Source organism: Tritonibacter scottomollicae (genome assembly GCF_003003215.1).
GTDB lineage: Bacteria > Pseudomonadota > Alphaproteobacteria > Rhodobacterales > Rhodobacteraceae > Epibacterium > Epibacterium scottomollicae.
Genome location: NZ_PVUF01000002.1, coordinates 284,231 through 399,573, shown reverse-complemented (window position 1 = coordinate 399,573; position 115,343 = coordinate 284,231). Strand labels below are relative to the sequence as shown.

Below are 115,343 nucleotides of genomic sequence, written 5' to 3'. Positions count from 1 at the left end.
GGCCCAGACTTGGGACCGCGCCGTTTTCATTTTGCGTTGCTCGGGTGTTGATCTGCACGCAACCTCACTGCCGAGTGCCGCAGATCAGTCCGTCGTCTTCAGCCCAACGGGCTCACCGACGACCACAAAACGCAGGCCATCCGGGTCCAGCAGCTCCCGTGCCACCCGGTTCACATCCTCCAGCGTCACCGCGTCGATCTTCTCATTGCGAGTCAGCACATAATCAGTCGGAAGATCGTCCATCTGCATCGCCACAAGGATTGATGCGATCTGACCATTGCCGTTGAACCGCAGCGGGTAGGCGCCGGTCAAATAGGTCTTGGCATCCTGCAATTCGGCCTCGGTCACGCCGTCCGCCACCAAAGAGGCCCATTGATCACGTACTACTCCGACGGCCTCTGCCATCTTCTCATTCGCCGAGGCGAGCGACCCCATATAGGTCGCGGCCAGATCGCGCGGCACCAGATAGCTGTAGACGCCATAGGTCAGCCCACGCTTGGTGCGCACTTCCTGCATCAACCGGGTCTCGAACGAGCCCCCACCCAGGATCTGGTTCAACACATAGGCGGCAAAGAAATCCGAATCCGTCCGGTCAATGCCCTTCTGGCCAAACAACGCGACCGATTGCGGCGTGGCAAAGGGCACCACCGTGACGCCACCTTCGATCATCACCTCAGCCGGACCAGGCATAGGGCTGCCCTCAGCGGGCAGATCGCCCAGCAACTCGTCCAGCATCATGCCCAGCTCCTCGGGCGTGATGTCGCCAACAGCACTGACATAGAGCCTGTCGCGAGCAAAAACCGCCTCATGTGCCGCAAACATGTCCTGACGTGTCAGCGTTGAAACGCTCTCCACGGTGCCGATGCCGTTTGTCCCATAGGGATGGTCCCCAAAGGCAAGTTCGGCAAATTTGCGCCCGGCGATCGCATTGGGATCGCTCTCATCCGAACGTAGTCCCACCAGAACCTGCGCCCGGACGCGATCCAACGCATCCTGATCGAATCTCGGTTCCTGAATCGTCTGACGCAGCAGCTCCACCACCTCTTCGCTGTTCTCACTCAGAAAGCGAGCAGAAATGGAGACCGTGTCCTTATCTGCATCATAGGAGAAATTCGCAGCCAGCGCTTCGAGCGCGCGTGCGTAATCCTGCGCGCGCAGCTCGCCCGAGCCCTCCTCAAGCAATCCGCCCATCAGATGTACCGCGCCCCGCTTTCCGGGCGCATCCAGTGATGTCCCGCCGCGAAAGCGCATCTCCAGTGCGGAGAAGGGGATCGTGTGATCCTCCACCAGCCATGCCTTGATACCGCCCGGCGAGGTGACCTCCTGGATGTCGATCTCCGCCCGCGCCATCTGGGCCGCCATCAGCAGGGCAAACCCGGCCACGAGCGCCAGCACCGCACGCTTCAGCGGGCGCAGATCCACAGTTTTTGCGCGCAGGGTTGTCATGTTCCGGCTCATTGGTCAGCCTCCTGCTGGCTCTGGGTCAGATATCCGGTGACAGAGGTCTCGGGGCGCATCACCTCGCGCGCGACGGCGATGATCTCATCCTCGGTGATTGACTGCAGCACACGCGGCCAATCCTGCACATCCTCCACCGTTAGCCCCGAGGTCAGCGCGCGGCCGTAACGGTTGGCGATCCGGTCCACGTCATCACGGGCATAGATTTCGGAGGCGCGCAGCTGCAACTTGATCCGCTCCAACTGCTGACTGTCGACGCCTTCGGCCAAAAACTGTGTCACGGTCCGGTCCAGCGCAGCCTCTGCTTCCTCAAGCGTCACACCGTCGGCAGGCACGACAACAAAATCAAACGTCGTGTCATCCAGTGATACCCCGGAATAGAAAGCAGCCGTATAGACCGCGACCTGCTGCTCGAATTGCAGTGCGTTGGCGAGATAGGAAGTCGTGCCCCCGCCCAGCAATTCCGACAACAAATAGAGCGCCGCAGCTTTCTCTTGGCTGGCGTGATCCCTTTCCGGTGCCAAATAAGAGCGCTGCACATAAGGCTGCGCCACCCGCGCGTCGGCAAAGGCTAGACGCCGCGCCGCGCTCTGCGGCGGTTCCTGACTGCGCAGGCGTTCGGGCAAATCGGGATTGGCGGGAATGACACCGTAGTATGTCTCGGCCAAGGCCCGCACCTCGTCTGGCCTCACATCCCCGGAGACCACCAGAATCGCGTTATTGGGCGCATAGTAGGTGCCGTAGTAGGACAGCGCGTCCTCCATCGACAGCGTTTCCATCTCGTGACGCCAGCCAATGACTGGCTGGCCGTAGCGATGATTGAGATACTGAACCGCCCGCATCTGCTCCCGGAACAGCGCCGAAGGATCATTGTCGGTGCGCTGATTGCGCTCCTCAAGGATCACTTCGCGTTCTGTCACGATGTCAGTCTCGGTCAGGCGCAGGTTCCGCATCCGATCCGATTCCATCTGCATCATCAACTCAAGGCGATCCGCCGCAACCCGCTGAAAATAGGCGGTGTAATCATAGCTGGTGAAGGCATTGTCGCGGCCACCATTGCGCGCCACGGTGGCCGACAGCTCACCCGCCTCCAGCGTATCGGTGCCTTTGAACAGCAGGTGTTCGAGAAAATGCGCAACACCGCTCTGCCCTACGGGTTCATCCGCCGATCCGGCGCGATACCAGACCATATGCTGAACAACCGGGGCCCGATGATCCTCGACAACCACAACCATCATGCCGTTTTCCAGCGTGAAGGTTGTCACCATTTCGGCCCCTGACTGTGCCTCTGCGGGCGCGGCCTCAGCAGCGGGTGCGGTCTCCTGGGCGGACAGCATGGGCGCACCAAGACCCGCCGTCATCGCCAGGGCACAAAGCGCAACCCGCCAGCTGGCCCGAAGCCCGGACGGAAACGCTGCCACAGATGTCATATGTTCTATCCTCCAGATCGATCATTCCGGCACATGCCATGGCATGCCCCGGCGCAGAGTCGGTTTCGTCTGCTGAAGATCAAGTTACGGTGCAAAACGCCCGCCACAAGCCGGTTTGCCGAAATTGTGAAGGATTATTCGCCTTCTGGCGGCGAAGAGGGGGTCGGCACACCGGCCCGACGGTACGCCGTACTCACATCCTGAGGGTCCAGCGCCTGACGCTCGTAGGTCTCGGCGTAGCGGTCGACCGGGAACAGCTTGATGTTGGCAAGAATACCGGCCCGTTTGCGATACTTCGCATCCTCTGTTGCCAGCGACTCGCGAATATCACCCTGCACGCCATATCGGCTGGCGGCCGTCACAAGCGCGCCATCGCCGGCAGGAATATCCGTGCCGCTCGGGCGTCCGCCCAGGGCCACCACGGCTTCTGCCTTAGGGTCTCGATCCGTGCGGTTGCGTCCGCCGGGGGTCGGCTCCGGCAGAGCCGCATAGCTTGCCGGTTCTTCCAGCGGCTTGCTGGGCAGCACAAGAAACTCATCAGGACTGTTGCGGCGCGCATCAAGATCATGCAGCGGTTTGTTGCCACAGGCCGACAACAGCAAAACGGAACCCAGAATGATCGGTGCAGTCGCAAAGCGCATGGGGCGCGGTCCTCTTAGACGTTTCAGTCACCTCTAGCGCATATCGCGCAGGAGGTCACGCGGGCTTTTTCGCGCGGCCTTCGAACAGGATCAACCCCGCCGCGCCCGCAAAGATAAAGATATCCGCGACGTTGAAAACAAAGGGATTGTTCACGCCGCAGCAGGACATGTTGAGAAAGTCGAGCACATAACCATAAAGCACCCGATCCACCACATTGCCCAGCGCACCGCCGATCACAAGACCGGCACAGAGCTGCATCATCCGGCTCTGGCCATGGCTGCGGCGCACCCAGAGGAACACCGCAACGCAGATCACCAGTGAGATCACCACCAGCGCCCAGCGACTTGCATCGCTGCCGCCGTCGAACAGGCCGAAGTTGATACCGCGGTTTTCGCCATACCGAAAGGTCAGGAGCGGCGGAGCCACGTCGAGTCGCAGCCGATTGACCAGATCCAGGCCGAACACGACCCCGATCTTGGTTGCCTGATCAATGATCAACGCAACAAAGGCGGCAAGGTAAAGCACGTAGCTCCGCATATCAGTTACTGCTCCGGACTCAGTGACGGAAGTGACGCATGCCGGTGAAGACCATCGCCAGACCCGCCTCATTGGCGGCCTTGATGACCTCATCATCGCGCATCGAGCCACCGGGCTGGATGACGCAGGTGGCGCCATTGGCCGCCGCTTCCATCAGACCGTCGGCAAAGGGGAAGAACGCATCGGACGCCACAGCAGACCCTTTCGCGAGGCTTGCGGGCAGCTCCATCGCATCCGCCATCCGCTGCGCCTTGACGCCGGCGATGGTGGCAGAGTCGACACGGCTCATCTGGCCTGCACCAACGCCCACGGTCTGACCGTCCTTCACGTAGACGATCGCATTGGATTTCACGTGTTTGGCAACTTTCCAGGCAAACAGCAGATCCGCCATCTGTGCCTCGGTGGGGGCTTTTTCGGTCACCACCTTGAGGTCATCCATAGCGCGGTGGCCAATGTCCTTGTCCTGCACCAGCATGCCGCCCGAGACCTGACGGGTGGTCAGGCCTGCGTCCTGCGGGTTGGGCAGACCATCGGTGATCAGCAGGCGCAGGTTCTTTTTGGCGGCAAAGATCGCCTTGGCCTCGTCGGATGCGCCCGGCGCGATAACCACCTCGGTAAAGATCTGGGCGATCGCCTCAGCGGTTTCGCCATCCAGCGGTTGGTTCAGCGCCACGATGCCGCCAAAGGCCGAGGTGCGGTCGCAGTCGAAGGCCTTTGTGTAGGCCTCAATCAAGGTCGCGCCCCGGGCCACACCGCAAGGGTTGGCGTGTTTGATGATCGCCACCGCAGGGCCGTCCTCGGGGGCGAATTCACTCACCAGCTCAAAGGCCGCGTCGGTGTCGTTGATGTTATTGTAGGACAGCTCCTTGCCCTGCAGCTGCTGTGCGGTGGCAACGCCCACGCGGTCGCTGCCATCGGTGTAGAAAGCTGCGTCCTGATGCGGGTTCTCGCCATAGCGCAGCGTCTGCGCGATCTGTCCAGCAAAGGCGCGGCGACGCGGCGCTTCCAGGCCGATGGCACCGGCCATCCAGTTCGACACCGCCGCATCATAGGCCGCTGTGCGAGCATAGGCGTTCTGCGCCAGCCACTGACGGAACACGAAAGAGGTCTGACCGTCGTTCTGGTCCAGTTCCTCCAAGAGTACGCCGTAGTCTTCGACATCCACCACGGTGTTGACGAACGCGTGGTTCTTCGCCGCCGCACGGATCATCGCCGGGCCGCCAATGTCGATGTTCTCGATCATTTCGTCATAGGCCGCGCCCCGCTTCAGCGCCGCCTCGAACGGGTAAAGGTTCACCACCAACAGGTCGATCTCGCCGATGCCATGCTCGGTCATCGCCGCCACATGGGCGTCATTGTCGCGCAGCGCCAGCAGACCGCCATGCACCATCGGGTGCAGGGTTTTCACACGACCGTCCATCATTTCCGGGAAGCCGGTCACATCAGACACGTCCCGAACGGCGAGACCCGCATCACGCAGCGCTTTTGCAGTGCCACCGGTCGAGAGCAGTTCAACCCCGCGCTCAGCGAGGGATTTGCCCAGCTCGATCAGCCCGGTTTTTTCAGAGACGGACAGAAGGGCGCGGCGGACGGGGTGGAGGTCGGTCATAGGTGTCAGAATCCTTGTTCAGGTTCACTCTTCGTAGGCCATGGGTTCGTCGCGGGCCAGATCGCGCACGGCCACGGCCGTTTCCTGCGCCTTGCTGAGGGTCCAGCGGATCTGGGTCGCGTATTGAATGGCCCGGCCCGACAGGACAATTTGCAGCGATTGACGCGGCTTCAAGCGGGTCTTTTCCAGGTAAACGCTGGTTTCCAGCTTCAGGTCGCATTGACCATCGTGACGGAATACCCAGATTTCCCCACTCTTGAGCGCCATGGATACTGCCGCGCCCCCCAAGTCAAGGGCCGCGTCCACATCCGGGTGCAGATGGAACCGCAAATCATAACCGATTCCCTGCAGCCCGCCGGAATCCAGCGCCTTGTCGAAGCGTTTCTTGGCTGCCCCATCCAGCGCGAGCAACATATCCTCGCCCGAAACCATCCGCCCATCCACGGACAGCTCCAATGCGCGGGCGACAGTTACCCCGAAGTGGCGGGCATAACCATCATGAGCGCCCTGAAACCGGTAGCCATCATCAAGGTCGTCGCGCTCGATCGGCACCTTAGTGGGCGGCTCGATCAGGAATTCATGGCCGGTGCCCTTCTGCGGTTGCGCCAGCCGGGCGCTGGAATGCCCTTCGACACAGAGGGCAGAATGCGATGGTGTCGCCCGCCCGGCGCGACGCCACTCGAGACCAAAGTTCTCACCCGCGCCGCAGTTCACGATCAACGGACGCCGACCAGAAGTCAGCTCGAACGCCAAGGTTGAGGCATGTCCGTTATAGGACGCTTTGCTCACCGGCGGTACGGTGGCATCAACAATCACCGAAGTCCGCCTTGCGGACAGCCGGGCAAACCCCATCGCCAATCCATCAAAGGCACGCGCTGGCACATGTGAGGCCGCCAAGGCATGATCGAGCCAGCCTTCCTGCCCACGCCCACCGCCGTGAAACCGCGCAAGCCCCCCATCGCTATGGCGCAACGCGCGCAGGGTGGGCGCGATCCTGTCCAGAGCGGCGTGATGTTCGCGGGGCACCGAGCGCCCGGCCTCGTGCAGGGCCGCCGCCGCCCAGGTCAGCAGGGTGAAGACATCGAGCAATTCTTCCGGGTTGCGAGTGGGCAGACCTCCGTCGGCATTGATCTGCGTTTCGCAATCCTGTGCCAATGCCCGCACCGCCGGGTCCGCCAGCTCCTCGCAGCCTTTGAGCGCCAGCCCGGCATAGATCAGCCCGGTGAGTGCCTCGAACCTTGGCAGCCCCGGCGAAGCCCCTTTCCAGCGCTGCGACAGGAACCAGGTTTGCTGCGACAGTGACCGGTAAAAGGCGTCCGAGGCTGGCTTGTCCTGGCCACTAAGCAGGAACAGCGCGTGGTTGATCCATCGAATCACCCGTCGTCCGGTCAGATCCGGTGACCAGCCCGGGCCGGTGCCATTGCCAAACTCGTCGATCCAGCCCCAGACCCAATGCTGCGCCTTGCGACGTGCCTTGATGTCGCCGACGGCTGCCAGATCATCGAGCCAGGTGCAGCCTTGCCGCTCCGCCTCGAAGGCAAAATCCGGCGCGTCGACATCCCACAGCCCCGTGGTACTGCTCTCGACCAGGTAGCCCGCAAGCAGCAGGTTGCCGGCCACTAGCTGGCGCCCGCGCGCAAAGCTGCCGATGGTGCGCGGCTCCGGCTGCGACACGAATCCCGTGGCCGCAGGCTGCTTGCGCGCCTTCCAGGCGGTATAGCGGTTCAGCAGACGCGTTCCGCGACTGGCCATTCGATCGTATCTGGACATGCTCTCTTGCCTCACACGCCTTTGGCGTTTTGGCCAGAGGATAACGCGCGGTGGCGCAGGTGTCATGCGCTCTGTGTCACAGCTGCGTCGGAGAACCATGAAACCAGAGCTGGCACACCGTCGGGGATGCTCCCGCCCGTCGCCGGATCATGCGGAGATGATCCGCTCCCGTTGGGCCTGGCGCCTTGCAGGCCGGATGGCCCGCAAGGCGGGTCCCTTGACCCTCCATGGGAGGGTCAAGGGCCGGGCCCAAGACCGCCAAGGGGGCTTGCCGCCGGGAAGGCACCTGCGGGCGCGGGAGCCCTCCCCCGGTAACTGATGTTGCCGAAAAAAGTCAGTCGCTAGACGTCCGCTTTCACAAGCTCCGCCATGTAGAACCCGTCCATGCCGCCGACCTCCGGCCAGTAGTCCGGACGCAGACGCAGACCGCCTTCCTCAGTGATCCAGCTTGCATCGATTCCCTCCAACGTCCTGACGCCATCGCCAACCCGCGCCTCCGGGAACATCTCCAACGCATCCTCGATCTGACACTCGCCTTCATCCGGCAACAGCGAACAGGTGCAATAGACCAAGCGGCCACCGGGTTTCACCAGCGTCCAGGCATGCGCCAGCATCTGCGCTTGCAGCTCGATCAGCGCACCAAACCCGGCACCGTCCTTGGCATGGGGCAGATCCGGGTGGCGACGGATGGTGCCCGTGGCGGAGCAGGGCGCATCCAGCAGTACCGCATCGTATTGCCCGCTCTGCGCCATGACATCACCGGCGATCACATTCGCCGACAATCCGGTGCGCGCCAGGTTCTCTTGCAAACGTGCCAGACGGCCTTCCGAGATATCCACCGCCGTGACATCCGCCCCCGAAGCCGCCATCTGCAAGGTCTTGCCGCCAGGTGCTGCACACAGATCAAGTACCCGCTCGCCGGGCTGCGCATTGAGGATCCGCGCGGGGAGTGCTGCCGCAGCATCCTGCACCCACCAATCGCCCCGCTCGAACCCCGGCAAGGCTGAGACCTGGCCGGCCTCTTCCAGCCGCAAGCTGCCGGTTAGCGTCAGCCCGCCGCCCAATGCCGACAGATCCGCGCCGGGCTTGGCGCTCAGGTCCAGCGGCGCCCCCCGCAGATGAGCCGCCTCGATCCCCAGCATGGCCTCGCTGCCCCAGGCCTGCGCCAGCGGGCTGCGCAGCCATTTCGGCAGGCGTGGCACCCGCAGCTTGGCCCATTCCGCCGGACCCTCCTCGGCGACCTTGCGCAGGACCGCATTGACCAGCCCCTTGAGCTGACCGTGGCGGCGATGGCGCGCCACCAGATTGACGATGTCATTCACAACCCCATGCGCCGCACCGCCCGAGCACAGCTCCACCGTGCCCAGACGCAAGGCATTGCGCACAAACAGCGCCGGTGGTTTGCGTAAGTGTTTCTGCAACACCCGGTCCGCTCGCTCCAAGGACCGGAGCACCTCCAGCGTCAACCGCTGCGCCCGGGCGCGGTCCGCCGGTTCCAGCTTATCCAGAACCTGCGCCTGACACTCGGACAGCAACAGCCCCTCACCCAGAACCTTGTCGAGAAGCGCTACCGCCGCGCGGCGGGCATCGGTTGCGGATGTTGGGCGGTCACTCATGCAATTGCTCTCCTGATGGGGCATCGGCTTGTCCACAGCGGACGCGGGCGTATATCATGGCGCAAGCATAATGAAACCCACCCTGCGGAGAAGACCCCATGAGCGACGCCCCTGAAGCCCCCCGCGCAGAGGATCTGCCCCCCGCCGCCCAGCGCGCGCTCGACGAAGCCGAGGCGCGCCGCAAAGCCCGCGCAGCAGAATCAGCGCAGCCAATCGAACTGGGCGGTCGCGACGGCCCCGACCCGGCCCGCTATGGTGATTGGGAGAAAAAGGGCATCGCTATCGACTTCTGAGCCGTCGCGCAGAGGGGCGCTGCCCCTCGCGCCCGGCTCGGGCGCTCACCCCGAGATATTTTCAAAAAGATGAAACAGGGCGCCGCTACATTTCATCTTTTGCCAAATACCTCCGCCGGAGGCAGCCGCCCGCAAGGGCGGCCCAGAAACCTCAGAGGCCGAGCACGTCGATCATGTCATACTCACCAGGCGCCTTGTCCTGCCCCCAGAGCGCCGCTTTCAGCGCACCGCGGGCAAAGATCGCGCGGTCAGTGGCCATGTGGCGCAGCACGATACGCTCGCCGGCGGCGGCAAACAGCACGTCATGCTCGCCCACGATGTCGCCGCCCCGAATGGCAGTAAAGCCGATATCGCCTGACTTGCGCGCGCCGGTAATGCCATCGCGGCCCCGGTCCGCAACATCCGCAAGCGTGACACCCCGGCCCTCGGCCGCGGCCTCGCCCAGCATCAACGCAGTGCCGGAAGGCGCGTCGACCTTGTGGTGGTGATGGGCCTCGATCACTTCGATGTCGAAATCCTCATCCAGCGCGGCAGCGACCTTTTTTGTCAGCTGCACCAGCAGGTTCACCCCCAGAGACATATTGCCCGCCCGCACCAGCACTGTCTGACGACCAGCTGGCTGCAACCGCGCGATCTGTTCTTCCGTCATGCCGGTTGTGCCAATCACATGCACGCAGCGCGCCTGTGCCGCGAGTTGCGAAAAGGCGATCGTTGCTTCAGGCGCGGTAAAATCGATCACCGCTTGCGCCCCGGAAAAAGCCTCCAGCGCGTCATCAGTGACAATCACGCCTCGCGCGGCGCCGCCCATGGCGATGCCGATGTCCTGCCCGATCCAGTCGTGGCCATTGCGCTCCACCACGCCCGCCAGCTCGGCCTTGTCGCTCTCCAGCACCGTCTTGATCAACATTTGCCCCATGCGCCCCGAAGCGCCGGTGATCACGATCCCTGGTTTATCCGTCATGGCCTCACTCTCTGATTGGACTATCCGCTTGAATCCTCCTACCCTGACGGGGACCGCTTGGCAAAGGGCGGGTTTCGGCATAGATCGAGTTTCATGGCTAAGAACAAATTTCACGACGGTCCCGGTCCCTCTCAACGTCAGCTTCGCGTCGGCGAAGTGATCCGCCGCACCTTGTCCGAGGTGCTGGCGCGCGGTGATATCCACGACCCGGAGCTAAACCGTCTTTCGATCACCGTCGGCGAGGTCCGCACCTCCCCCGATCTGAAAATCGCCACCGCCTATGTGCTGCCGCTTGGCGGCAAGGGGCAAGAGGACGTGCTGCAGCTGCTGGCCCGCAACAAGGGAGAGCTGCGCCGCGCCATCGGCAAGAAGACCGGGCTGAAATTCACACCGGATCTGCGCTTTCAGATTGACGAGACCTTCGACCGGATGGACGACACCCGCCGGATCTTCGAGCAGGACGCGGTGCGCCGCGACATCGAGGACTGAAGCGATGTGGGCCCGTGCCTCCCTGCTCGGTCTGTCGCTGAGTCTGTCCATGTCTCTGTGGGCACATGCGGCCCGCGCCGTGGAGTGTCGCGATGAGAGCTACGCTGGCAATCGCTATAGCCTGTGTGAAGTCGATGCCGCGAGTGAAGACCTGCGCCTGTTCTTGCGCGATGACGATGGCGTGGTTATGGGGCATTTCTCCACCATCGAGGCGCATCTCGCGACCTCCGGCAAACGCCTCGTCTTTGGCACAAATGCGGGCATGTATCACACGGATCGCTCACCGGTCGGGCTCTATGTCGAAGACGGCGTAGAAGAGATGCGGCTGGTCACCAACCCCGGCCCCGGCAACTTCGGCCTGGTGCCCAACGGGGTGTTCTGTCTGCGCCCGAACCGCGCCGACGTGATCGAGACCTTGACCTATGAGGCCAGCGACACCACCTGCACCAGCGCCACCCAATCCGGGCCGATGCTGGTGATCGACGGCGATCTGCACCCGCGGTTCCTGGAGGACAGCGATTCTCGCTACATTCGCAACGGTGTCGGCACCAGTGCGGACGGCAGCCGCGTGGTTTTTGCGATCTCGCGCAACGCGGTGAACTTCCACGATTTCGGTAGCCTGTTTCGCGATCATCTCGGCCTGCCGCAAGCGCTCTATTTCGATGGCAATATCTCTCGCCTGCACGCGCCGGAACTGGGGCGTTCGGATGTGGGGTTCATGATGGGGCCTGTGGTGGGTGTGGTCGAAGATATCCCGGATACGGAATCGGACACGCTGCAGAATTGACAGCCCTCGTGTCCTGCGTTACCCCGCCCGCCTTATCCGACATTTTAGGGGACTCTGATGGGACGCAAACGCAAGGGACGCGATATTTCCGGCTGGCTGGTGGTGGACAAACCCGCAGGCCTGACCTCGACCGCCGTCGTGAACAAGGTCCGCTGGGCGTTTGATGCAAAAAAGGCCGGTCACGCCGGCACCCTCGATCCCGAAGCCACCGGCGTGCTTGCCGTGGCCCTGGGCGAGGCCACCAAGACGGTTCCCTATATCACCGACGCGATGAAGGCCTATACCTTTACCGTGACCCTCGGCGCGGCCACCAACACCGATGATGCTGAAGGCGAGGTGCTGGCCACCTCGGAAACCCGCCCCACCGATGCAGACATCAAGAATGCGTTGCAGGGCTTCATCGGCGAGATCCAGCAGGTACCGCCGAAGTTCTCCGCGGTGAAGATCGACGGGCAACGCGCCTACAAGCTGGCCCGTGATGGCGAAGAGGTGGAGCTGTCCGCCCGCGCCCTCTGGGTCGAGGAGCTGGTGATGCTGGACCGTCCCGACGCCGATCACGTGGTGCTGGAGATGACCTGTGGCAAGGGCGGCTACGTGCGCTCCATCGCACGCGACCTCGGCGAGAAACTCGGTTGCCTCGGCCATGTGAAGCAGCTGCGGCGGGTCTGGTCTGGCCCGTTTGATGCCGAGGATGGCGTCACGCTGGAGCAGATCGACGCGCTGGCCAAATCCCCTGAAATCGACCAGTTCCTGCGCCCGCTCGAAGAGGGCCTGATCGACCTGCCGGAACTGAAATGCACCGCGCAGGGCGCAGTACGTCTGCGCAACGGCAACCCCGGCATGGTGATTGCCTCCGACGTGGAGTACGGCGAAGAGGCCTGGGCCTCTCTGGAAGGTAAGGCCGTTGCCGTGGGCAACTACAAGGCGGGTGAATTGCATCCCTCCCGGGTGTTCAATCAGGACTGACACCCGGGGATCGAAGGCCACTCACACCCGCGACAGATCAGTTAAGATGTTGTAAATTATAGGGAAAACTCCCTGACCCATTGTTTCGCGCGCGAAACATAACGTCAACTGTGCTGACCTATACCTGCAGACCTCCGGTGAAAACGCCGGGGGAATTGCGCATTCCGCCGGGATGCGGCAAAACCGCTGGCATGATCACCCGCCATCACGTCAAGGGCGATGCGCCCTCCACCGCCGTCTATTCCGATTGCGAGACCTATCGCTACAGCCTGAGCCGGATCTGGGATCCGGCTGGGCAGAAGGTGATGTTCGTGATGCTGAACCCCTCGAAAGCCACCGAGGTACAGAACGACCCCACCATCGAGCGGTGCGAACGTCGGGCCAGGGCGCTGGGATTCGGCGGATTTCAGGCCACCAATATCTTTGCCTATCGGGCCACGGATCCGCGCGACATGCGCGCCGCGGCGGACCCCGAAGGGCCGGATAATATGGAGGTGCTGCTGCAGGGCGTGGACTGGGCCGACATGGTGATCTGCGCCTGGGGCACGCATGGCGCGCACCGCAATCAAGGTCCGCAGGTGGCCGCCACTCTGCGCCAAAGCGGTCGCTCCCTGCATCACCTCGGTCTCAGCAAGGCCGGACATCCCAAACACCCGCTTTATATCGCGTATGCCGAAGCGCCCCGGATCTGGCTTCAGGAGGTCGATCCATAGGGTTCATTAACCGATGTTCCTGTTTTGTATTCTGCTTTAAGCTATCCTGTGCCATCCTTCATACTGGTTGAGTGTATCTAGTACGAAGTGGACCAGTACCGTGTTGTGGTTGGCCAGTATTCTTGGAATCGCTGCTGTTGGCAGCGCGATCATGATCGATTTTGACTCCGACGAGGACGATGAGGAGACCTCTGACGAGGGTGTGACACGCACCGGAAACAACGTTGTGTCACCTGACGTATTTCTCTCTGGCTCCGATCCCGACGGCGACACAGAAGATGTGAGCGCGGCAAACGACGAGGACGGGACCGAGGGAAGCGCAACCAATCTCGGCACGACTCACATTGGCACCGACACGCTCGATCACCTGTCAGGCAGCACCACGAATGATACGCTCCTTGGCCTCGGCGGGGATGATCAGATTAATGGCTACGCCGGAGATGATTCACTCGATGGCGGCAGCGGCAATGACGACCTCTATGGCGATGAGGGAGACGACACTCTGACCGGGGGGACCGGCGCCGACACACTTCATGGCGAAGAAGGTTCCGACACGCTGGCAGGCGAGGATGGCGATGATGCCCTCTATGGCGGCTTTGGCAGCGATCAGCTTCAGGGTGGCAGCGGCGACGACACGCTTCATGGCGGTCAGGGCGATGACACACTGACCGGTGGCGAAGGGTCTGATGCGGTGCATGGCAACGATGGCAATGACATCCTGTCCGGCCGCGAAGGCGAAGATGCGCTGTTTGGTGGCGCCGGAGATGATCTGGTCAATGGCGCCGATGATGGCGACACGCGTGACTTCGTAAACGGCGGAGACGGAGATGATACCCTGATCGCGGGCGCCTCTGACGTGCTGACCGGCGGCGACGGAGCAGATCAACTTCTGCTGGGCGATTGGATTGCGCAGGGCACTGTCGACCTCATAGACTTCGACCGCGAAGAGGATCAGCTCCTGCTCGTTTACGACGGCACGGAGGACCAACCGTCGCTCGAAGTCGAGGCAGACCCGGATGTGCCCGAACAAACCATCGTCAGGCTTGATGGTGAAGAAGCGATGCGCCTTACGGGCGCCGAAGGGTTGACCGCTGACGACATCATCCTGGTCGAAGCAAACGACGAAGACGTCGCCTATCTGCCGATCCCGACCTGACAGTCGCCCGCGTGCCCTGCCGATCCTTACGCCCCCACCGCTATTGGCAGACTGCGCTCACGTCCTTGTCACGCTTTTCCTTTGCAATACTGCCCCCGATCCCGTAGTGACCCGCATCCGCGCGTGGAATCAAACCTCGTGAGCTTCGTGCGTGGATTTCTCCATGGGCCTGTGCTGGACGACATCCCGGCCTGCGCCATCAACTCTAACCTTATGAAGGAGACCCCGATGTCGATTACAGCTGAAGAAAAAACACGCTTGATGAAAGAATTCGCGACCAAAGAGGGCGACACCGGTTCTCCGGAAGTCCAGGTTGCAATCCTGACCTCGCGTATCACCACGCTGACAGAGCACTTCAAAACCCACAAGAAAGATAACCACGGTCGCCGTGGCCTTCTGAAAATGGTTGCTCAGCGCCGTAAGCTGCTGGACTACCTGAAGGGCAAAGAAGAAGCGCGCTATCAGGACATTATCAAGAAGCTGGGCATCCGTCGCTAAGACATCCGCCCGGACTTCGGTTCAAAGAGCGCCCGTTCCTGCACAGGAGCGGGCGTTTCTTTTTGCCCCAACCGCATTGGCAGATCGAAACGCGTGACGCGCTGTCTGTGTCTCCCGATTGTGAGTCTGGCGTGAATTGCGTTCCGGATCGGCGCGCGGCTTTTTTGATTTCGGGGACTTGTCATTGCAATCGCTTCGTGATTGTTACGTTATAACACATCACACAGGAGTCGCAGATGTCCGATCCCCGCCTTCCCGTCACCGTGCTCTCCGGCTTTCTCGGCGCTGGCAAGACCACGCTGCTGAACCGCATCCTCAACAATCGCGAGGGCCGTCGCGTCGCGGTCATCGTCAACGACATGTCCGAGGTCAACATCGACGCCGATCTGGTGCGCGAGGGCGGCGCGGATCTGAGCCAGACTGAGGAAACCTTGGTGGAGATGTCCAACGGCTGCATCTGCTGCACCCTGCGCGATGACCTGCTGGCGGAGGTGCGTCGCCTGGCGCAGGAGGGGCGCTTTGACTACCTACTGATCGAATCCACCGGCATTTCGGAACCGCTGCCCGTCGCGGCGACCTTTGATTTCCGCGACGCCGAGGGCGAGAGCCTGTCGGATGTGGCCCGACTCGATACCATGGTGACCGTGGTCGATGCGGTAAACCTGCTGCGCGACTTTGCCAGCCACGACCTGCTGGCGGACCGGGGCGAAACGATGGGCGAGGAAGACGAACGCACATTGGTACATCTGCTGACCGATCAGATCGAATTTGCCGATGTGGTGGTGCTGAACAAGGTGAGCCTGGCCACGCCGGAGCAGGTCGATGCGGCGCGCAAGATCATCCGCAGCCTCAACGCGGATACTGACATCATCGAAGCGGATTTCAGCGCCGTGCCCGCAGACAGGATCCTCGACACAGGGTTGTTTGATTTCGAGAAGGCGCATGAGCACCCGATGTGGGCCAAGGAGCTCTATGGCTTTGCCGATCACGTGCCGGAGACCGAGGAATACGGCATTGCCTCTTTTGTCTACCGCGCCCGGGCGCCCTTCGACCCGCAGAAGATCCACGATGTGCTGAACGGCAGCCTGCCCGGGGTGATCCGGGCCAAGGGGCATTTCTGGATCGCCACCCGCCCCGACTGGGTCGCGGAGTTCTCGCTCGCCGGTGCCTTGTCGAGCGTGGCACCGCTGGGCACCTGGTGGGCCTCGGTGCCGCAGGACCGCTGGCCTACGCATCAACAGGCGCGGGACTACATGCGCGCCCATTGGCAGGAGCCCTTTGGCGACCGGCGGCAGGAACTGGTCTTTATCGGCGCCGGCATCGACTGGCCGGCGCTGACGGCCAAGCTGGACGCCTGCCTGATGCCGGAGATCACCGCCGAGACCCTGCCAGACTGCGAAACCCTGGCAGATCCCTTTCCGCTGTGGCGGCGCGCCGAACAGGCGGCCTGACCATGGCCAGGCGGGACCGGGATGGCAACCGGGGGGCAGTGTCCCTGCCCACCCGGCGCAGGCACGAAGATCCGATGGCGGCCTATGACCGGCTGCCGCCGCCCCTGCGGGCCTGGGTGCGCGAGGCCTCTCTTCCGTGGTCGGCGCAGTCCTGCCGCCGCATCTGGCAGGCGGCACGCCGGGCCGGTCTGGGCGAGGAGGACGCTCTGGCCCACCTCGATGCGGTCGAACAGAAGACGCTGGCACAGCCCCGCAACCGCTGAGCGCGCAATGCGACACCACAGCGAACGCTTTCTTTTTGCGCCGAACTCCTGTAAGGGCGGATCTATCTGAGACGATGTGCCCAGACCCCGGCACGCGAAAGCAAGATAGCATAGGGGGTCGGCGGCAATGGGGCCGCTACGCAATATGGAGACCCAGGATACGCCTGGGAGTGCTCCGACTTAGGATACGATAGATGTTCAATGTGACGACGAAAACAATGCAGTGGGGCGAAGAAACGCTGACACTGGAAACGGGTAAGGTTGCGCGCCAGGCAGATGGCACCGTGATCGCGACCCTTGGCGAAACCTCGGTCATGGCCAACGTGACCTACGCCCGCGCACAAAAGCCCGGTCAGGATTTCTTTCCGCTGACCGTGCACTACCAGGAAAAATACTACGCCGCCGGCAAAATCCCGGGCGGCTTCTTCAAACGCGAAGCGCGTCCGACTGAAAAAGAGACGCTGACGGCCCGTTTGATCGACCGCCCGATCCGCCCGCTGTTTGTTCCCGGCTTCAAAAACGAAGTTCTGGTGATGTGCACCGTGCTGTCCCACGATCTGGTCAACGACCCGGATATCGTCGCGATGATCGCGGCCTCTGCCGCGCTGACCATCTCCGGCGTGCCCTTCATGGGTCCGATCGCCGGTTGCCGCGTTGGCTATGAGGGTGGCGACTACGTTCTCAACCCGACCGTGGACGACATGCAGGACCTGCGCCTGAACCCGGAGCAGCGTCTGGACCTGATCGTCGCCGGCACCAAAGACGCCGTGATGATGGTGGAATCCGAGGCTTACGAGCTGACAGAAGAAGAAATGCTCGGCGCGGTGACCTTTGCCCACGAGCAACTCCAGCCGGTCGTCGACCTGATCGTCTCGCTGGCGGAAGAGACCGCGAAAGAGCCGTTCGACTTCACCCCGCCGGATTACTCCGACCTCTATGCTGCGGTCAAAGCAGCTGGTGAAGAGAAGATGCGCGCCGCCTATGCGATCTCCGACAAGCAGGAACGCGTGACCGCCGTTGGCACCGCCAAAGACGAGATCATCGCCGCTCTGAGCGAAGAACAGCAGGAAGACGGCAACCTCGGCTCCGCGCTGAAGAAGCTGGAATCCGTTGTTCTGCGTGGTGACGTGGTCAAGAACGGCCGCCGCATCGACGGTCGTGCGCTGGATCAGGTTCGCGGCATCGAATGCGAAACCGGCCTCCTGCCGCGCACCCATGGCTCCGCCCTGTTCACCCGTGGTGAAACACAGGGTCTGGTCGTGACCACGCTGGGCACCGGCGATGACGAACAGTTCATCGACGCGCTGCACGGCAACTTCAAATCCAACTTCCTGCTGCACTACAACTTCCCGCCCTACTCGGTTGGTGAAGTGGGTCGTGTTGGTGGCCCCGGTCGTCGTGAAATCGGCCACGGTAAACTGGCATGGCGCGCGCTGCAGGCGGTTCTGCCTGCGCCGACCGACTTCCCCTACACCATCCGTGTGGTTTCCGAGATCACCGAATCCAACGGCTCCTCCTCCATGGCGTCCGTTTGCGGTGGCTCCCTGTCCATGATGGACGCGGGCGTTCCGCTGAAAGCACCGGTTGCCGGTGTTGCGATGGGTCTGGTTCTGGAAGAAGACGGTTCCTACGGCATCCTGACCGACATCCTCGGCGACGAGGATCACCTCGGCGACATGGACTTCAAGGTTGCGGGCACCGAAGCGGGCATCACCTCCCTGCAGATGGACATCAAGGTTGCGGGCATCACGCCTGAAATCATGAAATCCGCGCTGGCTCAGGCCAAAGCGGGCCGTCTGCATATCCTTGAGGAAATGTCCAAGGCGCTGACCGAAGCTTCCGAGTTCTCCGAGCACGCGCCGCGCATCGAGACCATGCAGGTCCCGACCGACAAAATCCGCGAAGTCATCGGCTCCGGCGGCAAGGTCATCCGCGAGATCGTCGAAGTCTCCGGTGCCAAGGTCGACATCAACGACGATGGCATCATCAAGATCGCATCCGCCAACGGCGAGGCCATCAAGAAGGCCTATGAAATGATCTATTCGATCGTTGCAGAGCCGGAAGAAGGCGCGATCTACACCGGTAAGGTCGTGAAGATCGTCGATTTCGGCGCCTTCGTGAACTTCTTCGGCAAGCGCGACGGCCTTGTGCACGTCAGCCAGATCGAAAACCGCCGCCTGAACCACCCTTCGGATGTTCTGAAGGAAGGTCAGGAAGTGAAAGTCAAGCTTCTGGGCTTTGATGATCGCGGCAAGGTGCGCCTGTCGATGAAAATGATCGATCAGCAAACCGGCGAAGAGATCGTCGAAAAGAAAGAAGACGCTGAATAAGTCTTTCCCCGCATTATGCGGATCTGACATAAGATGCCCGGGGCCGGTGGTCCCGGGCATTTTTTATGGCGCGCCCGCCGCGCCGACCGAGGATCTCATGAGCCGCGTCACCGTCATTACCGTTGCCTATAATTCGTCCAAGATCCTGCCGGGGTTGTTGGCCTCCCTGCCTGAGGACGTGCGCTGCATCGTGGTGGACAACGGATCGGCAGATACCGATGCGACCCGCTGGCTTGCAGAAACCCATGGCGCGGAATTGGTGGTCTCTGAGACGAATATCGGCTTCGGGCGAGGGTGCAATCTGGGCGCTGCACACTCCAACAGTGAGTTCCTGTTTTTCGTGAACCCTGATGCCAGTCTAGCCCCCGGCGCCATTCGGGTGCTATTGGCGGCGGCAGAGGCCCATCCTGAGGCCAGCGCCTTCAACCCACGCCTGCGCGAGGGGGATGGCAGGCTCGCGTTCAAGCGTCGCAGCAAGCTGCTCCCGAAATCCCACTGGTTGCCACGCGCCGCCGCGGAGGCAGATTGCGAACTTCCAGTTCTGTCAGGTGCCGCCATATTTGTGCGCCGCGCGGCATTTGAAACCATCGGCGGGTTCGACCCGAAGATCTTTCTGTTTCACGAAGATGATGACCTCAGCCTGAGATTGGCGCGGGACTGTGGCCCCTTGCGCTTGGTCACCGGCGCTGAGGTGACACATCTCTTTGGAGAGTCCACCGTGCGCTCTCCCCGTACCGCTGCGCTCAAGGCCTGGTACATGGGACAGTCGCGGGTCTATGCGGCCCGCAAACACGCCCTGCCAGGGGCATATGCCCGCGCGCTTTCAGATGCGCTGTTGCAGCTTGCGTCACCGTTGACGCTCCTGTCGAAGCGCAAACGCGCGAAACATTGGGCCTATCTTCGCGGCGTGCTCGCGGCTTACCAGCAAAACACCGCCAACCTGCCCCTGCCCTGGGGCTGACCACGCAGTTGTCGCCTCCTCGGCAACACGCTATGAATTGCGCCTCTCTTCTGGCCGCCCGTTATCCTACTTTGTCTCTGGTGAACTGATGTCGCTGTCCCTGTGGAAAATCCAACGTGAACTGATACGGCCTTTCAAACAATTGAGCCGTTTGCCACCACGTCTCGGCAGTCTGTTCTTCGCGCAACCGTACTATGATCACATTTTGGCGCGTAAAAAGCGGACCCACATCGGCGCTGCTCCACAAACCAACAAGGTCGCAATCTACCTTATTTTCCCGCAAACTGGCGTTCTGGCCTCGCACAAAGTGGCACTGCGCTATCTGATCGACAATGGCTATAGCCCGGTGGTTGTGTCGAACCTACCGCTATCTGACACCGATAGGGACGAGTTGACTGCACTGTCATCGCGCATCATCGAGCGTCCGAACTTCGGCTATGATTTTGGCGGGTATCGTGATGGGGTGCTCGAGGTCATCAACGAGTTCAAATCTGTTGAACGGCTTGTCTTGTTGAACGACTCCGCCTGGTTCCCGCTCCCGAACTCTGGTGATTGGTTGCATGAGGCCGAAGCGTTGAATTTGGATTTTGTCGGTGCGGCCAGCAACTATGGCCATGAGCGCGTCGATCTCGAAGACTACAGGCAGATCCGCTGGAGCTATAGTTGCGATCACCGCAACTTTCACTATTGCTCATTTGCGCTGATGATCTCTGAAAACGTTCTGAAGTCACCGGCCTTCCGACGCTTCTGGCGCAAATTCCCGCTGACGAACAACAAGACGGTGACCGTTCGTCGGGGCGAGATCGGGTTGAGCAGCTGGATTATCTCACATGGGTTCAGTCATGGTAGCACGCTGGATATTTCGGACCTCGATACTGAGCTGGCCCGCCTCTCGGACACGGAATTGAAGGCCGTCGCTCGGGACACCATCATTCCCGAAATGCCGCGCGCTAAGGCGTTGAGAGAGGATTTCATGTCCCGTACGGCCACACGGGAAGAATTGATCGGCTTCATCCTGACGGCAGTCGCCCGTCAAGGGATCAGCTACACCCAGCCGCGCCTGATGCATCAAAGCCGTGGTTTCGCGTTTCTGAAGAAATCGCCGATCTGGCTGGACGAAGACGCCTCCGATCTGACGCTGCGCTTTGTTCGCGATCTGGACGGCCCGTTTGGTGACACGATCCGAGACGAAGCCCTGAACCTGAGACGGACCCGCGGCAAAGCTTTTGCTGCCTCAGCCGACGCGGCATAACGCGGCAAGAGCGGTCACCGCATGCAGCACACGGTGACCGATTGAGATTTCACTCCGGCGCCTTTGTCTTGCGCAGGTAGGGGAAGATCGTCTCGAACTCGCCGAATTTCGCTTTTGCATCCTCATTGGACACCGACGGTGGGATGATGACATCTTCGCCCGGCACCCAGTTAGCCGGGGTGGCAACACCCTTGGCGGAGATCTGCAAACCGTCCAACGCCCGCAAAATTTCCGCGAAGTTGCGGCCCACAGTCATCGGATAGGTCATGGACAGCTTCAGCTGCTTGTCCGGACCGATGATGAAGACGGACCGCACGGTTGCGCTGTCGGCGGGGGTACGGCCATCAGGCAGATAGGCCTCGGCGGGCAGCATGTCGAAGGCCTTGGACACCGCAAGACCCTCATCCGCAATTATCGGGAAACCAGCTTCGGACTTGCCGTAGCTCTCGATGTCGCTCTTCCACTTGCGGTGGTCCTCGGCGCTATCGACAGATACACCGATGACCTTGGTGTTGCGCTCCGCCCACTCTGTGCTCAGTTGCGCCACTGCAGAAAACTCTGTGGTGCAAACCGGAGTAAAGTCCTTGGGGTGAGAGAACAGAATGGCCCAGCTGTCGCCGATCCAATCATGAAAAGTAATGGTGCCCTGATCGGTTTCTGCCGTGAAGTTCGGCACTACGTCATTAATACGCAAACCCATTTGAGTGCTCCTCCTGTATCAAGTCGCGTGAATCGCTGCGCCAAACCTACTCCGTTTCTGTCCGGGTGAAAGCATATTGCCCATTCACGTCCATTTTTGTCGCAGGTCACCAAATCTCCCACAGAAATTACAAGTTCAATACGCTGACAAAACACGGTTTCATGAGGCGCGAGATCTGACGCCGGAATTTGATCAAAAATCCGACTTGTAGAGAGCTGCGGTCACTGACACACTGCCCGCAACGCGCCGAAGACCGGCCAGATTCCATACCTGATAGGGGAGCTGAAACATGCTTGAGAAACGTGATTTTTACATCAATGGTCAGTGGGTTGCGCCCTCTGCAGCCAACGACTGTGCCGTCATAGACCCATCCACAGAAGAAGCCTGCACGGTGATCTCTCTGGGCGCACAGGCCGACACGGATGCTGCCGTTGCTGCTGCGAAGGCAGCATTGCCCGGCTGGATGGCGACCCCTCCTGCTGAACGTATCGCGCTCGTTGAGAAACTGATCGAGGTCTATAACACCCGTACCGAAGAGCTTGCGCAATCCATGTCCACGGAGATGGGCGCGCCGATCGATCTGTCCCGCAGCAGCCAGGTCGGCGCGGGCAGCTGGCACCTCGATGGGTTTGTGAAAGCAGCGAAAAACTTCGAGTTCGAACGCCCCCTTGGCGATCATGCCCCCAACGACCGGATCATTTACGAAGCGGTCGGCGTGACGGCCCTGATCACGCCGTGGAACTGGCCGATGAACCAGATCACGCTGAAGTTTGGCGCCGCGGCAATTGCGGGCTGCACCATGGTACTGAAGCCGTCCGAACAAAGCCCGCTGAACGCGATGATCTTTGCCGAGATGGTCCATGAGGCGGGCTTCCCTGCAGGTGTGTTCAACCTTGTGAACGGCGATGGTGCGGGCGTTGGCACGCAGCTGTCGTCGCACCCGGATGTGGATATGGTGTCCTTCACCGGCTCCACCCGCGCGGGTACGGCGATCTCCAAGGCGGCCGCTGACACGCTGAAGAAGGTGCATCTGGAGCTTGGTGGCAAAGGCGCAAACCTCGTCTTTGAGGATGCGGATGAGAAGGCGGTGAAACGTGGTGTGCTGCATATGATGCAGAACACCGGCCAGAGCTGTAACGCACCCTCGCGGATGCTGGTCCAGAAGAGCATCTATGACCGTGTGGTCGAAGAAGCCGCCACAGTCGCCAACAAGGTCGAGGTCGGCCCCGCCTCTCAGGAAGGCCGCCATATTGGTCCCGTCGTCAATGAACTGCAGTGGACCAAGATCCAGGACCTGATCCAACAGGGCATCGATGAGGGCGCACGTCTGGTGGCAGGCGGCACCGGTCGCCCGGATGGGCTGAACAAAGGGTACTACGTGAAGCCCACGGTCTTTGCTGATGTGAACAACCAGATGACCATCGCGCGCGAAGAGATTTTTGGCCCGGTGATGGCGATCATCCCGTTCGAGACCGAGGAAGAGGCGGTCGAGATCGCCAATGATACGCCTTATGGACTGACCAACTACGTCCAGACGCAGGACGGCGCACGCGCCAACCGTCTGGCGCGGGCTCTGCGCTCCGGCATGGTGGAAATGAACGGCAAATCCCGCAGCGCCGGTGCGCCCTTTGGCGGCATGAAGCAATCCGGCAATGGTCGCGAAGGCGGCGTTTGGGGGCTTGAGGACTTCCTCGAGGTGAAGGCCGTTGGCGGCTGGACGCCAGAAGCCTGATCCCGCACGAAGATTGACATCAGGAACCGCCCTTCGGGGCGGTTCTTTTTTGCCGTGGTGCAGTCATCAGCACGGCGTCTTTAAACGTTCATCAAAACTTGCAAGACTTTGAGCACCGGTACAGCGTTTTAGCACCGTGGATTGAGCCCAGCCCTGCGCCAGGCTTGCCTCAGTGAGGAGGTGCGCAATGGATTTTAGCGACGCTCTGGGCGTGGATCTGTCCGCCGACCAGAGGGCGGAGACAATTATCCGATCAGTGGCCAGTGCCGAGGCACCCGTGGTCACCGCACTGGTTGCAGTCCCCGACCCCGCGCTGATCTGCGAAAAACTGCTGCGGTTGCAACGGTACTGCAGCATCGTTCCTCGCCTTGAGATCGCCGAGGTGACCGCGCAGGGCATCACCCTGGCAGCCGAGCCACACGACGAACCACCGGACCTGAAATGCGCCGCAATTCTGCAGGGGGTTCTGGAACGGGCGGGGTTCAAATTTGTTTCGGCCCAAGGGCGGAAAATCCGGTGGAAGAATGCCCCGGGCATTCCCACGCCGCCTCCCTGCGAATCTGCGCAACTGACGGATCATCTGGTTCAATTGATCGCCTCGGACCTTTCACGCGCCTGGCGCATCGAGGACGCAGCCCTGCATCTTGGCCTCTCCACTCGCAGCCTGCAGCGCTATTTGCACGCCGAAGGGGGAACATTTTCGATCACCTTGCGACAGGCGCGAACGGACCGGGCAGCCGCACTTTTGCGGACCAGCAGCCTGAGCCTCGCGGAAGTTGGATTTTACTGTGGCTATGCAGATCAGGCGCATTTTCAGCGCGAGTTTCACAGACAGATCGGCACGACGCCGCGCAAGTACCGGATCAAACAGCACGCCCAAAGGCGTGTCGATTAGAATGGGGCTTTGCTACGGAACTTGTGAGAGGCGCCACCTTCGGGATGTTTGAGCCGCAGCTCCTCCGAGTGCAGCATCATACGTGAATGCTCTCTCGCCGCACCGCTGGCATAGAGCGGATCCCCGAGGATTGGATGACCAAGTGACAGCGTATGAACCCGCAACTGATGCGACCGGCCGGTTTTGGGAGACAAGCGCACACGGGTTTCGTTTTCGCCGTAGCTGACGACCTTCCACTCCGTCTCCGCCGGTTTGCCGGTTTCAGTGCAGACTTTTTGCAGCGGACGGTTAGGCCAATCCACGATCAGCGGCAGATCGACCGTCCCGCTGCGCGGTTCAAGATGTCCAACCAGACGCGCGACGTAGGTTTTCTTCGTCATGCGCTTTTCAAACTGCAGGCCAAGATGCCGTTGCGCATGTGGTGTCATCGCAAAAACCATCACCCCCGAGGTATCACGATCCAAACGATGTACCAAAAGCGCCTCCGGAAAGGCGGCCTGAATGCGGGAGATCAGGCAATCGGCCAGATGCTCTCCCTTGCCGGGCACGGAAAGCAGGCCCGCAGGTTTGTTCACCACAAGCAACTGCGAGTCGTGATGCAGAACATCAAGCGGGTCGCTCGGCGGGCAATATTCGCTGGATACGGTCATGAGCCGCTGCCTAGCTGTGATCGGCGTGCCAAGCAAGCATCAGTCTGCGCGCGGGCCTCAGGCCTCACGCGCGGGCGCCGCCTCGGTCAGGGCCGCGCGTCCCTTGCGCCGCATCTCCCGCAGCAGAGAGACCGAATAGATCACCAGCGCCACCCAGATCAGCGGGAAGGCCACCATGCGGGCACCACCAAAGGGCTCTTTGAACACAAAGACCGCGACGAGAAAGATCATCGTCGGCGCAATATACTGCAAAATTGCGATGGAGGAGAGCTTCAGCAGCTTGGCGCCATTGGCATAGATGATCAGCGGCACCGCCGTGACCACCCCGCACCCCAGCAGCAGCAGCGTGTCGAACTGCACGGAGGCAAAATGACTCTGCCCGGTGGCGGTCAGATAGCCGATGTAGCCCAGCGCCGGAATGGTGAGGATCAGCACCTCCAGCAGGAAGCCCTGATTGGGACCGATGGGCAGGGACTTCTTGAAGAAGGCATAAAAGCCCCAGGATACAGTCAGCCCCAGCGCCGCCAGCGGCAACCGCCCGGTTTCCACGGTCAGGATGATCACCGCAAGGCTGGCGAGGCCAACCGCAACCCACTGCGCCCGAGTGAGGCGTTCACCGAGCAGAAGCGCGCCCAGCGCAATCGAGAACAGCGGGTTGATGTAATACCCCAGCGCCGCCTCCAGCGCGTAGCCCGACCCGACGGACCAGACATAGATGCCCCAGTTCACCGAGACGAACGCCGCGGTGACGCAGCCCATGGCCAGCACGCGCGGGCTGCGCAAGGCAGCCTTCAGATCCGACAGACGGCCCAACATGATCAGGAGGATACCGGCGATCGGCACCGACCAGATCACCCGATGCGCGACCACTTCGGTGGGGGGAATATGGGCCAGCAGCTTCATGTAGAGCGGCAGAAAGCCCCAGAGGATATAGGCCGTCAGCGCAAAGGCGAGGCCCTGGGGCGTATCCACGTTTTCTGGTTTGCTGCTCATCGCCGGGCCTCCTCCCCAATCCGAATCGACCGTCCGGCAACGTGCCGTCAACGACTTCACAAATAAAAGAAAACCGCAGCGCCGCCATAAATATGGGCGCTGCGGTCGTGTCGACGTAGCAGATGTATCAGGCTTTTACACGCTCCGACTTGGGGTCATACAGCGGTTTGAGAGAGACCTCTGCCCGCACCCTCGTGCCGCAGACATCAATCTCGTAGGTGGAGGCCAGCACATCCGCCGCGGCCTCACCCTTGCACGGCACATAGCCAAGGCCGATCGCCGCACCAAGGGTATGACCGTAGTTGCCCGACGACAGGTAGCCCACGCATTCCCCGTCCCGCAGGATCGGCTCGTTGTGAAACAGCAGGGGCTCCGGATCGGTCAGGCGGAATTGCAGCAGACGATTGTGCGGTCCGCTCTCCTTGCGTTCGGCCACGGCAGCACGGCCGATGAAATCACAGCCCTTGTCGAGTTTCACCGCAAAGCCGAGCCCCGCATCCACCACGTGATCCTCGCAGGTGATGTCATGGCCGAAATGACGAAAGCCCTTCTCGATCCGGCAACTGTCCATCATGTGCATGCCGCAGAGTTTCAGGTCGAGGTCCTGCCCGGCCTGCCACAGGGTCTCGAACACATGACCGGCCATGTCGGAAGAGACATAGACCTCCCAGCCCAGCTCTCCCACATAGGTGACCCGATGGATGCGGGCGAGGCCCATGCCGATCTCGATCTCCTGCGCGGTGCCAAAGGGGTTCACGGCGTTGTAAAAGTCATTGGGCGAGACCTTCCGCAGCAGCGCGCGTGCATTGGGCCCCATCACCGCCAACACGCCCTCGCCCGCCGTGACATCGGTGATGACCACGTTGAAGGCACCGCGGTGGCGCATCATCCAGGTCTGATCCGCCAGCCGCGTCGCAGCGGGCGTGACCACAAGATAGGCCGTCTCAGACAGGCGGGTGACGGTCACATCCGCCTCGATCCCACCAGTGCGGTTGAGGAATTGGGTATAGACGATCTTGCCCACAGGCACCGAATAGTCTCCACCGCCGATGTAGTTCAGGAAGGCCTCCGCATCCGGCCCCTCGACGCGGATCTTACCAAAGGAGGACATGTCGTACATGCCGACATTCTCGCGCACGGCACGATGTTCTTCGGCAGAGTTCTCAAACCAGTTCTGGCGCTTCCAGCTGTATTTATAATCCTTGTCCTGTCCCGGCGCGGCAAACCAGTTGGCGCGTTCCCAGCCCGCCAACTCGCCAAAGACCGCGCCCTGTTCTTTCAGCTGATGATGGAAGGGCGTGCGGCGCACCCCACGCGCGCTGGCCTTCTGGCGATAGGGGAAATGGTCCGCATACAAGAGCCCCAGTGTTTCCTTGGAGCGTTCGAAAAGATAGTGCCTGTTGCCTTGGAAGGGCTGCATTCGGGAGATGTCCACGTCGCCGAGGTCAAAGGGCTTCTCGCCCGCCTCCATCCACTGCGCCAGCGCCATTCCGGCACCACCTGCAGATTGAATACCGATGGAGTTGAAGCCGGCTGCGACCCAGACATTGTCCATCTCCGGCGCGAGGCCGAGGTGATAGGCATCATCGGGCGTGAAGCTCTCCGGCCCGTTGAAGAAGGTATGTATCCCCGCCTCGGCCAGCATCGGCATGCGGTTCACGGCGGCCTCAAGGATTGGCTCGAAGTGGTCAAAATCCTCCGGCAGCTGGTCGAACTCGAAACTTTCGGGGATGCCCGTCATGGCCCAGGGTTTGGCGTTGGGCTCAAAGGCTCCAAGCAGGATCTTGCCCGCATCTTCTTTGTAGTAGGCGCATTCGTCCGGCACCCGCAGCACCGGCATCTGGGTCAGGCCCGCAATGGCTTCGGTCACGATGTAGAAATGTTCGCAGGCATGCAGCGGCACATTGGTGCCCGCCATGCGGCCCACTTCATGCCCCCACATGCCAGCACAATTCACCACCATATCGCATGCGATGTGGCCCTGCTGCTGCCCGTCATCGGAGTGCCAGTCCACCCCGGTGACACGGCGTCCGTCACGCCGAATACCGCTGACCTTGACGCGTTCTTGAATGATCGCGCCGCGTTGCCGCGCGCCCTTGGCCAGCGCCAGTGCAATATTGGCCGGGTCGCCCTGCCCGTCCCTGGGCAACCAGACCCCGGCGGTGACATCCTCGATATTCAGGTGATCGTATCTGGCCTTGACCTCATCGGGCGAGATTTCCTCCACCTCGACCCCGAAGGCCCGCGCCATGGCGGCCTGACGGAATATCTCCTCGCGGCGCTCCTCGGTGAGGGCGACGGTGATCGAGCCGCACCGTTTGAACCCGGTGGCAACCCCGGTTTCCGCTTCCAACGCGCCGTAAAGCTCCTGACTGTATTTGGCGAGCTTGGTCATATTGGCAGTGGCGCGCAGCTGCGCGATGAGGCCTGCGGCGTGCCATGTGGTGCCGGAGGTGAGCTGTTTGCGCTCCAACAGCACCACATCCTGCCAGCCCAGCTTGGTCAGGTGATAGGCGACGGAGCAGCCCACGACGCCGCCACCGATAATGACAACACGGGCCTGTTGCGGAAGTTGGTTCATTGGTCTGCTCCTTTCCGTTCGGAAAATCGTATCTGGGGCGCACCACCGCGAGCGGGGCGCCGCCTCTTGCCACGAGGTCGCAGTGCGGCAAGTTAGACGAGGCGATGCCCTGCGGCCCTGAGGCGTCGGGCCAGCTCGGCGATGTGGTCGGGACCGACCTCGCAACAGCCGCCGACAATTGTGGCGCCCGCCGCAACCCATTCCATTGCATGATCGGCATAGTCCTGCGGACCAAGATCAACCCGTCGGCTGAGGGCGTCGACGGTGGGCGCGTCCTGCAGAAACCCTTCGGCGATGCCGTCAAAGCCATTGGCAAAGGCCCCAAAGGGCAGATCGTAGGTCTTGAGAATAGCAAGCGCCGGCAGGATGGCCTCCGGGCGGGAGCAATTGATCAGCACCGCGGCGACCTCATAGGTCTGAAGCAACGGCAGAACATCCGACAGCGGCTCGCCCGAACGCAAGCGCGTGCCATCCTCATCCATCACGCTGAAGGCAATCCACACGGGTTTGCCCAGATCAGAGATGCCGCGCAGGATCCCTTCGGCCTCCTGCACCGACGACACCGTTTCGGGCAGAAGCAGGTCGACGTGCGGCGCCATGTATCGGGCGATTTCCCGAAAGGCGGCTGCCGCGACCTCCGGGTCGGGCTTCAGATCAGGCCGATAGGACGCATAGAGCGGCCCCAGCGCCCCGGCCAGACGCGCCCCCGGATACGCAGTTTGCGCTGCTTTGGCCTGTGTCAGCGCCGCATCGAGCAGGGGAAGCAGTTGCTCCTCTTCGCCAATCCGCGCCAGCCGCGACCTGTGCACGGCGTAGGTGTTTGTGGTCGTCACCGTTGCCCCCGCCGCGAAATAGTCGCGATGGAGCGTGCCCACCAGATCGGGCGCCTCCATCATCACGGCGGTGGACCAGAGCGGCGTGGCCTTTGCCCCTCTGCGGCGAACCAGTTCCTGCCCGATGGAGCCATCCAGAAGCGTAATCTCGGTCATGCGCGCAGCCTTTCGTTGTGAGGATCCCACAGGGGTTGGTCGGGCTGTACGGTGGCGCGGTGCTTGCGGCCGTAGATCTCCACCTCCAGCTCGGTGCCCGGCGTGGCAAGATCGGCGCGGACCATGCCCAGCGCGATGGAGGCCCCCACCCGGTACCCCCAATCACCGGAGGTGGTTTCGCCGACGATCTGGCCGTCCTTCCAGAGGCACGACATATAGGGCGCGTCGGCCTCGCCTGCCTCGACCACCAACGTGACAAAGCGTTTCTGCGCCCCCTGCTGCCGCTCCTGCTGGAGCGCGGCCTTGCCGGGGAAGTCCTGCGGCTTGTCGAGTTTCACAAAGCGGTCCAGCCCGCCCTCAAGCAGACTGTAGTCGGTCGAGAGATCACCCTTCCACGCACGGTAGCCTTTCTCAATCCGCAGGGAATTCAGCGCATACATGCCGAATGGCTTGGCGCCCGCCTCCCGGATCGCGGCGTAGATCGCGGGCATGTGGTCGTACAGCGCGTGAACCTCCCAGCCAAGCTCACCGGCGAAGGAGACTCGGACCAGATAGGCGGGGTGACCCGCCACCGTGGCGGCCTGATGGCTGAGCCAGCCCAGCGAAAGATCGGCGTCGGTGAGCGGCGCAAGGATTTCGCGGGATTTGGGGCCGGTGACGATCAGCGTGTCGCGGCAGGTGCTGAGATCCTCCACTGTGACGCCGGCGGGCATGGCGGCGCGCAGTATGTCCCGGTCGTGCCATTGGGCCGAAGCGGCGGTGATCATCGTGAACTCATCCTCGCCGCTGCGCAGGCAGGACATTTCCGTCAAGATGCGGCCCCGGCTGTCGGCGATATAGACGAGGTTCATCCGGCCCACATTGGGCAGGCCGCCGGTGACGAGGCCGCGCAGGGCCTCTGCCGCACCCTCTCCCGAGACTGCAAACCGCGAAAACCCCGGCAGGTCCAGCACGCCGCAGTGGTCGCGCACCGCCTCACATTCCTCGCGGATGCGCTGCTGCCACGGGCCAGCACGGCCCCAAGTATGGGTGGCCTCTTGCGATGTGTCATCGCCCGGCTGTGCAAACCAATTGGCGCGCTCCCAACCGTTGTAGGCGCCCATCTGGCCACCCTGCGCGATGACCTGCTCATGCACCGGCGAGAGTTTCTTGTTCCGCCCGGCGGGCCATTCGTGACGGGGGAAGTGCATGGCGTATTCGTTGCCGTAGACCTCCATGCCCTTTTTCACGCAGTAGTCGTGATCGGTGTAATCGGTGAACCGGCGCGGATCGCAAGACCACATGTCCCATTCGGTCTGCCCGTCGACAATCCATTCCGCCAGCACCTTGCCCGCGCCGCCGCCCTGGGCGATGCCGAAGGTGAACACACAGGCCTCAAAGGCATTCTTCACACCGGGCATGGGGCCAAGCAATGGCAACCCGTCCGGCGCGTAGGGGATGGGGCCGTTGATAACGCGCGACACGCCACAGGTGGCCATCAGCGGCACCCGCTCCATGGCGTCGGTGACGATATCCTCGATCCGGTCGAGGTCATCCGACCAGAGCTGGAAGGAGAAATCCTCCGGCATCGGATCGTCTGATGTGTCCCAATGGGCGCGGCAGTTGGGCTCGTAGGGGCCAAGGTTGTAGCCATGTTTCTCCTGCCGCAGGTAGTAGGAGACATCCACATCGCGCAACAGCGGCAGCTTGCGCCCGGTTTCCTTTGACCAGGCCTCGATATCGGGGATTTCCTCGGTCAGCAGGTACTGGTGGCTCATCACCATCATCGGCACGCTGCGCCCGCCATAGGGCTTGAACCACTCCCCCACGCGCTGCGCATAATATCCGGCGGCATTGACCACGTAGTCGCAGGCAATATCGCCCTTGTCAGTGTGCACGACCCAGCCGTCGTCGGTTTGGGTGACGCCGGTGGCGGGGCAGAAGCGGATGATCCGCTGCCCCAAGTCGCGCGCCCCCTTGGCCAGCGCCTGGGTAACCTGCGCCGGGTCGATGCCGCCATCGTTGGGATCATAGAGAGCCCCGGTCAGATCGTGGGTCTCGATGAAGGGATAGAGCTCCTTCACCTCCTCTGGCGTCAGGATCTTGATATCCATGCCCTGATAGCGCCCCATCGCGGCGGCGCGCTCGAACTCCTGCATGCGCTCGGTGGAATGCGCCAGCCGGATGGATCCGGTCTGATGGTAGTTCATCGGATAGTCGACCTCGTCGCCGAGGCGGGCATAAAGCTCCGTCGAGTAGCGCTGCATGTTCATGATCGACCAGGAGGTCGAGAAGGTCGGCACATTGCCCGCCGCATGCCAGGTAGATCCCGCCGTCAGCTCGTTCTTTTCCAGCAGGACACAATCGGTCCAGCCTTTCTGGGCCAGATGATACAGCGCGGAGCAGCCGACAACGCCGCCCCCGATGATGACCACGCGGGCCCCTGTTGGAAAATCAGACATGGTCGGCTCCCTGTTCACGTTTATCGGGGGTCAGTCCTGTTGCGGCAGCCCGTCGGCGATCTTGTAGTAGTCGCCCTTGTCCGCCACGAAGATGTGCTTCTCCAGCGTGAGGCCGGTGGGATTGTTCACCGCCCCGAGGGCAAAGCTGGTGGTGTCCTCATCCAGCGCTTTCCAGAACAGGAAAGAACCGCAGGTGGCGCAGAAGCCGCGCTTGGCGTTTGGGCTGGAGGCAAACCAGGACACGGTGCCGGTGATGGTCAGATCCGTGTCCGCCACATAGGCCGAGGACCAGATGCCGCCCGACTGGCGCCGACACTGGTCGCAGTGACACATGGACGGCCCCATAGGGGCGGCCTCGGTTTCGAAATGGATATTGCCGCAGAGACACTGGCCTTTGATCATGAAGAAGCCTCCAGATTTGGTGTGCTGCTGGCACCTAGAAGAACACCGTAAATGATGAAACAGATCGCCAGCAGACGGCGGATCCAGATGTTGAAAACGGCTGCCAGTGCTGCCCGGCCCATAATCACGCCAAGGAGCGTGAAGCCGGTGTAGCTGAGCGTGGTCAGCGTCAGCGCGGTGGGCATGATGACCGCCATCTGCGACCAGATCGGCACGTCCGGCTGCACGAATTGCGAGAATGCTGCCAGATAGCCTGCGACGCTCTTGGGGTTGATCGTCGCCACCGCCAGCGCGTGCAAATAAACATGCCGTGCCGGGCGCTCGGCGGAAGGTGCGGGTTTGGCCGCATTGCGCCACCCCCGGATGCCTTGGAAAATCAAAAAGCCCGCCCCGACCAGTTTGGCCACAAAAAACGCGCTCGGTGAGGCCGCGATCAGCGCTGTCACGCCCAGCGCCGAAAGGATCAGAAACCCCGAGGCCTGGGTCAGGATTGCCAGCACCCCGAGCATCGCCTTGCCGAACCCGAGGTTCATGCCGTTGGAGATGCAATTGACCGCATTGGGCCCGGGTGTGGTCACAAAGACCAGCCAGAACAGGGCGAAGAGGGTCCAGGCATCAAAGCTCATGTCAATACACCGGCGGCGCGATGACCCAGACGGCGACACAGGCCTCGTCATAGGGGTTGGCCCATTGGAACGGCTCATTCCGGATGCGGAAACTGTCGCCGGGACCAACGGTAAAGCGACGCTCCGCGATCTGCAGGTCGAGGCGGCCGGAAATCACATAAGCGACCTCCTGCGTCGGGCGATGGGCCCGCGTCTGCATGCGCGCGTTTGGGGCGAAGGTGGAATGCACCATCTCGAAATCATCGGTCAAATCGGGGGAGAGCAGTTCCTCGATCAGCCCTTCTTCACCGGAGCCCATGGGCCGCCGGGCCTCTGCGCGCACGATGTAGCCCTGCTCCTCCACCGGTGCGGAGGCATGGGCAAACAGCATCGACATCGGCACTTCAAGACAGGTCGCCAGCTGCCGCAGGTCAGAGATCGACGGTTCCGACAAGTCCCGTTCCACCTGGCTGATCCAGCCAACCGACCGGCCCATGCGCGCGGCCAGATCGGCGATGGTGATCCCCCGCGCCCGTCTGAGCGCGCGCAGATCGGCGCCAAGCGTGGTGAGAGCCGGGGTGTGATCGTTCAAGGCGGCCTCCGCAGGCTGGTGAAATTTACCCTATAAATTTCATGATGCCTGATCTCTGTGAAATTTAAAAGGAAAATTTCACAAGGGGATTGGAGGGGTCCCCTATCGTCAGACAGGCAGAAAAAAACCGGCACTGAGGCAGCGCCGGTTATTGTACTAAAGACGGGAGCATTCAGAGCCCGCCGAACACGCTCTCCAGCAGTGCAGCCAAGCAATCCGCATCCTCCTGCGTAAATGCGCCGGGCTGGTCGCTGTCGATATCGAGGACACCGATCACCGCTCCGGCACCGTTGCGCACCGGCAGCACGATTTCGGATCGGGTGGACGACGAGCAGGCGATGTGACCGGGAAAGGCCTCAACATCCTCGACCAGCTGCACCGTATTTGCGCGCGCCGCCGCGCCACAGACGCCGCGCGCGAAAGGGATGACCAGACAGCCGTGCCCACCCTGATAGGGGCCAATCTTCAAAACCTCCGGCTCGGTGACGCGATAGAAGCCGGTCCAATCAAAGCGATCATCAGAGTGATGCAGCTCGCAGGCCAGCGTCGCCATCAACGCCACCTCGTCGGTTTCGCCTTCGGTCAGCGCAGCCACTGTCTTGGCCAGATCCTGGTAGTTCACCCGCATTTCAGATTTGCCTTTCCTGAATGTGACAGGAAGAGGCGCGCCCCTCCCTGTCGTGATGCGTCAACCGATAGGATGCGCCTGAACCGAGGTCAAACCCGCTCGATCGCGATGGCTGTACCCTCGCCGCCACCGATGCAGATTGCTGCGATGCCGCGTTGCAATCCGCGCTTCTCCAGCGCGTTCAGCAGCGTCACCATGATCCGCGCACCCGAGGCCCCGATCGGATGACCAAGCGCACAGGCACCACCGTTCACATTGATCTTCTCGCGCGGCACGCCCATTTCGCGCATAAAGGCCATCGGCACCACGGCGAAGGCCTCGTTCACCTCCCAGAGGTCCACATCCTCCACGTCCCAGCCGATCCGGGTCAGCAGCTTTCGCGCCGCCGGCACCGGCGCGGTGGTGAACCAGCCCGGCGCTTGCGCGTGACTGGCGTGGCCAAGGATATGCCCGCGAACCGGCAGCCCACGCGCGGCGGCGGCCTCTTCGGACGCCAGAACCAATGCCGCTGCCCCGTCGGAAATCGAAGAGGCATTGGCCGCCGTCACCGTACCATCGGCACGGAACGCCGGTTTCAGGGTCGGGATCTTGTCGGGGCGCGCGGCGCCGGGCTGTTCATCAGTGTCGGTCACCACCTCACCCTTGCGGGTTTTGACCGTCACTTCAGTTATTTCGCCCTCGAATGCACCACTTTCCTGCGCCGCCAGGGCGTTGGATAGCGACCCCAGCGCAAATGCATCCTGATCTTCGCGGCTGAATTGATAATGCTCGGCGCAATCCTCGGCAAAAGTGCCCATCAAGCGGCCCTTGTCATAGGCGTCTTCCAACCCGTCGAGGAACATGTGGTCGATGACCTGACCATGGCCGATCCGGGCCCCGCCGCGCATCTTGGGCAACAAATAGGGGGCGTTGGTCATGCTCTCCATGCCCCCCGCGACCATCACATCGGCGCCGCCAAGCGCCAGACGGTCAAACGCCATCATCGCCGCTTTCATGCCGGAGCCGCACATTTTGTTGAGGGTGGTGGCCGGCACCTCTTCGCCCAGTCCCGCGGCAAAGCCTGCCTGCCGCGCCGGGGCCTGCCCCTGCCCTGCTGGCAGGACACAGCCCATCAGCACTTCGTCGACGGTGGTGGCCCCTGCTCGCTGCAGTGCAGCCTTGATGGCCGCCCCGCCGAGGTCTGCCGCTGTCACCCCATCGTAAATTCCCTGAAAACCGCCCATCGGTGTTCGCGCCGCGCCCGTGATCGCAATCCTGGCCATTCCGTCAACTCCTCCAAATTTCTGAACTATCCATACTGAATGATAACATTTAAGGTCTAGGGTGAGTTCCAAATATGATGACCCGAGGAACACTCTATGAGCCTTACAAGCACGGAAGCAGACGGCGCACAGGTGGTGACGGTTAACGCCCAGCGCATTGATGCAGCCATGGCCATTCAATTCAAAGAAGACATGCGCACGGAGACGGAGGCGGGGCCAACACGTGTGATTCTCGACCTGTCTCGCGTGGATTTCATCGACTCCAGCGGTCTGGGCGCAATCGTCGCCGCGATGAAGCAGCTTGGCAAGGATCGCAAGCTGGACCTGGCCGGCCTGACCCCGAAGGTCGACAAGGTGTTTCGGTTGACGCGAATGGACACGGTTTTCAATCTTTATGACACGCTGCAGGACGCGCTCGATCCTGAACACGTCGAGACTTAAACCGACCAAGATCGTCTTTGGAGATCGAACTATATGGTTGAAACTTTTGCCTGTTCCTTCAGGGCGACCGAGCTGGATGCCAGGCGTGGCGTCATTTCGGTGGTCCATCGGTTGAAGGACATGGGTGTCCCCGACACCCGTGTCGACGAGGTGCAGATCGCCCTCGCCGAAGCAGTCAACAATGTCGTCGAACACGCCTATTCCGAAACCACCACAGGTGATGTGCTGATCCGATGCAACCTACACTCGGACCGTCTCTGGGTGGAAATTCGCGACGCGGGTATGCCTTTTCCGGACACAAAACTGCCGGAAGGAAAGCCCGCACATGTCGACGCGAGCACACCGCTAGAGGATCTGCCCGAAGGGGGGTTTGGTTGGTTCCTGATCCGCGAGTTGGCCAGTGACATTCAGTACAAGCGCAATATGGACAACAATCAGTTGTCGCTGTGTTTCGAAATCCAGCTCACGAAGTGAACCGGGCAAATTGCTCCAAACCGCTATTTGCGCAGCATTTGTTTCAGATCCGCATGAACTTGCTCGGCCAGCCACAGATCCGACACATTAAAGACCCGCGAGCGCCCCAATGCTGAGCAAAAATTCAACGTAGAGCTGACCTTTAGCTTGCCCCGGCGCCGTGTATTTCTGCCCCCACCTGTCGCGCGGTGCCGGGGTTTCGGCAGTCTGCGCAGTGCCACGCATTCAAGCGCAGCAATCCGGCCCCTCCCGCGTTTTGCCATTGCCTCCGGTTTCAGGACCACTACGCTTCGGTCTCAAACAGGAGAAAACAGGAATGCGTGATTTCCAGAAACCGGGCCGCTCTGCGGTTTTCGCCCAGAATGGCATATGCGCCACTTCGCATCCCTTGGCTGCCCAGGCCGCCATCGACATTCTGAAGCGTGGCGGCAATGCCATGGATGCGGCAATCGCTGGCGCGGTGCTATTGGGGATTTGCGAACCACAGATGACCGGCATCGGCGGGGATTGCTTTGTCCTTTATAATCGGGCGGGCGAAAACAGGGTGCGCGCCCTGAACGGATCCGGTCGGGCCGCCGCAGCCGCGGATGCGGACCACCTGCGCGCTCAGGGGCGCCAGACCGTACCGTTGAATGCCGCGGATGCCGTCACCATCCCCGGTGCCATGGATGCGTTCTGCCGCTTGGCGGAAACAGAAGGCAAACTCGGCCTCGATGCCATTCTGGCCCCCGCCATACACTATGCTGATGAAGGTGTGCCCGTTGCCCCGCGCGTTGCATTTGATTGGGGCAATGACGCGTCTACCCTGCAGGGCTCCGCGCGGGAGGCCTATCTCTTTGACGGCAAGGCGCCGACACAGGGCGACATCTTTCGCGCTCCCGGACAGGCCGAGGTGTTACGCCGGGTCGCCAAGGACGGGCGTGATGCATTCTACACCGGAGAGATCGCGGACGACATGATCGCCGCCCTTGCGGCGCGCGGTGGTGTGCACACCGCAGATGATTTTGCCGCGACGGAGGCCACGCCCACAGATCCGGTCTCGGGACACTACAAAGGGACAGACCTGCTGGAGCATCCGCCCAACGGTCAGGGCGCCACCGCGATCCTGATGCTTAACATCCTGAAGCATTTCGACATCGCAGCCATGGACCCTAACGGGGCTGAGCGCGCTCATATCGAAGCTGAGGCAGCAAAACTCGCCTATGATGCCCGAAATCGCTTCATTGCGGACCCGGATTACATGTCCCGTCTCGACCATATGTTGGCATTGGACACGGCAGAGCGTTTGGCCGCATTGATCGACCCGAAACGGGCCATGGCCGCGCCGCAAGGGGTCAGCGAAGCAGTGCACAAGGATACTATCTACATCACCGTTGTTGATAGGGACCGGATGGCCGTGTCGCTGATCTACTCGATCTTCCACGGATTCGGATCCGGCATTGCGTCGGAAAAGTTTGGCATCCTGCTACAGAACCGGGGCGCGGGATTCTGCCTCCAGCCCGGGCACGCCAATGAACTGGCAGGCGGCAAGCGCCCAATGCACACGATCATCCCGGCAATGCTGGCAGAAAACGGTCGCATCACCATGCCATTCGGCGTCATGGGCGGCGCGTACCAGCCCAACGGGCATGCGCGGTTTGTGTCTAACCTGAAGGATTTCGGCATGGACCCGCAGACCGCAATGGACGCACCACGGGCGTTCTGCGATGCAGGCACGCTGAAAGTTGAGCGAGGTTACTCGGATAAAGTGAGAGCCGAGCTCGCCGAAATGGGTCACAAAGTCGACGTTTCAACCAACGCGATCGGTGGCTCGCAAGCCATCCAGATTCACGCCAATGGCGTTCTGGAAGGGGCAAGCGATCCCCGCAAGGATGGATGCGCGATCGGATACTAACGCGACAGGACAGGACGTCGGGGGACGCCCCCGGCACCTGTCTCGCGTCGAACGGCGTCAGTTCAGATGATACTGCAGCTGATAGTTGCCGTCATCAAACCCGGTGAACATCTCGTGCAGGTCAGGATGGCTGACCGGTTCGCCGGAATAATCCGCAACCAGATTTTGCTCTGAGACATAGGCAACGTAATAGCTCTGATCGTTTTCGGCGAGCAGGTGGTAATAGGGTTGTTCCTTGGCCGGACGGCTCTCCTCCGGGATCGCCTCATACCATTCCTCGGTATTGGAAAACTCCGGGTCCACGTCAAAAACGACGCCGCGGAACGGGTGCTTTCGATGACGGACGACCTGGCCAAGATTATATTTTGCGCGCGTCTTCAGCATGTTTGTCGGCCCTCTTCTCCCCCTGTACTAACGGTTTCCGTCCTCGGTTGTCCAACCTTGGTGGTGACAATTTGCAGAAACAGTCTGTCAGGCCGCCAACGACAGTTCCACAACCCCCTAGTTTCACGTCAATTTTTAACAATCGGCGGGAAATGTGAGCGCTATTCATTGGGGATTTCCTCCCTGATCGCAATTGGCTAAACTGCCAAAAAAACAGAGGCAGAGGCAATGAGCAGAATCATAAGTGCCCTGGTGCTCCTGTTGGCATTGGCCGCCTGTGGTGGTGGATACAAATCCCCACCGCGAAATTTGGACAACGCCTGCAGCATTATCAACGAGCGCCCGAAGTATTTGCGTGCGTTCCGCGCGGCAGAACGCCGGTGGGGTGTGCCGGTGCATGTGCAGATGGCAACCATACATCAGGAAAGCCGCTTTGATGGCAGGGCCCGCACACCGCATAAATATGCGCTCGGCATCATCCCGATGGGCCGCATTTCCAGCGCCTACGGCTATGGCCAAGCTCTGGACGGCACCTGGGAAGACTACAAGAAAGACACCGGCCGTCGCTCTGCACGCCGGGACAAGATTGATGACGCCACGGATTTCATGGGTTGGTACATGACGCGCAGCTACCAGCGCAATGGCATCCAGCTAAGCGATGCGCGCAATCAGTATCTGGCCTATCACGAAGGTCACACGGGCTACGCGCGCGGCAGCTACAACAGAAAGAGCTGGCTGCTGGGCGTCGCGAACAAGGTCGAAGCGCGCTCAAATGCCTATAAGGTTCAATTGGACAGCTGCCGAAAATTCAGGTGAAGAACTGCCCCACGCCAAATGGTGTGGGGCAACCTATATCAGCGGTCGCGTCTTGGACGTGAGATGCTGAACAGGCTGGATTTAAACGACATTCCCGTTTTCATATCACCGAGAATGACCGTGGTCGTCTCGCCAGCGCTGCCGTAGATAACCCATTTTCGCAGCTGTACCGGCGCATCGGTGAACATCATTTCGATGCTGCCATACTCCGGGTTCTTAGGGTCCTGCGCACGCACCACGGTGGACACCCCATCAAACCCATGTCCGACAACCATATTCGCGCGCCCCAGATTCACGTTCCGCGCCAGGATGATCGACAACGGCGTACGGCTGAGCGGATAGGTCTCTGGCGGCTGGTTTGATTTCGGGTCCATGATCGCGACGGTACCGGCCTCGGCCAGCACCAACCCGGAATGTGGCGGATCATATTCAAACCGCACCTTGCCCGGACGGCGAATATAGAGCTTCCCGGTCGACAGGCTGCCGTCATCGTTCACCTGAGTGAAGTCTGCCTGAGCAGTGGCAAAACTGTTCATATAAGAGGAAATCTCGTTCAGGCTCAGCTTCTCCGCCGCGGTTGCAACGGTGGAAGCCAATGTGGTCGCGCCGAGCGCGAGAGCAAAGACAAACTGTTTCATAACTTAGAAGATATGCGCCTCAAGGCCAAAGTGAAGAGGCCGGGCACAGCGCCCGGCCTTTTGTTGCTCATTGCTCGGGAACGAGAATTTCCCTTTTACCAACGTGGTTTGCAGCAGAAACGAGGCCTTCTTCCTCCATCTGCTCCACCAACCTCGCGGCCTTGTTATATCCGATACCCAGTTTGCGCTGGATGTAGGAGGTCGAACACTTGCGATCCTTGATGACGATCCCCACCGCCTGATCATAGAGCGCATCTTCGCCGTTGGTGTTCCCACCGGTATTGAGACCCAAGACCGCATCGATGTTGTCGGCCTTTGCATCATCCGGACCTTCAACCACGCCACCGACGTAATCGGGCGGGCCGAATTGTTTGAGGTGGTTGACCACCTCTTCGACCTCTTCGTCCGACACGAACGGGCCATGGCAGCGCGTAATACGGGCGCCGCCCGCCATATAAAGCATGTCCCCCATGCCCAGAAGCTGCTCGGCCCCCATCTCGCCCAGAATGGTACGGCTGTCGATCTTCGAAGTCACCTGGAAGGAAATCCGGGTCGGGAAGTTCGCCTTGATGGTGCCGGTGATTACATCCACCGATGGGCGCTGTGTCGCCATGATGAGGTGAATGCCTGAGGCCCGCGCCATCTGTGCCAGCCGCTGAATACAGGCTTCGATTTCCTTGCCCGCCACCATCATCAGGTCTGCCATCTCATCGACGATGACGACGATGTAAGGCAGCGACTTGGGTTCGAATTCCTCGGTCTCGAAGATCGGCTCACCAGTGTCCTCGTCAAAGCCGGTCTGGACGGTGCGCGAGAACATCTCGCCCTTGGCGAGCGCCTCTTTCACGCGACCATTGTAGCCCGCAATGTTGCGCACGCCCATCTTGGACATCTTGCGATAGCGGTCTTCCATCTCGCCCACGACCCATTTGAGGGCAACAACCGCCTTTTTCGGATCGGTCACAACGGGGCTCAGCAGGTGCGGAATGCCGTCATAAACGGACAGTTCCAGCATCTTCGGGTCGATCATGATCAGGCGGCATTCATCAGGCGTGAGCTTGTAAAGCAACGACAGGATCATGGTGTTGATCGCCACCGACTTACCAGAACCGGTGGTCCCGGCGATCAGCAGGTGAGGCATCTTGGCGAGGTTGGCGACCATACTGTCACCACCGATATCTTTGCCCAGAGCCAGCGGCAGGTTCTGATTGCCATCGCCGAAGTCGCGACTGGCGAGAATTTCGCGCAACACCACCTTTTCACGGTTCTCGTTCGGCAGTTCGATACCGATCACCGTACGGCCGGGCACAGTGGACACCCGCGCCGACAGGGCAGACATCGAACGGGCGATGTCGTCAGACAGACCGATCACACGAGAGGCCTTGAGACCCGGCGCTGGCTCCAGCTCATACATGGTGACCACAGGGCCGGGGCGAACCGATACGATCTCGCCCTTTACGCCATAGTCGTCGAGTACGGTTTCCAACATGCGGGCGTTTTCTTCCAACGCTTCATCGCTGAGATGCAGGCGTTCAACACCCGACGGGTTGGTCAGCAGTGACAGCGGTGGCAATTCGAAATCGCTGTCGCTCTCCTCGTTAAACAAATTCGGTTGCGCCTCCGCCTGTGCGCGGGCTGAGGGCTGAACCGGTTTGCGCTGAGGCTGTTCCACGACCGCCTTGCGAGGTTCTGCGACCGGGATTTCCATCGACACGTTTGCGGCGGGCTGAGGATCAGAGCGCGGTGTGATCTGGACCCGAGGTGCCTCAGCAGACGGCATGGCTGGTGCGGGGCTGGTCATGGCAGGTTCTTCGGGCAAGTTCTCCGTCGGGACCTGGTCGGCGAGGAACGCATCCGGCATGTCCGGCGCAGCTTTGGGCGTGTTCAGTGCAGAAGCGACTGGCGCCTGTGGGATCGCTTCCGGTGTCGGGGCGGCAGGAATTTCAGGGACAGATGAAACACCGGCGGTGAGCTGCGGCTCGCTTGCGGGGGACGCCTGCGGCGCGCTTTGATTGAAAATCAGCGGTTCGGGCCGTTTGCCACGCCCCTTTGTCAACGACAGGTCCGACGGCGGCGGTGTCTTGGATCGACGGATGCGGACGGCATTGGCGATCTTTTCGGCGATACGCTCGTCACCCGGAACATTCGGAACGTCGGCGACCGGTTCGGGATCCACCAGTTCTGGTGCTGGCATGTCCGTCGCCTCACCCCGCCGGATCAGATTGGTTGCACGGCTGAACAGACCTGTGCGCTCCTCGACAGGGGGGGCCGCGACGGGCTGCGGCGCCGGTGCATGCAGACCAAATTGCGGTTCGTTGCGGACAAATTCAGTCTCGTCCATAGGGTCGCTGTAGACCAGTGGTTCGTCTTCTGCGTCGAGTGCCAGAGTGCGTTGTTCTGCCCGGCGGTTCTGCCATGAACGCGCGGCCTGAAGGCCGCCATTGGCGCCACGGCCCAAGAGGTTTGCCAAGGCACCGTAGGCCAGCACCAGTCCAATCAACAGGAAACGCCCGATGCGCGTCACTTCGGAACGGGTAAACCCAAGAACAAACGCCCCCAGCGCCAGCACGGCGATGGCCGTCAGGAACGACAGGAACTTTACCAAGAACGCAAGACCGAAAGGCAGGAGCGCCAAAAGGCCGCCCAGGGCCGTATTGCCGATCATCCCACCAAGACCAAAGCTGTGGAACGCCTTCCATTCGTCACCCGGCACCAGTGTCTCAAAGTGCAGCGCCACAATAATCAGCCAGAACACCAGCATCAGGGCTGGCCAGAGCACTCGGTCCTCGCCCCTGTGCAACAGGAAGCGCGCACCCCATGCAAACAGAAACACGGAGATCGCCCAAGCGCCCTTGCCAAGGAATGTGATCAGCAAAAAGGCGATCGAGGCCCCGGTCTGACCAAGCCAGTTTTGTACCGGCGCGTCTGTGGACACCATCCAGTTGCTGTCGTCCGGCGTGTATGAGCCGATCATCGCGGCCACCAGCAGGCCAACGCCAATCAACAGAAGCCCGATCAGCTCCTTGCCACGCTTTTCGATAGCCGCCTGCATGTTGCTGTCCAGAAGCGGATCTCTGCTGCGGGTCTGAAATGCCATGCCTACCTCGGTTCGCTCGCGCAGGGCATCGGCTGTTTCGCTCTTGGATCAGCCCCGCGGGTGTTTCGTCTTGCTCTTGGCCTGTTCCCGGCTTTGGGAACAGGCGATCTTCTTATTCTCAATAGAGACAATCGCGCAGCAAAGTAAGCGCTGCACGTGTCTGTTCCGCAGAGGCCACAAGTGCCACGCGGATATATCCATGCCCGGGATTCTCTGCCCCCTCGCCCTGCGCCAGGAACGAACCCGGCAGCACACGCACGCCGGTTTCCTGCCAGAGCTTCAAGGTCGCCGCCTCGGCATCCTCGACCGGCAGCCAGAGAAAGAAGCCGGCTTCGGGCGACATGTATCCGTTGAGACCGGCAAAGACCTCATCCGCAACGCGATATTTTTCCTGATAAAGCGCACGATTTTCGACAACATGCGCCTCATCCGCCCAAACCTTTGCGGCCGCGGCCTGCAACGGACCGGGCATTGGGGCGCCGGAATAGGCACGCAGTTTCTTGACCTGCACCAATGTCTCGGGTCCGCCAGCCAGCAAGCCGGAACGCAGCCCCGGCAGGTTGGAGCGTTTGGAGAGCGAATTGAACAGAACAATCCGTTCGGGATCCGCGCCCAGCTCGTCAGCGACCGTCAGCGCGCCCACCGGGGCGCTGTCTCGGTAGATCTCGGAATAGCATTCATCCGCGAAGATCTTGAAATCATATTTCTCTGCCAGGCGGATCAGCTGTTCCCAATAGGCGCGCGAGGCCACGGCCCCCTGCGGATTGGCTGGCGAGCAGATATAGGCCACGGCGGTGCGGTTCAGCACCTCTTCGGGCAGCGACGCATAGTCGGGCAGATGGCCGGTCTCATCGGTGGCGGGCACGAACACCGGCTCGGCGGCAACCGAAATCGCCGCGATCATGTAGACCTGATAGAAGGGGTTCGGGATCAGCACCACCGGGCGCTGGCCGTTCTTTTCCTCGGGGCAGAGCGCCATGGCGGCATTATACAGCCCCTCGCGGGTGCCATTGAGCGCCATCAGCCGGGTGGCCGGGTCCAGCGTCACGCCATAGCGCTGCGCCGCCCAATCGGCCATGGCCCCGCGCAGGGCGTCGGTGCCTTCGTTCTGCGGGTAGCTGTTAAAGCCTGCCGCGTTCTCCATGATCACATCAGTGACCCAAGACGGGAATGCGTGCTTTGGTTCGCCAATGGTCAATTGCACCACATCGCCACCGGGCGCGTGATGGTCAAGAAGCGCACGCAAACGCGGAAACGCGTAGGGCGGCAGATGGGCAAACCGCTCGGGAAACTTCATGTCTGTGCCTCAATACCGGGATCGTAATCGCCCCGTTTTGTCCCGCAAGTTACAGGCCAAAGGAGCATGCGTCCACCCGCTGATGGCGCGGGTGCAACAGTGTGTCTTTCAGGCCAAAGCCGCCTCAACGCCAGCGCCCACGCGCAAAAGCGCCTCTTCGCAGTTGGGCTGACCAATCACCTGCAGCCCGCAGCTGGGCGTGCCGGTGGGCAGCGACAGCGCGCAGATTCCCATCAGATTGCCGATCCGCGTGTTCCGGAGCGCCATGAGATTCGAGGTGACGTAATAGTCGTGATCACTTTGGAGCCGGGCGAGGTTTGGCGGCAGAATCGGGGCTGTCGGCGCCAGAACCGCGTCAAAGCCAGCGACCGCCTGATCCCAGATCATGCGCACCTGCTCCAGCTTGGCCCATGCAGCGACGTAATCCGCCCCCGCGAACTCCGCGCCGGAGCGGAACCGCGCCAGAATCTCCGGGAACATCAGATGAGGTGCTGCCTCGATCACGTCCTTCCACAGGCCATAGGCCTCGGTGGTGAACAGGATCGGCGACAGGACCATCGCCTCGGGCAGCTCCGGCACCTCCAGCGGCACGATGTCCGCTCCGGCTTCACGCAGCTTGTCCAGCGCGGCGGCATGGGCCGCGGCCACCTCGGGTGCAAGATCATCCTGCGCCACCGTGCGCAGGTCGGCAAACCGCTTGCCCTCGACGCTTGCGCCTTCCAGATCCGGCGCGGCGGCGGAGCCTTCAACAAGCGCCAGCATCAGCGCCGCATCCTCGACCGTGCGGGCCAGCGGGCCGATGGTGTCAAACTTCAGACATAGCGGCACCACGCCCTCAAGGCTGACGCGCCCGGAGGTGGTCTTGAGCCCGACCAGATCGTTCCAGGCCGAGGGGATGCGCACAGATCCCCCGGTATCCGAACCGATCGCCCCGGCCGCCAGACCAAAGGCCACCGAGGCGGCCGCACCGGACGATGACCCGCCGGGCACCGCGTCGGGATCATTCACGCAGGGCGGTGTTTCCTTGATCGGGTTCAGCCCGAGACCGGAGAAAGCCAGCTCACTCATATGGGTCTTGCCGAGGCAGACCGCCCCCATGGCGGTTGCGGTCTCCAGCACCAGCGCATCGCGGTCCGGCACCCGGCCTTTCAGCAGATCGGAGCCAGATTCGGTGCCCACGCCGGCACTGTCGAACAGGTCCTTCCAGCTCAGCGGCACCCCGTCGAGCGGCGAGCGGCGCAGGCCGGATTTCGCGCGGTCCTGTGCGGCCTTGGCCTCCGCCAGGGCGCGGTCTCTGGTGACTTGCGTGTAGATACGCGCCGTCGCGGGATGGGCATCAATCGCTGCCAGATAGGTCTCGGTCAACGCCAGCGGGTCGATCTCTCCCGCGGCGATACCGCGGCCCAGTTGCGCGGCGCTCATGGTCAGCCAGTCCTGCATCAGTTTTGCCTTTTCGTGATCCCCGTGCCGGGGGCGGATTTGCGTTTGCGGCCACCGTAGCGACCGCGCATGGGGCGCACAATCCCGACCGGCCCGGATCGCAGCCCCTCGACGGGACTGCGGCAGCGTGCCTCTGGACATTGGCATGGACAATTGCCCAGCGGGGCGCATATTGCGGGGCATGACTGATATGCGTGAAATCCTGATCGTGGGCGGTGGCCTCAACGGCCCCTCGCTGGCTCTGGCACTGGCCCAGGGCGGCCATTCCGTAACGTTGATCGACGCCCTGCCCGCGCCGCTGCGCGAAGAGGCGGGCTTTGACGGGCGATCTTACGCGCTGGCGCTGGCCTCTACCCGGCTGCTGCAGCAGATCGGCGTCTGGTCCCGCATCGCGGATCGGGCCCAACCGATGAATGAGATCAAGGTCAGCGACGGCACCGCCGGACGCGGCCCGTCGCCGCTGTTCCTGCATTTTGAGGAAAGCGATCTGGACGAGGGCCCGATGGGCTACATGGTCGAAGACCGCTATCTGCGTCGCGCCCTGCTGGAGGCGATGGCGGTGGAACCCCGGATCACCCAGATCTCCGGCCAGCGTGTGGTGGCGCAATCTGTCGGAGCTGATGCGGTCACCGTGACGCTTGAAGATGGCGCACAACTGTCCGGAGCGTTGCTCGTGGGCGCAGATGGGCGCCAGAGCGGCACCGGTGAACGCGCTGGCATCAAACGCACCGGCTGGGACTACGGCCAGACCGCGCTGGTCTGCGCCATCTCACATGATTTGCCGCATGACGGGATTGCACATCAGTTCTTCATGCCGCCGGGCCCGTTGGCGATCCTGCCGCTGCCGGGCAATCGCAGCTCCATCGTCTGGAGCGAGCCCCATGCCGAAGCGGCGCGCATCCAAGCGCTGGGGGATGAGGATTACCTGACCGTGCTGCGCCCGCGATTTGGGTCGTTTCTCGGAGAGATCGCGCTGGAAGGCAAACGTTTCAGCTATCCGCTGAAGCTGAGCCTCGCCAATGCGTACTACACTGAGCGGCTGGCGCTGGTGGGAGATGCGGCGCATGGGCTGCATCCGATCGCCGGTCAAGGCCTGAACGCAGGTCTGCGCGACATTGCCAGCCTGGCCGAAGTGCTGACAGACGCCGCGCGACGGGGCGAGGATATTTCAAGCCCCTTGGTCTTGGCGCGCTATCAGCAGTGGCGACGGTTTGACACCACCTCGCTGGCGCTGGCGACGGATGTCTTCAACAAGCTGTTTTCGAACGACAATCCGATCCTGCGTGCCACCCGCGACCTTGGCCTTGGACTGACAAATGCCCTGCCTGGTCTGCGCCGTGGATTTGTGCGCGAGGCGGCAGGACTGTCCGGGGATCTGCCGAAACTGTTACGCGGGCGCCCGCTCTGACCGCGCGTTCGCGGCACGCTCACTCCAGCGGGCGCGCCTCATCCGTCAGCATCACCGGGATACCGTTGCGGATCGGGAAGGCCAGATTGGCGGCGCGGGAGATCAGCTCCTGCTTTTCGGCATCATATTCCAGCAGCGTCTGGCTCGTCGGGCAAACCAAAGCTTCAAGCATGCGCCGATCAAAGGCGGGGGCCGTATCTGTCATTGCAGTTTTTCCTCCAAAGAGCCACCGGAGCCGCCCCGCAGGGCAAACTCCATCAAGGTGACCAATGTTTCACGACGGGTCGACAAGCTCGGCGCCTCCAGTAGGGCCTGTTTGTCCTCCGGTTCGAAATCCAACAGCATGGAAAGCGAGTTGATCAGCAACTCGTCCCCCGCTTCGTCCAGACTGCCCCAATCGGTCGACAGGCCGCGCGCGTCAAGGTAGCGCCCGAGAAGGCCCATCAATGCAGCGCGGTCAAAGACCTCGTCGCATTCCGTTTGCCCCAGATCGGCATCGAACCCCGCCCAATCCACCGCGCAACGGCGATAGGGGGTAAAGCCCTCGACCTCCGTTTTCACGCGAAACCGAGACAGCCCGCAAAGCGTAATGAAATAGCGCCCATCTTCTGTTTCCGAGAATTGCGTCACCCGGCCTGCACAGCCGATGGTTTGCAGGCCGGAGCCTTCACCGTTGCGCTTGCCATTGGGCTGGATCATTCCAATCACCCGCTCAGGCGTTTTGAGAGCATCCTCCAGCATCTGCAGGTAGCGTGGTTCAAAAATATGCAGCGGTAGTTTCGCCCGCGGCAACAGCAGCGCCCCGGGCAAAGGGAAGACAGGGATAGTGTCCGGCAGATCAGCGGGTTTAATCATGTTGTGCAACCTAGTGCCGCAACAGCATCAGGCAAATATAATAGAGCTGAGCTTGCGGCGGCCGTTCAGAACCACCGGATCATTGGGCTTCAGCGCCTCGAAAATGGTGAAAAGCTGCGCCTTGGCCGCGCCGTCGTTCCACTCGCGATCACGGCGGAACAGCTCCAGCAACTCCTCCACAGCGGCCTCGGCTTCGCCTGCGGCATGCAGCGCCTGCGCCAGATCGAACCGGGCCTGCAGATTGTCCGGATCCGCCTCGACAGCCGCGCGCAACTCGGCGACCGGGCCGGCGTTTTCGGCCTGACGGGCAAGCTCGATCTGCGCATGTGCGGCCTCGATTTCGGGAGCCGTTGAAATCTCGGCCGGGGCACCGTTCAGAACCGCCTCGGCCTGGTCCAACTCGCCCATCGCCACGTGACAGCGCGCCAGCCCACTGTAGGCCGGAGCACTCTTGTCGTCCTCACCGAGGATCGCCGCAAAGACCTGCGCCGCGTCAGAGGCCGCGCCTTCTTCGAGCATCTGCTCGGCGGTTTCCAGCGCCTCGCCAAGTCCGCCATCGGCGGTGCTGCCAGCGGTTTCGGCCAGTTTTTGCAGGAAGGCGTCGATTTCGGATTGCGGCAACGCGCCTTGGAACATGTCCACCGGACGCCCCTGATAGAAGGCAACGACACTCGGGATCGACTGCAGCGGCAGGCCCTGCTGCGCCAGCGCGGCAGCCAGACGCTGGTTTTCATCCACGTTGATCTTCGCCATCTTGACCGCGCCCTTGGCCTTGGTCACGGCTGCCTCCAGCATCGGGCCCAGCGTCTTGCAGGGGCCACACCAGGGCGCCCAGAAGTCCACCACGACCGGCACCTCCATGGAGCCATCAACCACCTCCGCCATGAAGGTTTCTTCGGTCACATCCTTGATAAGATCGCCTGCAGACGCTGCGGCATCGGCTCCGCCCAGAATGTCCATCATTGTTCCGCACTCCTTTGAGTCTTGCTTGAGCCCTATATGCGATTTCAACGCCGGAAAACCAAGGGATGAGTTTCGCGAGAGTCTTTGCGGCGTGCCCCCGCCGCGCCGTCAGGCGCGGCGCCCGGCCCAACAAAAATGCGCGCCCCCTCGGGCGCGCGTCTTTTGGCGGGAGCGCCCCCGCCCTGCTTGCACCGAACGTAGGCGGGATCAGAGGTCGAAGGTGGCAAAGACCGGCGCGTGATCGCTGGGCTTTTCCCAACCCCGCGCCGCGCGCAGGACCCGGCTGGAGTGTGCAGCATTGGTGATATCCGACGTGGTCCAGACATGGTCGAGCCGACGCCCCTTGTCGGCGGCATCCCAATCCTTGGCACGGTAGCTCCACCAGCTGTAAAGCTGCCCGTCGGGAATGTCGTTGCGGGTGACATCGGCCCAGCCACCGGCCTCCATCACCTGCGCCAGGTGCTCCACCTCGATCGGCGTATGGCTCACCACCTTCAGCAGCTTCTTGTGATCCCAGACGTCATCCTCGCGCGGGGCGATGTTGAGATCGCCCACCAGCACCGATTTCTCGGGCCGCTCGGCATGGAACCAGTCCCGCATCTCGGTGAGGTAGTCGAGCTTTTGACCGAACTTCACGTTCTTTTCGCGATTCGGCTCATCACCGCCCGCGGGCACGTAGAAATTGTGGATAGTGACGCCGTTTTCCAGCCGTCCCGCCACATGGCGGGCATGGCCGAGGCTGGCGAAGTCCTTGTCGCCTGCGTCCTCGATGGGAAGCCGGGACAGGATCGCCACCCCATTGTAGCCCTTCTGCCCGCGCGCAACCATATGGGTGTAACCGAGCGCCCGGAACGCCTCCATCGGGATCTTGTCCACCGGGCTCTTGCACTCCTGCAGGCACAACACATCCGGCCCCTCCTCTTCGAGAAGCTTCAGCACGATGGGTTCGCGCAGGCGCACGGAGTTGATGTTCCAAGTGGCGAGGGTAAAGGACATGCGGGCTCTCAATCTCTGGCAAGTGTTCGCGCGGATATTGCCTCCGCAGCCGCCTTGATGCCAGCCCTTGACCGATCATTCTGCACAAACGATTTCATGTACTGCCGCTCGCAGGACAAAAAAAGACCGGGCACGAAGCCCGGTCCAGTCCAACAGGGAGGGTGCATATCATGACCCGGACATGCACGGGATCTCTTCAGCAGAGCAACCGTACAACGTGTGTACGCGAAAGTTGTTCCACCTTTAATTGTTACTCAGGCGACCAGCCGGTAACCGCCTGATTCCGTCACAAGAAGTCTCGCATTCGACGGATCCGGCTCAATCTTCTGGCGCAGGCGATAAATATGCGTCTCCAACGTATGCGTTGTAACCCCTGCGTTGTAACCCCAAACCTCGTGCAGCAAAATGTCGCGGGGCACCACGCCATCGTTTGAGCGGTAGAGGAATTTCAATATATTCGTCTCTTTCTCCGTCAGGCGGATCTTGCGTTCATCTTCGGTCACCAGAATTTTCATCGCCGGCTTGAAGGTATAGGGGCCAAGCACAAACACTGCGTCCTCAGACTGCTCGTGCTGACGCAATTGCGCGCGAATACGTGCCAAGAGAACCGGGAATTTGAATGGTTTGATGACGTAGTCATTTGCGCCGGCGTCCAACCCGAGAATGGTATCGGCATCGCTATCGTGCCCGGTCAGCATCAGGATCGGCGATTTTACCCCCTGCTTGCGCATCAGTCGGCATAGCTCACGCCCGTCCGTATCCGGCAATCCAACGTCCAGGATGATCAGATCATAGATCGCCTCTTTGGCACGTTCCATCGCGCCCTGCCCGTCGCCGGCCTCGAAGACGTCGAAATCTTCGGTCATCACAAGCTGCTCACTAAGAGCCTCTCGCAGATCCTCATCGTCATCCACGAGCAGAATTTTCTTCAACTGGGCCATCCGGTCTCTCCTGATCTCTTGCCATCACAGATGTGCCCGTGCTCACAAAAGAACAAGCTTCGCGACATGAGGTTCACGTCGACGTGTCCGGTGGCGCGGAAATATTTCACTTTTGCAGCAATTGGGCGTAGGAAAAAACTCCTGATGTTACAGCCGGGATCGTGACCTGATGAGCCTATTGCCAACAATGCTGGAGCGGATCGCACGTGCGCGAGTCGATCTGAGGATGGGATTGCCAGTCATCCTGACCACCGGCGACACTGCCATCCTCGCGATCGCCGTAGAAAGCCTGACCCCGGAGCGCCTTGCGGACCTGCGCGGGCTCGGCCCGGTTGCTCTGGCCCTGACAGCACGCCGTGCAACGACCCTGAAGGCCCGCGTCTATGATGATGATCTGGCACGGGTGGAAGTTCCCATCGACGCGGATCTAAGCTGGCTTCAATCCCTTGCGGATCCCGCCGACGATCTCGCAGCCCCCATGAAAGGGCCGCTCACCAGCCTGCGGAGCGGAGAGGCCTCTCTGCCCCGGCTGGCTCTGGCGCTTGTGAAATCGGCGCGCCTTTTGCCGTCTGCCGCCTATGTTGACCTTCAGGATGCCGGATCCTTTGCGTTGAAGCACGACCTGACCCTCCTGCCCCGCTCTACCGCCGAACCGCTACTGAACCAAAGCTCCCCGCTCCATCCCGTGGCAGCTGCCCGGCTGCCAGTGGAAGCCGCCAAAGCTGGCCGATTGCACATCTTTCGCCCAGAAGACGGCGGCGAGGAGCATTACGCCATCGAGATTGGCCGCCCGGATCGTGACAAACCGGTATTGGCGCGGCTGCACTCCGCCTGCTTCACCGGCGACGTCCTCGGGTCACTCAAATGCGATTGCGGGCCACAGCTGCGCGGGGCGCTTGGCCAGATGGGCCAAGATGGCGCTGGCGTCCTGCTTTATCTCAACCAGGAAGGGCGCGGTATCGGGCTGGCCAACAAGATGCGCGCCTATTCATTGCAGGATCAGGGCTTTGATACGGTAGAGGCGAACCATCGCTTGGGGTTCGAGGATGACGAACGGGATTTCCGCCTCGGCGCGTCGATATTGCGAGAGCTGGGTTTTTCCTCAGTACGGTTGATGACCAACAACCCCGGCAAGATCGCCATGATGGAGAAAACCGGGATCTCGGTCGAAGAACGCGTCCCGTTAAAAGTGGGCGAGAACGAATTCAACCGTCACTATCTGGCGACCAAGGCCGCGAAGTCAGGGCATATGTTATGACCCCTGCAGACCTTGTCCTAACCCCCACCGGCCTCCGCTTTATGGGCCGTACATTTGCCTGCTCGATCGGCAGAGGCGGCATTTCAGACAGAAAGAGAGAAGGGGACGGCGCCACCCCGGTCGGCGAACACCGCATTGTGGGCATGCTCTATCGCCCGGACCGCATCTGCCCACCGCAGGACTGGGCTGTGCCAATCCTCCCCGGAGACCTCTGGTCTGACGACATCGAGGCGATCGACTACAACCACATGGTGCGCGCGCCGTATCCACATAGCCATGAGCGGCTTCGGCGCGCCGACCCGCTTTATGATCTTATTCTGCTAACCGATTGGAATTGGCCCTATTCACAAAAGTCGCGCGGCTCCGCGATCTTCCTGCATCAATGGCGCAGGCCGGGCTACCCCACCGAAGGGTGCATTGCGTTCTCTCGCGAAACCCTGCGCTGGATCGCAGAGCGACTGCAGCCCAAAGCACGGGTTATTGTCCGCTCACGCTGAATAGGTGCGGTCACCAAATATCGCCGAGCCGACACGAACATGGGTGGCACCCAGCGCGATGGCGCCTTCAAAGTCGCCGCTCATCCCCATCGACAGACCGGCCAAGCCATTGCGATCCGCGAGCTTGGCGAGGAGCGCGAAGTGCAGGCTTGCCTCTTCGTCGACCGGCGGAATGCACATCAGGCCTTTGACCGGCAGGTCGAGGTCACGGCAGTCCTGAATGAACCCATCTGCATCAGCAGGTAGAATACCGGCTTTCTGCTCTTCTTCACCGGTGTTGACCTGTATGAACAGATCCGGACACTGCCCTAGCTCCTGCGCTAGGCGCGCAAGCGTTGTGGCAAGCTTTGGGCGATCAACGGAATGAATGGCATTCACCAACTCCATTGCCTGCCGCGCTTTGTTGGTCTGCAATGGGCCGATCAGATGCAGGTCGACGCCCTGAAACCGCTCGCGAAACTCGGGCCATTTACCCGCTGCTTCCTGAACGCGGTTCTCACCAAAAACCCGGTGCCCCTCTTCAAGAACGGCCTCGACGCGTTCGTTCGGCTGCACCTTGGACACGGCGATCAGCTCTACCGAGCCGGTTGCGCGATTGGCGGCGGCTTCTGCGGCGGCAATGCGGGATTTGATCTCACTCAGCGACATCTCGGCCTCATTTAGCTAGGGGGCTGTTTGGCCGGACAAAACACTGTTTACGCACAAAAGAAAAGGGCGAGCTCCGAAGAGCCCGCCCCAAGAACCGAGTGGTTCCGTTCTCCAATTAGAAGGAGAACTTCACACCGAGGTCTGCCAGCATGCCGTCGGCGGTGTCTTGAGCGATACCACCGGCGAGAGTCACGCCGCCACCCAGACCGTGGGTGAAGCCCAGGCCGTAAGCGGTTTCGGAGGAGTCCAAACCACCGCCGGAAACAACAGCTTGGATCGCAGTTGCGGAGGACAGTTCGTAGTTGATGGATGCACCATAAGCGAAGTCGCCATCGGCACCAGCAACGTCGAATGCTTCTGCGTCGCCGAGGATTACAGAGTAACCCAGTGCGCCAGCGGAACCAGCAACGTTGACGATGTAGTAATCGCCACGTGTATCGTCGTCACCGTAAGCAGCAGCAATCGTCATGCCGTTTGCAAGGGTGTAGCCGAGACCGATCTGAGTTTCCTGAACGTCGATGGTGTTGTCATCGGTGTAGGACAGCGATGCGGAGAAATCACCAACGGTGTAACGCGCTTTGATGGTGGTTGCTGTTGCGGAGCCTGCACCGAAACCACCGATGGAGTTCGCAACGGACGCACCGTCGATATCGTACCATACGGAGTTCTGCTCAACCAGAGCAGTCAGACCAACGCCATAGCCGTACAGGTCAACCTGGTCGCCGGAGTCGAACACGTCGGATACGTTACCAACGTCAACACGCAGACCACCGTAGGACACGGCGAAACCAGCGGCACCCGGGCCACGGCCAGCAATGCCGGAGTTTGCGTTTTCGTTGGATTCGAGACGGAAGCGAGCTTCCAGTTTAACGCCAGCGTCGGTTTCCGCGATGCCGGTGATGTTGACGCGCATACGCTGTTCGATGCGGGTTTCTTCTGCGCCGGTGTTGGCTTGGTCTTCGTTATAAGCCAGGCCGAAGCGTGCGGTACCGCCGATGGTCAGCTCAGCTGCAGCAACACCTGCGGTCGCAACCAGTGCGGTCGAAGCGAAGAGAATCTTTTTCATGGTTTACCCTCGGGTTTGAATTTCGAAAGAAGCAATCGGCGTCTGCCACTTCGCTCCTCAAGTACGCACATCCTCTCGCTCGTTTTGGGGTCTCGAAGCAAGCGTGCGCTGAAAGCTGAAAACCATTCATCAACCAAATGATGCATCAAGGTCACAGTCGATTTCACCGGATAGCTCCGCAAACTGCAGCAGGCGCGAGTCTATTAAAGAATAGACTTGTTGGCGCATCCCGCCTTGTCTAGGAGTAGATCAACTGCAAATTCTGGAACAGGCCCGGCCAATATGCGTGGTATAAAGACTTTCGTTCTTCTATCTTCATTGACCTTTGTGACCGCCTGCGGGGCCTTCAGATCGCTGGACACCAGCTCTGAGGTCGATGACCGCGACACGATCGTGCTCGCAGGCGAAGGCCGTGAAGCAAACGATGACAAGACCACGATCTGGGAAGCCTTTGGCCCTCGCAAAAGCGAACAACGCGTTCAAGTGAACCGCTATCTGTGGGCCGCAAGCCTTGATGTGCTGGAATTCCTGCCTGTTCAGTCGGTCGACCCGTTCACCGGCGTGATCGTGACCGGGTACGGCACACCGCCGGGTGGCGGCCGCTCTTACCGGGCAACCGTTCACATCAAAGATCCCGCGCTTGAGGCACGGTCGCTCAATGTTGCGCTGCAAAGCCGTGGTGGCGCCGTGAGTTCGGCAACTGCACGCGCCGTCGAGGATGCGATTCTCACCCGTGCCCGTCAGCTACGCATAGCTGACAAGAAGATCTGACGCCTGCGCACTGGAACCCATTAGAAATTACACGTATCAGAAGCGCCGGGTCTAAAGCCCGGCGTTTTTAGTCAAAGGACCGCTCACATGTCGCGTTACGAAGCCTCGGACATCGAAGCCAAATGGCAAAAAGCCTGGGAAGAGGCTGCCATTTTCCAAGCGAAAGAAGATCACGACAAACCCAAGTACTATGTGCTTGAGATGTTCCCCTACCCGTCGGGCAAGCTGCACATGGGCCATGTGCGCAACTACACGATGGGCGACGTGATCGCGCGCTACAAGCTGTCCACCGGCCATAACGTGCTGCACCCGATGGGGTTTGACGCCTTTGGCATGCCTGCGGAAAACGCCGCGATGGCCTCGGGCGGCCACCCCAAGGACTGGACCTATTCCAACATCGACACGATGGTCGAACAGATGAAGCCGCTGGGCCTCTCGCTCGACTGGTCGCGCATGTTCGCCACCTGCGACCCCGAATACTATGGCCAGCAGCAGGCTTTGTTCCTTGATTTCCTTGAAAAAGGTTTGGTCTACCGCAAAAACGCCGTGGTCAACTGGGATCCCGTGGACATGACTGTGCTGGCCAATGAGCAGGTTGAGGCCGGACGTGGCTGGCGCTCCGGTGCGCTGGTGGAACGGCGTGAACTGACGCAGTGGTTCTTCAAGATCTCCGACTATTCGGATGAGCTGCTGACCGCGCTCGATGGGCTGGAAAACTGGCCGGCCAAGGTGCGCCTGATGCAGGAAAACTGGATCGGCAAGTCCCGCGGGTTGCAGTTCAGCTTTGAGCGCACCGATGGTGAAGAGGCAATCGAGGTCTATACAACTCGCCCCGACACGCTGATGGGCGCAAGCTTTGTCGGCATCTCTCCCGATCACCCGATTGCCAAGCAGCTCGAGGCCGAATCGCAAGAGGTCGCCGATTTTGTTGCGGAATGCCGCAAGGGCGGCACCACGGAAGAAGCCATCGAGACCGCGCCGAAGCTGGGCTACGACACCGGCCTGCGCGTGCGTCACCCGCTCGACCCGAACTGGGAACTGCCGGTCTGGATCGCCAACTTCATCCTGATGGATTACGGCACCGGCGCGATCTTTGCCTGCCCGGCGCATGACCAGCGCGACTTTGAGTTCGCCACCAAATACGACCTGCCGATCATTCCTGTGGTGGAACCGGTCGAAGGCGCAGATGAGCTGACCGAGGCCTATGTACCGACCAAAGCCGAGAAGGTCCGCTATGTGCGCGGCTTTGCAGGTACCGAGGAACAAACCGGCGAGGACGGCGTCAACACCGCCGTCGACAAGGCCGAGGCCGAAGGCTGGGGCGAAGGCGTCACCAAATTCCGTCTGCGCGACTGGGGTCTTTCGCGTCAGCGCTACTGGGGCTGCCCGATTCCCGTCGTCCACTGCCCCGATTGCGGCGTGGTGCCGGAGAAGAAAGAGAACCTGCCCATCGCGCTTCCTTACGACGAGGACGGCAAGGCGATTGATTTCTCGGTCCCCGGTAACCCGCTGGACCGTCACCCAAGCTGGCGCGATTGTGCCTGCCCGTCCTGTGGCAAGCCCGCCCAGCGCGAGACCGACACGATGGACACCTTCGTGGACTCCAGCTGGTATTTCGCCCGTTTCACCGCACCCCGCGCCGAGACGCCGACGGATCTGGAGGCTGCGAGCTACTGGATGAACGTCGATCAATACATCGGCGGCATTGAGCATGCGATTCTCCACCTGCTTTATTCGCGGTTCTTTGCCCGCGCGATGGAGATCTGTGGCCATCTGCCCGAGAGCGCCAAAGAGCCGTTTGATGCGCTCTTTACGCAAGGCATGGTGACCCACGCGATTTACGAGAATGCCGAGCGCAAGAACGAGAACGGCCGCTCAATCTACCACTACCCGAATGAGGTCGAAGAGCGGGATGGAGGCGTCTTCGTCAAGGAAACCGGTGAGCGGATCAAGGTGATACCGTCCGCGAAGATGTCGAAGTCCAAGAACAACGTGGTCGACCCGCTGGCGATCATCTCCACCTACGGGGCCGATACCGCACGTTGGTTCGTTTTGTCCGATTCGCCACCCGAACGGGACGTGGAATGGACCGCATCTGGCGCTGAAGCCGCCTATAAGCACCTGAACCGGGTTTGGAACCTTTGTGATCGCATTGGCGAGATGGACCCGGATGCGAAAGGCGAAGGCGACGAGGATCTCTTGCGCGAGATGCATAAGGCGATCCGCGATGTGACGCTGGGTGTCGAGAGCTTTGGCTTCAACGCTGCCATCGCCAAGCTTTATGGCTTCACCAACACCCTGTCCAAATCCAAGGCCAGCGCCGCGGTGCAAAAGCAAGCTATCAAGACTTTGGCGCAGCTGATGTCGCCGATGACCCCGCACCTGTCCGAGGATATCTGGGCGCATCAGGGTGGCGAAGGGCTGGTTGCCAATGCCCCCTGGCCGATCGCGGACGACTCCATGCTGGTCGAGGACAGCGTGACGTTGCCCATCCAGGTGAACGGCAAACGGCGCGGCGAGCTGACCGTTGCCAAGGATCTCGACAAGGCGGAGGTTGAAAAACTGGCGCTGGCGCATGAAGCTGTACAACGGGTGCTGGAAGGTGCGGCGCCCAAGAAGGTGATCGTTGTACCGGGGCGGATCGTCAATGTCGTTGCCTGACCGACGCAGATTCCTAGGCCTGATGCTGGCGCTGCCCCTTGGCGCCGGCCTCTCTGCCTGCGGCTTTGAACCGGTCTATGGGCCGAACGGAGCGGGCACAGCCCTGCGCAACCAGATCGTATTTCAGGCGCCCGAAACCATCGGCGCACCAAGCGACACTGATGCCTACTACTTCGTCCGCCAGCTGGAGACACGTCTGGGCCGTGCGGGAGCGCCAGCCTACCGAATGGACCTGACGCTGAACACGAGCGAAGTCGGTCAGGCGATCACCGCCGATGGCGACATCACCCGGTATTCGCTGACCGGCACCGCGGGCTACAGCCTCGTGCGCCTGTCGGACGGACAGATCGTTGCCAGCGGCGAGGTGGAGAACTTCTCCGGCTATTCCGCCAGCGGCACCACGGTACAGACCCTGGCTTCTGAGACCGACGCGCACGAGCGCCTGATGGTGATTCTCGCCGATCAGATCGTGACCCGGCTTTATGCGGTGCCCGGTTTGGGCACGACGACCGGCACATGAAACTCAGCCCGCGCGAGGCCGAGGGCTATTTTGCCCGCCCCGACCCCGGTAAGACCGGGATGTTGATCTACGGGGCGGATGCGATGCGCGTCTCGCTCAAACGTCAGCAGATGCTGGCGGCACTCCTTGGCCCCGCAGCCGAGGAGGAGATGCGCCTGACCCGTATGGCGGCGGGCGAGTTGCGCAAGGATCCGGCCCGACTTCTGGACGCAGTGAAGGCCGTGGGGTTTTTTCCCGGCATCCGCGCGGTGTTTGTAGAGGATGCCAATGACACTGCCACCCCGGCGATCACCGCCGCGTTGCAGGAATGGCAGGCGGGTGATGCGCAAATCGTGGTCACCGCGGGCCAGCTGAAAGCCTCATCAAAGCTGCGCAAGGCCTTTGAAACCCACAGCAACGCCTACGCCACCGGCATCTACGACGATCCGCCCTCCCGCGCGGAGATCGAGCGCATTCTGGGCGAGGCGGGGGTGCGCGATGTGCCCGGCGACAGCATGTCGGCGCTGACCGACATTGCCAATGAGATCGGTCCCGGCGATTTCTCTCGTATGATCGAGAAGCTGAGCCTCTATAAACACGGCGACAGCAGCCCGCTGACGCTGGAGGATATCGACGCGGTGGCGCCTCAATCCACCGAGGCCGCACTGGACGATCTGCTCAACGTGGTGGCCGAAGGGCGCAGCACCGAGATCGGCCCCGTGCTGCGGCGTCTGCAGGCGCAGGGCACTAACGCGGTCAGCCTTTGCATCGGGGCGACCCGGCATTTTCGCACGCTTTACACCATCGCCTCTCACCCCGGCGGCCCAGCGCAAGGCATCGGTGGCCTGCGTCCGCCGCTCTATGGCAAGCGGCGCGACCGGATGTTGCGGCAAGCCCAGGGCTGGGGCGCACAGAAATTGCAGAACGCGCTGACTTTGTTGACCGATACCGACCTACAGCTGCGGTCCGCCGGACAGAGCGCTCCGGCGCAAGCGCTGACTGAACGCGCCCTGATCCGGCTGGCGATGTTGGCCCGGGCGCGCTGATCACCATCCCGCGACGTCGTGACGGGCCGCTTGACCTATTTCGCGCGTGCAGCAAACCTGCCTGCAACCAAGGAGGACACATGATGTACAAAGTGATCGGCAAGCCGATGACCCGCACGTTCCGCGTGCTTTGGGCGCTGGAAGAACTGGAACAGCCCTATGAGTTGGAAGATGCGGCCCCGCAAAGCGCCGAAATCCGCAATTACAACCCATCAGGCAAGGTGCCCGCCCTTGTGGTAGACGGCACGACCGTGACTGATTCCGTGGCGATCATCACCTATCTCGCTGACAAGCACGGCGCGTTGACTGCGCCCGCCGGCACTTTGGCCCGCGCGCGACAGGATTCGGTCACCAATATGCTCAACGACGAAATGGATGCGCTTCTCTGGATGGCTGCGCGGCACAGCTTTGCCCTGCCGGAAGAGCAGCGGGTGCCGGCGATCAAGGACTCGCTGCGCTGGGAATTTGCCCGATCCGTCAGCCGCGTCGAGGCCCGCTTGACCGATGAATTCATCGCAGGCGAAAGTTTCTCCATCGCCGATATCCTGCTGACCCATTGCCTGAACTGGGCACGCGGGGCCAAGTTCGAGGTCGAAAGCGAGGCGTTGCTGGCCTATGGCAAGCGCATGCGTGACCGGGCGGCCTTTCAGCGCGTCGTGACACTCGCCAAGTAACGCGCCGCCGCCTGCCCGGCCCAGCGCCCGGTGGCAAAACAGGCGGTCAGCAGATAGCCGCCCGTCGGCGCGTCCCAATCCAGCATTTCTCCGGCGCAGAACGTGCCGGGGAGTGCCTTCAACATCAGCCCGTCCTCCAGCGCATCGCGCCGCACGCCGCCCGCGGTCGAGATCGCCTCGTCCAGTGGACGCAGCCCCGCATGGCTGACCGGCAGATGCTTGATGATCCGGGACAGAGCCGCCGGATCCTGCGGCAGCGGACGCCCGAATTCCTGCAGGAGTGCCGTTTTCACCGGACCCAATTTCAGCCCCCGCCGCATATGATTGGCCCAACTTGCCTTGCCGCGTGGCTTTGCCAGACGCGCGGTCAGTTCCGCCGCGGCCACGTCCGGCGCGAGGTCCAGATATAGCGCATGTCCGTCACGCAAGGCCGGGGTCAGCGCATAGAGCCCGCCGCCTTCTAGCCCACGCGCCGATAGAGTTGCCTCTCCGCGTCCCGTCAGATGCCCGGCCTGCCAGCCTACCGCCTTGATCGCCGCCCCGAAGTGCGGCGCCATGTGATCGCTCCACGCCACCGAAAGTGCCGCATTGGAGGGCTGGAAGGGTGCCAGCGCCACACCCTGGCTGGCCAGCATTGCGGCCCAGGCGCCGTCAGACCCCAACCGCGCCCAGCTGGCCCCGCCCAGCGCCAGAACCGTCGCACGGGGCGAGATCCGCTGCGGGCCATCCGGCGTGTTGAAGCTCAACTGACCATCCTGCCAGCCGGTCCAGCGCCAGCCCACATGCCGGGTTACGCCAAGCTGATCCAGCTCCGCCAACCAAGCGCGCAGCAGGGGCGAGCCTTTCATCGCAGTGGGAAACACCCGCCCGGTCGAGCCCGTGAACAGCGCCTGCCCCAGCCCCTGCGCCCAATCCTGCACCGCCTGCGCGTCAAAGGCGCGGATCATCGGGGCCAGCCAGTCCTCAGCACCGCCATAGTGGGCAAGCAGAGCCTCGATCGGTTCGTCCTTGGTCAGGTTGAGGCCGGATTTGCCAGCCATCAGAAACTTGCGCGCCGGCGAAGGCTTGGCCTCGACCAGCGCCACCCGATGCCCCTGACGGGCGATTTCACCCGCAGCCATCAGGCCCGCTGGCCCGCCTCCGATCACCACCGCATCCCACTCGTGCATTCGACTTTGCCTTTTGCTGTCTCCGCCGCATCTTGCGCGGTGAGCATCCCAACTTCGCAGCCCATCATGACCGACCCGGACGCCAACCCGATCTGCCCGCTCTGCGCCCGTCCGATCCCGGAAGACGCCCCACAGAGCCTGCACCACCTGATCCCAAAGCTCAAAGGTGGCAAGGGTGGTCCGACGGTTTTGCTCCACCATATCTGCCACAGGGAGATCCACGCCAGCCTGAGCGAAGCGGAGTTGGCGCGCAATTACAGCACCATCGCAGCGTTGCAACAGCATCCGCGGCTGGCGAAGTTCATCAACTGGGTGCAGAAGCGCCCGCCGGACTTTTCCTCCCGCGTGCCGGGCAAGCGACGGAAACGCTAGGTCGGCGCGCAGGCTTGCAGGATCGCGCGGGCAACTTCGGGATCTGCCGCCAAGGACGGTTCCACCAATGCTTCAGCGGTCTGCAACAGGTCCTCCGGCGCCACGATGCGGTCGATCAGCCCGTAGTCATAGGCCTCCTGCGCGGAGAGCTTCTGTCCTGCCGCCAGCACCATCTTGGTGCGCGCCGGGCCGATCAGTGCCCGCATCCGGGCCGCATCCGAGGGCTGTGGCAGGTAGCCCAGTTGCATCACCGGATAAAAGACCTTGGCCGAAGGCACCGCAATGCGGAGATCGCAAGCCAGCGCCATGCCGTTGGCACCGCCCGCAAGCGTGCCGTTGAGGGCCGCTACCTTCAGGCAGGGCATCTCCGCCAGCGTCGCGGACAGCTCCTCCCACAGGGGCGAGGTGGCCAGCCCGGCCTTCGCGGCATCAAGATCCGCACCGGCGCTAAACACCTTGCCCGTGCCGGTCAGGATCACGGCCCGCGCGCCCTCGGCCCCACGCAAGACAGCAATCAACTGCTGCAGCATGTCCGGCGTCAGGGCGTTGGCTTTCTCCGGACGGTTGAGGCGCAGGGTCAGCAAACCGCGCGAATCCTGATGGCGTTCGATCATGTCAGGCCGACTCGCGTGCGGATGGTCTCATCGCGCAGGGAGATCTCGGTGCCGATGAATTCGTCGGCATCGGGGCTGCACATCCACAGAAGCGTACGCGCAGGCCATTCCGCCGGGATGTGATCCTCCCAGTCCAGCTGGCTTACCGGATTGAGACCGCTGGCCTTGATGTCGCGCTGCATCTGGGTGGCCACCGTGCCCGGCGACAATCCCATAACCCGAATGCCGTTTTCACCTTCCTCCAGATGCAGCGCTTCAGTCAGCATCGCCGCGCCCGCCTTGGAGGTGCAATAGGCGCTCCAACCTTCCAGAGGCCGCTGCGACGCGCCAGATCCGATGGTCAGCACAGAGCCGCCACCCGCCGCCTTCAGATGCGGCAAGCCTGCGTGCATCATATTGAAAACGCCGGTGATGTTCACATTGATCAACTGCGCCCAATGCGCCGGGGATGCATCCGCCAAACGGTCGATCGGGTCGATCAGGCCAGCGTTGCAAATCAGCACATCAAGGCTGCCGAAAACGTCCTTGGTTTTGGCAAATGCCGCCTCAACCGCCGCGTAGTCGGACACATCGCAGGCCAGCGCGAGCGCTTTTTCGCCTATCTCTGCCGCCAGTTCGGTGAGCGCATCAGCGCTGCGCGCAAGAAGCGCGACATTTGCACCAGAAGCGGCGAAAACCCTTGCTGCATCCGCTCCGATGCCCCGGCTCGCCCCTGAAATGACAACTGTCTTACCCGCGATATCCATAAATTGTCTCCAAATCTTCGTTTGCTTATGTGTTAATCTGCTTTGGGGGGAACGGTCCAGTCATTGGCTCCCTTGACCACACCCGCGCGAGCGGAGAGGTTCGCCCCAACTCTTCGCTAGGAAAGGTTCTTCTTATGTCTGTTTCTCTTTTTCGTGGCCTGGGCGCCGTTGCCCCAATACTGCTTATCGCCCAGGCGGCGCACGCCGATCTGAGCGCTCAGGATGTCTGGTCTGACTGGAAATCCTACATGTCCGACACCGGATATGACGTGACCGCATCAGAGGCGTTCGAAAACGGTACACTCAAAGTCACCGACATCGCAATGTCGATGGACATCGACGGTGATACCGTCTCCGTGACCATGGGCGCGCTGGATTTCGTTGAAAATGGCGATGGCAGCGTGAATGTCGTGATGCCAGCCGAATTCCCGATGGCATTTGATGTCAATTCCGATGGCGAAGCCGTCACCGGCAGCTTGCTCTACACCCATGACGGCAGCCCGATGGTCGTCAGCGGCGACACTTCCGAAATGGAGTATAGCTACGCTGTCGATAAAGGCACCATCACGCTCAACGACCTCGTGATCGAAGGCGAAGCCGTCCCCACTGACGTCGCGGCCCTGACCCTCACCATGAATGACATTGCCAGCAACACGGTGATGAAAATTGGTGACTTGCGATCCTACACCCAATCCATGACCGTCGCGTCCCTGGCCTATGATTTCATGTTCCAGGACCCTGAAGGTGACGACGGGGCGGCCTTCAACGGCGTGATCGAGGGTGTGAACTTCGACGGCGACGCCATCGTGCCCGAGCTTGAAGATCCCTCTGATGTCTCGGCGATGCTGAACGCAGGCATGGCCTACGATGGCAAATTCACCTTCGAGTCCGGCAGCAGCAACGCGAAAGGCTCCGACGGCTCTGACAACTTCGAGATACAGACCACCTCGAACGGCGGCGAGTTCAACATCGGCCTCAGCCCCGAAGGCCTGACCTACGACGTCATCCAATCCGACACGACGTTGAACATGACCGGCTCCGACTTCCCGTTCCCGATCTCGCTGAGCATGGCCGAGATGGGCGTGAACTTTGCGATGCCGCTGACAAAATCCGAAGAAGAGCAGGATTTTGCTCTCGGTCTCGCGCTGCGCGAATTTGCGGTTCCGGAAATGCTCTGGGGTCTGATCGATCCGACTGGCGAGCTGCCGCATGATCCGGCCAACCTGGTTGTTGACCTGACCGGTACCGGCAAACTGTTCTTTGACCTGACCGATGAAGAACAAATGGCCGCAGTCGAGGACGGCGAAGAGGTTCCGGGGGAAGTGAACTCGCTGAAAATCAACGAAGTGCTGCTGTCCGCCGCGGGTGCAGAACTGACCGGCACCGGTGACTTCACCTTCGACAACAGCGATCTGGAGAGCTTTGACGGGATGCCGGCACCTTCCGGTGAGGCCAACCTGCAGTTGGTGGGTGCAAACGCGCTGATCGAAAAGCTGATCGGAATGGGTCTCCTGTCCGAGGATGACGCCATGGGTGCACGCATGATGATGGGCATGTTTGCTGTCCCGGCCGGTGATGACACGCTGACCTCGAAAATCGAAGTCAACGACGAAGGTCACTTGCTCGCCAATGGTCAGCGCCTGAAGTAATCGCATCGGGCCTTTGCCTACATGTGATGGGGCCGCTCCTGCCGGGGCGGCCTCTTTTTATGGTGCTCAGCCCTTGCGATAGCCCGGCGGTCTGGCTAGCTCTGGAGCATTGCCGCTCATACGTGAAGGTGCACATGACCCAAACTCCGCAAACCCTCTGCCACGCCCTGCTCGACGCAGCGCGCAAGGCGGGCGCTGATTCCGCCGATGCAATGGCCGCCGAGGGCAGCTCCCTCTCCATCGAAGTCCGCGACGGCACCCTGGAACACGCGGAACGCTCCGAAGGGGTGGATATCGGGCTGCGCGTATTTGTCGGACAACGACAGGCGCAAGTGTCCTCGTCCGACACACGCACCGAAACACTGACCGCCATGGCGGAGCGCGCTGTGGCGATGGCGCGCGAGGCACCGGAAGATCCCTATGCGGGATTGGCGGATGCCGAACAGTTGGCCCAGTCCTGGGATCTGGCCGCACTTGAGATGGCAGACCCCAGCGCGGAACCAGCACCGGACCAGTTGCAGCAAGACGCCTTGACCGCCGAGGCGGCCTGCGCGGCCATCGAGGGGATCACGCAGGTCCAATCCGCCGCTGCGGGCTACGGTCGGCATGACATCCATCTCGCCGCGAGCAATGGGTTCTCCGGAGGCTACGCGCGCACCAGCCGATCGGTCTCCTGCGTTGGCATCGCGGGGACCGGCAGCGGCATGGAACGCGACTATGATGGCGATTCCCGCACGTTTCAGAGCGATCTGCGCGCAGCCGGAGACGTCGGGCATACCGCAGGCACCCGTGCAATCGAACGTATCAATTCCCGCCGCCCCAAGACCGGGGCCTATCCGGTCCTGTTCGACGAACGCATCTCGTCCTCGCTGATCGGCCATTTGCTGAGTGCCGCCAATGGCGCGGCCATCGCGCGGGGCTCATCGTGGTTGAAGGATGGTCTTGGTACGCAGATCCTGCCAGACAGCCTGTCAGTGATCGAAGATCCGCACCGTGCACGTATGTCCGGCTCTCGTCCCTTTGACGGCGAAGGGCTTCCGACCCAAAAACGTGCCATTGTTGAGGACGGGGTCTTGACCGGCTGGACTATGGATCTGGCGTCCGCTCGCAAGCTGGGGGTGGAAAGTACCGGCAACGCCGCCCGTGGTATTGGTTCCGTCCCTTCGCCGTCCAACTGGAATATCGCACTGACCCAGGGCACACGGACGCGCGCCGAGTTGATCCGGGACATGGGCACCGGCCTGTTGGTCACCTCGATGATCGGCTCTACGATCAATCCCAATACCGGGGATTATTCGCGCGGTGCTTCGGGCTTCTGGGTCGAGAACGGCGAGATCGCCTATCCGGTCAACGAAGTCACCATCGCGGGCAACTTGCTCGACATGCTCAAGACGCTGGTGCCAGCCAATGACGCCCGGACCTACCTGTCCCGTGTTGTCCCCTCGCTGCTGCTCGAAGGAATGACACTTGCCGGAGAGTGATCTGTCCCTTCTCATTTCGGCGGCGCAGCGGGCAGGTGAGATCGCGGGGCAATTTGTTGGCACCGAAGCGCAGAAATGGGACAAGCCCGATGGTGCAGGGCCGGTAACCGAAGCCGACCTCGCCGTGAACCGCTATCTCGAGGATCGGCTGCAGGCCGCACGCCCCGATTACGGTTGGCTATCGGAGGAGAGTGAAGACAATGATCTGCGCCTGTCGCGGTCACATGTCTTTGTCATTGATCCGATCGATGGCACCCGCAGTTTTGCCGATGGCTCTCGAACCTGGGCGCATTCGCTCGCGATCGTGAAGGATGGCGCGCCCGTTGCCGCCGTCGTCATGCTACCGCAGCGCGACCTGCTGTTTGCCGCGGCCGCCGGTCAGGGCGCACGCTGCAATGGCACGCCAATTCACGCCAGTCCTGCTCAAGATGTCGAAGCTGCTCATGTGCTGAGCGCCAAATCCGCGCTGGATGCCCACCATTGGACCGATGCCGGACCGCCTGCATTTGAACGCAGCCATCGCCCATCGCTGGCCTATCGAATGGCACGTGTGGCCGATGGCACTTATGATGCGATGCTGACCCTGCGCCCCACCTGGGAGTGGGACATCGCCGCAGGTGTCTTGCTCCTGGAGGAAGCTGGAGGTGTGGCAACCAATCGCTGTGGTGGGCGCATGGTTTTCAACCGCCCCGACGCGCTTCAGGACGGCGTCGTGGCGGGCGGACCGGAGGTGCATCGCCAATTGCTCTCCCGTCTGGTCTACAGTTCGGATGAGAACCGGAGCTGATGCCCTGGCGCGAAGACGAATATAGATTTGGTACAGCCCCACTGAGCCGCCCTGACGGCGAGCTGGTCTGGGCGCATGCGACAACACAGGAACGGTTTCTGGGCCTGTGCGATGTGGGGCATCGTCTGAAGACCATGCGCCCTGACCTCTCGATGATGTTCACCTGGGAGGAGGATGCGCGCCCCTCTCACATTCCGGAAGGTTGCGATATCGCCTTGGGGCCGCTGACTGTCGAGCAGCCAACTGATATCCGCAGCTTTCTTGATCACTGGGACCCGGATGTCTGCATCTGGGCGGGCGGTCATCTGCGCCGGGTGTTGATGCGCCAGATACGCGAACGCAAACTCCCCTCCGTTTTGGTCGACATCGATGCCGATGAATTGCCAGGACGTACATCGCGTTGGTTGCCCGATCAACGGCACCGGCTATTGAATGGGTTTTCCGAAATCCTCGTACCTGGCACCGAAGTCACGGAGCGGTTGAAGCGCGCGGGTGTTCCGGCTGAACGCATCCGCTCGTCCGGCCGCCTATTCGAGTCGACCAGCCCGCCTGGCTGCAACGACGAGGAGCTGGCACGGCTGCAATCTCAACTCCATAGCCGCCCCGTTTGGCTCGGCGCGCGGCTGTCGCTGACCGAGTTGCAACCGGTGGCAAAGGCGCATCGCGCCACGCTCCGGCTATTGCATCGTTTGCTTCTGGTCATCACTGTCGACACGTTTGAGGATCTCGACGCTGCGCGTAATACTTTGAAAAAAGAGGGGCTTGTCTTTGCCGACTGGGATATGGGCGAGGAGCCGGAGGATCACACCCAGGTCATAATCGGGCTGACCGAAGACCTCGGCCTTTGGTACCGGCTGTGCCCCCTCTGTTTTCTCGGCAATAGCCTGATCAGGGGAGCGCAGGGCATCAACCCATTGAACGCAGCGGCCTTGGGATCTGCAATTCTACATGGTCCGGGTGTTGTCACGCATACACAGGCCTACCATCGCCTGGCGGCACTGGGAGCTGCCCAGCGCATCCATGGCGAAGAGGAACTGTCCGAAGCGGTCTATCAGCTCTCCTCCCCTGACAAGGCAGCAGAAATGGCGCTTGCAGGTTGGCAGGTCGTGACCGAAGGTGCGGTCATGACAGACAATCTCCTCGACAAGATTCAGGATCTTCTGGACCAAGGTGAAATCAACGATGCGGCCACCTGAATTCTGGAACAGGCCACCGGGGGTCTTTGACCTGCGGGCCTGCGCTCTGTCACCGTTGGGTGCGCTCTATGCGCGCGCCACTGCTGCACGTCTGCGCAAGGGCACCGCGCTGCAAGGCGCGGTTCCGGTGATCTGCGTCGGCAACCTGAACGCGGGCGGCACGGGCAAGACTCCGACAGTCATCTGGTTGATGGAGCAGCTCGGCGCAGCCGGACATTCCGTTCACGTCGTGTCACGCGGATATGGCGGGCGGCTCGACGGGCCGGTGCAAGTGGACCCGAGGCACCATTCCGCAGCAGATGTCGGCGATGAACCACTCCTGATGGCCGCCTTCGGCGAAGTCTGGGTGGCCAAGGAGCGGAGCGCAGGCGTCGAAGCTGCGGCAAACTCTGGCGCTAGCGTGATCCTGATGGACGATGGGTTCCAAAACCCATCCGTCGCAAAGGATTTTTCGATCATCGTGGTCGATGCCCAACGCGGATTCGGCAACGGGCGCTGCCTGCCGGCAGGACCATTGAGAGAACCAGTCGATGTCGGGTTGAAGCGGGCGGATGTTGTGCTGTCACTGGGTAACACCGCTGCACAGAACGACTTTCGCACCCTTTGGGGACCGGCGATCACCGTCCCTCATGTCGAGGGGCGCGTCGCCCCGTTGCCAACCGGAATGCCATGGCAAGGCACCAAGGTGCTCGCCTTTGCCGGCATCGGGCATCCGGAAAAGTTCTTTGCCACCCTGCGCGGCCTTGGCGCAGACCTTCGCCGCGCGGAGGCATTGGATGACCATCAAACTCTGGCTCCGGCGCTGCTGACCCGGCTGGAACAGGAAGCGCGCCTGCTTGGTGCGCAACTCGTTACCACGGAGAAAGACGCCGTGCGGTTGCCTGACAGCTTTCGACGCAAGGTGATCACCCTGCCGGTCCGCCTACAGATACCCGAGGCCGACATGCTGCTCACCCGCCTGAAGGAAATCGCGCCGCCCCCTGCATGAGAGAACGGCGCGGATTATCATAAGAACGATAGAAGGTTAGCCTTCGAGCTCTGCGTCGATCAGTGCCTTCATGTCTTCGTAGGACTGGTTCGACACCTTGGTTCCGTTCAGGACGAAGGACGGAGTGGACTGCACTTCGTCTTTGGTCGCGTTTTCCTGATACCAGGCCACCAGTGTCTGAGCCTTGGTAGCGTCCTGCATGCAGGCCTCCAGCTTGTCGTTGTCGAGGCCGGCCAGGCGACCGATCTTTTTCAACGCCTCGACCATCTCGGTCGGATTGCCGGCGCGAGTCCACTCGGACTGCTGTTGGAAGATCAGATCGGTGATGCCGAAGAACTTCTCCTCTCCACCGCACCGGGCAACCATGGATGCCCACAGGCCAAAGCGGTCGAAGTAGACCTCGCGATAGATGAACTTCACTTTGCCAGTGTCGATGTAGTCCGCCTTCAGCTTCTTGTAAGCGTCCGCGTGGAAACTCGCGCAATGCGGGCAGGTGTAGGATGCATACTCGATCATGGTGACAGGCGCATCTTCCGCGCCCTGAACCATCTCGACGATGGTGGAGGTATCGACTTCGGCAGCCTCAGCACTCTCCTGCGCGTTGGCTGCGCCAATCAGTTGGATGTCCAGCAAGCTCGTCTCGCCTTGACGGGTCGAGAAGCTGTTCATGGCATAAACACCTGCGGCGACGGCCACGGCCGCGCAAATACCTGTCATCGTACGGGTCATTTCTACCCCTTTCGGTTTGTTTTTTGTCGTGTCATCACATTGCGCCCAAGCCGCTCGAGTGCTGCGCGCAATTCGTCGTTCTCTACACCGGTGGCCGTCTCCCGGGCCGCCGCAACATCCTCAGGTGCGGGTTCGGCCTGTTTGCGGGTTTTCGGCGCATAGCGAAAATCCACCTGACCATCCGCAAAGCCGATCGGGGCTGTCTGCGTGATGTGAAGCTTGGAAATGGCGTTGTAGCCATAAACCGCGTTGACCTTGTCACGCAGCGCCGCTTTTTGCATTTCCAACATCGGGGCCATGGCGCCCGTGGTCAGCACAGTCAGCGTTGCACCGATACCGCCACGCCCGTAGCCGACCTTGACCGGGCGCGCCATCGCCGCCAGATCCGGACCGACGATGTCCTCCCAATGGGTCAGCAGCCGCGAAACCGCGAAACCACGGGTCTCTCCCGCCTTGCGAATTTGGTCATTCAGCAAGGAGCCTGTTCGTTTAAAGCCGCGTGTAGTGGGTCGTCTGTATGCCATGCCGGTGGTTTTGCGTGTGTGTTCGCCCTATTGTAAAGGGCCGGACGTCAGAGACCAGCCAAACCAGAAGCCAAAGGATAAAGAATGCGTGACCTCTCCGTGCATCCAGAGACACTCAGCCAGGAACTGTTGGCCTGGTATGATGTCCATGCCCGTCAGATGCCCTGGCGGGTTGGCCCGGGTGATCGCGCGACAGGTGTGCGCCCCGATCCCTATCGGATTTGGCTGAGCGAGGTGATGCTGCAGCAAACAACCGTGGCCGCCGTAAAAGACTACTTTGAGCGCTTCACGCGGCGCTGGCCGCGTGTCACTGATCTGGCCGCAGCGGCGGATGCCGACGTCATGGGCGAGTGGGCAGGACTTGGCTACTATGCCCGTGCCCGAAATTTGCTGAAATGCGCCCGTGTGGTAACGGCCGATCACGCGGGGGTCTTTCCTGACACTTACGATGGTTTGATCGCACTTCCGGGCATCGGACCTTATACGGCGGCGGCGATATCAGCGATCGCCTTTGACCGGCAGGAAACGGTGCTGGATGGCAACGTCGAGCGTGTCATGGCCCGTTTGCATGACGAACACACCCCCTTGCCCGGCATAAAACCCGTCCTGAAAGATCACGCCGCACAGCTGACGCCCGAAAACCGCCCCGGAGACTATGCGCAGGCGGTCATGGACCTTGGCGCGACGATCTGCACCCCAAAATCACCGGCCTGCGGCATCTGCCCCTGGCGTGCCCCATGTCAGGCCCGCGTTGAAGGCACCGCTGCTGAACTGCCAAAGAAGACACCGAGGAAGCCCAAACCAACCAGGCTCGGATACATCTACCTCGCTCGATCCTCGGAGGGTGACTGGTTGCTGGAACGACGCCCGGACAAGGGGCTGTTGGGAGGGATGCTCGGGTGGCCCGGGTCAGATTGGAACGAGAGCCCTCAAGAGGCGCCCCCCTTTGCCGCCAATTGGCGAGATCTCGGTGCCGAAGTTCGCCATACCTTCACCCATTTTCATCTTATCCTGCAGGTACGCGTCACGGAATTACCGCTCGACTTTCAGCTCTCTGCCGGACAAGAGATCGTCAAACGTCACGATTTCCGACCCTCGGACTTGCCAACCGTCATGCGAAAGGCATTTGATCTGGTTCAGGCTGAAATGCGCTAATGCGCCCTATTGGGTTGGCGGCACTTCAGGATTAGGCTCGACTCATCCCTTGCCCGCAGACCCGGAGCCATTCGATGACCCAGTTCATTCCTGCCGCTCAGCTGCGCGATTGGCGGCGTGCCCTGCCCTTCTGGCTGTCGCTGACATTGCTGCCACTGGTCTGGGTGGGTGCGGTTCTTGGCAGTTGGTGGGTCCTGCTGCCGCCGCTGGCAACCTGGTATCTTTTTGCTGTTCTTGATGGCTTTCTCGGCCTCGAACTGGACAACGCGGATCCGGAGTCATCCGACGCGGATCTGACCTGGTATATTCGCCTGACCACGGCCTGGGTGCCTTTGCAATTCATCACGCTCTTCGGCCTGATCGCCTATGTCACCGGCGCCGACCACCTCAGCAGCCTTGAGAAATTCGGCACGTTCTTTGGCATGGGTGTGGTCGCAGGTACCATCGGGATCAACTACAGCCACGAACTGATGCATCAGACCAACCGCTGGGAGCGCTGGATGGCCGACATCCTGTTGGCGATGGTCCTGTATTCGCATTTCCGGTCTGAACATCTGCTTGTTCACCACCGCTATGTCGGCACACCGCGTGATCCGGTTACGGCCCGCTATAACGAAGGCTTCCACAGGTATTATCCCCGCGTGTTGAAGCAGTGCTGGCATTCGGCATTCAATGCGGAACGCCAGCGCCTTACACAGAAGGGGTTGCCCTGGATGCACCGCAGCAACCCCTTCATACGCTACTGGGCGCTGCAGACTGGCATGATCTTGCTTTCGCTGTTGATTGGCGGCATCTCAGGAGGGCTTCTTTTTCTGGTCCAGGCCGGTGTCGCGATCTGGCAGCTGGAGCTGGTCAACTACATTGAACACTACGGCCTGACGCGCAAACACCTTGGCGATGGCAAGTATGAGCATGTCAAACCCCATCATTCGTGGAACGCGGCGCAGAAGGCATCAAACTGGCTGCTGATCAATTTGCAGCGCCATTCGGATCATCACTACAAACCGGACCGACGTTTTCCGCTGTTGCAGAACTATGCCAAATCCGAGGCCCCACAGTTGCCCTATGGATATCCGGTGATGACCGTGGCCGCGATGATCCCCCCGCTCTGGCGCCGGGTCATGAACCCAAAAGTGAGACTCTGGCGCAAACAGTATTACCCGGAGATCACCGACTGGACCGCCTATAACAGAGTGACCAACCCAATGCCCCGCTGATACTACGTTTCGGCATGGCCCCAGAAAACCGAGCCTGTGCATAGACGTATAGACAACGCTGCTATCTGTCGCGCGGCAACGCCCAGACGGACATCGGCCCGTCCAGCCCTCGGATGGTTTGATCTGGATGAAAGGTGAACCCCTCCAACAGATCGTCGGCCCCACCTTCCTGCTGAAGTTGCGTGCAGAGTGCGTCACTCATGGCAATCCGCGCTGACAGCGCGCGCGTCATCGCCTCCAGCCGCGACGCGACATTCACCGCTGTCCCGATAACCGCGTATTCCAGCCGGTTGGCCCCGATGTCGCCTTGTACTGTCTCGCCGAAATGAATGCCGATGCCCGCGTGGATTTCCGCGGCTCCGATACTGCGGCGCTCTTGGTTCCACTGATCGAGCACACGACACATGGAGCGGGCACAGGCCAGCGCTTGCGATGCGTCATGTTTGCCGGGCATGGGGGTGCCGAAGGTCGCCATCAACCCATCCCCCAAGTACTTATCCAGCGTCCCGCCGAAACGAAACACTTCCTGCTCCATACGCCCATGAAACCCGCGTAGCAGCTCAATCACCTCAACGGCATCCTTATCCGCCGCCAGTCGGGTAAATCCGACAATGTCGATGAATAGTACCGCGATATTGGACATACGAACCTGGTTTAGCGGATCATCATTCTGCGACAATTGCTCCACAACGTTGGGCGAAAAATACCGTGATAGATTCGCGTGTTCACGAGCCAGGTCTGCATTGCGATCCAGCATCAGATAGAACCGGCGGGTAGATTGCGCGAGGATCGCCGCCACCATCAGAAAGACCATTGCCTCCTGAATGCGAAAGCGAAACCCGACATCGTTGGGATCATATAGCGCAAGGACATGCGGCCACTCCGCCAATGCCTCGGTCAGGCGTTGCGCGATCTCGTTGCTTGGCGTCATGAAGTACCACATGAGCGCTGACCCGCTGAGCCAGATCACGCTCGCCCAAACACCAATTCCAATCACCGTGCGCCAACTGTACGCGAGGGTGCCAAAGGCGAGAATGATAAAGAAGTACATAAAGTTATCGTACTGATACAGCATAGGAATTGGCATTTCCTGCTGATCGAACGGGTTCGGGAAAACCATGCCAAAGGTCATCAGAACAAGATCGAACATGATCAGTGCGACTTCTGCATGCGAGCGCCCCACGCGGGCAAATCGTCGAATGAAGAACCCGTTGACGCATAAGATCGCCAGAAGGGCGATGTAGTAGAGCTGCGAGGGGTGCGGGTAGACCAGGGCAAGGAATACGCCAACGATCGGCATGATGATCCAGCGGGCCAGCACCGCCATTTCCACGCCGCGGCGTTTATGCTCTTCCAGCGCCTCCCGGATGTGTCTCGTCTTCAACGCATCATCCTGCAGGATCGGATCCAATGGTGCGCGCCCGGGCGCTGCGGATGCAGGTGTCGCGGCTGAGACCATCCTGACCTCCCCTTATGAAACGTGGTTTTTATAGGTTGCTTGGCTGCAAAATAGGCAGGCTGCAATTGAGTTGCACGCCTATTCCCAGAAGATAATGCAAAAAACCCCGCCAGAACGGCGGGGCAAGGTGCAGTGTGCCGCGCTCATTGGGTAGCACACCGTCGGCGTTCGAATGTTCTGTAGAACCGTGGCTCAGTTTTGCATTTCCGCCCGGATCTGCTGGCGCAAGACGTCGATCGGGACGGTTTTGCCATCCTTCTTGAAGCACCAGTAAGTCCAGCCGTTGCAGGAGGGGGCGTTTTCGAGATGTGCGCCCACCTGATGGATCGAGCCTTTGATGTTGTCCCCGATCAAGGTGCCGTCTGCCCGAACCTTGGCCTTGTGGCGGCGGTTCATGGAATAGAGCTCCTCGCCCGGGCGTAGCATACCGCGCTCCACCAGCTGACCGAAAGGTACGCGTGGCTCCGCCCGTTTGGAGGCCGACACCTGCAGCGCCTCACGGTCGAATTTGCGCACGCCCTTGATGCGGGCCTCGGCCACCTTGCGATAGCTCTCTTCACGCTCGATGCCGATGTATTCACGCCCCAGCATCTTCGCCACCGCACCGGTGGTGCCGGTGCCGAAGAACGGGTCGAGCACCACATCGCCGGGATTGGTCGAGCCCACCAGGATACGATGCAGCAATGCCTCGGGTTTCTGCGTCGGATGCGCCTTGTCGCCATTGGCGTCCTTCAGGCGTTCGTGCCCGGTGCAGATCGGCATCACCCAGTCGGAGCGCATCTGGATACCCTCGTTCAGGGATTTCAGCGCCTCGTAGTTGAAGGTGTATTTCGCCCCTTCGGACTTCGACGCCCAGATCATCGTCTCATGCGCGTTGGTGTAGCGCTTGCCACGGAAGTTCGGCATCGGGTTGGATTTGCGCCAGACCACATCGTTGAGGATCCAGAAGCCCTCGTCCTGCAGCGCGGAGCCGACACGGAAGATGTTGTGGTAGGATCCGATGACCCAAAGCGCGCCATTGGGCTTCAGAATGCGGCGGGCCTCTTTCAGCCAAGCGCGCGTAAAGTGGTCATAGACACCGAAGCTGGAAAACTGGTCCCATTCGTCGTCGACCGCATCCACCATGGAGTTGTCAGGGCGGTGCAACTGCCCTTTGAGCTGAAGGTTGTAGGGCGGATCCGCGAAGATCATATCGATCGAGTTGGAGGGCATGCTTGCCATCCTCTCGATACAGTCGCCATCTAGAATCGTGTTTAAAGGGAGCGCCGTTGCGGCGCCCTTCGCGATGGTTTTGTTCATTTGCTCTGCCTCGATAACCACGGCGCTTATGCGCTCATTCTGGTTGTCCACAGGATGAGTCATCCCGGATTCGAGGTCAATTTGTTTTTTGAATCAGCTGACTACGGTTCACTCTTGATACAATATCTTGTGTACCGGCTTAAAGGATCTTCTATGATGAGGGGTCACCCCTAGTTTCACCAAAGCGTCACGATGTTGTTTGGATGGGTAGCCGGCGTTCTTCTCCCATCCATATCCGGGAAACTGTTGCGCTAAATCCACCATGACCCGATCTCGGGCTTCCTTTGCAAGGATCGAAGCCGCTGCAATCGACACGGAGCGACCATCCCCCTTGACCACGGCTTCGGCAGAAATCGCCAGGCCGCGCGGAATCAGGTTCCCATCAATCAGAAGATAGTCCGGCAGCGGATCCAATGCCGCCACGGCGCGTTCCATTGCCAGATGCGAGGCACGCAAGATGTTGTGGTTGTCGATCTCCTCGACACTCGCATGAGCAACAGCCCAGTCGGCGCGGGCCTGTATTTCGGATTCAACTGCGACACGTTTCTTGGCACTCAGCTTCTTGGAATCATTCAGCCCAGCAGGAATGTCAGCAAGGTTCAGAACGACCGCGGCTGCAGTCACGGGGCCGGCAAGCGGGCCGCGACCGACCTCATCAACACCGGCAATGCGCAGATAGCCACGGTTCAGCGCGGCCTCTTCCAAAGAGAAATCAGGGTAATCCATGCGACCCACAGACCCGGTTTTGAAGGACCGTGCAAGGGAGATTAACACTAAAAAGGGCGCACAGGGCGCCCCAGTTTTTTGCTCGATACCTTGGTTTCCGATCAGCTTATCGGCGAACTAAACGATACCCATGCTTGCGCAGGCAGCCCGGACGATACCCACGACGGCTCTTGTGCCGGTTCTCCAGCTCTGCATAGCACCGATTGGGCAGCTTGCGCACAAAGTCATAATTGCGGTTCAGACAGCGCATCCCAAGGAGGCGACGATCCTTGCCGCGCACTCGGATATTGGTCAGACACTTGGCTGGCAGATCGTAGCGGCGAACACGCGGTGGTAGCGGCTTTGGGTGTGGTTTGGGATCGACATGCGGGCGCTCGCGGCGATCATCTCGCCTGTCATTGATCGCAGCACCGATGATCCCAAGGATCGCGGCACCGGCGATGAATTTCGCGATGTCGTCGCTGTCAGCACGTGCCGGAGCGGTCGAAAATCCGGTAATCGCGACGGCAGCTGCCAAAATGACAGCGATGAACTTGCGATGAGCGTTGCGAGAGTTTTGAGGAACTTGGGTCATAACAGTCTATCCTGTGTCAGGTGCGTGGGTCGGCTGGACGTCAACCGGATGACCCAACCTTCGCCCCGACGCTGAAAGACAGGCAATAACGCCCGCCTGTTATCAAATATCAGCGCCCCAACACCCTGTTGTCATTGAATATCAGGGGCCCCGACTGCATGATGGGCGCATGACACACATTCGCAAAATCCCCGCCCTTCTGCTGCTCCTCGCAGCCCTCGCGCAGCCCGCGCATGCGGCCGGGTGCTATGCCGATTACAAGGCAAAGCAGGACCAGCCGCTGAAGCTCCATTACGGTGTGATGGAACTCTCCGGGGCCTGCTCCAAATCCGCCGCCCGCGATGAGGTGGCCGCCCGTCTGCAACGCGCAGGCTGGACGCTTCTGAACGTCCTATCCGTTTTTGGCCCCGAGGGGCTCGACAAAAGGAAAGCGGATGCCGGATCCAACTTTCTCCGTTTCTGAGGTTCGCAACGCCGGATCACGGGTGATCGCGTTGGGTATTGGCGCCATCGTTGCGCTGTTGGTGATCGCGGGCACGGTGTTGTTGCTCACTTTGCCCGATGGCAATGCGTTTAACGCGCGCGTGGAACGGGTATTCGTCGAGAACGACCTAACCACCCAAGCCGAGGTCAAGCTCTTGGAGATCCTTGCGCAATCCGGCACCGCCTTTGCCGACACATTGGCCAGCTACCGGATGGTGATCTTCGTCCTCCTGGTGTTTGCAACGGCGATGATGATCGCGGCACTGGTGGTGCTGGCGATGCTGGTGATGCTCAACCGCCGCATGGCGCAGATCGAGCGGGCCGGTATCCAGGTGACCGAACTGCTGATCAGCCGAGAGGAACACACCGTCTACCTCAACAACATGGGCTTCAAGCTCACCAAGGCCGCGATGGAAACGCTTTCGGTGCTGGCCGAGGCGCGGCTCGATGATGATGTGCTTTCGGGCGCTGAAATCGAGGCGGTGATTTCCGGCAAATCCAGCACTGACTGCGAAGAGGCCGCCGGGGCCACGCGGATCAAACGCCTGCGCGACACCCTTGGCAATCAGATGATCAGCGAGCTGTTGGTCAAGAACATCGCCAAACGCGGCTATGTGCTGGCGATCAACAAGGATGTCATCCGTATGGTGTGACGCCCGCCCCGGTCCACCCGGGTCACCCCGGATACGCAAAAGGCGGGGGTGCTCCCGCCCGTCGTCTGTGAATTGAAAATTCCCATCCTCCCGTTGGGCCCGGCAGGCCGCGCCGAAGGCGCGGCCTGCCGCCCGGCGACGTGCATCGCACGGCGCAATCCCTCAAATGTGATCCCAGCAGCGGGCGAGGGGCTGGAAATCTGCCGCAAACCTTCCCATATTAGGAAGGCTAGTTTTGGACAGATACACCCCATGAACATTCAGGTCTCGCCGCGCAGCGGTTACGGTATCCTTGTGGAGCAACTGGACGGCCCGGTTGCTGCCTATCACGGCGACACGCTCCTCGCGCAGAGCAGTCGTGCCAAGGTGATGTATGAAACACGCCTCTCCCCCGTGGTCTATTTCCCCAAGGAAGACCTGCTGGTGGATATGGACAAGGCCTGCAGCAAGACCACCTTCTGCCCCTTTAAGGGCACCGCCCATTACCGCGACCTGATCCTGCCCGGCAAGAAGGAGCTGTGCAGCGCGGTCTGGAGCTATGACGAAACCCTGCCCGAGGCGCGCCAGATCACAGGCCATGTCGGCTTCATACCCGAGGCGCTCGACCGGCTGGATCTGGGTCCAAACCGCCTGCAAGCGCCCGATGACGGCAATATCTCCGGCCCATTGGTGGACTGGCTCCTGCGCGAGGCGGCCTTCCTGCCCTCGCCCGTGGATTTCACACAGGCCTTCGTCGCCAAACTGCACGAACAGGGTCTGCCCATCAGCCGCCTGACCATCCTCGCCTGGGCCTTGCATCCCCGGATCGCGGGCCACCATTACCTGTGGGAAAAAGGCGTGCCGGGGGTGGAGACGTTTTCGCCCTCTTACGAGATCCACGAAAAGCCGGAGTTCAAGAACTCTCCGCTGCGCCATGTCTCCAAGGGGCTTGGGGGGCTGCGCTATCGATTGACCGGCTCGACTCCGCCCGAGGACTTCCCGATCCTGCGCGACCTGCGCGACCGCGGCATGACCGACTATGTCGCCATGCCGCTGCCATTCTCGGACGGGCGGATTAATGTGCTGACCGTCGCATCAGACGCCCCTGATGGCTTCAGCACTGCTGATCTGGGCTTGATCTTTGAATGCTCTGCGGTGATTGCGCGTTATTACGAGGTCTTCATGCAGCGTGAAAACGCGCAGGCCGTGCTGGAAACCTACGTGGGCAAACGCTCCGGTGCGCGGGTGCTTGGGGGCAACATCCGCCGAGGGGACGGCGATGAGATCGACGCCGCGATCATGTTCTGCGATCTGCGCGGCTCCACCCTGCTCGAAGAAACCCTGCCGCGCGACAAATACATCAACCTGCTGAACAGGTTCTTCGAGACCACCTCCGATGTGGTGCATGAAAACGGTGGCGAGGTGCTAAAATTCATCGGGGACGCGGTGCTGGCGGTGTTCCCGGCCGGCCAGAACCCGGCCGAAGCCCGCGCGCAGGCGCTCGCTGCCGCACGGGGCATTGTCGCCGCGCTGGCCGAGATCGAGCCCTGCCCGTCGCTGCCCAATCTGGACTGCGCCATCGGGATTGCCTCGGGGTCGGTGCTTTATGGCAACATCGGCTCGCAGGAGCGGCTGGATTTCACCGTGATCGGTCAGGCCGCCAATATCGCCGCACGTCTGGGCGATTACGGCAAGACCATTGGCCATCGCATCGTGGTGTCACGCGACATCTTGACTGAGACCGCCGAGGCCAAACCGCTGGGACATGTGAAACTGCACAATGTCTCGCAGCCGGTCGAGAGCTTTGCCATCGCGGCAGACTAACAGAAACCTCCCCGCCGCATTCGGTAGGGAGGGAGACCCTCTGACACTCGTTACCATCACACAGCTTGTCCCGCCTCACTCCGGCGGGCGCGTGGCTGCCGCTTGCGCGACAGCCGAACTCGGAATGCCCCGACCTTAGATGTCGAACTTCACACCCTGCGCCAGCGGCAGCTCTGCGGAATAGTTCACGGTGTTGGTCTGGCGGCGCATGTAGGATTTCCACGCGTCAGAGCCGCTCTCACGCCCGCCGCCGGTTTCCTTCTCGCCGCCAAAGGCACCGCCGATTTCCGCGCCCGACGGCCCGATGTTGACGTTGGCAATGCCACAATCAGAGCCCGCCGCAGTGAGGAAACTCTCCGCCTCGCGCATATTGAGCGTGAACACGCAGGAGCTCAGCCCCTGTGGCACGTCGTTTTGCATCTCCACCGCGTCCTCAAAATCGTCATAGCCCATGACGTATAGGATCGGCGCAAAGGTCTCCTCTTTGACCGACGCACTCTGACCGGGCATCTCGACGATTGCTGGCGCCATATAGACACCGCCCGCGGGCACGCCCTCGGTGACGCGCGCGCCACCATGCACGGTGCCGCCCTCGCTCTCGGCCGCCTTCAGCGCCGAGGTCATCGCATCCCCTGCGGCCTCGTCCACAAGCGGGCCAACCAATGTGCCCTCGGCCTGCGGGTCGCCAATCGGCAGACCAGCGTAGGCGGCCTTCAGGCGTTTCACCAGATCCTCGCGGATGGAGTTATGCACGATCAGGCGGCGCAGCGAGGTGCAGCGCTGACCGGCGGTGCCCACGGCAGAGAACACAATCGCCCGCACTGCCATTTCCAAATCCGCCGAGGGGGCCACGATCATCGCGTTGTTGCCACCCAGCTCCAGAATGCATTTGCCGAACCGCTCTGCCACCACAGGCGCCACCGCGCGGCCCATGCGGGTCGAGCCCGTGGCGGAAATCACCGGCACGGATGGGCTGGCGACCAGCACCTTGCCGAGTTCCGCATCGCCAATCAGGGTCTGCAGCAGGCCCTCGGGCGCGTCGTCGCCAAAGCGTTTTACCGCGCGTTCAAAGATCTTGGTGCAGGCCAGCGCCGTCAGCGGTGTTTTCTCCGACGGTTTCCAGATCACCGGATCGCCGCAGACAATCGCCAGCGCCGCATTCCACGACCAGACCGCAACCGGGAAGTTGAACGCCGAGATCACGCCCACCGGCCCCGAGGGATGCCATGTCTCGCGCATGCTGTGGCCAGGACGTTCCGAGGCGATCGTCAGACCATAAAGCTGGCGCGACAGACCAACTGCAAAGTCACAGATGTCGATCATCTCCTGCACTTCGCCAAGGCCCTCCGAGGTGATCTTGCCCGCTTCCCAGCTGACCAGCGCGCCAAGGTCATCCTTGGCCGCGCGCAGCTCTTCGCCGAGCAGGCGGATCAGCTCACCGCGCCGCGGGGCCGGCACCACGCGCCATGCCTTGAACGCGGACTGCGCGCGATCCAGAATCGCGGGCATCTCGCTTGCGGGGGTGTCGTGGACCTCGGCCAGCGTGCTGCCATCAATGGGCGAGCGCACCGCGCGATTGCCACCGCTCAGCTCTGCTGCTGTGAGGTCAAGGTTCTTCAGGATATCGTCTGCTGTTCGTGCCATGTCTTTCATCACTCAGCTGCCAATTTTGTTGTGTCTGTCATGTGGTCAATGTCGCCCGCCCGGTAGAGCTGGCCAAATTCAGTCTCAAGGAACGCCTGAAGGTTCACCTGCTCCTGACGCACAAAGCCGCTGGAGGGCAGTTCGCCGCGCCGCACCAGATCCACCACACCCAGAACACCAGCGGTGGTGGTGACTTGGATCGCGCTCCATGTCTTGCCGCCGATCTGGCGGGAATAGCTCTTGTTGATCAGGCTCTTTTCACGCAGCTCGCCATTGATGCGGCCCCGCGCGGTGCAATAGACCAGCACCACGTCCTGATCGGTGCGCGGCAATGCGCTCTCGAAAATCTCTTTCATCAGGTCGCGGCGGCGTTCCAGCCCCAGATCATGCAGCAGCATTTTCAGGATGTCGCAGTGGCCGGGATAGCGGATCGACCGATAAGAGACCGCCCGCGCCTTCCCGTCGAGCGTCTCCGGCAAGGTGCCAAGCCCGCCCGAGGTGTTGAAGCATTCGTACTCCACCCCATCAAGGCTCAGACGCTCGTAATCTTCGAGCGGCGCGGTCTTGGTGCGCGCGCCATTCACGATGGCATCGCAGGGGTTGCAATACTCGTTGATCAGCCCGTCGGTGGACCATGTGAGGTTATATTTCAACGCGTTGGTCGGAAATTTCGGCAGCGCACCCACCCGCATGTGCAGGCTGTCCAGCTCGTCAAACTCCGCCGCCAATGATGCGCCCGCGATGCCCACAAAACCGGGCGCAAGGCCGCTTTGGGGCATGAACACCGTCTTGCTGTCCTGCGCCAGTCTGCGCACGGCATCGGTGGCGGCCACATCTTCGGTAAGGTCGAAGTAGTGCGCGCCAGCCGTTTTGGCGGCCTCCGCAATCATTGGCGTCAAAAAGAACGGCGCGGCAGAGATCACCGCGTCAAAGCCCTGAAGCCCCTTAGCCAGATCCACCGGATCCTTGGCATCGATCTGCCGGGTCGGCACGCCCAGATCCGCGACCGCGCTCAGCGCGTTCAGATCATGATCCGCGAGGGTGACCTGATAATTGGGGGATGTCTTCAGGAACGTGGCGATCGCCTGACCGATCTTGCCCGCGCCCACGACACAGATGTTCCATTGCATGTGACCTGCACCTCCTTGTTTTCAAACAGGGTGCAGGTTCCATTGTTCGTTTTGTAGGGATTGGATTGTCGGACTGACGTAAATTCGCGCCGTTATGACGGATCAATCGTCATATCGTTCAAACGCGATCAATCCGACGCCCGAAGACCACCAGCGTATTGGTGCGCTGCACCCCCGGAATGCGGCCCACTTCATCGACCAGAATATCCAGATCCTCAATCCGCGGCGCTTCGGCCGAGACCATCAGATCGTATTCGCCATTGATCGACAGGCACTGGCGGATCTCGGGATAGGCTTCCAGTCGCTTGGTGATGCGACCGGTTTCCTTCTGCTGTACCTCCAGCAACACGACCACCATGACGGTATTTCCCTCATCGGGATCGCGCAGCACCACGGTGTAGCCCGCGATGATGCCACGGTCCTCCAGCCGGGTGATCCGCTCATGCACGGTGGTCCGCGCCACCCCGAGCTTTGCCGCCAGCTTGGTCGTGGATTCGCGTGCGTTGTGCTGTAGTGCCGCGATGATCCGGCGATCCAGATCGTCCATGGTGCCTCCGATGTGGTCTGCTGAAAACTTCTGCAAACCCTGCGCCCGGGACGCAAGCGCTTTGTGCACGCAAGCTGATACCACAGCACGCGCCCGACGCCCAATCGCGAGCAGGCGCGTGACCCCGGGCTCAGGTGTCCAGCTTCGGCGCCCGTGCCTGATCCTCGACGACGTTGAGATCCATGTGGTTGCGCATATAGCGTTCTGAAGCCTTCTGTAGCGGCTGATAGTCCCATGGGAAATAGCCGCCCTCACGCAAGGCCTCATAGACCACCCAGCGGCGGGCCTGGCTGGCGCGCACATCGGCGTCAAAGCGATCCAGATCCCAGCGGTCAGCGGCAATCGCCTTCAGCGCGGCGTAGCCGTCGGCATGAGCGGGATCCTCAGCCAGGTTGGTCAGCTCGTGCGGGTCGGCCTCGAGATCGTAGAGCTGATCGGGGTCCAGCGCGCAGAGGTTGAGCTTGTAGCGCCCTTGCCGCAGCGAGACCATCGGCGCATAGGAGGCCTCGGCGGCATATTCCATCGCCACCGGGCTCTGCCGCTCTGCGCCCTGACCGAGCGGCACCACGCTTTCGCCCGCGGTCCAGGGCATGACCTCGTCCATGCTGACCCCGGCCAGATCGCAGAGCGTCGGGCAGACATCGATGTTGGAGACCGGATCGGTGACCAGCTCCGGGGTCATGTTGGGGGCACTGATCATCATCGGCACCCGCGACGAGCCCTCGTAAAAGCTCATCTTGAACCACAGCCCGCGCTCGCCCAGCATGTCGCCGTGGTCGGCGACAAACAGGATGATGGTGTCCTGATCTTGACGGGTGCCGCGTAGGGCCTCCATCACCTCGCCGATCTTGTCGTCGAGATAGGAGATATTGCCGAAATAGGCCCGGCGGGAGCGGCGCACGTCCTCTTCGGAAATGTCGAAGTTGCGCCAGTCATTGGCGTCGAAGATCCGTTTGGAATGGGCGTCCTGATTATCATAGCCGAGGTCGCCCACCTCGGGCAGCAGGTGGTCGCAGTCCTCATAGAGATCCCAGTATTTCTTGCGGGTCACGTAAGGGTCATGCGGGTGGGTGAAGCTGACGGTGAGGCACCAGGGCCGGTCGTCCTTGCCGCGTGCCAGATCATAGATCTTCTGGGTGGCGTGAAAGGCGACCTCGTCGTCGAATTCCATCTGGTTGGAGATCTCGGCCACACCGGCGCCGGTGACCGAGCCCATGTTGTGATACCACCAGTCGATGCGCTCGCCCGGTTTGCGATAGTCGGGCGTCCAGCCGAAATCGGGCGGGTAGATGTCGGTGGTAAGCCGGTCCTCAAAGCCGTGCAGCTGGTCGGGGCCGACGAAATGCATCTTGCCGGAGAGGCAGGTGTAATAGCCCGCACGGCGCAGGTGGTGGGCGTATGTCGGGATGGAGGAGGCGAATTCGGCGGCATTATCATAGACGCCAGTGGCGGAGGGCAGCTGTCCGGACATGAAGCTGGCCCGTCCCGGTGCGCAGAGGGGGCTGGCGGTATAGCAGTTTTTGAACCGGGTGGAGCGTTGTGCCAGTGCCTTCATGTTCGGCGCGTGCAGCCAGTCCGCCGGGCCATCCGGAAACAGTGTTCCGTTCAACTGGTCGACCATGAAAATCAGGATGTTGGGAGATGTCATCTGGGCGTCTTTCTGGTGGCTCAATGGGGTGCAGGCGGCTCTGAGAGAGTTGAGAGCAATGATTGCTGTCTGCCGCCAAGCCGAGTCAACTGGATCCGAGACCCTGTCGTGTGGTTGCTTCAGCGGCTTCTTGGTTCATGGTGCACCCTATCTAGTTATTGACTGACCCGTCAATCAAATCATTTTCCACTTGCGTGTTTGGCGCATTCAACTGGCTGCCGAACGAGTGAGGAATCTGCGCCCACGTGAGGGCTCCGCCATGGGTGGGGAATAGACCCAAGCTGCACGGTCAGAGCGATTGCGCCCGCGTTGGGTATTTAACGGTATTTTTATCAACAACCTCCAGTTGACAGGTGAAGCTTGGATGCTACGGTTCTAGAAGATCGGGAGGCTATCAATGCTCTGCGGCAGAATGCGGCGACGGACGGCGTGGAAAACAGCCTCTCGACGGATTGGCACGGTCTGCGCTCAACCGCTTCTCGTGTTTCCCCTCGTGTTTGCGTCGACGGACACCGCCCGCGCCGAGAGTGGCGATGCCAGTCACCAGAAAACGGGGTTAAGCGGCCCCGACGCCATGGGCGCACATACCGCCCCATCTGGAACCACAATCACGGAAGCGTTTTACGCACAGCAATCACCGGCTGTGGGCGTGCTCTATCTAGTTTGCGCCGCCATAATTCTTGCACTGCTCCTCGCAGAGACTCTTCGACGTCTCCGGCGCGTGCCGGAACAGGGATCGCCGCCTCTTATTGCGACCTCCACCATCGCAGTGTTCCGCCCCGGAACAGATAGCGTTGCCATTCTGGATGCGGAGGCACGTGTCATTGACGCCAACCCACAATTCCAGTCCGAAACCGGATTGCCACTGGCCAAGATCCGGGGACGACCCATCTGGGCGCTTCACGCCAAAGGATTTGGCAGACTATTCTGGGACAGCGCGTTGGATGAGGCACGACGCAGCGGGTCCTGGAACGGCGAGGCACGAACACTCGATCACGGTCATCTGCCAGAAACAGAAAACATGTCGGTGCGCGCTCATAACGAGAGCGGCGGTGCCGATATAACCTTTGAGTTCCGGTCGCGCCGGCCCTTCAAGCCAACGCCAAAACCAGCGTCTTCAGTCGAGACAAAAATGCGCGATGCGCTCACCGGTCTTCCAACCCGGCGGGCGATGAAGTCACAAGTGGAACTTGCAATTATCCGTGCGAAGGCCGCGCATACTGAACTGGCGTTGATCACCATCGATCTGGACCGGTTTCGAGATATCAACTCCATTTTCGGCGACGACATCGGCGATCGCGTTCTGGAGCGACTTGCGAATGCATTACGCACCGTTGAATCCTCGAACATCACGGCGGGTCGTATCGGGGGGGATGAATTCATTCTGCTGGTCGAGCACGTCGCCAACGCTGAGGCCGTCCTCAACATCGCGCACGATATCAGCACCACACTGGGGGATGAAGTTGCCGTTGACGGCCTGACGTGCAGATTAAGTGCCAGCATGGGCATCGCTCAATACCCCAAGGATGGCGAAGGGCAGCGAGGCCTGATGCAGGTGGCTGGCGTGTCGCTTTGCCATGCCAAGGCGAAGGGCCGCGGTCAGATTTGCTTCTACTCCGAACACATGGAGCAACGTTCCAGCGACAGCCTGCAGATGGAAATCGACCTGCGGCGCGCAATTTCGGACAGCGAATTGCTGATGTTTTACCAACCCCAAGTTGACCTGCGCACCGGGAGCTGTATCGGTGCCGAAGCCTTGTTGAGATGGCAGCACCCAAAGAAGGGGTTGTTGCTGCCCGGCGGTTTTGTTCCACTCGCCGTCGACGTGGGTCTGACCACAGCGATTGATAATTTTGTCATACAGGAAGTCTGCGCTCAGATCGGACAGTGGAAGGATGATGGTTTTGCGCCGGGCAAGATTTCGATCAACATATCTGCAACCACGCTGCTGATTCCGGACTTTGCCAGCGACCTGAAGGCCACGGCAGATGCCCACGGCCTGGATTTGAGCCAACTGGAAATCGAAGTCCTGGAAAGCACGCTTTTCCCACGTATGCGCAGTTCCATGAATACAATAGAGGAGCTGCGAAGCCTGAAGGTGACCCTTGCCATTGACGATTTCGGGACCGGGTACTCTTCTCTTGCGATGCTGAAGGACCTGCCGATTGATCGCATCAAGCTCGACCGCCGCTTTATAAAATCCCTGCCCCACGATAGCAAAGATGATCGTATCGTCGCAGCGATCATTGCCATGGGCCGCAGTCTCGGAATCAACGTGATCGCAGAAGGTGTTGAAACACGTGAACAGCGGGACAGGTTGATCTCGCTCGGCTGCACCGAAGCCCAGGGGTTCCTGTTCAGTCGCCCGATCAAAGCGCATGACTTTTCCAGCGGCTGGCTGAAATGCAATCGCCCACACGCCTTCGTGGGCGCCTCTACCTGACGGCGCATGTGACCGCTACCAAAGTGAAATTCGCGCAAAAACACCCCACCTCTTCCGTTGATAGTTACAAAAGCACCTAATAGCCCTGCATCAAGGGCATTTGGATGGCTCAGCTTCATGCGTGCTCAAAAAACGGGCGCGACATCGAGATCTCATGCGGTAAGGTTGCCGTTGAGGAGCCGTAAATGGTCCCGGTCAAAGGGAGGAAACGCATGACCACTCGCAGAGCAATTCTCGGTGCCGCCACCGCACTGGCAATGTCCGCCATGGGCGCATTGCCCGTTGCCGCACAGGAGGTGACACTAAAGATGCACCAGTTCCTGCCCGCGCAGGCGAACGTACCAAAGCTGATCCTGGATGTCTGGGCCGACAAGGTCGAAGAGGCGTCTGGTGATCGGATCAAGATTGACCGCTACCCGTCGATGCAGCTGGGTGGCAAGCCGCCAGAGCTGATCGACCAAGCGCAGGACGGTGTTGCCGATATCGTCTGGACCGTCGTCGGCTACACGCCGGGCCGTTTTCCGTCGACCGAAGTCTTCGAATTGCCCTTCATGATGACCAACGCGCGCGCCGTCAGCCACGCGTATTGGGATATGATGGAATCCCATTGGCTGGACAGCGAGTTCAAGGATTTCAAAATCCTGGCGGGATGGGTGCACGGCCCAGGCATGTTCCACACATCTGACCCGGTCGAGACGCCAGAAGATCTCGAAGGCGTGAAAATTCGCGGCGGCTCGCGCTCCGTGAACGCGCTCCTGACGGAAATGGGCGCGACCCCCGTTGGCATGCCCGTGCCAGCCATCCCCGAAGCCCTGTCGAAGGGTGTGATCGACGGGACAACGATTCCGTGGGAAGTCACCACCTCTCTGAAGGTTCCGGAGCTGGTCGAAAACCACACCGAGTTCGAAGGGCGCGCGCTTTATACCCTGACCTTTGTTCTGGCGATGAACAAAGAGAAGTATGACAGCCTGCCGGATGACCTGCAGAAAGTCATCGATGACAACTCCGGCCTTGAAATGTCTGTTTTTGCTGGCGGCACCATGGCGGATTCCGACATGCCCGCCCGTGAGAATGCGCTGGATCTTGGCAACAACGTCATCACTCTGGACGCAGAACAGACCGCCGTATGGCGCGAGCGGTCCCAGCCCATCTACGACAACTGGCTGGCTGACATGACCGAGCGCGGAATCGACGGTCAGGCGCTTCTGGATGAGGCAACCATGCTGATCGAAAAATACACGCCGCAGTACGAGAACTAATCGAGACATCCATTGACGGGGTCCGCCTGCCTGTGCAGCGGGCCCCGTCGCATGCAATGGTGCTGTATAAAGCCAAAGGTGGGCAAAGGCATGCATAACTACATGATGGGGCTGGCGCGGATCATGGCGATGATCGGCGGCGCGGTCCTGACACTTCTCATTCTTCTGACCTGTATCTCGATCGCCGGGCGCCTGCTGAACGGCGTGTTTCACAGCGACGGGATTGAAGCCATGATGCCCCAATTCGCGGACTGGATGACGGCGCATGTCGGCCCCGTGAACGGGGATTTCGAACTGGTCGAAGCGGGCGTTGCTTTCGCGATCTTCTCGTTCATTCCGCTGTGCCAGATTACTGCAGGTCATGCAGCGGTTGATGTCTTTGCCAATAGCTTTCCGCCTAGGGCAAACCGGATACTGCGCATGGTGACCGAGATTATCTTCGCCCTTGTGCTGGTTCTGATTGCCTGGCGACTTGGCGCTGGAACGGTCAGCAAATTCGAAAATGGCGAGACGTCGTTCCTGTTGGAATTCCCCACCTGGTGGGCCTATGGCACGAGCCTTGTGGCCGCTGTAGTGGCCGCAATCGTCGGAATATACATGGCCGCTGTTCGCAGCATCGAAGCCCTTACTGGCCGGATCCTCGTCCAGGACGGCGTGGAGACACAATCATGAGCGCACTCGAAATCGGTATCTGGTCTTTCCCCGTTCTGATGGGGTTGATCTTCCTGCGTGTTCCGATCGGTCTGGCAATGTTCCTGGTCGGGCTGGGCGGTTTGGTTGCCGTCACTGGCGACACCCTGGTGGCTTTTGGCCGCCTGAAGAACGAGACCTACTCGACCTTCTCCTCCTATTCGCTGTCGATCATTCCGATGTTTTTCCTGATGGGGCAATTCGCGACCCTCGGCGGCATGTCCACGGCTCTGTTCAAGGCCGCCGAAGGCTTTATCGGCCACCGCAAAGGCGGCGTGGCCATGGCCGCCATCGGTGCCTGTGCCGGCTTTGGCGCGATTTGCGGCTCCTCACTGGCGACCGCCGCCACCATGGGACGCGTCGCCCTGCCCGAGCTGAAGAACTATGGATACGCCAGCGGGTTTTCCACCGCTACACTGGCGGCCGGCGGCACCCTCGGCATCCTGATCCCGCCCTCTGTGGTTTTGGTGATTTACGCCATTCTGACCGAACAGAATATCGCCAAGCTGTTCCTCGCGGCCTTCATTCCCGGCCTTCTGGCAGCAATCGGGTATGTCATCGCAATCTCCGTCTACGTGCGCCTCTTCCCTGAAAGCGCGGGCACCCGGGAACCGATCCCGTGGCGCGAACGGTTTGCGCTGCTGATCGCAGTCTGGCCGGTGCTTCTGGTTTTTGGCCTTGTGGTGGGTGGTATCTACGCCGGTTGGTTCACCCCGACCGAAGGTGCGGCAGTGGGCGCGTTGGGAACCGGGTTGATCGCGTTGGCCAACGGAGGCCTGACTCGCAGCACGCTGACCGATAGCTTTCTGGTCACCGCACGCTCCACCGCGATGATCTTCTTCATTGTGCTGGGTGCCGCCTTCTACAACGGCTTCCTCGCTTTGACGCAGGTGCCACAGGAACTGGCAAACTTCGTGGTCGCGCAAGGCCTCAGCCCATGGATGGTCCTCGCACTGATCCTTGTGTTCTACCTATTCCTGGGTTGCCTGATGGACAGCCTTTCGATGATCCTGCTGACAATCCCGATTTTCTATCCGGTGATCTCGGCAATGGATTTCGGCCTCGTATCGCTCCCTGCCATGCAGGCGGAGGCCGCGATGGAGGTCCTTCGAAATGGTGTGCCGGAGGGCATGGGTGCAGAAATGCTCGTCTCGATTCAGGACGCGATCGCCAATGGCGCAGAGCTGACCCGCGAGCAAATGAAAGAACTCGGCATTCGCGTGACGCAAGGCATCGCAAACCGGTTGGAGACTGAATATGTCGCCATCTGGTTTGGCATTCTGACGCTCATCGTCGTCGAGGTTGGCCTCATCACGCCGCCCGTGGGAATGAACCTCTTTGTCATCAATGCGATGGATCCCAAATCGCGCATGGTGGACACGTACAAGGCAGTCATGTTCTTCGTCGGATCCGATCTGATCCGGGTGGTGATCTTGGTGTTGTTCCCTGTGATCACACTCTTGCCCCTGATGCTGCTCTACTGACGGTGCACACATCCAACAAAGAAACGCGCGCCCCATCAGGGTCGCGCGTTTTTCTTCATCCAAACGATTTGAATCAGCGTCTTTTCAGCGTATCGCCGTATGAAATCGTCGGCGTCAGCGTCACATGCTTCTCAAGCTCCACATCCGGATCTTCGAGTTGCGCCGCGATGATCTGCGCGGCCTTCATGCCGATTTCCTGACGGCACGCATCCATCGTAGCCAGCTGACGCGGCAAACCCGCTAGCAATTCGACCCCGTTGAAGCCTGCGAGGCCAATCTGGCCAGGCACGTCGATTCCCTGATCTATCAAGGACAACAGCCCGCCGGCGCCAATCATGTCGTTGGAGTAATACAGAAAATCGAGTTCAGGCGAGCGTTCAAGCATCGCCTGCGTCATTTCACGCCCCTTCGCAAGCGCTGAACCGCCGGAGTAAAACTCGCGATCCTCGATCTCGATACCCTCTTTCGCCAGCGCTTCGGTGAACCCTTCGAACCGTTTGCGGGCGCGATGGTCCAGCGGCATTTTGGTACCCATGAAGCCGATATGGCGGTACCCCGCCTTGAGGATTGCCTTGGCCATCTCTCGCCCTGCACGACGATGGGAAATCCCGACCATGGAATCCACAGGGTTCCCGTCGGTATCCATGATCTCGACCACGGGGATGCCAGCAGCCGCCAGCATCGCGCGCGCTGGGTCGGTATGCTCCAAACCTGCGATGATCACACCGGACGGCCGCCAGGACAGCATCTCGTAGAGAACTTTTTCTTCTTTCTCAGGCTGATAGTCAGTGACACCGACCACGGGCTGTAACTCGGTATCCTCCAGCACTCGGTTGATCCCTGTCAGGACCTCCGGAAAGACCATGTTGGACAGCGATGGAATGATCACGGCCACCAAGTTCACCCGCTTGGAGGCCAGAGCGCCGGCGATCTTGTTGGGAACGTAGCCAAGTTCCTTTGCGGCAAGCAACACTTTCTGACGGGTCTTCTCTGACACATCCCCCCGGTTGCGAAGTACACGGCTGACGGTCATTTCCGACACACCGGTGGCGTCGGAAACATCGCGCAGCGTCAGCGGACGCTTGGAGTCGTTGGTCACGTGCTTGGCCTCTTTGCTTTGTTGCATCGAGGTTAGCCAGTCCCGCAGAGGGACACAATGGCCCTTGCGCGCGCGGCATGAAGCTTGTGGTGGGAATGGCTATTTGCTATCGCCTCCCCCAACGGCCCCGTGGCTCAACTGGATAGAGCAGCCCCCTCCTAAGGGGCAGGTTGCAGGTTCGAATCCTGCCGGGGTCACCATTTCCCTATGTTCAGTCAGAGAAAGCATATGAATGCGCAAACGACAGCATAAGCCTGCGCAAGGGCTGTCAAGCACGTTTTTCGCTTGTCCAGAGTTTTGGCACGCGGGCCCTATTGCTCTGATTTCAATTGGTTTTCGTGATTTCTTGAACATCTGAGAGCAGGTAGATGCCCTCGAAGACCTCGTCGCCAGCGGAGAATGGCTGCGTGCCATGGTGCTGGACTTGGCTGGTGATCGTCCGACGGTGAACGCCTGCCTTCCTCGCGAGCAGCGCGGTTGTCGTGAATCGCTTGTGGAAGGCAGCAATGTCATCTTCCGCAAGTGACCATTGCTTGCGCTTCGTGACCGAGTTCGTGATCTCCGTGCCCGGACTGTGACCTGTCGCGACAAGCCGCACCATGTATTTCGGTTCGACCAGACCGATCTGCTTTCCGAAGACGCTGGCACTGATCACCTTGGTTTCAGGCCGATCGATGAGCACGTCTGGCGGCAAGGTCTTGATCAGTGCCTCGACGTCCATTCGATCGACCCTGATCGCATGAAAACCTTCCTGATCATCGTGGCGGAAGGCGGCCAGTCGCCCGTCCTGAATGGCTGCGATCAGCGCGGTGAGCCGCACCCCAAGCGCGCGCCTGGTCATCAGGAGTGTGTCGGCGTTCCGCGAGGCCTGTTTCTTTCTGAGGCGCGACGTCAGCGTTTCGCGCAATGCAGTGGCATCAGCCCGCCGCCACCTGTTCAGGACCTTCGCAGTCTTGAGGTATGGTCGCAGCACGCCCTCTGCACAAAGTGCTTCGAACTCCGTTTCGGTCGCGCTGAGTTCCGTCATTATGTCGGACCCGGGAACGAGATGCGGGATTTCCGCAAGGAAGGCCGCGTAGGCCTCTGCGTCGAAGGTCCGGGGGTGCGTCTGCTGACATTGTGTCGGGTCGAAGACGCCCTCAGCGGTCAGTATGTCCTGAAGCAGCCCTTTGTGCAGTCCTGTCTCTTCAGCAGCACTGGCGATGGTATGGAAGCGGCGCGTCTCCACCACTTGCCCTAGGAGTGTGTCTCCCGGCGCGATGGGCCAGAAGGTCATCAGTTCATCACGAATGATTTGCCGGAAGTCGTCGAATTCCATGCTGTCCGGGTAGGCCTCGACAAGTGTGTAAGATAGGCTCTTCAGGGGGGATTTTGAGATTGTGAGCGTGCCGTCGTCCCTGCGGAGAAGACTGCGCACCGTGGCGCGTATTGCGTCCGGCCCGGAGCTGATGACACCGAATCCGGCTGCCTTGGCCGCGCGGTCATTGGGGGTCAGACTTTGATGCCGGAGAATATCTTCGCCGAGCGCCAGACACATGGTCATGCCCGCGAAGCTGGTCTGGGTCCGCAGCCATGTCAGATCTTGGTTCTCGGATAGTCGCTTGTCGAGCCAGGCATCGTAGGCGCTGACCGCGACGCATTCAGTCTTTGCTGTCATTGATGTCAGGTCTGGCAACAGTGTGCGCAGGTGTGCGCCCATGTCTTCACGACGTACGGGATTGCCTTCTGTCCAGAGCGGGACAAGAGGCTGCTGATGAGTTATGCAGATGTCGACGCCACGGCACAGCCAATGCCCTTGCATGGCCATGTTTGCGAGGGGAACACCGGGCGCGGCTGCTTGCTCTGCAAGACACCGCAAGCAGCCACGCACCACGGGATTCCTGACCGCGCGTGAGACAAACACCTCTCCGCGATACTGCATCCGAACATCGCCCAGAGGCTCCCCCGTCCACGACAGGAGTGTGGTCATCTCCTCATCAGTGATCCCCGCGAGTTGGCCCACCAATTTGACCATTTCCGCATCCTGATGAACCACGCGCTTCAGGCTGCCCCCCATATCCATCGCGAAGCTGATGGCGTCGGTGCCGTTGGCGGCAGCGAGCCGAGCAAAGAACGAGGGAAATGTCTCGCGGGGGAGTGGTGTGACGGTAAGGGGCAGCTGGTAAACCATATCATGCCGATACAGGAGTTGAGATTGACCTTCCACATGCCCCTTCCTGGGCGTGCCCGCAACCGATGCCCGAGAGCGTCACACAAACCAGAGAGATTGCGCCGCCACCATGCAGGGCAGCGATCATCCATGATGATAGGAGCTTCCAGCCCAGTACTTTCATAAACCTGTCAGAACAGTCTGATCAGCAGCCGGAATGGGCTATGCCGCGAAAGCGGACTTTGAAATCCCACTCGGTGAATAGCAGGTGTCAGCCCAACTACGACATTCATGCGAGGTGCAGCGAAACCTCTGCTGTAAGGCGACGAGTTCCCGAAAGCTGCCATTCAGTAAGCGGCGGCTGCTCTTTCGTATGCTGCGGTCAGCACCAGGGGCAGCGAAGCGCAGGAAGCTGCCGCTGCAAAGTTGCGAACCGTCTTCGCCCATCGGAACCAGACCGGCCCTTTCCGGTCATTCGTGCGATGTGCGGCGGATGACCGATCACAGCCATGTCCTGCAATTCAAAAGTAGAAACTATGGTTCAAAACGCGGACCACTATAGCTGCATATTCTAAAGGTCACGACTTTAACTAAGGAACGTAGGCAGGCTTCAATCAACACGAGCAGCTTCAAACGCAATTAACCCTTCGATAATCGAAAAAACTTGATCAAATGCATCGAATGCTTCAGCGTCAAAGCTCGGAACAATCACTTCTGCGAAGTCAGTTTTCCCATTTCCAACGTCTTTAAAATGTGTCACGTCATCAAGTGGTTTCTCTACCTTCTGGGTTCCTACCATAGTGCTGGCCTTCTTGCCTTTGAGGGCGAGTCGCTTTCCATCCACGGATTTCCCTAAGTGTTCGTCACGAAACAAGAATTCAATCGGCAGATTCTGGTACGCTGCGCAATCATCTCTGAAATCTGGCGCAGGCAGAAGAGCTGCGTAGGATTTGCCATGCATTCCGCGCTTTGCTTTGTGGCCTACAACATCGAACTCCACGAAATTCTTGTCTAGCTTGTATGCTGCGATGCCTTCAGGGTCTCTATCGAACAGCGCAACGACGGTGTTGGGGTGATCGGCCGCGATGGCCTTGACGCGCAGAGCCAAGCTGCCCGCGCCGCCGTTTCCTGAACCGGCCTGTTCCCCGCCCGTTTCACAACTCCGTATTTGAAATGGCGGCGTTCCTCCGCGCCGCTTTTCCCATGCTAAAAGCAAAATCTTGGCGTCGGTTCGGCCTTCGGTCAAAACGACGGGCGTTGTGATCTCCGCGAGTTCCTGCGCTAGATTTGTCGCAGCCTCCTCGGCTTGCTTGGCGCGGGCCTCAATCTCGGCGACTTGCTTGACGGCTTCCGCCACCGCCGGGAGGTAGAAACCATCTTGAAGCGCACTTTGGGCGTCAAATTCTTTCAAGTCCTTCCCCTGTGTGGGAGTGGAAAGCCCCTTTGAATTCTTGCTGACATAATACTTCGCCACAGAAGGGTCATCCAGCAGGTAGAAGGATGGGCTGTGAGTGGTCATTATCACCTGGACGCGATCACCCTTTGCCAACGCCAGCATTCGAGAAGCTTCGGACTGTGAGGCAACGAAATCGAGAGAGTTCTCAGGTTCTTCAAAGCCCCAGATATGGAAATCAAATTTGTCTTTCTCAGAAATGAAATTCAGCAATTCTGGAATGTGCCGAACCTTGACGCCATCTCCTCGCTGACGGGTGAGAGACTTGGGCGTCAATTCGCCATTGGCGAGTGTTTCAAAGTCGAGTGTCTGGAACAACTGACTCAATTGAGTTGGTGCGCCGATTTTGGTGCTTGAAGATACTTCTTCAGGAAGACCCTTAAACATCTCGCTTGTCATTTTCTGCAATTGGTTCGAAAAGTCGCCGATGGCCTTGGTGAAATCAGCGGATTCGGAGATTGTTTCGTGGATGCTGGCGAGCAGCATTTCAAAAATACTAAGATCCTTAATGGCGGGGATATAGATGAATTTAATTTTGTTGAGCAGTCGGGTAACAAGATAGTGCTTCTGCTTTGGAATGTGTCGCGAAATTTCTTCGTTGTAGTCGGCGCCGCGAGAGACAGTCCATTGTCGTTTTATCGAGAAGGTGGCTCCGAGTGACTTTCTGTAGGACGAGGGCGTATTGAAAGTCACTTTTACATAAAGGAATTTCCGAACATCGTCGGCGACCTCTGATTCCGAGAGTCTTTGTTCACAGAAATCGATAGGGAAGTCGAATGGGTGAGAGTGTTCTGGGCGGCCTGCGAAGAACAAGTTTAGGGCGCGGACCACATTACTCTTCCCTGAGTCATTCTTCCCAAAAATAATGCTTAGGTCGCCGAGGTCTTTCAGCCGAAATTTATAAAAACTCCGAAAATAACGAATTTCAATTTCTTTAATAAGTTCCAAACGCAACGCTCCATACGTTCTCGCTAAATTTCTGCAATTGGGAAGACTGCAACTTAAGGTCTGTCCGCTCCGACATAAGTTTGACTGCGGTGGTGCCTTTTGTCGAGCGTCGTTGCACTTAAAAAAGGAAAATGGGGCACTGCAGACCTTCATGAGCTCCGCAGCGAATGACCCCTTTCCGCCCCTGCCAGTAGGCAGGGCAATCAGATGCAACTGCAGAACGAATGTCGCCTTTGGGCTGAGGGTGTGTGGAAACTCCAGATGATGTATATTTTATGCAAAGGCTGGAGGCAGGCATGTCGGGATATATCGAGAGTGTGGAGCGGGGTCAGGTTACGCTTTTTCCAGACCGGCTTGAGGACTGGATCGAAGAGGACAATCCGGTTCGCGTGATTGATCTCTTTGTGGAGGAGATTGATCTTGGAGAGATCGGTTTCCTGAGAACCTTGCCGGCGCGGACAGGGCGGCCTGGGTATCATCCATCGGTGCTGCTGAAGCTGTTCATCTACGGCTATCTGAATCGCGTGCCCTCCAGCCGCGCGCTGGAGCGGGAGGCTGGTCGCAATGTCGAGGTGATGTGGCTGACCGGGCGGTTAGCTCCGGACCACAAGACGATCGCCGATTTTCGCCGCGATAACGGCCCCGCCATTCGGCGAACCTGTGCGCAATTCGTCGAGCTCTGTCGCCGGATCGGGGTGCTGAAGGGGGATTGCGTCGCCATTGATGGCTCCAAATTCAAAGCGGTCAACAATCGAGATAAGAATTTCACCAAGGGCAAGATCGCCAGCCGCACCGCCCATCTGGTCGCGAGCATTCAGCGTTATCTTGATGAAATGGTCCGGATCGACCGTCAGGAAGAGGGTGAGGTCCGGGCCGAGAAGATCGCCAACCTGGCGCAACGCTGCGAGCGCATCCGGCAGGAGATCGAGCGCCTGGTGGACATGGGTGAGGCGCTCAGACAGTGCCCGGACAGTCAGATCTCTCTGACTGATCCGGATTGCCGCTCGATGGCCACCAGCGCCAAAGGCAGCGGTTTTGTTGGCTACAACGCCCAGTCGGCGGTGGATACCGAGACCCATCTGATTGTCACGCATGACGTGATCAATGCCGGGCACGACCGTGAACAACTGTCGCCGATGGCCAAGGCGGCGAAGGCCGCTCTCGTGCGCGACGAAATGAGCGCGGTGGCAGACAAGGGATATTTCAGCGGCCGGGAAATTCTGGCCTGTCACGAGGATGGCATCACCACGACCCTCCCCCGGCCTGAGACCTCGGGCAACCGCAAGAAGGGCAAGTATGTGAAGGCCGACTTTGCCTATGACGCGGATGCGGATAACTACCAATGCCCGGCAGGCGAGACGCTGTCATATCGCTACACGACTGAAGAGGGCGGCCTGGTGGCGCGGCGATACTGGACCACCGCCTGTCTGAGCTGCCCCGTCAAGGCGCGCTGCACCACGGGCAAGGAGCGCCGGATCACCCGATGGGAGCACGAACATCTGGTCGACGAGATGCGCGACCGCCTGATCCGCGCCCCGGCCCTGATGGGCCTCCGCCGCTCGACCGTCGAGCACCCGTTCGGCACGATCAAGGCCTGGATGGGAGCGACGCACTTCCGGATGCGAACGCTCAAGAACGTCCGAACCGAGATGGCATTCCATGTCCTCGCCTATAACATCAAACGGATGATTTCCTTGATCGGGGTACGTGGGCTTCTGACCGCCATCCCGGCCTAAACCCGGGCGTCCGGCTCGAATTACACCGCAGAAAACGCCCTGAGAGCTCGGTTTCCGCCTCCCTCCGGCGAAATGTGCCCCGAAATAGCCCAGAAACCGGAAAACCCAAAAGAAACCAGTAGAAAACCCTGAAAGCCGAAATATCAAAAGAGTTTCCACACACCCTCGGCTGGCTGGCGTCATCTGGCCGCTTGGATCTGGTGCGAATTCGCTGCAACCTTGCTGCCGCAGCGCCGCAAGGCGGCTTGGAGCCCAAATTGTCGGATGCTGCAGTTGCAAGGGTTTGCCAACATATCGGTGGTTCAAGCTAGTACTTGAACAGCCCAAAGATGAACCAAATCACCATACCCCGACATCAGTGTTCCGAGTACAAGCATTGATAGCTCCACTGTTCTCCGGAGCGCATCATGTGCGGGTTTGAGTTTTTCGTGTATGCGGACTGCCTCGGCGGAAATCTCTTCGGGGAATATTGACCTGCCATCGATGTCTCTGGTCATGAGCAGCGTAAATGGAGATATATCTAGGAAAATAACTGCGACGCTAACTGAGATCCAGATTGAGCCAAACCTCTGCGTGTCCTCGGCACCATAGTTTTGAAATATCAGTACGTTACCGACCAGCAAGAGTAATAAAGCCGCCAACACCCTAAGCATTCCAGAGAGAGCATGGAAAATGCTTATGGCAGTTGCTAACTTACGGAAGAACAGCTTCTGATTTTCAGACAGCTCATCAAATTTCGAAGTCAAGAGTTGGGACGCACCGGGGTAAACTCTCTCTAAGAGAGCGATATACTTTTGTAGAAGCCAAGCGTGCATTTCGAGCCTTTCGCAATCGCGTCGCTCCGCAACTTCTAATCCTTCAGGAGAATTCAAGCTACAGCAGAAAGATCGGCTGATCATCCGGTCTCATTCGATGGCAAACAGCAATAGTTCGTCACTTTCAATGTCTGCTTCGTCCGCCCTGCCGACCTTCAGTCTCCGAAAATGCTGCGCGATGCACGAATGGCTGGTCTGCTGTATCTGCACCGCGGCGGTCGGCCAAGGGCCGAACCGCCCGCCTTGGGCTGGACCGGTCAAATCCATCGCCAAGCGCGACCGGCTTCATCCCAGAGCCGGAAGCAGCGGCACTTCTGGCTGAGGTCTCCCACCTGCGCATCAAGCAGACTTCGCTGACGTACGAAGGTATCGAGGTGAAGTCACCTCGCCGCTGTATCGTCAGCCGCCCTCGAGAGAAGTGCTTCAAGGAGCCCCGGTTCAAGCCAATTCCGGTCTTCAAGAATTTCTGCATCGACAACGGTCGGTTGACGCTTCAGCTCGGCTAAGCCAGACGCCATGATGCGTGACATACGATATCCGTCGCGAGGGCATAGATAGACAGAACCTGATCGACCAAGGAAGCGGTATTCGACGTCATCCGCATGAACGGCTTGGATACCAGAGTTTATGCGCCATGCATCTCCACTGAGATACCCGCCTCGCCAGCCGCCCAACACTCTGAGCTGAGTGAAAGCTCTGTCCCGCGTCGCAAACGAAACGTTCAGGATCACCCAGTCGTCAGGTGAATAGTCCATGTGAGTCTTCTCCTTAGTTCGTTGTCGGGAGTGCAATGTGTGGTGGGCGTGACACCGCCGGCCAGGGATGAAGCCCGATGCAAAGACTGCATCGCGGTTTGCGCTCGTCATGCCGTGAAGCGGGGTGACCGAGGGCTTTGGGGGATCCCGTTTCAGCTCGACCGCAATGCTGGCCAAGTGGCCTGGTCTGTCTCGCAAGTGGTATGCCTCGCGTGGCGAAGCCGCTCGTCACCTACTTGTCGTCGAACGGAGCCAGGATCGTTCTCAAGAATTCATATGTCTCTTCCGCCACGTCCTCCGCAGCTGAAGCAGGCAGGTCGTGATACCAGAATGACATTGGCAGGGTTGGCTGAACCCAAGCGGGCTTCGCGTAGGTGTTGTCGAGACGAGCGATAAATTCCGCAAACTCGGCCTCATGGGCTTTGATGGCTTCGCTCCGGGGGCCAGTAAGTTTTTCGCAGTGAACGAAGACAGTGCATTTTTCGCCCAGAACCAGCGCGTATATGCATGGGATTTGATGAGCCTCGCAGTAGTTGGCATGATCAGTCACATCATTGCGGTCATATGTTGTGATGAGGTATTTCATTCCCCGTCTTTCCCCTTGTTTAGAAGGCTTCTTGGTTTCGTGGTTTCAAGGTCAGCTGCGGTAGCGACATTGCGCTCGAAAACCGCGCCGTAGTCCTGCCCGTCTGGACTGAAAGGCTTGAGACCCGCGGCCGCCAGCTTGGGCCGGAGCGCCTGCCAGGGCATGCCAAGCTCGACGGCCAGGCCGCGCAGGGTCACGAACTGCTCATGGAAAGCGGCGAGGTCGCCTGGCGCCAGGAAGCGCTGCCGTGCCTTGGTCTTGGGGTGTCGGCCTTCCGTGGACGGGACATGCCCCTCGCGCACCAGCCGCATGGCGGCGGAGCGGGTAAGACCGCACTGGCGAGCGAAGACGTCGATACTGAGACCCGGCGCCTCGGGGCGTTCCAGAAGGCGTTCGATCTCGCCTTTCGTGACGACGATGCTGGCGTAGCCATCACGGTTGGTGTGTCGGCCGATCCGCTGAACCTTGCCGTCCTCGAGCAGCTTCAGGACTGTGCTGGGGGAGACCTCGAGGCTTCGCGCGGTCGTCGGGATGTCGTCCCAGCCGTGCATGGTTACATAGATTGGCTCGGCACCGGTCAACAGGCTTTCCAGATGCAGGTGCGCGGCACGGACGTCCCAGAGTGGCTTGTGGTCTCCACCGTCGATCACGGGCGGGAAATGCCCCTCTTTTCGCAAGAGCTCGAACTGCGAGCGTGACATGTTCAATGCTTCCTGGAAGTCCTTTGCGGACACCAGGGTGTTGATCCGTTCGAGATGCGGCTGCGCTGCCTTGACATCGAACAGCTCCCATTGGTCATCGCGGCCGGTCTCGACGGGCTGGACGAGATCGACATCGACCAGCAGCTTGCGCAGGCGCCGGGGATCCATGCCAAGCTCGCGGGCGGCGGTGCGGACCGAGTGGACCTTTCGCTCCAGCACAGGCTCACCCATGAGATCGTCGCCCGGGCCAAGTGGCCAGGTGCTTGCGATGTGGTCACGGAGAAGTTCCCGGAAGGGTGCGTAGGCCTCGCCCAAGAGGTCGAACGCGAGCCGGTCATAGAGCGCGTTCTTCTTGGGGCCGTCGGTCGGCTCGCCAATGGTCTCCTGCAGCTGCATCAGGGTATCGCGGACTGTCGCTTCCCCTTCCGTCGCGAAGCGGAAGCCCATCTCGAAGGACATCCAGGCAAGTTCCGGGCCGAACTTCTTCCACTTCGGGTATCTGACCGCCCAAATGGCGCGCCCAAGGAGTTCACAAAAATGCGCGGCGGCGTAGAGATCGAACTGATCCAGCCAGCTCTCCGTGAGGGTGCCCGCCAGGCGGGCCTCAATCCATTCATCGAACGGGTTGGGGGCGCGAAGCTCTTTGTTCAGTTTTCCAGCCCATACGCCGGGCGCGATCTCGGCCAAGCGAGCGGCAGCGTCGTAGCGTCGGCTGACATTGGCCTCGGCCCATAGCGGAACGAGGGGATGGTGATGCTTCAGGCAAAGTGTCACAGGCCGGAAGAGCCAGTGGCCCCTGATGTACATGTCGCCTTCAAAACTGTCTGGGGCGGCTTCCGCATCCTCCCGCAGACAGGCAGGGCAACCCCGGACGGTGCTTTCCTTGATGGCCTTGGCATGAACGCGATTGCCGCGGAACTCATGCTCCCGGTTGCCCAGGTGGCGCGGAGACCAACTCCGCAGCTCCTCGACATCAGTCGCGCTGAGATCTGCCAGACGGGCCAGGACATCGGGCTTGCCGTCAATCATCTTGGTGAATGGCAGCCCCATGTCGGTACAGAAGCCCGCAGTATCCACGCCGTTCATCGCGGCGAGGCGAGATACGAAGGAGAAAGCAGTTTCCCGATCCTGGAGATCGGGCGCGAGGGGGAGTGGTGTAGTCAACGCGGGGCCTCGTGGTCTTTTTGGTCGTTCTCACCAAGCTCAGCCTCTTCCGTGCGAGAGGGCCTCGCTTCGGGGCATCGATCCTGATGAGCGTAAAGCAGGTGGCCGGGGATCGGCGGGGCGCTTTCCACGAAGCGTCTTACGCGCTCGGGATCAGGTTCAGCCGAGCGCGTCGTCCGCAGGTAGGCGATGACGACATGGAAAAGGCCAACTAAGCAGGCCAGCATCCCCGAGATCGAAATGATCGCATCAAACGGCATCATTCAGAACCTGGCCGTGTCTGGCTGAGCGCGACGATGACATCAGTTGCGTAGTATGCGTCTCCTTCTGGTTCCACGGGGCAGGCGCATCCCCTTAGTGCGTAGCGCAGAAGGGCGCGCGTTTCGGGTGCGAGTTCGTCCACCAGGACAGGAACGCCGGTTTCGCTACACCGAAGCGCGTACTCGAAGTCCTGCTCGAGTTCCTGTCGATTGGCCGGCAGACCTCTAAGCTCATTCGAGGATTGCGTGTCCAGCGCCGGCGCAATAAAGCAGACCTCCGCCAAATCATCCTCGTCGTCGCCATGATCTTCGTCCGGATAGCCGATCGAGATGTTCTGAATGCGTGTGCCAGCAACTATCGAGGATAGCCTCCGGTGCGAATGCCCGAAGAACCAAGAGTCGATGTCGCTCCGCTCGAGGACTTCGGTCAGGTTTGAATGAAAGGCTGGCGTGAGACCAGAGATTGGGCCTGCGGCGGACGGGTGCGGGCCATGATGCGTGATCACGAAGGTCCTGCCATTGCCGGCGAAATGTGGGGTCGCCAGTCGTTCTTCCAGCCAAGCGCGGTGTTCCCGATGCACGGCGATTATGTCCTCAGGTGTAACCGGGACTATGCGGCGCGGCAGCACCTCGTCCGGGTCAAGCGACACATGACCGGGCGCTTCGATGGAGATCATGTCGAAGTCGCGCATGAATCGACGGGCGAAGTTCTTGGCAGCCTCCTGATCCCCCAGTAGGTCAAAGTCCGTCCATAACGTGGCGCAGAGAAATCGGTCGCTGCGGTGGCGGAGTTCGGTCTTCTGCGCGAACCAACTGCCGCTAGCGTGAACTAGGGCACGGAGCCGGTTCTCGTCGTCCAGCCGCCCAGAATAGTAGTCGTGGTTTCCGGGGACGATGTAGATGCGATCGGCGGGTACATAGCGGGTCAGATATCCGAGCGCGTATTCCAGAGCCGGGCCGAAGGTGTCGGACAGGTCACCCGCGACGATCAAGGCGTCGACGTTTTGCTGGAACAGCCGATCTTCGAGGCCATGAAACTCGAGCGGGTTGCTTCCATTCCAGAAATAGGACTTGAGGTGGAGGTCGGCTATTACTGCGACCGCTCCGCCATTGTCCGGGATTTCGATAACGGTGGGGTTCGGCAACTTGGGCTCCTGGACGACCGACATTCCCCCCCCCGCAAGAGAGAGTGGGCATTGACGCCTGACGGGCCATCTAAGAGACTGATCCATCGGCATTTCTGTTAGGTCTGTCGCAGCCTTTTCACGTGCGCAAGCCCCTCGCAGCGCCCACAATTTTTTCGCAAAGGTCGCGGTTCTACCGGAGGCCAAGAGCTGCGGGCCGTAATCGGTTTTCAAAATATTATTCGCAAACGCTCTGAAGGCCAGATTTCAGAGTTTTTCGCAAAACCCGACGCAGCCATGCTCGCGAAATACGGATCGGAGGTGTTAATTTACCCCGAATCTGACGGCATTGGCCGAATCGCGTTTTCCTGCATCACGGCTGAATGCAAAGTGCGATCCCGCGCTGGCGGCGCCCGAACGAGGAGGGTATCTGGGGCATTGTTAGCGGTATCGCCTGGCAGTGTATCGAGAAGGATTGAGGCACGACATGACTATCCCTACCGCAGCCGAGATCCTAGCAATGCTGCGTGCGGCGACCCCGCGACCGACCTCTGAAACGCCTGATGATGCGCGTGGCATCTACGGGCTCTTCGACCACACCGGAGCCTTCCGCTACATTGGTTCAACCTCTTCGGCGTCCGAGACCTTCCGCAAGCGCATCCATCAGCGCCACCGAACCGGGTCCGAAAGCACCAGCCACTACTTCTCGCGCATGTACAACACCGGGCGGATGTGGCGGTTGCGCAATGACCCGGCCACGAAGGCAGATGGGGACATCGCCAAGGCCCTGCGCAATGCCTTCATCGCGCGCCATTGTGCGGCCGTCTGGGTGCCGCTGCCGGATGATGCGGATATCGCCGGCATCGAGGCCCGGGTCATCGCGCTTGCGCCCCAGGACATGATCGCCTGGAACCGCCGCGGAATGGACCCCTACGAGGAGCCGACGACCCTTGTCGATGCCCTGATCGAAGAGCTGGACCTCAGCCCCTTCGAGCGCGCGGCCCTGGGGCGCCAGCTTGCGCGGTCCCGTGAGGATGTCCAGGCAGCCGGACCCCGCGATGTCGCTTCCGCGAACGACGCGCTGCCGAAACTGCCCGATGGCCCCTTCCGGTTCTTCGCCCTCGATGTGGAGACCGCAAACCATGATCGCGCAAGCATTTGCCAGGTAGGGATTGCCTGCGTTCTGCCCGATGACCGCATCGAGACCTGGGTAACCCTTGTCGACCCTGGAATGGATCACTGGGTTTTCAGCGGGTTGCACGGCATCACGCCTGGCATGGTGGTCGGGGCGCCCACGATCGGAGAGGTCCTTGACCTGTTGGAGGAACGGCTCGCGGGTTGCCCGGTCTATCAGCATTCCGGGTTCGACCGCAGTGCGATTCGCGCCGCCTGTGCCACGCTTGACCGGCAGGAGCCGGGCTGGAACTGGCAGAACAGCGTGACCGTCGCCCGCGCGGCATGGCCCGAGCTGAAGGGAAACGGCGGGCATGGCCTTGCCTCGCTCAAGCAGCACCTTGGTCTGAAGTTCGAGCACCACGATGCCGGCGAAGACGCGCGCGCCGCGGCGGAAGTCGTGCTGAGGGCGGAAGGCGGCGCGCGGGCTGTCGTGGAGGATTTCGATGTCATAGACGAGGAAGATGCCGGGAGCTCGCCGCGTGCGGCCGCCAACGTCCGTTCCGAGCTGTCATCACCTCTGGGAGACCAGACGCCCGAGGCTGATACACCAATCCGCGGTCTCGTTGGGCGGAGCGTGCTGACGCAGGGCAACCTCAATAACAATCACTTCTACTTGCGCGATTGCATCAGCTCTTTCCCGAAGGAAGCCCTTGGCGGGAGCAATAGGGCAAGTGCAGCCGCGCGGACCCTGACCATCAATTGGGGCGGAGCGCTTCCGGCCGTCACCGATATCGACCTGACCAAGAAGATCTTCCGTGACCGATCCTGGGTACGCAGCTTCTTTGCGGACAACGGTGCGCGTGCCGGAGATATCGTGGAAATTACCGAAACTGCACCCTTCTGCTATCAGGTGACACTTGTGCGAGCATCGGCAGGAAGTGAGCAGAGCGTTCGGTCGCGGCAACCGTTTGCGTAGGCGTGGGCGTCTTCCAGATTCTTCTAGTGGGTATGAGGGATAAGATATGCTCCAAATTCTGTTGGTTCTGACCTGACAATCTGAAACTTCCGGGGGCTGAGCGCCTGAAACTTCCTGCCGCAACTTCGCCAGATCGCGGGAGCATAGGCACGCTTTTCAATTCTTTGGTGAAACGACGGTGCAATTGACAGACACATTCTCGTATGAGTGACTGGCTTGGGGATTAAAGGGGCAGGTAGCGCAAGAATGTCGTTTGATACTTTTGGGGAAGAGGCGCGTGACCAGCTCGTTCTGGAGTTGTCCGTCGCTCATAAAGTAAACTTTGCATCGTCCCAGAACGGTGTCTCGGTTCTGAAAAGTGTCGTGTTGGAGAACCTTTCAGATGAGCCGCTGGAGAATATCACTCTCGAACTGACTTGCAGTCCCGGTCTGATCCGCCCGAAGAACTGGACGGTGGATCGACTGGCGCCGGGGCAACGACAAGAGCTGCGCGACCTGGAAACGCCTCTGGATACGGTGATCCTCGGCGGTCTCAATGAGGCAGAGTGGGGAGAGCTGCAGTTCGTCGTCAAGCACGGCGAGACGGAGCTGCTGCAGGAGCAGCGCCCGATCGAGATGCTGGCCCGAGACGAGTGGGGTGGTGTCGGCGACATGGCGCATCTGCTTGCGGCCTTCGTCTCTCCCAATGACTCGGTTGTCGCTGGTGTCCTCAAGGAGGCCAGCCGGCTACTGGAGGGGGCCGGACAGAGCGGTGCCATGGATGGCTACCAGACCCGCGACCCGTCCCGTACATGGATGCTGGCCGGGGCGATCTGGTCGGCCGCGACCGGCATGGGGCTTACCTACGCGGTACCTCCGGCGAGTTTCGAGTTGCGCGGCCAGAAGGTGCGCGACCCCGGCCGCATCAAGTCTGAAGGACTGGCCACCTGTCTGGATAGTGCTCTTCTGCTGGCCGGCTGCTTCGAAGCCGCTGGTCTCAACCCCGTCGTGCTCTTCTCCGACGGGCATGCCTGGACCGGGGTCTGGCTCACGGAGCGGGATTTCGGGACCATCAGCGAGCCCGACGTGATGACGGTCCGGAAGGCCATCGATGCGCGCGAGTTCGTGGTCATGGAGACCACCTTGCTGACGAAGAAACCCAGCGTCGGGTTCGAGCAGGCGGTTGATACGGCGCGCGAGCTGACCTCCGAGCGCAATGAGCACAGCTTTGTCATGGCAGTCGACATCCGGCGTGCCCGGGCGGCCCGGATTCGCCCGCTCGCCAGCCATCGCTCCGAGTTGGAGGCCGAGGCGGAAGACGTCGCTGCAAGTCCGGCAGCCCTGCCGCGCCCGCTGGATCTGGGCCTGCTGCCCGGCGAACTGATCGAGGATGAAGCCTCGACGCCAGCGGACCGGATCTCTCGCTGGCAACGCAAGCTTCTGGACCTGTCGCTGCGCAACCGGCTGCTGAACTTCAAGGACAGCAAGCAGACGCTCCCCTTCCTGTGCCCTGATGTCTCGGCACTGGAGGATCAGTTGGCCGACGGCAAGAAGTTCCGCGCGCTGGCGTTGAAGGACGAGGATCCGGTCGGCACGCGCGACCTTCTGGCGAAGGAAGAACCCAAGCTTCTTGAGGAAGTCGCGAAGGATGCCTTCGCAAAGGGCCAGATTGCGGTCCCGCTGACCCGCAAGGAAAGCGAGCGCCGGCTGCTCGAGCTGCACCGGCGCGCCAAAAGCGACATGCAGGAAGGCGGCACGAACACCCTGTTCCTGGCGGCTGGCTTCCTGCGCTGGAAGAAGTCCGAAGGGGACACGCGCAGCTACCGGGCGCCGCTGCTGCTGGTGCCGGTGAAGATCTCCCGCAAGTCCGCGCAGTCGGAGTTCGTGATCGAGCATCACGAGGACGACGTGCGCTTCAACACCACGCTGCTGGAGTTTCTCAAGCGGGACTTTGATTTGAAGGTGCCCGAGCTGGAGGGTGATCTGCCGCGGGATGACAGCGGTTTCGACCTGCCACGCATCTTCGAGATCATGCGCCGCAAGGTGCGTGATGTTGCCGGTTTCGAGGTGGTAGAGGAGCTGGCGCTTTCGACCTTCTCCTTTGCAAAGTTCCTGATGTGGAAGGACCTTGTAGAGCGGACCGACAGCCTGCGCGAGAGCGCGCTGGTCAAGCATCTGGTGGACAACCCGACCGAGCCTTTCCTGGCCGAAGGGACGCCGGGGCTGCCGGTCGCGGTCGACGTGGACCGCAGGCTGGCGCCGCGCGACCTCTTCACACCGCTACCCGCTGACTCCTCCCAACTCGCTGCCGTCCTGGCCGCGCAGGAGGGGCATGACTTCGTTCTGATCGGGCCGCCGGGCACCGGCAAGAGCCAGACCATCGCCAATATCATCTCGCAATGCCTCGCCATGCAGAAGACGGTTCTCTTCGTGGCCGAGAAGTCGGCGGCGCTGGACGTGGTGCAGCGGCGGCTTGCGTCGCATGGGCTTGGCGATGCTGTGCTGGAGCTGCACTCCAACAAGGCCGACCGGAAATCGGTGCTGTCTCAGCTGGGCCGCAGCTGGGCGCGGGCAGTGATCGGCACGAGGGGTGAGTGGATAAAGGTGACGGATGACCTGACGGTCACCCGCGAACAGCTGAACGCCTACGTCACGGCGTTGCACAAGAAGGGGACGCAAGGCTTCAGCGTCTTCCAGGCGATCGGGATGGCTGCCAGTCACGAGCAGCCGTTCAGTCTGACCTTCGCGAACAAAGATGCGCATGATGCGGAAAGCTACATGCACCTGCGGAAGTTGGCCAAAGCCCTTGGCCGATGCGAGGAGATCATTGCGGGCCGTAAACCGCTGCCGCTGGTCCAGGCGGAGGAGTGGTCCTTTGGCTGGCAGGCGGAACTCCTAGAACGAGGCGCGAAGCTGGGCACGGCCACCCGTGAACTGGCAGAGGCCGCCGAGGCGCTCGCGCGCCATGCCGGGCTGACCTGGGCGGGCGCGGGGGAGGCTTCCGAGGTCGCGCCGCTGGCGCGCCTCGCGTCGATCCCCGAGACTGGCGAGGATGTAAGCTGGTCGCTGACGCGGGATGTCGTCGAGATGCAGGCGCAGGCAGAGATGCTGACGGACAAGCTTGCCGCCTACACCGCCGCAGCCGGTCGAACCTCTGCGAGCTATCCGATGGCGCGGCTGGAAAGCATTCCGCTGGATCAGCTTGATGCCAACTGGCGACTCGCACAGACGAAGATGTGGCCGTTCTCGATCTTTGCCAAATCCTCGGTGCGCAAGCTCTTGCAGACCTATGCTGAGGGCGGAAAGGCCGATCCCCAATCCGATATCGTCGCGCTGGCAGACGCCAAGCGCGCTCGAGCCGAGGTCGAGGCAACTCCGCTCACCGGGTGTCCGGTGGTCAAGGGCGTGGAAACGGATCCGGTACGTCTTTCTGACTGGATGGATCAGGCGCGGGCGATGAAGACGGTATTCGCCGAGATCGCGCCCGCGGTCGCCGATCCGGACCGTTGGGATCTGGCCCGCCAGAATCTTGCCGAGCGGAACGGCGGTGACCTGCGGAACGCGATCACGCTCTTCCATCGCAAACATGAAAGCTGGCAGGAGCATGCCGGGGCCTTCGCGCAGACGGCGCATACCTCGCCGGAGGAAATGGCGCTGTCGGACCTGCTCGCATCTCTGCAGGCCGTCCAGGACAACAAGGAGCACCTGCAGGATTGGACCCGGTGGGTCGAAGTCCGCACACAAGCCAGTGGCGCAGGGCTTGAGGCCCTCGTCCATGCAGTCGAAGAAGGCCGGATCGAGGGCGATGTCGATGCAGCCTTCGCCTCGGCCTATGCGGCCTGGTGGTTGCCGCAGGCCATGGATGCGCAGCCAGAATTGCGCGGCTTCTCCCATTGGTCGCACGAGGACGCGATCAAGCGCTTCCGGGAATTGGATGACCGCGCAACGGAGATGGCAGCCGGGCAGGTCCTGTCTCGCATTCAGCATGGCTTGCCAGCCCAGGATGCCGTCGCGCGCCGTTCTGAACTTGGCACGCTGCGGCATCAGCTTGGGCTTCAGCGGCCCAGCATGCCGATCCGGGAGCTGATCTCGGAAATGCCCGACGCCTTCACCAAGCTGGCCCCCTGCGTATTGATGTCCCCGCTTTCGGTGGCGCAGTATCTCCCTGCGGGGCAGGCGGCTTTCGACGTGGTGATCTTCGACGAGGCGTCCCAGATCACCACCTGGGACGCGATTGGTGCGATCGCGCGGGGCAAGCAGGCGATCATCGTCGGCGACCCGAAGCAACTTCCCCCGACGAACTTCTTCGGACGCAGCGACGCCGGTGAGGACGAACTGCCCGAGGCAGAGCGGGATCTGGCGTCCATTCTGGATGAGGTCGCCGCGGCAGGCATCCCGACGCAGCAGCTCGATTGGCACTATCGCAGCCGGGACGAGGCGCTCATCGCCTTCTCCAACTGGCATTACTACGGCGGTCGGCTGGTGACCTTCCCGTCACCGGCAACGGCGTCGGAAGCGGTGAGCCTGCATCAGGTCGATGGCGTCTATGCCCGGGGCCAGGGCCGGACCAACGAGGCCGAAGCCCGCTCCATCGTGCGCATGACGGTGCGCCGCCTGAACGAATGGCTGACTTGGCCTGAAAATGAGCGGCTGACACTTGGTGTCATCACCTTCAACGCCGAGCAGCAGGGGCTGATCCTCGACCTGCTGGACGAGGAGCGGCGGAAGAATCCGGATCTGGAATGGTTCTTCGAGGATGCGCGGGAAGAGCCGGTCATCGTCAAGAACCTTGAGAACATTCAGGGGGACGAGCGGGACGTGATGCTGTTCTCGATCACCTTCGGCCCTGACCACGCAGGCAAGCTTTCGATGGCCTTCGGTGCTCTCAACGGAGACGGCGGCGAGAAGCGCCTGAACGTGGCGGTGACGCGCGCTCGGGCGGAGTTGCACGTATTTGCTTCGATCAGGGCCGATCAGATCGACCTGACACGCACCAAGGCCATCGGGGTGAAGCACCTGAAGGGCTTCCTCGATTTTGCAGCACGTGGTCCCGTGGCGCTTCCGGCGCAGGACGATGGGTCGCTTGGGCCGGTCGAAAACGTCTTTGAGGCAGCGATAAAGGCAGCCATCGAGGCGAAGGGCTGGGAGCTGCGTCCGCAGATCGGGGTGTCGGGCTTCCGCATCGACCTGGGCGTCGTGCATCCGGATCACGCGGGCGTCTACCTTGCCGGGATCGAGTGTGACGGGGCGACTTATCACGGCTCCGCCACGGCGCGGGACCGGGACAAGGTGCGGCAAGCGGTGCTCGAAAACCTTGGCTGGACGATCTTCCGGATCTGGTCGACCGACTGGTTCCGCAATCCTGCGGCTGTGGCCGAACGCATCCACACTGCGCTGTCGGAGCACCTCGAGGCGGATCGCGCCAAGCGGGCCGAAGAAGACGCGGTACGCGACGCCATGCTCGCCGAAGATGCCGATGAGATCGAGGTCTCACATGAGGCCGAGGAAGCAGAGGCCGCTGAGGTCGAGCTGCCGGTCGCGGAGGTTGGCGTTGAAGGAGACATCGCACCGTCAGAGCCTGTCCGGCAGGAGGCACAGTTTGCCCGTGCAGCGCCGTCAGCTGCCAGGCCGGAGGTCGGAGAAACTGGTTCGAGTGAAGCCAGCCCCGATCCCGAAAGGTTCTACGATGCGGACTACATTCCCGTCCTTGAGCGCCTGATCGCGGGCGTGGTCGAGCGCGAAGGGCCCATGCCGATAGCCTTGCTGGGCAAGCGGGTCTCCGGACTGCATGGCTGGCAACGGACGGGGAGGCGGATCTCGGAGCAGATCTCCAGGGGGCTTGGCCAGGTTGAGCTGCATCCCGAGAATGGGGTCGATTTCCTTTGGGCGGTAGGAACGAAAGCCGACCGGGTCGATTTCCGGTCGGGACTGGATCGCTCCATCCGGGATATTTCCCGCACGGAGATCGCGGAGCTTTATGATCGCCATGTGTCCGAGCTGAGCAGGAGCGAGGATCCCGTTCTCGATCTGGCGCGCCACGCCGGTATTGCCAGATTGTCGGCCGACGCGCGTTCATACCTGTCGGAGTGCCTGGGATGGCGATCCACTGCCAGTGAGTGAGGATGAGCGGTAGGGCGGTCGCGCCACTGCCCGCCGCATCAGGCGCGTCATCCTGTTCGGGCCCCACCGCAAAATTAAGGGGCTTTGTTCGGCGCGTTCTCATCGTTACTCATAAGTCTATGGAAACGCGTCACAACCAACTTTTGTCCCGGTGCCTGTCAATCGATCTCGAGGTCGATCCTTCCAAGGCAAAGATCTTTGGTATAGCGGCCGTGCGCGGTGATGAACGGCCGGTGCTGAAGTCGATGGAAGGGATTTCCGAAGAGTTCCTCGATCAGCTCGAAGCGCAGGTCGGTGATGTGGCCCATCCCATTGGTCATAACTTCCTGAAGCACGACCTCGAACATCTGATCGCGAAACGGCCCCGTCTTGGCCAGATCATTCAGGCACCAATCGATACCCTGTGGCTGAACCCACTCGCCTTCCCGCGGAACCCATACCACCACCTCGTGAAGCACTACCACGACGGGCGCCTTGCTACCGGGCATGTGAATGATCCCGAATTGGACGCGCGCCTTGTTTTCGAGGTACTCGCCAATCAGTTGGATGCTTTTGCAAAGCTGGCGGAGGATGCGCCCGACGCGCTGGTTGCCTACCATTATCTGACCACGCGCATGGAACGCGCCGGCGGCTTTGATGCGGTGTTTTCCTATCTGCGCGGCAAGAGTTGTCCAAGCTATGACGAGGCTGCTGCCGCGATCACCCGGTTGCTCGACGGGCGAGCGTGCGGGTTGCGTGTCGAACAGACGCTGCGTCGCCTCAGCAGCCCTCAGAACGGCTGGCCGATGGCCTATGCCCTCTCTTGGATTACGGTGGCAGGCGGCGACTCCGTCATGCCTCCCTGGGTGAGGTCGCAGTTCCGCGAGGCATCTCTGATCGTCAGGCACCTGCGGGACACCTCCTGCAAGGAACCGGCCTGCACCTGGTGCGCCGAGCAGAGCGATCCGGTGCGCGCCCTGGAAAGGTGGTTCGGGTTCCCCAGCTTCCGCCCCAAGCCGGTGGACCCGGAGGGACGCCCGCTGCAGGAACGCATCGTCGACGAGGCCATGTCTGGCAACAGCCTACTGGGGATCCTGCCGACAGGGACGGGCAAGTCGCTGTGCTACCAGGTGCCGGCGCTGTCACGGTTCGACAAGATCGGTGCGCTGACGGTGGTGATTTCTCCCCTGGTCGCTTTGATGGCGGATCAGGTGCAGGGGATGGAGCGTGCCGGTATCTCCTGCTCGGTCACGATCAATGGCATGATGTCCATGCCGGAACGTCAGGATGCGCTCGACAAGGTCCGGATGGGCGACGCCGGGATCCTCATCATCTCTCCTGAGCAGCTTCGCAGCACCTCGATCCGTAGCGTGCTGGCGCAGCGCGAAGTGGGGCTTTGGGCGATTGACGAGGCGCACTGCGTGTCGAAGTGGGGGCATGATTTCCGGCCGGACTATCGCTATCTCGGCCGCTTCATCAGGGAGTTCTCCGGGGATCAACCACCCGCGCCTGTGCTCTGCCTCACCGCGACCGCAAAGCCCGAGGTGGTTGCGGATATCATCGAACACTTCCAGTCGAAGGCCGGGGTCGAGCTGCTGCCGCTTGACGGGGGCGCCTCGCGGACAAACCTGGCGTTCGAAGTGCGACCGACGAACAAGGCATCCAAATTGTCGGACGTGATGAAGGTCCTCGACGCACTGCTTCCCGCCGAGGGGCGCTCTGGGGCGGTGGTTTATTGTTCCTCGCGCAAGGAAACCGAGCGGGTGGCCGAGTTCCTGAAGTCTCAGGGTGTGGATGCGGCGCATTTCCATGCCGGGATGAGCGCGGACGACAAGCAGGTCGTGCAGGAACAGTTCCGGGTGGGCGAGCTGCGCGTGATTGCCGCGACCAACGCCTTCGGGATGGGGATCGACAAGCCCGACATCCGCTTGGTCGTCCACGCCGATATCCCAGGGTCTTTGGAGAACTACCTACAGGAGGCCGGGCGCGCCGGACGGGACCGGGAGGACGCCCATTGCGTCCTGTTGTTCGCGGCTGATGATGTGGAACGGCAATTCCGGCTGACGGCCAGTTCGCGCCTCGCCCGGCATGAAATCGGGGCAATCCTCAAGGCGCTGCGCCGGATCGACGAGCGGACGAAAAAGACCGGCAAGGTCGTTGCGACTTCTGGTGAGATCGTCCGGTCCGAGAAAGACCAGGAGTTCGAGCGCGACAGCGCCACGGACGACACCCGCGTCAAGACCGCTGTGTCGTGGCTGGAGGAAGCGCATCTTGTATCGCGGGAAGAGAACCGGGTTCAGGTGTTCCCGTCGTCCCTGCGGGTGCGGTCTGTGGATGAGGCGAAGCAGCGGTTGGCCGGGGCAGACCTGACGCTAGCGCATCGCAACCAGCTTCTGGCCATCGTGGCGCATCTGGTCTCCGCCCCGGCTGACGAAGGCGTGTCGACCGATGAGCTTTGCGGTGTGGCGGGGATATCACCCGGTGCGCTGCCAAAGGCCATGTCGACGCTGGAAATGCTGGGCATCGCGCGCAACGACGTTGCGATGACGGTTTTTGTCCACGTTGGTGTTGCCAGTTCCTCAGCACAGAGACTGGCTCAGGCTTCTGCGCTGGAGGGCGATCTGATCGCACTGATGCAGGAGCTGGCGCCGGACATAGATGACCGAACCCCGGTTCCGCTGAACCTTTCTGAAACCTGTCAGCGTTTGCGCGACAAGAACCACCCGGATGTCAGGCCCGATGCGGTCGACAGGCTGGTGCGGGGGATTGCCCAGGATGGCCGAAGCCAGGACGGCGGTCGCGGGAACATCTCTCTGCGGAGGGTCAGTCGCAATACGCTGATGGTCACTCTGGTGCGGCCCTGGAAAACAGTTCGGGCAACGGCAAACTTGCGGTGGCAAGCGGCCGAACTGCTCCTGAACTATCTTACAGGCCGTCTCGACAAGGGGGTGCGGGGCAAGGATCTCCAGGTCGAGACGACGGTCGGTGACCTGCTGGCACAGCTGAACCAGGATGCCATCCTTAAGAACAGTGGCATTGGTGACATGACCAAGCTCATGGAGCGGGCGCTTATGTGGCTGCATGAGCAGGGCGTGATGACGCTCGGAAAGGGGCTTACGGTGTTCCGCTCTGCCATGACGGTCTATCTCGATCCGGCAGGGGGGCAGTTCACCCAGGCGCATTTCGCGCCGCTGGAAGACCACTACGGCGAGCAGACACTCCAGACCCATGTCATGGCGACCTATGCCGAAACCGGGCTGCGGGCGATGAGCGATGCGTCACGCCTGTCGGAGGACTACTTCCTGCTCAACAAGGAGCAGTTCATGAAGCGGTGGATGCCAGGCATGGGCCGCGAGGTCCGACGGCAGACCACCAGCGCCTCTTGGGAGGCGATCGTCGAGAAGCTGGGCAACAAGGTCCAGCAGGAGATCGTGACAGATGACCGGGACCGGACGAATGTTCTGGTCCTGGCGGGACCGGGGTCAGGCAAGACGCGGG

Annotated in this window: 98 protein-coding genes and 1 tRNA gene (1 of these 99 cut by a window edge); 46 read left to right on the top strand and 53 right to left on the bottom strand. The window is 61.0% G+C overall.

Features of this window, described 5'->3' with window-relative positions:
• Positions 1–84: 84 nt before the first annotated feature.
• The 7 genes from CLV89_RS05735 to CLV89_RS05705 all read right to left on the bottom strand — a co-directional run bounded on the left by CLV89_RS05735 (position 85) and on the right by CLV89_RS05705 (position 9,062).
• Entirely contained in the window at positions 85–1,458 is a 1,374-nt protein-coding gene (locus tag CLV89_RS05735; RefSeq protein WP_106162670.1) for a M16 family metallopeptidase, read from the bottom strand.
• Complete coding sequence (locus CLV89_RS05730) at positions 1,455–2,888, bottom strand: M16 family metallopeptidase (RefSeq protein ID WP_106162669.1); 1,434 nt, start codon at positions 2,886–2,888, stop codon at positions 1,455–1,457. The genes CLV89_RS05735 and CLV89_RS05730 overlap by 4 nt, the downstream gene beginning before the upstream one ends.
• Positions 2,889–3,022: 134 nt before the next feature.
• Complete coding sequence (locus CLV89_RS05725) at positions 3,023–3,529, bottom strand: DUF3035 domain-containing protein (protein ID WP_106162668.1); 507 nt, start codon at positions 3,527–3,529, stop codon at positions 3,023–3,025.
• Positions 3,530–3,584: 55 nt separating this feature from the next.
• Entirely contained in the window at positions 3,585–4,067 is a 483-nt protein-coding gene (gene lspA / locus CLV89_RS05720) for a signal peptidase II (protein ID WP_106162667.1), read from the bottom strand.
• A 19-nt stretch (positions 4,068–4,086) separates the two neighbouring features.
• On the bottom strand, positions 4,087–5,676 hold the full coding sequence (gene purH, locus CLV89_RS05715; RefSeq protein WP_106162666.1) for a bifunctional phosphoribosylaminoimidazolecarboxamide formyltransferase/IMP cyclohydrolase: 1,590 nt from the start codon (positions 5,674–5,676) through the stop codon (positions 4,087–4,089).
• A gap of 24 nt (positions 5,677–5,700) precedes the next feature.
• Positions 5,701–7,446 carry a heparinase II/III family protein gene (locus CLV89_RS05710; RefSeq protein WP_106162665.1) on the bottom strand — a complete coding sequence of 582 codons (1,746 nt, stop codon included), beginning with the start codon at positions 7,444–7,446 and terminating at the stop codon, positions 5,701–5,703.
• Positions 7,447–7,787: 341 nt separating this feature from the next.
• A complete protein-coding gene (locus CLV89_RS05705; protein ID WP_106162664.1) occupies positions 7,788–9,062 on the bottom strand; it encodes an RsmB/NOP family class I SAM-dependent RNA methyltransferase in 1,275 nt (424 codons plus the stop codon).
• Positions 9,063–9,160: 98 nt separating this feature from the next.
• Between CLV89_RS05705 and CLV89_RS05700 the strand changes: the two genes are divergently transcribed.
• The gene (locus CLV89_RS05700) at positions 9,161–9,355 is read left to right on the top strand and encodes a DUF1674 domain-containing protein (protein WP_106162663.1); all 195 of its coding nucleotides are present in this window, start codon (positions 9,161–9,163) and stop codon (positions 9,353–9,355) included.
• Positions 9,356–9,506: 151 nt separating this feature from the next.
• On the opposite strand, the gene dapB is transcribed toward CLV89_RS05700, so the two are convergent.
• Positions 9,507–10,316, bottom strand: coding sequence for a 4-hydroxy-tetrahydrodipicolinate reductase (gene dapB, locus CLV89_RS05695; protein WP_106162662.1), 810 nt, complete (start codon positions 10,314–10,316; stop codon positions 9,507–9,509).
• A 93-nt stretch (positions 10,317–10,409) separates the two neighbouring features.
• On the opposite strand from dapB, the gene rbfA reads away from it, so the two are divergent.
• The 11 genes from rbfA (at position 10,410) to CLV89_RS05640 (ending at position 21,182) form a co-directional block, all read left to right on the top strand.
• Entirely contained in the window at positions 10,410–10,805 is a 396-nt protein-coding gene (gene rbfA, locus CLV89_RS05690; protein ID WP_106162661.1) for a 30S ribosome-binding factor RbfA, read from the top strand.
• Positions 10,806–10,854: 49 nt separating this feature from the next.
• On the top strand, positions 10,855–11,592 hold the full coding sequence (locus CLV89_RS05685; RefSeq protein WP_243394939.1) for a phosphodiester glycosidase family protein: 738 nt from the start codon (positions 10,855–10,857) through the stop codon (positions 11,590–11,592).
• Between the two features lie 57 nt (positions 11,593–11,649).
• Positions 11,650–12,558, top strand: coding sequence for a tRNA pseudouridine(55) synthase TruB (truB, locus tag CLV89_RS05680; protein ID WP_106162659.1), 909 nt, complete (start codon positions 11,650–11,652; stop codon positions 12,556–12,558).
• A 191-nt stretch (positions 12,559–12,749) separates the two neighbouring features.
• Complete coding sequence (locus CLV89_RS05675; protein ID WP_106162732.1) at positions 12,750–13,271, top strand: DUF1643 domain-containing protein; 522 nt, start codon at positions 12,750–12,752, stop codon at positions 13,269–13,271.
• Positions 13,272–13,422: 151 nt separating this feature from the next.
• Positions 13,423–14,427: a calcium-binding protein gene (locus CLV89_RS05670; RefSeq protein WP_207796888.1), complete on the top strand. Its 1,005-nt coding sequence runs from the start codon at positions 13,423–13,425 to the stop codon at positions 14,425–14,427.
• A 228-nt stretch (positions 14,428–14,655) separates the two neighbouring features.
• Complete coding sequence (rpsO, locus tag CLV89_RS05665) at positions 14,656–14,925, top strand: 30S ribosomal protein S15 (protein ID WP_106162657.1); 270 nt, start codon at positions 14,656–14,658, stop codon at positions 14,923–14,925.
• Positions 14,926–15,161: 236 nt separating this feature from the next.
• Complete coding sequence (gene zigA, locus CLV89_RS05660) at positions 15,162–16,376, top strand: zinc metallochaperone GTPase ZigA (protein ID WP_106162656.1); 1,215 nt, start codon at positions 15,162–15,164, stop codon at positions 16,374–16,376.
• Between the two features lie 2 nt (positions 16,377–16,378).
• The gene (locus tag CLV89_RS05655) at positions 16,379–16,639 is read left to right on the top strand and encodes a DUF6525 family protein (protein WP_243394938.1); all 261 of its coding nucleotides are present in this window, start codon (positions 16,379–16,381) and stop codon (positions 16,637–16,639) included.
• A 194-nt stretch (positions 16,640–16,833) separates the two neighbouring features.
• Complete coding sequence (gene pnp, locus CLV89_RS05650; RefSeq protein ID WP_106162655.1) at positions 16,834–18,969, top strand: polyribonucleotide nucleotidyltransferase; 2,136 nt, start codon at positions 16,834–16,836, stop codon at positions 18,967–18,969.
• A 97-nt stretch (positions 18,970–19,066) separates the two neighbouring features.
• Positions 19,067–19,930, top strand: a complete 864-nt coding sequence (locus CLV89_RS05645) for a glycosyltransferase family 2 protein (RefSeq protein ID WP_106162730.1) — start codon at positions 19,067–19,069, stop codon at positions 19,928–19,930.
• A 205-nt stretch (positions 19,931–20,135) separates the two neighbouring features.
• Positions 20,136–21,182: a rhamnan synthesis F family protein gene (locus CLV89_RS05640; RefSeq protein ID WP_165798090.1), complete on the top strand. Its 1,047-nt coding sequence runs from the start codon at positions 20,136–20,138 to the stop codon at positions 21,180–21,182.
• 49 nt (positions 21,183–21,231) lie between these two features.
• On the opposite strand, the gene CLV89_RS05635 is transcribed toward CLV89_RS05640, so the two are convergent.
• Entirely contained in the window at positions 21,232–21,882 is a 651-nt protein-coding gene (locus tag CLV89_RS05635) for a peroxiredoxin (RefSeq protein WP_106162653.1), read from the bottom strand.
• 289 nt (positions 21,883–22,171) lie between these two features.
• Between CLV89_RS05635 and CLV89_RS05630 the strand changes: the two genes are divergently transcribed.
• Both CLV89_RS05630 and CLV89_RS05625 read left to right on the top strand, forming a co-directional pair.
• Positions 22,172–23,614 carry an aldehyde dehydrogenase family protein gene (locus CLV89_RS05630; protein ID WP_106162652.1) on the top strand — a complete coding sequence of 481 codons (1,443 nt, stop codon included), beginning with the start codon at positions 22,172–22,174 and terminating at the stop codon, positions 23,612–23,614.
• A 187-nt stretch (positions 23,615–23,801) separates the two neighbouring features.
• Positions 23,802–24,509 carry a helix-turn-helix transcriptional regulator gene (locus CLV89_RS05625; RefSeq protein ID WP_106162651.1) on the top strand — a complete coding sequence of 236 codons (708 nt, stop codon included), beginning with the start codon at positions 23,802–23,804 and terminating at the stop codon, positions 24,507–24,509.
• On the opposite strand, the gene CLV89_RS05620 is transcribed toward CLV89_RS05625, so the two are convergent.
• The 10 genes from CLV89_RS05620 to CLV89_RS05575 all read right to left on the bottom strand — a co-directional run bounded on the left by CLV89_RS05620 (position 24,506) and on the right by CLV89_RS05575 (position 35,652).
• The gene (locus CLV89_RS05620; RefSeq protein ID WP_106162650.1) at positions 24,506–25,159 is read right to left on the bottom strand and encodes an RluA family pseudouridine synthase; all 654 of its coding nucleotides are present in this window, start codon (positions 25,157–25,159) and stop codon (positions 24,506–24,508) included. The genes CLV89_RS05625 and CLV89_RS05620 overlap by 4 nt on opposite strands.
• A gap of 57 nt (positions 25,160–25,216) precedes the next feature.
• Positions 25,217–26,152, bottom strand: coding sequence for an EamA family transporter RarD (gene rarD, locus CLV89_RS05615; protein WP_106162649.1), 936 nt, complete (start codon positions 26,150–26,152; stop codon positions 25,217–25,219).
• 127 nt (positions 26,153–26,279) lie between these two features.
• On the bottom strand, positions 26,280–28,733 hold the full coding sequence (locus CLV89_RS05610) for a GcvT family protein (protein WP_106162648.1): 2,454 nt from the start codon (positions 28,731–28,733) through the stop codon (positions 26,280–26,282).
• A gap of 92 nt (positions 28,734–28,825) precedes the next feature.
• Positions 28,826–29,722, bottom strand: a complete 897-nt coding sequence (locus tag CLV89_RS05605; protein WP_106162647.1) for a homocysteine S-methyltransferase family protein — start codon at positions 29,720–29,722, stop codon at positions 28,826–28,828.
• Positions 29,719–32,163 (bottom strand): GcvT family protein, encoded by a 2,445-nt coding sequence (locus CLV89_RS05600; RefSeq protein WP_106162646.1) that lies wholly within the window; start codon positions 32,161–32,163, stop codon positions 29,719–29,721. Before CLV89_RS05600 ends, CLV89_RS05605 begins: the two co-directional genes overlap by 4 nt.
• A gap of 30 nt (positions 32,164–32,193) precedes the next feature.
• Positions 32,194–32,565, bottom strand: coding sequence for a GFA family protein (locus CLV89_RS05595; RefSeq protein ID WP_106162645.1), 372 nt, complete (start codon positions 32,563–32,565; stop codon positions 32,194–32,196).
• Positions 32,562–33,191: a LysE family translocator gene (locus CLV89_RS05590; RefSeq protein ID WP_106162644.1), complete on the bottom strand. Its 630-nt coding sequence runs from the start codon at positions 33,189–33,191 to the stop codon at positions 32,562–32,564. Before CLV89_RS05590 ends, CLV89_RS05595 begins: the two co-directional genes overlap by 4 nt.
• A gap of 1 nt (position 33,192) precedes the next feature.
• Positions 33,193–33,762, bottom strand: coding sequence for a helix-turn-helix domain-containing protein (locus CLV89_RS05585; RefSeq protein WP_106162643.1), 570 nt, complete (start codon positions 33,760–33,762; stop codon positions 33,193–33,195).
• A gap of 172 nt (positions 33,763–33,934) precedes the next feature.
• Positions 33,935–34,390: a GAF domain-containing protein gene (locus tag CLV89_RS05580; protein WP_106162642.1), complete on the bottom strand. Its 456-nt coding sequence runs from the start codon at positions 34,388–34,390 to the stop codon at positions 33,935–33,937.
• A gap of 89 nt (positions 34,391–34,479) precedes the next feature.
• Positions 34,480–35,652, bottom strand: coding sequence for a thiolase family protein (locus CLV89_RS05575; protein WP_106162641.1), 1,173 nt, complete (start codon positions 35,650–35,652; stop codon positions 34,480–34,482).
• A gap of 96 nt (positions 35,653–35,748) precedes the next feature.
• On the opposite strand from CLV89_RS05575, the gene CLV89_RS05570 reads away from it, so the two are divergent.
• From CLV89_RS05570 to CLV89_RS05560, 3 genes are all read left to right on the top strand, one after another.
• Positions 35,749–36,093, top strand: coding sequence for an STAS domain-containing protein (locus CLV89_RS05570; RefSeq protein ID WP_106162640.1), 345 nt, complete (start codon positions 35,749–35,751; stop codon positions 36,091–36,093).
• Positions 36,094–36,126: 33 nt separating this feature from the next.
• On the top strand, positions 36,127–36,567 hold the full coding sequence (locus CLV89_RS05565; protein WP_106162639.1) for an ATP-binding protein: 441 nt from the start codon (positions 36,127–36,129) through the stop codon (positions 36,565–36,567).
• A gap of 316 nt (positions 36,568–36,883) precedes the next feature.
• Positions 36,884–38,461, top strand: coding sequence for a gamma-glutamyltransferase family protein (locus CLV89_RS05560; RefSeq protein ID WP_106162638.1), 1,578 nt, complete (start codon positions 36,884–36,886; stop codon positions 38,459–38,461).
• Positions 38,462–38,518: 57 nt separating this feature from the next.
• Here CLV89_RS05560 and hspQ read toward each other — a convergent pair whose 3' ends face one another.
• On the bottom strand, positions 38,519–38,845 hold the full coding sequence (gene hspQ, locus CLV89_RS05555) for a heat shock protein HspQ (RefSeq protein WP_106162637.1): 327 nt from the start codon (positions 38,843–38,845) through the stop codon (positions 38,519–38,521).
• 228 nt (positions 38,846–39,073) lie between these two features.
• Between hspQ and CLV89_RS05550 the strand changes: the two genes are divergently transcribed.
• The gene (locus CLV89_RS05550) at positions 39,074–39,661 is read left to right on the top strand and encodes a transglycosylase SLT domain-containing protein (protein ID WP_106162636.1); all 588 of its coding nucleotides are present in this window, start codon (positions 39,074–39,076) and stop codon (positions 39,659–39,661) included.
• Between the two features lie 38 nt (positions 39,662–39,699).
• Here the strand turns inward: CLV89_RS05550 and CLV89_RS05545 are convergent, their stop codons facing one another.
• The 4 genes from CLV89_RS05545 to CLV89_RS05530 all read right to left on the bottom strand — a co-directional run bounded on the left by CLV89_RS05545 (position 39,700) and on the right by CLV89_RS05530 (position 46,133).
• On the bottom strand, positions 39,700–40,299 hold the full coding sequence (locus CLV89_RS05545; protein WP_106162635.1) for a LolA family protein: 600 nt from the start codon (positions 40,297–40,299) through the stop codon (positions 39,700–39,702).
• A 67-nt stretch (positions 40,300–40,366) separates the two neighbouring features.
• Positions 40,367–43,396, bottom strand: coding sequence for a DNA translocase FtsK (locus tag CLV89_RS05540; RefSeq protein WP_106162634.1), 3,030 nt, complete (start codon positions 43,394–43,396; stop codon positions 40,367–40,369).
• A gap of 118 nt (positions 43,397–43,514) precedes the next feature.
• Positions 43,515–44,693: an aminotransferase class I/II-fold pyridoxal phosphate-dependent enzyme gene (locus CLV89_RS05535; protein ID WP_106162633.1), complete on the bottom strand. Its 1,179-nt coding sequence runs from the start codon at positions 44,691–44,693 to the stop codon at positions 43,515–43,517.
• Positions 44,694–44,801: 108 nt separating this feature from the next.
• A complete protein-coding gene (locus tag CLV89_RS05530; protein WP_106162632.1) occupies positions 44,802–46,133 on the bottom strand; it encodes an amidase in 1,332 nt (443 codons plus the stop codon).
• A 145-nt stretch (positions 46,134–46,278) separates the two neighbouring features.
• Between CLV89_RS05530 and CLV89_RS05525 the strand changes: the two genes are divergently transcribed.
• Positions 46,279–47,541 carry a UbiH/UbiF/VisC/COQ6 family ubiquinone biosynthesis hydroxylase gene (locus CLV89_RS05525; RefSeq protein ID WP_423837293.1) on the top strand — a complete coding sequence of 421 codons (1,263 nt, stop codon included), beginning with the start codon at positions 46,279–46,281 and terminating at the stop codon, positions 47,539–47,541.
• 19 nt (positions 47,542–47,560) lie between these two features.
• Here the strand turns inward: CLV89_RS05525 and CLV89_RS05520 are convergent, their stop codons facing one another.
• The 5 genes from CLV89_RS05520 to CLV89_RS05500 form a co-directional block, all read right to left on the bottom strand.
• Positions 47,561–47,746 (bottom strand): Trm112 family protein, encoded by a 186-nt coding sequence (locus tag CLV89_RS05520; protein WP_106162630.1) that lies wholly within the window; start codon positions 47,744–47,746, stop codon positions 47,561–47,563.
• Positions 47,743–48,396 (bottom strand): LON peptidase substrate-binding domain-containing protein, encoded by a 654-nt coding sequence (locus CLV89_RS05515; RefSeq protein WP_106162629.1) that lies wholly within the window; start codon positions 48,394–48,396, stop codon positions 47,743–47,745. Before CLV89_RS05515 ends, CLV89_RS05520 begins: the two co-directional genes overlap by 4 nt.
• Before the next feature lie 27 nt (positions 48,397–48,423).
• The gene (locus CLV89_RS05510; protein WP_106162628.1) at positions 48,424–49,359 is read right to left on the bottom strand and encodes a tetratricopeptide repeat protein; all 936 of its coding nucleotides are present in this window, start codon (positions 49,357–49,359) and stop codon (positions 48,424–48,426) included.
• A 207-nt stretch (positions 49,360–49,566) separates the two neighbouring features.
• Positions 49,567–50,355 (bottom strand): exodeoxyribonuclease III, encoded by a 789-nt coding sequence (locus CLV89_RS05505; protein WP_106162627.1) that lies wholly within the window; start codon positions 50,353–50,355, stop codon positions 49,567–49,569.
• A 254-nt stretch (positions 50,356–50,609) separates the two neighbouring features.
• The gene (locus CLV89_RS05500) at positions 50,610–51,296 is read right to left on the bottom strand and encodes a response regulator transcription factor (protein WP_106162626.1); all 687 of its coding nucleotides are present in this window, start codon (positions 51,294–51,296) and stop codon (positions 50,610–50,612) included.
• Between the two features lie 169 nt (positions 51,297–51,465).
• Here CLV89_RS05500 and ribA point away from each other — a divergent pair, with 169 nt between their 5' ends.
• Positions 51,466–52,554, top strand: a complete 1,089-nt coding sequence (gene ribA / locus CLV89_RS05495) for a GTP cyclohydrolase II (protein ID WP_106162625.1) — start codon at positions 51,466–51,468, stop codon at positions 52,552–52,554.
• A complete protein-coding gene (locus tag CLV89_RS05490) occupies positions 52,551–53,051 on the top strand; it encodes a L,D-transpeptidase family protein (RefSeq protein WP_106162624.1) in 501 nt (166 codons plus the stop codon). Before ribA ends, CLV89_RS05490 begins: the two co-directional genes overlap by 4 nt.
• Here the strand turns inward: CLV89_RS05490 and CLV89_RS05485 are convergent.
• Positions 53,043–53,699: a YggS family pyridoxal phosphate-dependent enzyme gene (locus CLV89_RS05485; protein ID WP_106162623.1), complete on the bottom strand. Its 657-nt coding sequence runs from the start codon at positions 53,697–53,699 to the stop codon at positions 53,043–53,045. The genes CLV89_RS05490 and CLV89_RS05485 overlap by 9 nt on opposite strands.
• A gap of 115 nt (positions 53,700–53,814) precedes the next feature.
• Positions 53,815–54,765, bottom strand: a complete 951-nt coding sequence (locus CLV89_RS05480; protein ID WP_106162622.1) for a porin — start codon at positions 54,763–54,765, stop codon at positions 53,815–53,817.
• A 282-nt stretch (positions 54,766–55,047) separates the two neighbouring features.
• Here CLV89_RS05480 and CLV89_RS05475 point away from each other — a divergent pair, with 282 nt between their 5' ends.
• The 5 genes from CLV89_RS05475 to CLV89_RS05455 all read left to right on the top strand — a co-directional run bounded on the left by CLV89_RS05475 (position 55,048) and on the right by CLV89_RS05455 (position 60,416).
• On the top strand, positions 55,048–55,536 hold the full coding sequence (locus tag CLV89_RS05475; RefSeq protein WP_106162621.1) for a DUF3576 domain-containing protein: 489 nt from the start codon (positions 55,048–55,050) through the stop codon (positions 55,534–55,536).
• 87 nt (positions 55,537–55,623) lie between these two features.
• Complete coding sequence (leuS, locus tag CLV89_RS05470; protein ID WP_106162620.1) at positions 55,624–58,197, top strand: leucine--tRNA ligase; 2,574 nt, start codon at positions 55,624–55,626, stop codon at positions 58,195–58,197.
• The gene (lptE, locus tag CLV89_RS05465; RefSeq protein WP_106162619.1) at positions 58,184–58,717 is read left to right on the top strand and encodes an LPS assembly lipoprotein LptE; all 534 of its coding nucleotides are present in this window, start codon (positions 58,184–58,186) and stop codon (positions 58,715–58,717) included. The genes leuS and lptE overlap by 14 nt, the downstream gene beginning before the upstream one ends.
• Complete coding sequence (gene holA, locus CLV89_RS05460) at positions 58,714–59,742, top strand: DNA polymerase III subunit delta (RefSeq protein WP_106162618.1); 1,029 nt, start codon at positions 58,714–58,716, stop codon at positions 59,740–59,742. The genes lptE and holA overlap by 4 nt, the downstream gene beginning before the upstream one ends.
• Before the next feature lie 83 nt (positions 59,743–59,825).
• Complete coding sequence (locus CLV89_RS05455) at positions 59,826–60,416, top strand: glutathione S-transferase family protein (protein ID WP_106162617.1); 591 nt, start codon at positions 59,826–59,828, stop codon at positions 60,414–60,416.
• Here CLV89_RS05455 and CLV89_RS05450 read toward each other — a convergent pair.
• Positions 60,389–61,585, bottom strand: coding sequence for a TIGR03862 family flavoprotein (locus tag CLV89_RS05450; protein WP_106162616.1), 1,197 nt, complete (start codon positions 61,583–61,585; stop codon positions 60,389–60,391). The genes CLV89_RS05455 and CLV89_RS05450 overlap by 28 nt on opposite strands.
• 66 nt (positions 61,586–61,651) lie before the next feature.
• On the opposite strand from CLV89_RS05450, the gene CLV89_RS05445 reads away from it, so the two are divergent.
• Positions 61,652–61,957 (top strand): HNH endonuclease, encoded by a 306-nt coding sequence (locus CLV89_RS05445; RefSeq protein WP_106162615.1) that lies wholly within the window; start codon positions 61,652–61,654, stop codon positions 61,955–61,957.
• On the opposite strand, the gene CLV89_RS05440 is transcribed toward CLV89_RS05445, so the two are convergent.
• Positions 61,954–62,571, bottom strand: a complete 618-nt coding sequence (locus CLV89_RS05440; RefSeq protein ID WP_106162614.1) for an enoyl-CoA hydratase/isomerase family protein — start codon at positions 62,569–62,571, stop codon at positions 61,954–61,956. The genes CLV89_RS05445 and CLV89_RS05440 overlap by 4 nt on opposite strands.
• Positions 62,568–63,317, bottom strand: a complete 750-nt coding sequence (locus CLV89_RS05435; protein ID WP_106162613.1) for an SDR family oxidoreductase — start codon at positions 63,315–63,317, stop codon at positions 62,568–62,570. The genes CLV89_RS05440 and CLV89_RS05435 overlap by 4 nt, the downstream gene beginning before the upstream one ends.
• A 134-nt stretch (positions 63,318–63,451) precedes the next feature.
• On the opposite strand from CLV89_RS05435, the gene CLV89_RS05430 reads away from it, so the two are divergent.
• The 5 genes from CLV89_RS05430 (at position 63,452) to lpxK (ending at position 69,418) form a co-directional block, all read left to right on the top strand.
• A complete protein-coding gene (locus tag CLV89_RS05430; RefSeq protein ID WP_106162612.1) occupies positions 63,452–64,966 on the top strand; it encodes a DUF2125 domain-containing protein in 1,515 nt (504 codons plus the stop codon).
• A 134-nt stretch (positions 64,967–65,100) separates the two neighbouring features.
• On the top strand, positions 65,101–66,447 hold the full coding sequence (locus CLV89_RS05425; protein WP_106162611.1) for a TldD/PmbA family protein: 1,347 nt from the start codon (positions 65,101–65,103) through the stop codon (positions 66,445–66,447).
• The gene (locus tag CLV89_RS05420; protein ID WP_106162610.1) at positions 66,434–67,234 is read left to right on the top strand and encodes a 3'(2'),5'-bisphosphate nucleotidase CysQ; all 801 of its coding nucleotides are present in this window, start codon (positions 66,434–66,436) and stop codon (positions 67,232–67,234) included. Before CLV89_RS05425 ends, CLV89_RS05420 begins: the two co-directional genes overlap by 14 nt.
• On the top strand, positions 67,234–68,430 hold the full coding sequence (locus tag CLV89_RS05415; RefSeq protein WP_106162609.1) for a 3-deoxy-D-manno-octulosonic acid transferase: 1,197 nt from the start codon (positions 67,234–67,236) through the stop codon (positions 68,428–68,430). The genes CLV89_RS05420 and CLV89_RS05415 overlap by 1 nt, the downstream gene beginning before the upstream one ends.
• Positions 68,417–69,418 (top strand): tetraacyldisaccharide 4'-kinase, encoded by a 1,002-nt coding sequence (gene lpxK / locus CLV89_RS05410; protein ID WP_106162608.1) that lies wholly within the window; start codon positions 68,417–68,419, stop codon positions 69,416–69,418. Before CLV89_RS05415 ends, lpxK begins: the two co-directional genes overlap by 14 nt.
• A gap of 36 nt (positions 69,419–69,454) precedes the next feature.
• On the opposite strand, the gene CLV89_RS05405 is transcribed toward lpxK, so the two are convergent.
• Entirely contained in the window at positions 69,455–70,147 is a 693-nt protein-coding gene (locus CLV89_RS05405; RefSeq protein WP_106162607.1) for a DsbA family protein, read from the bottom strand.
• Between the two features lie 2 nt (positions 70,148–70,149).
• The gene (locus tag CLV89_RS05400; RefSeq protein WP_106162606.1) at positions 70,150–70,671 is read right to left on the bottom strand and encodes a DUF721 domain-containing protein; all 522 of its coding nucleotides are present in this window, start codon (positions 70,669–70,671) and stop codon (positions 70,150–70,152) included.
• Between the two features lie 84 nt (positions 70,672–70,755).
• On the opposite strand from CLV89_RS05400, the gene CLV89_RS05395 reads away from it, so the two are divergent.
• Both CLV89_RS05395 and CLV89_RS05390 read left to right on the top strand, forming a co-directional pair.
• Complete coding sequence (locus CLV89_RS05395; RefSeq protein ID WP_106162605.1) at positions 70,756–71,826, top strand: A/G-specific adenine glycosylase; 1,071 nt, start codon at positions 70,756–70,758, stop codon at positions 71,824–71,826.
• A gap of 74 nt (positions 71,827–71,900) precedes the next feature.
• Complete coding sequence (locus tag CLV89_RS05390; protein ID WP_106162604.1) at positions 71,901–73,043, top strand: alkane 1-monooxygenase; 1,143 nt, start codon at positions 71,901–71,903, stop codon at positions 73,041–73,043.
• Positions 73,044–73,104: 61 nt separating this feature from the next.
• Here the strand turns inward: CLV89_RS05390 and CLV89_RS05385 are convergent, their stop codons facing one another.
• From CLV89_RS05385 to CLV89_RS05370, 4 genes are all read right to left on the bottom strand, one after another.
• Positions 73,105–74,502, bottom strand: coding sequence for an adenylate/guanylate cyclase domain-containing protein (locus tag CLV89_RS05385; protein ID WP_106162603.1), 1,398 nt, complete (start codon positions 74,500–74,502; stop codon positions 73,105–73,107).
• Positions 74,503–74,694: 192 nt separating this feature from the next.
• Positions 74,695–75,801 (bottom strand): site-specific DNA-methyltransferase, encoded by a 1,107-nt coding sequence (locus CLV89_RS05380; RefSeq protein WP_106162729.1) that lies wholly within the window; start codon positions 75,799–75,801, stop codon positions 74,695–74,697.
• A gap of 108 nt (positions 75,802–75,909) precedes the next feature.
• Complete coding sequence (locus CLV89_RS05375; RefSeq protein ID WP_106162602.1) at positions 75,910–76,527, bottom strand: ribonuclease HII; 618 nt, start codon at positions 76,525–76,527, stop codon at positions 75,910–75,912.
• A 106-nt stretch (positions 76,528–76,633) separates the two neighbouring features.
• A complete protein-coding gene (locus CLV89_RS05370) occupies positions 76,634–77,101 on the bottom strand; it encodes a hypothetical protein (protein ID WP_106162601.1) in 468 nt (155 codons plus the stop codon).
• 169 nt (positions 77,102–77,270) lie between these two features.
• Between CLV89_RS05370 and CLV89_RS05365 the strand changes: the two genes are divergently transcribed.
• The 3 genes from CLV89_RS05365 (at position 77,271) to CLV89_RS05355 (ending at position 80,040) form a co-directional block, all read left to right on the top strand.
• Positions 77,271–77,564, top strand: a complete 294-nt coding sequence (locus CLV89_RS05365) for a hypothetical protein (protein ID WP_005624313.1) — start codon at positions 77,271–77,273, stop codon at positions 77,562–77,564.
• Positions 77,536–78,237 carry a winged helix-turn-helix domain-containing protein gene (locus tag CLV89_RS05360; protein ID WP_106162600.1) on the top strand — a complete coding sequence of 234 codons (702 nt, stop codon included), beginning with the start codon at positions 77,536–77,538 and terminating at the stop codon, positions 78,235–78,237. Before CLV89_RS05365 ends, CLV89_RS05360 begins: the two co-directional genes overlap by 29 nt.
• Before the next feature lie 252 nt (positions 78,238–78,489).
• Positions 78,490–80,040 carry a DUF427 domain-containing protein gene (locus CLV89_RS05355; RefSeq protein WP_106162599.1) on the top strand — a complete coding sequence of 517 codons (1,551 nt, stop codon included), beginning with the start codon at positions 78,490–78,492 and terminating at the stop codon, positions 80,038–80,040.
• Between the two features lie 135 nt (positions 80,041–80,175).
• Here the strand turns inward: CLV89_RS05355 and amaB are convergent, their stop codons facing one another.
• The 4 genes from amaB to betC all read right to left on the bottom strand — a co-directional run bounded on the left by amaB (position 80,176) and on the right by betC (position 85,009).
• The gene (amaB, locus tag CLV89_RS05350) at positions 80,176–81,684 is read right to left on the bottom strand and encodes an L-piperidine-6-carboxylate dehydrogenase (RefSeq protein ID WP_106162728.1); all 1,509 of its coding nucleotides are present in this window, start codon (positions 81,682–81,684) and stop codon (positions 80,176–80,178) included.
• An 8-nt stretch (positions 81,685–81,692) separates the two neighbouring features.
• Positions 81,693–82,814, bottom strand: coding sequence for a saccharopine dehydrogenase family protein (locus tag CLV89_RS05345; protein ID WP_106162598.1), 1,122 nt, complete (start codon positions 82,812–82,814; stop codon positions 81,693–81,695).
• A 118-nt stretch (positions 82,815–82,932) separates the two neighbouring features.
• Complete coding sequence (locus CLV89_RS05340; protein WP_106162597.1) at positions 82,933–83,361, bottom strand: Lrp/AsnC family transcriptional regulator; 429 nt, start codon at positions 83,359–83,361, stop codon at positions 82,933–82,935.
• A gap of 130 nt (positions 83,362–83,491) precedes the next feature.
• Entirely contained in the window at positions 83,492–85,009 is a 1,518-nt protein-coding gene (betC, locus tag CLV89_RS05335) for a choline-sulfatase (protein ID WP_106162596.1), read from the bottom strand.
• A 574-nt stretch (positions 85,010–85,583) separates the two neighbouring features.
• Here betC and CLV89_RS05330 point away from each other — a divergent pair.
• The 4 genes from CLV89_RS05330 to CLV89_RS05315 all read left to right on the top strand — a co-directional run bounded on the left by CLV89_RS05330 (position 85,584) and on the right by CLV89_RS05315 (position 90,885).
• Entirely contained in the window at positions 85,584–87,452 is a 1,869-nt protein-coding gene (locus CLV89_RS05330) for a putative bifunctional diguanylate cyclase/phosphodiesterase (RefSeq protein WP_243394937.1), read from the top strand.
• Between the two features lie 212 nt (positions 87,453–87,664).
• On the top strand, positions 87,665–88,711 hold the full coding sequence (locus tag CLV89_RS05325) for a TRAP transporter substrate-binding protein (RefSeq protein WP_106162594.1): 1,047 nt from the start codon (positions 87,665–87,667) through the stop codon (positions 88,709–88,711).
• 90 nt (positions 88,712–88,801) lie between these two features.
• Complete coding sequence (locus tag CLV89_RS05320; protein ID WP_106162593.1) at positions 88,802–89,383, top strand: TRAP transporter small permease; 582 nt, start codon at positions 88,802–88,804, stop codon at positions 89,381–89,383.
• Positions 89,380–90,885, top strand: coding sequence for a TRAP transporter large permease (locus tag CLV89_RS05315; protein WP_106162592.1), 1,506 nt, complete (start codon positions 89,380–89,382; stop codon positions 90,883–90,885). Before CLV89_RS05320 ends, CLV89_RS05315 begins: the two co-directional genes overlap by 4 nt.
• 73 nt (positions 90,886–90,958) lie before the next feature.
• Here CLV89_RS05315 and CLV89_RS05310 read toward each other — a convergent pair whose 3' ends face one another.
• Positions 90,959–91,984 (bottom strand): LacI family DNA-binding transcriptional regulator, encoded by a 1,026-nt coding sequence (locus CLV89_RS05310; protein ID WP_106162727.1) that lies wholly within the window; start codon positions 91,982–91,984, stop codon positions 90,959–90,961.
• 123 nt (positions 91,985–92,107) lie between these two features.
• Here CLV89_RS05310 and CLV89_RS05305 point away from each other — a divergent pair.
• Positions 92,108–92,184 (top strand) — tRNA-Arg (locus CLV89_RS05305).
• A 125-nt stretch (positions 92,185–92,309) separates the two neighbouring features.
• Here the strand turns inward: CLV89_RS05305 and CLV89_RS05300 are convergent.
• Positions 92,310–94,190 (bottom strand): TniQ family protein, encoded by a 1,881-nt coding sequence (locus CLV89_RS05300; RefSeq protein WP_133166702.1) that lies wholly within the window; start codon positions 94,188–94,190, stop codon positions 92,310–92,312.
• A gap of 553 nt (positions 94,191–94,743) precedes the next feature.
• Positions 94,744–96,534 carry an ATP-dependent nuclease gene (locus tag CLV89_RS05295; protein WP_165798089.1) on the bottom strand — a complete coding sequence of 597 codons (1,791 nt, stop codon included), beginning with the start codon at positions 96,532–96,534 and terminating at the stop codon, positions 94,744–94,746.
• 296 nt (positions 96,535–96,830) lie between these two features.
• On the opposite strand from CLV89_RS05295, the gene CLV89_RS05290 reads away from it, so the two are divergent.
• Complete coding sequence (locus CLV89_RS05290; RefSeq protein WP_106162726.1) at positions 96,831–98,270, top strand: IS1182 family transposase; 1,440 nt, start codon at positions 96,831–96,833, stop codon at positions 98,268–98,270.
• 302 nt (positions 98,271–98,572) lie between these two features.
• Here the strand turns inward: CLV89_RS05290 and CLV89_RS05285 are convergent, their stop codons facing one another.
• From CLV89_RS05285 to CLV89_RS05260, 6 genes are all read right to left on the bottom strand, one after another.
• Entirely contained in the window at positions 98,573–99,169 is a 597-nt protein-coding gene (locus tag CLV89_RS05285) for a hypothetical protein (protein WP_133166701.1), read from the bottom strand.
• 296 nt (positions 99,170–99,465) lie between these two features.
• On the bottom strand, positions 99,466–99,840 hold the full coding sequence (locus CLV89_RS05280; RefSeq protein ID WP_106162588.1) for a hypothetical protein: 375 nt from the start codon (positions 99,838–99,840) through the stop codon (positions 99,466–99,468).
• A gap of 232 nt (positions 99,841–100,072) precedes the next feature.
• The gene (locus CLV89_RS05275) at positions 100,073–100,426 is read right to left on the bottom strand and encodes a hypothetical protein (RefSeq protein WP_106162587.1); all 354 of its coding nucleotides are present in this window, start codon (positions 100,424–100,426) and stop codon (positions 100,073–100,075) included.
• Positions 100,423–102,291: a TniQ family protein gene (locus CLV89_RS05270; protein WP_106162586.1), complete on the bottom strand. Its 1,869-nt coding sequence runs from the start codon at positions 102,289–102,291 to the stop codon at positions 100,423–100,425. The genes CLV89_RS05275 and CLV89_RS05270 overlap by 4 nt, the downstream gene beginning before the upstream one ends.
• Positions 102,288–102,554: a hypothetical protein gene (locus tag CLV89_RS05265; protein WP_106162585.1), complete on the bottom strand. Its 267-nt coding sequence runs from the start codon at positions 102,552–102,554 to the stop codon at positions 102,288–102,290. Before CLV89_RS05265 ends, CLV89_RS05270 begins: the two co-directional genes overlap by 4 nt.
• Positions 102,551–103,696: a metallophosphoesterase gene (locus tag CLV89_RS05260; RefSeq protein ID WP_207796887.1), complete on the bottom strand. Its 1,146-nt coding sequence runs from the start codon at positions 103,694–103,696 to the stop codon at positions 102,551–102,553. Before CLV89_RS05260 ends, CLV89_RS05265 begins: the two co-directional genes overlap by 4 nt.
• 466 nt (positions 103,697–104,162) lie before the next feature.
• Between CLV89_RS05260 and CLV89_RS05255 the strand changes: the two genes are divergently transcribed.
• The 3 genes from CLV89_RS05255 to CLV89_RS05245 all read left to right on the top strand — a co-directional run.
• Complete coding sequence (locus CLV89_RS05255; RefSeq protein WP_065322945.1) at positions 104,163–105,767, top strand: exonuclease domain-containing protein; 1,605 nt, start codon at positions 104,163–104,165, stop codon at positions 105,765–105,767.
• 246 nt (positions 105,768–106,013) lie between these two features.
• Positions 106,014–111,866: a DUF3320 domain-containing protein gene (locus CLV89_RS05250; RefSeq protein ID WP_106162583.1), complete on the top strand. Its 5,853-nt coding sequence runs from the start codon at positions 106,014–106,016 to the stop codon at positions 111,864–111,866.
• Between the two features lie 119 nt (positions 111,867–111,985).
• Positions 111,986–115,343: the 5' portion of a RecQ family ATP-dependent DNA helicase gene (locus CLV89_RS05245; RefSeq protein ID WP_106162582.1), read on the top strand. The gene runs 2,210 nt beyond the window's last position; the window shows 3,358 of its 5,568 coding nt (coding positions 1–3,358); it begins with the start codon at positions 111,986–111,988; its stop codon lies off the right edge, out of view.

What these genes read in the sequence shown, in the direction of transcription:
- CLV89_RS05735 (WP_106162670.1), bottom strand. Translation starts at nt 1,458, where the DNA reads ATGAGCCGGAACATGACAACCCTGCGCGCAAAAACTGTGGATCTGCGC.
- CLV89_RS05730 (WP_106162669.1), bottom strand. Translation starts at nt 2,888, where the DNA reads ATGACATCTGTGGCAGCGTTTCCGTCCGGGCTTCGGGCCAGCTGGCGG.
- CLV89_RS05725 (WP_106162668.1), bottom strand. Translation starts at nt 3,529, where the DNA reads ATGCGCTTTGCGACTGCACCGATCATTCTGGGTTCCGTTTTGCTGTTG.
- lspA (WP_106162667.1), bottom strand. Translation starts at nt 4,067, where the DNA reads ATGCGGAGCTACGTGCTTTACCTTGCCGCCTTTGTTGCGTTGATCATT.
- purH (WP_106162666.1), bottom strand. Translation starts at nt 5,676, where the DNA reads ATGACCGACCTCCACCCCGTCCGCCGCGCCCTTCTGTCCGTCTCTGAA.
- CLV89_RS05710 (WP_106162665.1), bottom strand. Translation starts at nt 7,446, where the DNA reads ATGTCCAGATACGATCGAATGGCCAGTCGCGGAACGCGTCTGCTGAAC.
- CLV89_RS05705 (WP_106162664.1), bottom strand. Translation starts at nt 9,062, where the DNA reads ATGAGTGACCGCCCAACATCCGCAACCGATGCCCGCCGCGCGGCGGTA.
- CLV89_RS05700 (WP_106162663.1), top strand. Translation starts at nt 9,161, where the DNA reads ATGAGCGACGCCCCTGAAGCCCCCCGCGCAGAGGATCTGCCCCCCGCC.
- dapB (WP_106162662.1), bottom strand. Translation starts at nt 10,316, where the DNA reads ATGACGGATAAACCAGGGATCGTGATCACCGGCGCTTCGGGGCGCATG.
- rbfA (WP_106162661.1), top strand. Translation starts at nt 10,410, where the DNA reads ATGGCTAAGAACAAATTTCACGACGGTCCCGGTCCCTCTCAACGTCAG.
- CLV89_RS05685 (WP_243394939.1), top strand. Translation starts at nt 10,855, where the DNA reads ATGTCTCTGTGGGCACATGCGGCCCGCGCCGTGGAGTGTCGCGATGAG.
- truB (WP_106162659.1), top strand. Translation starts at nt 11,650, where the DNA reads ATGGGACGCAAACGCAAGGGACGCGATATTTCCGGCTGGCTGGTGGTG.
- CLV89_RS05675 (WP_106162732.1), top strand. Translation starts at nt 12,750, where the DNA reads ATGATCACCCGCCATCACGTCAAGGGCGATGCGCCCTCCACCGCCGTC.
- CLV89_RS05670 (WP_207796888.1), top strand. Translation starts at nt 13,423, where the DNA reads ATGATCGATTTTGACTCCGACGAGGACGATGAGGAGACCTCTGACGAG.
- rpsO (WP_106162657.1), top strand. Translation starts at nt 14,656, where the DNA reads ATGTCGATTACAGCTGAAGAAAAAACACGCTTGATGAAAGAATTCGCG.
- zigA (WP_106162656.1), top strand. Translation starts at nt 15,162, where the DNA reads ATGTCCGATCCCCGCCTTCCCGTCACCGTGCTCTCCGGCTTTCTCGGC.
- CLV89_RS05655 (WP_243394938.1), top strand. Translation starts at nt 16,379, where the DNA reads ATGGCCAGGCGGGACCGGGATGGCAACCGGGGGGCAGTGTCCCTGCCC.
- pnp (WP_106162655.1), top strand. Translation starts at nt 16,834, where the DNA reads ATGTTCAATGTGACGACGAAAACAATGCAGTGGGGCGAAGAAACGCTG.
- CLV89_RS05645 (WP_106162730.1), top strand. Translation starts at nt 19,067, where the DNA reads ATGAGCCGCGTCACCGTCATTACCGTTGCCTATAATTCGTCCAAGATC.
- CLV89_RS05635 (WP_106162653.1), bottom strand. Translation starts at nt 21,882, where the DNA reads ATGGGTTTGCGTATTAATGACGTAGTGCCGAACTTCACGGCAGAAACC.
- CLV89_RS05630 (WP_106162652.1), top strand. Translation starts at nt 22,172, where the DNA reads ATGCTTGAGAAACGTGATTTTTACATCAATGGTCAGTGGGTTGCGCCC.
- CLV89_RS05625 (WP_106162651.1), top strand. Translation starts at nt 23,802, where the DNA reads ATGGATTTTAGCGACGCTCTGGGCGTGGATCTGTCCGCCGACCAGAGG.
- CLV89_RS05620 (WP_106162650.1), bottom strand. Translation starts at nt 25,159, where the DNA reads ATGACCGTATCCAGCGAATATTGCCCGCCGAGCGACCCGCTTGATGTT.
- rarD (WP_106162649.1), bottom strand. Translation starts at nt 26,152, where the DNA reads ATGAGCAGCAAACCAGAAAACGTGGATACGCCCCAGGGCCTCGCCTTT.
- CLV89_RS05610 (WP_106162648.1), bottom strand. Translation starts at nt 28,733, where the DNA reads ATGAACCAACTTCCGCAACAGGCCCGTGTTGTCATTATCGGTGGCGGC.
- CLV89_RS05605 (WP_106162647.1), bottom strand. Translation starts at nt 29,722, where the DNA reads ATGACCGAGATTACGCTTCTGGATGGCTCCATCGGGCAGGAACTGGTT.
- CLV89_RS05600 (WP_106162646.1), bottom strand. Translation starts at nt 32,163, where the DNA reads ATGTCTGATTTTCCAACAGGGGCCCGCGTGGTCATCATCGGGGGCGGC.
- CLV89_RS05595 (WP_106162645.1), bottom strand. Translation starts at nt 32,565, where the DNA reads ATGATCAAAGGCCAGTGTCTCTGCGGCAATATCCATTTCGAAACCGAG.
- CLV89_RS05590 (WP_106162644.1), bottom strand. Translation starts at nt 33,191, where the DNA reads ATGAGCTTTGATGCCTGGACCCTCTTCGCCCTGTTCTGGCTGGTCTTT.
- CLV89_RS05580 (WP_106162642.1), bottom strand. Translation starts at nt 34,390, where the DNA reads ATGCGGGTGAACTACCAGGATCTGGCCAAGACAGTGGCTGCGCTGACC.
- CLV89_RS05575 (WP_106162641.1), bottom strand. Translation starts at nt 35,652, where the DNA reads ATGGCCAGGATTGCGATCACGGGCGCGGCGCGAACACCGATGGGCGGT.
- CLV89_RS05570 (WP_106162640.1), top strand. Translation starts at nt 35,749, where the DNA reads ATGAGCCTTACAAGCACGGAAGCAGACGGCGCACAGGTGGTGACGGTT.
- CLV89_RS05565 (WP_106162639.1), top strand. Translation starts at nt 36,127, where the DNA reads ATGGTTGAAACTTTTGCCTGTTCCTTCAGGGCGACCGAGCTGGATGCC.
- CLV89_RS05560 (WP_106162638.1), top strand. Translation starts at nt 36,884, where the DNA reads ATGCGTGATTTCCAGAAACCGGGCCGCTCTGCGGTTTTCGCCCAGAAT.
- hspQ (WP_106162637.1), bottom strand. Translation starts at nt 38,845, where the DNA reads ATGCTGAAGACGCGCGCAAAATATAATCTTGGCCAGGTCGTCCGTCAT.
- CLV89_RS05550 (WP_106162636.1), top strand. Translation starts at nt 39,074, where the DNA reads ATGAGCAGAATCATAAGTGCCCTGGTGCTCCTGTTGGCATTGGCCGCC.
- CLV89_RS05545 (WP_106162635.1), bottom strand. Translation starts at nt 40,299, where the DNA reads ATGAAACAGTTTGTCTTTGCTCTCGCGCTCGGCGCGACCACATTGGCT.
- CLV89_RS05540 (WP_106162634.1), bottom strand. Translation starts at nt 43,396, where the DNA reads ATGGCATTTCAGACCCGCAGCAGAGATCCGCTTCTGGACAGCAACATG.
- CLV89_RS05535 (WP_106162633.1), bottom strand. Translation starts at nt 44,693, where the DNA reads ATGAAGTTTCCCGAGCGGTTTGCCCATCTGCCGCCCTACGCGTTTCCG.
- CLV89_RS05530 (WP_106162632.1), bottom strand. Translation starts at nt 46,133, where the DNA reads ATGCAGGACTGGCTGACCATGAGCGCCGCGCAACTGGGCCGCGGTATC.
- CLV89_RS05525 (WP_423837293.1), top strand. Translation starts at nt 46,279, where the DNA reads ATGGACAATTGCCCAGCGGGGCGCATATTGCGGGGCATGACTGATATG.
- CLV89_RS05520 (WP_106162630.1), bottom strand. Translation starts at nt 47,746, where the DNA reads ATGACAGATACGGCCCCCGCCTTTGATCGGCGCATGCTTGAAGCTTTG.
- CLV89_RS05515 (WP_106162629.1), bottom strand. Translation starts at nt 48,396, where the DNA reads ATGATTAAACCCGCTGATCTGCCGGACACTATCCCTGTCTTCCCTTTG.
- CLV89_RS05510 (WP_106162628.1), bottom strand. Translation starts at nt 49,359, where the DNA reads ATGATGGACATTCTGGGCGGAGCCGATGCCGCAGCGTCTGCAGGCGAT.
- CLV89_RS05505 (WP_106162627.1), bottom strand. Translation starts at nt 50,355, where the DNA reads ATGTCCTTTACCCTCGCCACTTGGAACATCAACTCCGTGCGCCTGCGC.
- CLV89_RS05500 (WP_106162626.1), bottom strand. Translation starts at nt 51,296, where the DNA reads ATGGCCCAGTTGAAGAAAATTCTGCTCGTGGATGACGATGAGGATCTG.
- ribA (WP_106162625.1), top strand. Translation starts at nt 51,466, where the DNA reads ATGAGCCTATTGCCAACAATGCTGGAGCGGATCGCACGTGCGCGAGTC.
- CLV89_RS05490 (WP_106162624.1), top strand. Translation starts at nt 52,551, where the DNA reads ATGACCCCTGCAGACCTTGTCCTAACCCCCACCGGCCTCCGCTTTATG.
- CLV89_RS05485 (WP_106162623.1), bottom strand. Translation starts at nt 53,699, where the DNA reads ATGTCGCTGAGTGAGATCAAATCCCGCATTGCCGCCGCAGAAGCCGCC.
- CLV89_RS05480 (WP_106162622.1), bottom strand. Translation starts at nt 54,765, where the DNA reads ATGAAAAAGATTCTCTTCGCTTCGACCGCACTGGTTGCGACCGCAGGT.
- CLV89_RS05475 (WP_106162621.1), top strand. Translation starts at nt 55,048, where the DNA reads ATGCGTGGTATAAAGACTTTCGTTCTTCTATCTTCATTGACCTTTGTG.
- leuS (WP_106162620.1), top strand. Translation starts at nt 55,624, where the DNA reads ATGTCGCGTTACGAAGCCTCGGACATCGAAGCCAAATGGCAAAAAGCC.
- lptE (WP_106162619.1), top strand. Translation starts at nt 58,184, where the DNA reads ATGTCGTTGCCTGACCGACGCAGATTCCTAGGCCTGATGCTGGCGCTG.
- holA (WP_106162618.1), top strand. Translation starts at nt 58,714, where the DNA reads ATGAAACTCAGCCCGCGCGAGGCCGAGGGCTATTTTGCCCGCCCCGAC.
- CLV89_RS05455 (WP_106162617.1), top strand. Translation starts at nt 59,826, where the DNA reads ATGTACAAAGTGATCGGCAAGCCGATGACCCGCACGTTCCGCGTGCTT.
- CLV89_RS05450 (WP_106162616.1), bottom strand. Translation starts at nt 61,585, where the DNA reads ATGCACGAGTGGGATGCGGTGGTGATCGGAGGCGGGCCAGCGGGCCTG.
- CLV89_RS05445 (WP_106162615.1), top strand. Translation starts at nt 61,652, where the DNA reads ATGACCGACCCGGACGCCAACCCGATCTGCCCGCTCTGCGCCCGTCCG.
- CLV89_RS05440 (WP_106162614.1), bottom strand. Translation starts at nt 62,571, where the DNA reads ATGATCGAACGCCATCAGGATTCGCGCGGTTTGCTGACCCTGCGCCTC.
- CLV89_RS05435 (WP_106162613.1), bottom strand. Translation starts at nt 63,317, where the DNA reads ATGGATATCGCGGGTAAGACAGTTGTCATTTCAGGGGCGAGCCGGGGC.
- CLV89_RS05430 (WP_106162612.1), top strand. Translation starts at nt 63,452, where the DNA reads ATGTCTGTTTCTCTTTTTCGTGGCCTGGGCGCCGTTGCCCCAATACTG.
- CLV89_RS05425 (WP_106162611.1), top strand. Translation starts at nt 65,101, where the DNA reads ATGACCCAAACTCCGCAAACCCTCTGCCACGCCCTGCTCGACGCAGCG.
- CLV89_RS05415 (WP_106162609.1), top strand. Translation starts at nt 67,234, where the DNA reads ATGCCCTGGCGCGAAGACGAATATAGATTTGGTACAGCCCCACTGAGC.
- lpxK (WP_106162608.1), top strand. Translation starts at nt 68,417, where the DNA reads ATGCGGCCACCTGAATTCTGGAACAGGCCACCGGGGGTCTTTGACCTG.
- CLV89_RS05405 (WP_106162607.1), bottom strand. Translation starts at nt 70,147, where the DNA reads ATGACCCGTACGATGACAGGTATTTGCGCGGCCGTGGCCGTCGCCGCA.
- CLV89_RS05400 (WP_106162606.1), bottom strand. Translation starts at nt 70,671, where the DNA reads ATGGCATACAGACGACCCACTACACGCGGCTTTAAACGAACAGGCTCC.
- CLV89_RS05395 (WP_106162605.1), top strand. Translation starts at nt 70,756, where the DNA reads ATGCGTGACCTCTCCGTGCATCCAGAGACACTCAGCCAGGAACTGTTG.
- CLV89_RS05390 (WP_106162604.1), top strand. Translation starts at nt 71,901, where the DNA reads ATGACCCAGTTCATTCCTGCCGCTCAGCTGCGCGATTGGCGGCGTGCC.
- CLV89_RS05385 (WP_106162603.1), bottom strand. Translation starts at nt 74,502, where the DNA reads ATGGTCTCAGCCGCGACACCTGCATCCGCAGCGCCCGGGCGCGCACCA.
- CLV89_RS05380 (WP_106162729.1), bottom strand. Translation starts at nt 75,801, where the DNA reads ATGAACAAAACCATCGCGAAGGGCGCCGCAACGGCGCTCCCTTTAAAC.
- CLV89_RS05375 (WP_106162602.1), bottom strand. Translation starts at nt 76,527, where the DNA reads ATGGATTACCCTGATTTCTCTTTGGAAGAGGCCGCGCTGAACCGTGGC.
- CLV89_RS05370 (WP_106162601.1), bottom strand. Translation starts at nt 77,101, where the DNA reads ATGACCCAAGTTCCTCAAAACTCTCGCAACGCTCATCGCAAGTTCATC.
- CLV89_RS05365 (WP_005624313.1), top strand. Translation starts at nt 77,271, where the DNA reads ATGACACACATTCGCAAAATCCCCGCCCTTCTGCTGCTCCTCGCAGCC.
- CLV89_RS05360 (WP_106162600.1), top strand. Translation starts at nt 77,536, where the DNA reads ATGCCGGATCCAACTTTCTCCGTTTCTGAGGTTCGCAACGCCGGATCA.
- CLV89_RS05355 (WP_106162599.1), top strand. Translation starts at nt 78,490, where the DNA reads ATGAACATTCAGGTCTCGCCGCGCAGCGGTTACGGTATCCTTGTGGAG.
- amaB (WP_106162728.1), bottom strand. Translation starts at nt 81,684, where the DNA reads ATGGCACGAACAGCAGACGATATCCTGAAGAACCTTGACCTCACAGCA.
- CLV89_RS05345 (WP_106162598.1), bottom strand. Translation starts at nt 82,814, where the DNA reads ATGCAATGGAACATCTGTGTCGTGGGCGCGGGCAAGATCGGTCAGGCG.
- CLV89_RS05340 (WP_106162597.1), bottom strand. Translation starts at nt 83,361, where the DNA reads ATGGACGATCTGGATCGCCGGATCATCGCGGCACTACAGCACAACGCA.
- betC (WP_106162596.1), bottom strand. Translation starts at nt 85,009, where the DNA reads ATGACATCTCCCAACATCCTGATTTTCATGGTCGACCAGTTGAACGGA.
- CLV89_RS05330 (WP_243394937.1), top strand. Translation starts at nt 85,584, where the DNA reads ATGGGCGCACATACCGCCCCATCTGGAACCACAATCACGGAAGCGTTT.
- CLV89_RS05325 (WP_106162594.1), top strand. Translation starts at nt 87,665, where the DNA reads ATGACCACTCGCAGAGCAATTCTCGGTGCCGCCACCGCACTGGCAATG.
- CLV89_RS05320 (WP_106162593.1), top strand. Translation starts at nt 88,802, where the DNA reads ATGCATAACTACATGATGGGGCTGGCGCGGATCATGGCGATGATCGGC.
- CLV89_RS05315 (WP_106162592.1), top strand. Translation starts at nt 89,380, where the DNA reads ATGAGCGCACTCGAAATCGGTATCTGGTCTTTCCCCGTTCTGATGGGG.
- CLV89_RS05290 (WP_106162726.1), top strand. Translation starts at nt 96,831, where the DNA reads ATGTCGGGATATATCGAGAGTGTGGAGCGGGGTCAGGTTACGCTTTTT.
- CLV89_RS05285 (WP_133166701.1), bottom strand. Translation starts at nt 99,169, where the DNA reads ATGATCAGCCGATCTTTCTGCTGTAGCTTGAATTCTCCTGAAGGATTA.
- CLV89_RS05280 (WP_106162588.1), bottom strand. Translation starts at nt 99,840, where the DNA reads ATGGACTATTCACCTGACGACTGGGTGATCCTGAACGTTTCGTTTGCG.
- CLV89_RS05275 (WP_106162587.1), bottom strand. Translation starts at nt 100,426, where the DNA reads ATGAAATACCTCATCACAACATATGACCGCAATGATGTGACTGATCAT.
- CLV89_RS05265 (WP_106162585.1), bottom strand. Translation starts at nt 102,554, where the DNA reads ATGATGCCGTTTGATGCGATCATTTCGATCTCGGGGATGCTGGCCTGC.
- CLV89_RS05255 (WP_065322945.1), top strand. Translation starts at nt 104,163, where the DNA reads ATGACTATCCCTACCGCAGCCGAGATCCTAGCAATGCTGCGTGCGGCG.
- CLV89_RS05250 (WP_106162583.1), top strand. Translation starts at nt 106,014, where the DNA reads ATGTCGTTTGATACTTTTGGGGAAGAGGCGCGTGACCAGCTCGTTCTG.